108 protein-coding genes, 1 tRNA gene and 2 pseudogenes (2 of these 111 only partly in view) are annotated in these 113,872 nt (G+C 63.4%); 55 read left to right on the plus strand and 56 right to left on the minus strand.

The genetic code is table 11. From position 1 onward, the window contains the following. Positions 1-752: the beginning of a monovalent cation:proton antiporter-2 (CPA2) family protein gene (locus tag AC1PPK_RS24510; RefSeq protein ID WP_481118265.1), read on the minus strand. Its footprint begins 1,225 nt before the window's first position; 752 of the gene's 1,977 nt are visible here — the first part of the coding sequence; the start codon lies at positions 750-752; the stop codon falls past the left edge of the window. Positions 753-831: 79 nt separating this feature from the next. Between AC1PPK_RS24510 and AC1PPK_RS24515 the strand changes: the two genes are divergently transcribed. The 5 genes from AC1PPK_RS24515 (at position 832) to AC1PPK_RS24535 (ending at position 6,307) form a co-directional block, all read left to right on the plus strand. Further along, a complete protein-coding gene (locus AC1PPK_RS24515; RefSeq protein WP_481115587.1) occupies positions 832-1,824 on the plus strand; it encodes a KpsF/GutQ family sugar-phosphate isomerase in 993 nt (330 codons plus the stop codon). A gap of 37 nt (positions 1,825-1,861) precedes the next feature. After that, positions 1,862-2,446 carry an LPS export ABC transporter periplasmic protein LptC gene (lptC, locus tag AC1PPK_RS24520; protein WP_481115588.1) on the plus strand — a complete coding sequence of 195 codons (585 nt, stop codon included), beginning with the start codon at positions 1,862-1,864 and terminating at the stop codon, positions 2,444-2,446. After that, positions 2,443-2,991 (plus strand): lipopolysaccharide transport periplasmic protein LptA, encoded by a 549-nt coding sequence (gene lptA / locus AC1PPK_RS24525; RefSeq protein WP_481115589.1) that lies wholly within the window; start codon positions 2,443-2,445, stop codon positions 2,989-2,991. The genes lptC and lptA overlap by 4 nt, the downstream gene beginning before the upstream one ends. Before the next feature lie 261 nt (positions 2,992-3,252). Then, the gene (locus AC1PPK_RS24530; RefSeq protein WP_481115590.1) at positions 3,253-3,816 is read left to right on the plus strand and encodes a phasin family protein; all 564 of its coding nucleotides are present in this window, start codon (positions 3,253-3,255) and stop codon (positions 3,814-3,816) included. 253 nt (positions 3,817-4,069) lie between these two features. After that, positions 4,070-6,307 carry an NADP-dependent isocitrate dehydrogenase gene (locus AC1PPK_RS24535; protein WP_481115591.1) on the plus strand — a complete coding sequence of 746 codons (2,238 nt, stop codon included), beginning with the start codon at positions 4,070-4,072 and terminating at the stop codon, positions 6,305-6,307. A 113-nt stretch (positions 6,308-6,420) separates the two neighbouring features. Here AC1PPK_RS24535 and icd read toward each other — a convergent pair whose 3' ends face one another. Further along, positions 6,421-7,665, minus strand: coding sequence for an NADP-dependent isocitrate dehydrogenase (gene icd / locus AC1PPK_RS24540; RefSeq protein WP_481115592.1), 1,245 nt, complete (start codon positions 7,663-7,665; stop codon positions 6,421-6,423). A 358-nt stretch (positions 7,666-8,023) separates the two neighbouring features. Here icd and aceK point away from each other — a divergent pair, with 358 nt between their 5' ends. Then, positions 8,024-9,805 (plus strand): bifunctional isocitrate dehydrogenase kinase/phosphatase, encoded by a 1,782-nt coding sequence (gene aceK / locus AC1PPK_RS24545; RefSeq protein ID WP_481115593.1) that lies wholly within the window; start codon positions 8,024-8,026, stop codon positions 9,803-9,805. 123 nt (positions 9,806-9,928) lie between these two features. After that, positions 9,929-12,613, plus strand: coding sequence for a 3-hydroxybutyrate oligomer hydrolase family protein (locus tag AC1PPK_RS24550; RefSeq protein WP_481115594.1), 2,685 nt, complete (start codon positions 9,929-9,931; stop codon positions 12,611-12,613). A 51-nt stretch (positions 12,614-12,664) separates the two neighbouring features. On the opposite strand, the gene AC1PPK_RS24555 is transcribed toward AC1PPK_RS24550, so the two are convergent. The 3 genes from AC1PPK_RS24555 to coaBC are packed head-to-tail and all read right to left on the minus strand — an operon-like array spanning position 12,665 to position 14,765. After that, entirely contained in the window at positions 12,665-13,093 is a 429-nt protein-coding gene (locus tag AC1PPK_RS24555; protein WP_481115595.1) for an NUDIX hydrolase, read from the minus strand. Beyond that, entirely contained in the window at positions 13,093-13,542 is a 450-nt protein-coding gene (gene dut, locus AC1PPK_RS24560; protein ID WP_481115596.1) for a dUTP diphosphatase, read from the minus strand. The genes AC1PPK_RS24555 and dut overlap by 1 nt, the downstream gene beginning before the upstream one ends. Before the next feature lie 32 nt (positions 13,543-13,574). Continuing rightward, positions 13,575-14,765: a bifunctional phosphopantothenoylcysteine decarboxylase/phosphopantothenate--cysteine ligase CoaBC gene (coaBC, locus tag AC1PPK_RS24565; RefSeq protein ID WP_481115597.1), complete on the minus strand. Its 1,191-nt coding sequence runs from the start codon at positions 14,763-14,765 to the stop codon at positions 13,575-13,577. A gap of 47 nt (positions 14,766-14,812) precedes the next feature. On the opposite strand from coaBC, the gene radC reads away from it, so the two are divergent. The 3 genes from radC to rpmG all read left to right on the plus strand — a co-directional run bounded on the left by radC (position 14,813) and on the right by rpmG (position 16,038). Continuing rightward, a complete protein-coding gene (gene radC / locus AC1PPK_RS24570; protein WP_481115598.1) occupies positions 14,813-15,496 on the plus strand; it encodes a RadC family protein in 684 nt (227 codons plus the stop codon). A 110-nt stretch (positions 15,497-15,606) separates the two neighbouring features. Continuing rightward, positions 15,607-15,843, plus strand: a complete 237-nt coding sequence (rpmB, locus tag AC1PPK_RS24575) for a 50S ribosomal protein L28 (RefSeq protein ID WP_079433361.1) — start codon at positions 15,607-15,609, stop codon at positions 15,841-15,843. A 27-nt stretch (positions 15,844-15,870) separates the two neighbouring features. Next, positions 15,871-16,038, plus strand: coding sequence for a 50S ribosomal protein L33 (rpmG, locus tag AC1PPK_RS24580; protein ID WP_015434855.1), 168 nt, complete (start codon positions 15,871-15,873; stop codon positions 16,036-16,038). Between the two features lie 388 nt (positions 16,039-16,426). Here the strand turns inward: rpmG and AC1PPK_RS24585 are convergent, their stop codons facing one another. Further along, positions 16,427-16,630 carry a cold-shock protein gene (locus AC1PPK_RS24585; protein ID WP_079433360.1) on the minus strand — a complete coding sequence of 68 codons (204 nt, stop codon included), beginning with the start codon at positions 16,628-16,630 and terminating at the stop codon, positions 16,427-16,429. 391 nt (positions 16,631-17,021) lie between these two features. On the opposite strand from AC1PPK_RS24585, the gene clpS reads away from it, so the two are divergent. The 10 genes from clpS (at position 17,022) to AC1PPK_RS24635 (ending at position 26,499) form a co-directional block, all read left to right on the plus strand. Beyond that, on the plus strand, positions 17,022-17,330 hold the full coding sequence (gene clpS / locus AC1PPK_RS24590; protein ID WP_374485506.1) for an ATP-dependent Clp protease adapter ClpS: 309 nt from the start codon (positions 17,022-17,024) through the stop codon (positions 17,328-17,330). A 1-nt stretch (position 17,331) separates the two neighbouring features. Then, entirely contained in the window at positions 17,332-19,608 is a 2,277-nt protein-coding gene (gene clpA, locus AC1PPK_RS24595; RefSeq protein WP_481115599.1) for an ATP-dependent Clp protease ATP-binding subunit ClpA, read from the plus strand. Positions 19,609-19,688: 80 nt separating this feature from the next. Continuing rightward, the gene (gene rraA, locus AC1PPK_RS24600) at positions 19,689-20,168 is read left to right on the plus strand and encodes a ribonuclease E activity regulator RraA (RefSeq protein WP_481115600.1); all 480 of its coding nucleotides are present in this window, start codon (positions 19,689-19,691) and stop codon (positions 20,166-20,168) included. A gap of 308 nt (positions 20,169-20,476) precedes the next feature. Next, entirely contained in the window at positions 20,477-21,790 is a 1,314-nt protein-coding gene (gene aceA, locus AC1PPK_RS24605; RefSeq protein ID WP_481115601.1) for an isocitrate lyase, read from the plus strand. Between the two features lie 147 nt (positions 21,791-21,937). Then, entirely contained in the window at positions 21,938-22,801 is an 864-nt protein-coding gene (locus tag AC1PPK_RS24610; RefSeq protein ID WP_481115602.1) for a DMT family transporter, read from the plus strand. A 61-nt stretch (positions 22,802-22,862) separates the two neighbouring features. After that, entirely contained in the window at positions 22,863-23,225 is a 363-nt protein-coding gene (locus tag AC1PPK_RS24615) for a SpoIIAA family protein (RefSeq protein ID WP_481115603.1), read from the plus strand. Between the two features lie 13 nt (positions 23,226-23,238). Continuing rightward, complete coding sequence (locus AC1PPK_RS24620) at positions 23,239-24,096, plus strand: sulfurtransferase (protein WP_481115604.1); 858 nt, start codon at positions 23,239-23,241, stop codon at positions 24,094-24,096. 62 nt (positions 24,097-24,158) lie between these two features. Then, complete coding sequence (gene rpiA, locus AC1PPK_RS24625) at positions 24,159-24,821, plus strand: ribose-5-phosphate isomerase RpiA (RefSeq protein WP_481115605.1); 663 nt, start codon at positions 24,159-24,161, stop codon at positions 24,819-24,821. 71 nt (positions 24,822-24,892) lie between these two features. Beyond that, complete coding sequence (gene phoU, locus AC1PPK_RS24630; RefSeq protein WP_481115606.1) at positions 24,893-25,591, plus strand: phosphate signaling complex protein PhoU; 699 nt, start codon at positions 24,893-24,895, stop codon at positions 25,589-25,591. A 140-nt stretch (positions 25,592-25,731) separates the two neighbouring features. Further along, positions 25,732-26,499, plus strand: a complete 768-nt coding sequence (locus AC1PPK_RS24635) for a flagellar brake protein (RefSeq protein ID WP_481115607.1) — start codon at positions 25,732-25,734, stop codon at positions 26,497-26,499. Positions 26,500-26,565: 66 nt separating this feature from the next. Here the strand turns inward: AC1PPK_RS24635 and fliE are convergent, their stop codons facing one another. The 3 genes from fliE to AC1PPK_RS24650 all read right to left on the minus strand — a co-directional run bounded on the left by fliE (position 26,566) and on the right by AC1PPK_RS24650 (position 29,486). Then, positions 26,566-26,886, minus strand: coding sequence for a flagellar hook-basal body complex protein FliE (fliE, locus tag AC1PPK_RS24640; protein ID WP_481115608.1), 321 nt, complete (start codon positions 26,884-26,886; stop codon positions 26,566-26,568). A gap of 63 nt (positions 26,887-26,949) precedes the next feature. Further along, positions 26,950-28,347, minus strand: coding sequence for a sigma-54-dependent transcriptional regulator (locus AC1PPK_RS24645; RefSeq protein ID WP_481115609.1), 1,398 nt, complete (start codon positions 28,345-28,347; stop codon positions 26,950-26,952). A gap of 35 nt (positions 28,348-28,382) precedes the next feature. Then, entirely contained in the window at positions 28,383-29,486 is a 1,104-nt protein-coding gene (locus AC1PPK_RS24650) for a sensor histidine kinase (protein WP_481115610.1), read from the minus strand. A 153-nt stretch (positions 29,487-29,639) separates the two neighbouring features. Between AC1PPK_RS24650 and fliF the strand changes: the two genes are divergently transcribed. From fliF to fliN, 9 genes are all read left to right on the plus strand, one after another. Beyond that, on the plus strand, positions 29,640-31,349 hold the full coding sequence (gene fliF / locus AC1PPK_RS24655; RefSeq protein ID WP_481115611.1) for a flagellar basal-body MS-ring/collar protein FliF: 1,710 nt from the start codon (positions 29,640-29,642) through the stop codon (positions 31,347-31,349). Next, positions 31,333-32,334 carry a flagellar motor switch protein FliG gene (gene fliG, locus AC1PPK_RS24660; RefSeq protein ID WP_481115612.1) on the plus strand — a complete coding sequence of 334 codons (1,002 nt, stop codon included), beginning with the start codon at positions 31,333-31,335 and terminating at the stop codon, positions 32,332-32,334. Before fliF ends, fliG begins: the two co-directional genes overlap by 17 nt. Positions 32,335-32,349: 15 nt before the next feature. Beyond that, complete coding sequence (locus tag AC1PPK_RS24665; RefSeq protein WP_481115613.1) at positions 32,350-33,096, plus strand: flagellar assembly protein FliH; 747 nt, start codon at positions 32,350-32,352, stop codon at positions 33,094-33,096. Further along, entirely contained in the window at positions 33,096-34,499 is a 1,404-nt protein-coding gene (gene fliI / locus AC1PPK_RS24670; RefSeq protein ID WP_481115614.1) for a flagellar protein export ATPase FliI, read from the plus strand. The genes AC1PPK_RS24665 and fliI overlap by 1 nt, the downstream gene beginning before the upstream one ends. A gap of 80 nt (positions 34,500-34,579) precedes the next feature. Further along, positions 34,580-35,029 carry a flagellar export protein FliJ gene (gene fliJ / locus AC1PPK_RS24675; RefSeq protein ID WP_481115615.1) on the plus strand — a complete coding sequence of 150 codons (450 nt, stop codon included), beginning with the start codon at positions 34,580-34,582 and terminating at the stop codon, positions 35,027-35,029. Positions 35,030-35,117: 88 nt separating this feature from the next. Continuing rightward, complete coding sequence (locus AC1PPK_RS24680; protein WP_481115616.1) at positions 35,118-36,617, plus strand: flagellar hook-length control protein FliK; 1,500 nt, start codon at positions 35,118-35,120, stop codon at positions 36,615-36,617. Between the two features lie 93 nt (positions 36,618-36,710). Continuing rightward, complete coding sequence (locus tag AC1PPK_RS24685) at positions 36,711-37,280, plus strand: flagellar basal body-associated FliL family protein (protein ID WP_481115617.1); 570 nt, start codon at positions 36,711-36,713, stop codon at positions 37,278-37,280. Positions 37,281-37,292: 12 nt separating this feature from the next. Beyond that, the gene (gene fliM, locus AC1PPK_RS24690) at positions 37,293-38,285 is read left to right on the plus strand and encodes a flagellar motor switch protein FliM (RefSeq protein WP_481115618.1); all 993 of its coding nucleotides are present in this window, start codon (positions 37,293-37,295) and stop codon (positions 38,283-38,285) included. Between the two features lie 9 nt (positions 38,286-38,294). Then, a complete protein-coding gene (fliN, locus tag AC1PPK_RS24695) occupies positions 38,295-38,756 on the plus strand; it encodes a flagellar motor switch protein FliN (RefSeq protein WP_079433338.1) in 462 nt (153 codons plus the stop codon). A 76-nt stretch (positions 38,757-38,832) separates the two neighbouring features. Here fliN and AC1PPK_RS24700 read toward each other — a convergent pair whose 3' ends face one another. Further along, positions 38,833-39,045, minus strand: a complete 213-nt coding sequence (locus AC1PPK_RS24700; protein WP_481115619.1) for a hypothetical protein — start codon at positions 39,043-39,045, stop codon at positions 38,833-38,835. A 173-nt stretch (positions 39,046-39,218) separates the two neighbouring features. Between AC1PPK_RS24700 and fliO the strand changes: the two genes are divergently transcribed. From fliO to AC1PPK_RS24730, 6 genes are all read left to right on the plus strand, one after another. After that, positions 39,219-39,635, plus strand: coding sequence for a flagellar biosynthetic protein FliO (gene fliO / locus AC1PPK_RS24705; protein ID WP_481115620.1), 417 nt, complete (start codon positions 39,219-39,221; stop codon positions 39,633-39,635). Beyond that, entirely contained in the window at positions 39,632-40,378 is a 747-nt protein-coding gene (gene fliP, locus AC1PPK_RS24710; protein ID WP_481115621.1) for a flagellar type III secretion system pore protein FliP, read from the plus strand. Before fliO ends, fliP begins: the two co-directional genes overlap by 4 nt. Positions 40,379-40,392: 14 nt before the next feature. Then, positions 40,393-40,662 (plus strand): flagellar biosynthesis protein FliQ, encoded by a 270-nt coding sequence (gene fliQ, locus AC1PPK_RS24715; RefSeq protein WP_481115622.1) that lies wholly within the window; start codon positions 40,393-40,395, stop codon positions 40,660-40,662. A 17-nt stretch (positions 40,663-40,679) separates the two neighbouring features. Continuing rightward, positions 40,680-41,459, plus strand: coding sequence for a flagellar biosynthetic protein FliR (gene fliR, locus AC1PPK_RS24720; RefSeq protein WP_481115623.1), 780 nt, complete (start codon positions 40,680-40,682; stop codon positions 41,457-41,459). A gap of 110 nt (positions 41,460-41,569) precedes the next feature. Beyond that, positions 41,570-42,613: an HD domain-containing phosphohydrolase gene (locus tag AC1PPK_RS24725; RefSeq protein ID WP_481115624.1), complete on the plus strand. Its 1,044-nt coding sequence runs from the start codon at positions 41,570-41,572 to the stop codon at positions 42,611-42,613. Next, complete coding sequence (locus AC1PPK_RS24730; RefSeq protein ID WP_481115625.1) at positions 42,610-45,720, plus strand: hybrid sensor histidine kinase/response regulator; 3,111 nt, start codon at positions 42,610-42,612, stop codon at positions 45,718-45,720. The genes AC1PPK_RS24725 and AC1PPK_RS24730 overlap by 4 nt, the downstream gene beginning before the upstream one ends. Before the next feature lie 17 nt (positions 45,721-45,737). On the opposite strand, the gene gloA is transcribed toward AC1PPK_RS24730, so the two are convergent. From gloA to glyQ, 6 genes are read right to left on the minus strand one after another with little or no spacing between them, the layout of a single operon-like run. Continuing rightward, positions 45,738-46,124, minus strand: a complete 387-nt coding sequence (gene gloA / locus AC1PPK_RS24735) for a lactoylglutathione lyase (protein WP_481115626.1) — start codon at positions 46,122-46,124, stop codon at positions 45,738-45,740. Between the two features lie 15 nt (positions 46,125-46,139). Continuing rightward, complete coding sequence (locus AC1PPK_RS24740; RefSeq protein ID WP_481115627.1) at positions 46,140-46,862, minus strand: M48 family metallopeptidase; 723 nt, start codon at positions 46,860-46,862, stop codon at positions 46,140-46,142. Beyond that, the gene (locus tag AC1PPK_RS24745) at positions 46,859-47,611 is read right to left on the minus strand and encodes a lysophospholipid acyltransferase family protein (RefSeq protein ID WP_481115628.1); all 753 of its coding nucleotides are present in this window, start codon (positions 47,609-47,611) and stop codon (positions 46,859-46,861) included. Before AC1PPK_RS24745 ends, AC1PPK_RS24740 begins: the two co-directional genes overlap by 4 nt. A gap of 13 nt (positions 47,612-47,624) precedes the next feature. After that, entirely contained in the window at positions 47,625-48,158 is a 534-nt protein-coding gene (gmhB, locus tag AC1PPK_RS24750; RefSeq protein WP_481115629.1) for a D-glycero-beta-D-manno-heptose 1,7-bisphosphate 7-phosphatase, read from the minus strand. Between the two features lie 9 nt (positions 48,159-48,167). Then, a complete protein-coding gene (glyS, locus tag AC1PPK_RS24755; protein ID WP_481115630.1) occupies positions 48,168-50,252 on the minus strand; it encodes a glycine--tRNA ligase subunit beta in 2,085 nt (694 codons plus the stop codon). Continuing rightward, complete coding sequence (glyQ, locus tag AC1PPK_RS24760) at positions 50,252-51,160, minus strand: glycine--tRNA ligase subunit alpha (RefSeq protein ID WP_481115631.1); 909 nt, start codon at positions 51,158-51,160, stop codon at positions 50,252-50,254. Before glyQ ends, glyS begins: the two co-directional genes overlap by 1 nt. A 247-nt stretch (positions 51,161-51,407) precedes the next feature. On the opposite strand from glyQ, the gene AC1PPK_RS24765 reads away from it, so the two are divergent. Then, entirely contained in the window at positions 51,408-53,033 is a 1,626-nt protein-coding gene (locus tag AC1PPK_RS24765; RefSeq protein WP_481115632.1) for a methyl-accepting chemotaxis protein, read from the plus strand. A 37-nt stretch (positions 53,034-53,070) separates the two neighbouring features. Here AC1PPK_RS24765 and AC1PPK_RS24770 read toward each other — a convergent pair whose 3' ends face one another. The 7 genes from AC1PPK_RS24770 to miaB all read right to left on the minus strand — a co-directional run bounded on the left by AC1PPK_RS24770 (position 53,071) and on the right by miaB (position 62,550). Further along, on the minus strand, positions 53,071-55,758 hold the full coding sequence (locus AC1PPK_RS24770) for an HAD-IC family P-type ATPase (RefSeq protein WP_481115633.1): 2,688 nt from the start codon (positions 55,756-55,758) through the stop codon (positions 53,071-53,073). Between the two features lie 42 nt (positions 55,759-55,800). Next, complete coding sequence (locus AC1PPK_RS24775; protein WP_481115634.1) at positions 55,801-57,171, minus strand: TrpB-like pyridoxal phosphate-dependent enzyme; 1,371 nt, start codon at positions 57,169-57,171, stop codon at positions 55,801-55,803. Between the two features lie 119 nt (positions 57,172-57,290). Further along, entirely contained in the window at positions 57,291-58,772 is a 1,482-nt protein-coding gene (gene lnt / locus AC1PPK_RS24780) for an apolipoprotein N-acyltransferase (RefSeq protein WP_481115635.1), read from the minus strand. Next, positions 58,772-59,614 (minus strand): HlyC/CorC family transporter, encoded by an 843-nt coding sequence (locus AC1PPK_RS24785; RefSeq protein WP_481118266.1) that lies wholly within the window; start codon positions 59,612-59,614, stop codon positions 58,772-58,774. The genes lnt and AC1PPK_RS24785 overlap by 1 nt, the downstream gene beginning before the upstream one ends. 96 nt (positions 59,615-59,710) lie before the next feature. Beyond that, complete coding sequence (ybeY, locus tag AC1PPK_RS24790) at positions 59,711-60,193, minus strand: rRNA maturation RNase YbeY (protein WP_481115636.1); 483 nt, start codon at positions 60,191-60,193, stop codon at positions 59,711-59,713. Further along, entirely contained in the window at positions 60,190-61,161 is a 972-nt protein-coding gene (locus AC1PPK_RS24795) for a PhoH family protein (protein ID WP_481115637.1), read from the minus strand. Before AC1PPK_RS24795 ends, ybeY begins: the two co-directional genes overlap by 4 nt. A 54-nt stretch (positions 61,162-61,215) precedes the next feature. Beyond that, positions 61,216-62,550: a tRNA (N6-isopentenyl adenosine(37)-C2)-methylthiotransferase MiaB gene (miaB, locus tag AC1PPK_RS24800; RefSeq protein WP_481115638.1), complete on the minus strand. Its 1,335-nt coding sequence runs from the start codon at positions 62,548-62,550 to the stop codon at positions 61,216-61,218. 52 nt (positions 62,551-62,602) lie between these two features. Between miaB and AC1PPK_RS24805 the strand changes: the two genes are divergently transcribed. Next, positions 62,603-62,679 (plus strand) — tRNA-Met (locus AC1PPK_RS24805). Between the two features lie 445 nt (positions 62,680-63,124). On the opposite strand, the gene AC1PPK_RS24810 is transcribed toward AC1PPK_RS24805, so the two are convergent. From AC1PPK_RS24810 to AC1PPK_RS24850, 9 genes and pseudogenes are all read right to left on the minus strand, one after another. Then, positions 63,125-63,565: a hypothetical protein gene (locus AC1PPK_RS24810; RefSeq protein ID WP_481115639.1), complete on the minus strand. Its 441-nt coding sequence runs from the start codon at positions 63,563-63,565 to the stop codon at positions 63,125-63,127. 283 nt (positions 63,566-63,848) lie between these two features. Continuing rightward, the gene (locus AC1PPK_RS24815) at positions 63,849-64,514 is read right to left on the minus strand and encodes a toprim domain-containing protein (protein ID WP_481115640.1); all 666 of its coding nucleotides are present in this window, start codon (positions 64,512-64,514) and stop codon (positions 63,849-63,851) included. Further along, a complete protein-coding gene (locus AC1PPK_RS24820; RefSeq protein WP_481115641.1) occupies positions 64,515-64,724 on the minus strand; it encodes a DNA-binding protein in 210 nt (69 codons plus the stop codon). Positions 64,725-65,063: 339 nt separating this feature from the next. Then, positions 65,064-65,859 (minus strand): annotated as a pseudogene (locus AC1PPK_RS24825) (IS5 family transposase). Between the two features lie 486 nt (positions 65,860-66,345). Then, a protein-coding gene (locus tag AC1PPK_RS24830) for an IS5 family transposase (protein ID WP_481115642.1) occupies positions 66,346-67,099 on the minus strand; the annotation gives its coding sequence in 2 pieces (ribosomal slippage) (positions 66,346-66,627 and positions 66,629-67,099; 753 coding nt in all). Positions 67,100-67,259: 160 nt separating this feature from the next. Next, the gene (locus AC1PPK_RS24835) at positions 67,260-67,640 is read right to left on the minus strand and encodes a helix-turn-helix domain-containing protein (RefSeq protein ID WP_481115643.1); all 381 of its coding nucleotides are present in this window, start codon (positions 67,638-67,640) and stop codon (positions 67,260-67,262) included. Between the two features lie 8 nt (positions 67,641-67,648). After that, positions 67,649-67,942 carry a type II toxin-antitoxin system HigB family toxin gene (locus tag AC1PPK_RS24840; RefSeq protein ID WP_481115644.1) on the minus strand — a complete coding sequence of 98 codons (294 nt, stop codon included), beginning with the start codon at positions 67,940-67,942 and terminating at the stop codon, positions 67,649-67,651. A gap of 38 nt (positions 67,943-67,980) precedes the next feature. Continuing rightward, a complete protein-coding gene (locus tag AC1PPK_RS24845) occupies positions 67,981-68,172 on the minus strand; it encodes a hypothetical protein (RefSeq protein ID WP_481115645.1) in 192 nt (63 codons plus the stop codon). Between the two features lie 14 nt (positions 68,173-68,186). Further along, positions 68,187-68,549 (minus strand): Arm DNA-binding domain-containing protein, encoded by a 363-nt coding sequence (locus AC1PPK_RS24850; protein WP_481115646.1) that lies wholly within the window; start codon positions 68,547-68,549, stop codon positions 68,187-68,189. Positions 68,550-68,868: 319 nt separating this feature from the next. Between AC1PPK_RS24850 and AC1PPK_RS24855 the strand changes: the two genes are divergently transcribed. The 4 genes and pseudogenes from AC1PPK_RS24855 to AC1PPK_RS24870 all read left to right on the plus strand — a co-directional run bounded on the left by AC1PPK_RS24855 (position 68,869) and on the right by AC1PPK_RS24870 (position 71,317). Beyond that, complete coding sequence (locus AC1PPK_RS24855; RefSeq protein WP_481115647.1) at positions 68,869-69,207, plus strand: hypothetical protein; 339 nt, start codon at positions 68,869-68,871, stop codon at positions 69,205-69,207. A gap of 100 nt (positions 69,208-69,307) precedes the next feature. After that, positions 69,308-70,240, plus strand: a complete 933-nt coding sequence (locus AC1PPK_RS24860; protein ID WP_481115648.1) for a DUF535 family protein — start codon at positions 69,308-69,310, stop codon at positions 70,238-70,240. A gap of 128 nt (positions 70,241-70,368) precedes the next feature. Further along, positions 70,369-70,682: pseudogene (locus AC1PPK_RS24865) on the plus strand (transposase domain-containing protein). After that, the gene (locus AC1PPK_RS24870) at positions 70,679-71,317 is read left to right on the plus strand and encodes a transposase (RefSeq protein WP_481115649.1); all 639 of its coding nucleotides are present in this window, start codon (positions 70,679-70,681) and stop codon (positions 71,315-71,317) included. The pseudogene AC1PPK_RS24865 and the gene AC1PPK_RS24870 overlap by 4 nt, the downstream one beginning before the upstream one ends. 71 nt (positions 71,318-71,388) lie before the next feature. Here AC1PPK_RS24870 and AC1PPK_RS24875 read toward each other — a convergent pair whose 3' ends face one another. The 4 genes from AC1PPK_RS24875 to AC1PPK_RS24890 all read right to left on the minus strand — a co-directional run bounded on the left by AC1PPK_RS24875 (position 71,389) and on the right by AC1PPK_RS24890 (position 74,612). Further along, positions 71,389-71,610 (minus strand): hypothetical protein, encoded by a 222-nt coding sequence (locus tag AC1PPK_RS24875; RefSeq protein WP_481115650.1) that lies wholly within the window; start codon positions 71,608-71,610, stop codon positions 71,389-71,391. Between the two features lie 121 nt (positions 71,611-71,731). Continuing rightward, the gene (locus AC1PPK_RS24880) at positions 71,732-72,292 is read right to left on the minus strand and encodes a hypothetical protein (RefSeq protein WP_481115651.1); all 561 of its coding nucleotides are present in this window, start codon (positions 72,290-72,292) and stop codon (positions 71,732-71,734) included. Positions 72,293-72,441: 149 nt separating this feature from the next. Continuing rightward, positions 72,442-73,776 (minus strand): leucine-rich repeat-containing protein kinase family protein, encoded by a 1,335-nt coding sequence (locus tag AC1PPK_RS24885; protein WP_481115652.1) that lies wholly within the window; start codon positions 73,774-73,776, stop codon positions 72,442-72,444. A gap of 50 nt (positions 73,777-73,826) precedes the next feature. Further along, complete coding sequence (locus AC1PPK_RS24890; RefSeq protein ID WP_481115653.1) at positions 73,827-74,612, minus strand: FadR/GntR family transcriptional regulator; 786 nt, start codon at positions 74,610-74,612, stop codon at positions 73,827-73,829. Positions 74,613-74,891: 279 nt separating this feature from the next. Between AC1PPK_RS24890 and AC1PPK_RS24895 the strand changes: the two genes are divergently transcribed. The 5 genes from AC1PPK_RS24895 (at position 74,892) to lldP (ending at position 82,508) form a co-directional block, all read left to right on the plus strand. Next, positions 74,892-75,806, plus strand: coding sequence for a (Fe-S)-binding protein (locus AC1PPK_RS24895; protein ID WP_481115654.1), 915 nt, complete (start codon positions 74,892-74,894; stop codon positions 75,804-75,806). Continuing rightward, a complete protein-coding gene (locus AC1PPK_RS24900; RefSeq protein ID WP_481115655.1) occupies positions 75,803-76,477 on the plus strand; it encodes a LutC/YkgG family protein in 675 nt (224 codons plus the stop codon). The genes AC1PPK_RS24895 and AC1PPK_RS24900 overlap by 4 nt, the downstream gene beginning before the upstream one ends. A gap of 74 nt (positions 76,478-76,551) precedes the next feature. Next, the gene (locus AC1PPK_RS24905) at positions 76,552-77,931 is read left to right on the plus strand and encodes a LutB/LldF family L-lactate oxidation iron-sulfur protein (RefSeq protein WP_481118267.1); all 1,380 of its coding nucleotides are present in this window, start codon (positions 76,552-76,554) and stop codon (positions 77,929-77,931) included. Between the two features lie 80 nt (positions 77,932-78,011). After that, positions 78,012-80,792 (plus strand): FAD-binding and (Fe-S)-binding domain-containing protein, encoded by a 2,781-nt coding sequence (locus AC1PPK_RS24910; RefSeq protein ID WP_481115656.1) that lies wholly within the window; start codon positions 78,012-78,014, stop codon positions 80,790-80,792. A gap of 69 nt (positions 80,793-80,861) precedes the next feature. Further along, the gene (lldP, locus tag AC1PPK_RS24915) at positions 80,862-82,508 is read left to right on the plus strand and encodes an L-lactate permease (RefSeq protein ID WP_481115657.1); all 1,647 of its coding nucleotides are present in this window, start codon (positions 80,862-80,864) and stop codon (positions 82,506-82,508) included. An 88-nt stretch (positions 82,509-82,596) separates the two neighbouring features. Here the strand turns inward: lldP and AC1PPK_RS24920 are convergent, their stop codons facing one another. Further along, on the minus strand, positions 82,597-83,235 hold the full coding sequence (locus AC1PPK_RS24920) for a response regulator (protein WP_481115658.1): 639 nt from the start codon (positions 83,233-83,235) through the stop codon (positions 82,597-82,599). 208 nt (positions 83,236-83,443) lie between these two features. On the opposite strand from AC1PPK_RS24920, the gene AC1PPK_RS24925 reads away from it, so the two are divergent. From AC1PPK_RS24925 to AC1PPK_RS24955, 7 genes are all read left to right on the plus strand, one after another. Next, positions 83,444-85,312 (plus strand): methanol/ethanol family PQQ-dependent dehydrogenase, encoded by a 1,869-nt coding sequence (locus AC1PPK_RS24925; RefSeq protein WP_481115659.1) that lies wholly within the window; start codon positions 83,444-83,446, stop codon positions 85,310-85,312. A gap of 98 nt (positions 85,313-85,410) precedes the next feature. Beyond that, a complete protein-coding gene (locus AC1PPK_RS24930) occupies positions 85,411-85,989 on the plus strand; it encodes a pentapeptide repeat-containing protein (RefSeq protein WP_481115660.1) in 579 nt (192 codons plus the stop codon). A gap of 5 nt (positions 85,990-85,994) precedes the next feature. After that, positions 85,995-86,477, plus strand: coding sequence for a c-type cytochrome (locus AC1PPK_RS24935; protein WP_481115661.1), 483 nt, complete (start codon positions 85,995-85,997; stop codon positions 86,475-86,477). A 77-nt stretch (positions 86,478-86,554) separates the two neighbouring features. Beyond that, on the plus strand, positions 86,555-87,130 hold the full coding sequence (locus AC1PPK_RS24940) for a transglutaminase-like domain-containing protein (RefSeq protein ID WP_481115662.1): 576 nt from the start codon (positions 86,555-86,557) through the stop codon (positions 87,128-87,130). Between the two features lie 160 nt (positions 87,131-87,290). Continuing rightward, positions 87,291-88,613, plus strand: coding sequence for a diguanylate cyclase domain-containing protein (locus tag AC1PPK_RS24945; RefSeq protein ID WP_481115663.1), 1,323 nt, complete (start codon positions 87,291-87,293; stop codon positions 88,611-88,613). 192 nt (positions 88,614-88,805) lie between these two features. Then, positions 88,806-89,870, plus strand: coding sequence for a TMAO reductase system periplasmic protein TorT (gene torT / locus AC1PPK_RS24950; RefSeq protein ID WP_481115664.1), 1,065 nt, complete (start codon positions 88,806-88,808; stop codon positions 89,868-89,870). Positions 89,871-89,924: 54 nt separating this feature from the next. Further along, complete coding sequence (locus AC1PPK_RS24955) at positions 89,925-92,912, plus strand: EAL domain-containing protein (protein WP_481115665.1); 2,988 nt, start codon at positions 89,925-89,927, stop codon at positions 92,910-92,912. A gap of 14 nt (positions 92,913-92,926) precedes the next feature. On the opposite strand, the gene AC1PPK_RS24960 is transcribed toward AC1PPK_RS24955, so the two are convergent. Continuing rightward, positions 92,927-93,703 carry an AraC family transcriptional regulator gene (locus AC1PPK_RS24960; RefSeq protein ID WP_481115666.1) on the minus strand — a complete coding sequence of 259 codons (777 nt, stop codon included), beginning with the start codon at positions 93,701-93,703 and terminating at the stop codon, positions 92,927-92,929. Positions 93,704-93,864: 161 nt separating this feature from the next. On the opposite strand from AC1PPK_RS24960, the gene AC1PPK_RS24965 reads away from it, so the two are divergent. Further along, positions 93,865-95,076: an MFS transporter gene (locus AC1PPK_RS24965; RefSeq protein WP_481115667.1), complete on the plus strand. Its 1,212-nt coding sequence runs from the start codon at positions 93,865-93,867 to the stop codon at positions 95,074-95,076. Here the strand turns inward: AC1PPK_RS24965 and AC1PPK_RS24970 are convergent. The 5 genes from AC1PPK_RS24970 to AC1PPK_RS24990 all read right to left on the minus strand — a co-directional run bounded on the left by AC1PPK_RS24970 (position 95,073) and on the right by AC1PPK_RS24990 (position 98,986). Further along, on the minus strand, positions 95,073-95,450 hold the full coding sequence (locus AC1PPK_RS24970; protein WP_481115668.1) for a DUF350 domain-containing protein: 378 nt from the start codon (positions 95,448-95,450) through the stop codon (positions 95,073-95,075). The two genes, AC1PPK_RS24965 and AC1PPK_RS24970, sit on opposite strands and share 4 nt — an antisense overlap. A gap of 9 nt (positions 95,451-95,459) precedes the next feature. Continuing rightward, entirely contained in the window at positions 95,460-96,575 is a 1,116-nt protein-coding gene (locus AC1PPK_RS24975) for a glutathionylspermidine synthase family protein (protein WP_481115669.1), read from the minus strand. Between the two features lie 5 nt (positions 96,576-96,580). After that, positions 96,581-96,997, minus strand: coding sequence for a hypothetical protein (locus tag AC1PPK_RS24980; RefSeq protein ID WP_481115670.1), 417 nt, complete (start codon positions 96,995-96,997; stop codon positions 96,581-96,583). Next, positions 96,984-98,339, minus strand: coding sequence for a saccharopine dehydrogenase NADP-binding domain-containing protein (locus AC1PPK_RS24985; protein WP_481115671.1), 1,356 nt, complete (start codon positions 98,337-98,339; stop codon positions 96,984-96,986). Before AC1PPK_RS24985 ends, AC1PPK_RS24980 begins: the two co-directional genes overlap by 14 nt. Positions 98,340-98,449: 110 nt before the next feature. Further along, positions 98,450-98,986, minus strand: coding sequence for a DUF2058 domain-containing protein (locus tag AC1PPK_RS24990; protein WP_481115672.1), 537 nt, complete (start codon positions 98,984-98,986; stop codon positions 98,450-98,452). A 136-nt stretch (positions 98,987-99,122) separates the two neighbouring features. On the opposite strand from AC1PPK_RS24990, the gene AC1PPK_RS24995 reads away from it, so the two are divergent. Further along, a complete protein-coding gene (locus AC1PPK_RS24995) occupies positions 99,123-99,737 on the plus strand; it encodes a methyltransferase family protein (RefSeq protein ID WP_481115673.1) in 615 nt (204 codons plus the stop codon). A gap of 25 nt (positions 99,738-99,762) precedes the next feature. Here AC1PPK_RS24995 and AC1PPK_RS25000 read toward each other — a convergent pair whose 3' ends face one another. The 13 genes from AC1PPK_RS25000 to AC1PPK_RS25060 all read right to left on the minus strand — a co-directional run. After that, a complete protein-coding gene (locus AC1PPK_RS25000; protein WP_481115674.1) occupies positions 99,763-100,299 on the minus strand; it encodes a response regulator in 537 nt (178 codons plus the stop codon). Next, positions 100,296-103,070, minus strand: coding sequence for a PAS domain S-box protein (locus AC1PPK_RS25005; protein WP_481115675.1), 2,775 nt, complete (start codon positions 103,068-103,070; stop codon positions 100,296-100,298). The genes AC1PPK_RS25000 and AC1PPK_RS25005 overlap by 4 nt, the downstream gene beginning before the upstream one ends. A gap of 124 nt (positions 103,071-103,194) precedes the next feature. Further along, complete coding sequence (locus AC1PPK_RS25010; protein ID WP_481115676.1) at positions 103,195-105,219, minus strand: TonB-dependent receptor; 2,025 nt, start codon at positions 105,217-105,219, stop codon at positions 103,195-103,197. Between the two features lie 289 nt (positions 105,220-105,508). Continuing rightward, positions 105,509-106,327: a hypothetical protein gene (locus AC1PPK_RS25015; protein ID WP_481115677.1), complete on the minus strand. Its 819-nt coding sequence runs from the start codon at positions 106,325-106,327 to the stop codon at positions 105,509-105,511. 48 nt (positions 106,328-106,375) lie between these two features. Beyond that, positions 106,376-106,894, minus strand: coding sequence for a hypothetical protein (locus AC1PPK_RS25020; protein WP_481115678.1), 519 nt, complete (start codon positions 106,892-106,894; stop codon positions 106,376-106,378). A gap of 477 nt (positions 106,895-107,371) precedes the next feature. Further along, positions 107,372-108,427 (minus strand): hypothetical protein, encoded by a 1,056-nt coding sequence (locus AC1PPK_RS25025; protein WP_481115679.1) that lies wholly within the window; start codon positions 108,425-108,427, stop codon positions 107,372-107,374. A gap of 28 nt (positions 108,428-108,455) precedes the next feature. Further along, positions 108,456-108,749: an STY0301 family protein gene (locus AC1PPK_RS25030; protein WP_481115680.1), complete on the minus strand. Its 294-nt coding sequence runs from the start codon at positions 108,747-108,749 to the stop codon at positions 108,456-108,458. Positions 108,750-109,317: 568 nt separating this feature from the next. After that, positions 109,318-110,067 (minus strand): SDR family oxidoreductase, encoded by a 750-nt coding sequence (locus AC1PPK_RS25035; RefSeq protein ID WP_481115681.1) that lies wholly within the window; start codon positions 110,065-110,067, stop codon positions 109,318-109,320. A 15-nt stretch (positions 110,068-110,082) separates the two neighbouring features. Then, positions 110,083-110,673, minus strand: coding sequence for an HD domain-containing protein (locus AC1PPK_RS25040; RefSeq protein ID WP_481115682.1), 591 nt, complete (start codon positions 110,671-110,673; stop codon positions 110,083-110,085). Between the two features lie 90 nt (positions 110,674-110,763). Next, positions 110,764-111,735 (minus strand): acyltransferase family protein, encoded by a 972-nt coding sequence (locus tag AC1PPK_RS25045; RefSeq protein ID WP_481115683.1) that lies wholly within the window; start codon positions 111,733-111,735, stop codon positions 110,764-110,766. A gap of 172 nt (positions 111,736-111,907) precedes the next feature. Beyond that, complete coding sequence (locus AC1PPK_RS25050; protein WP_481115684.1) at positions 111,908-112,336, minus strand: hypothetical protein; 429 nt, start codon at positions 112,334-112,336, stop codon at positions 111,908-111,910. Between the two features lie 462 nt (positions 112,337-112,798). Further along, complete coding sequence (locus AC1PPK_RS25055) at positions 112,799-113,257, minus strand: hypothetical protein (protein ID WP_481115685.1); 459 nt, start codon at positions 113,255-113,257, stop codon at positions 112,799-112,801. A gap of 88 nt (positions 113,258-113,345) precedes the next feature. Next, on the minus strand, positions 113,346-113,872 hold the 3' portion of the coding sequence (locus tag AC1PPK_RS25060) for a tetratricopeptide repeat protein (protein ID WP_481115686.1). Its footprint extends 331 nt past the window's final position; only the last 527 of its 858 coding nucleotides appear in the window; its start codon lies off the right edge, out of view — the gene reads right to left on this strand; it ends in the stop codon at positions 113,346-113,348.

The raw sequence follows: 113,872 nt of genomic DNA on the forward strand, positions 1-113,872 counted from the left end.
GAGATCAGCATGCCCGCCAGGAAAGCGCCCAGCGCCATCGACAGGCCCGCCACCTCGGTCAGCCAGGCCAAACCCAGGGTGATCAACAACACGTTGAGCATGAACAGCTCGGCAGAACGCTGCCGGGCAACCAGAAAAAACCAGCTCCGCATCAGTTTCTGGCCGATGAACAGTACCAGGCCGAGCACAAGCACCGCCTTGCCAGCCGCCAACGCCAGCGTGCCGAACAATTCGTCGGCCGGACGCGACAGCGCCGGAATCAGGATCAGCAAGGGCACCACGGCCAGATCCTGAAACAGCAGCACGCCGATCGTTTCCCTCCCGTGCTTTGAATCCAGTTCCAGGCGATCCGACAACAGCTTCGACAAAATGGCCGTCGACGACATGGCCAGCGTGCCCCCCAACGCGAAGCTGGCACCCCAGTTGAGCCCAGCGATGGTGCCGACCAGCATCGTCAATAGCGTGGTGCCCAGCACCTGGACCGATCCAAGACCGAACACGGTGCGCTTCATGCTGTACAGACGAGGCAGGGAGAACTCCAGCCCAATGGTGAACATGAGGAACACCACGCCAAACTCGGCCAGGTAACGGGCGCCGTCGGAATCCTGCATCAGGCTCATCGCGTGCGGGCCGACAGCCGCTCCGACCATCAAGTAACCCAGCACCGGCGGCAGGTTGAGCGACCGGAGGATACCGACCACCAGCACGGCTCCGGCAAGAAGGACGAGCACCAGCTCAAGCGTGTTGATCATAGGCATGCAAAGGTTCGCCCTGAATAGGCGAATTAATCGATCTGATATACTGCCGTACCCAATTATACGCGCCGTTCCCATGAGCCCAGCCCCGATTGCCGCTGCGCACACCCGTGTTCTGGAGCTTGCGCGCCGCGTCCTCGACATCGAGGCGGAGGCGGTGCGTCAGCTCTCTATCCGCCTCGATGACAGTTTCGTCGAGGCGGTGGACCTGATCCTCTCGTCCCATGGACGGGTCATCGTTTCCGGCGTCGGCAAGTCCGGTCATATCGGCCGCAAATTTGCAGCTACACTGGCCAGCACCGGAACCCCAGCATACTTCGTGCACGCTGCCGAAGCCGCCCATGGCGACCTCGGCATGATCACCGCCAACGATGTGCTGATCGCGATTTCCTATTCAGGTACCGGCGAGGAACTCCTTAAGATCGTGCCTCTCGTCAAGCGGCAGGGCGCTCGCTTGATCGCACTGACCGGCAACCCCGACTCGCCGCTGGCGCAGGAGGCCGACGTGCATCTGGATGGCGCGATCAAGGAAGAAGCCTGTCCGCTCAATCTTGCTCCCACCGCCAGCACCACCGCGGCGCTGGCGCTGTCGGATGCGCTGGCCGTCGCGCTGCTCGACGCCCGCGGCTTCGGGCCGGACGATTTCGCCCGCTCCCACCCCGGCGGGGCCCTGGGACGGCGCCTGCTGACCCGCGTGGAGGACATCATGCGCAGTGGTGACGCGATCCCCCGAGTTGGCGAAGACGCGTTGCTCAGCGATGCACTGATGGAAATCACCCGTGCCGGCCTCGGCATGACCGCCATCGTCGCTGACAACGACCACATCGTAGGCATCTACACGGACGGCGACCTGCGCCGCTCCCTGGCCAGCGGGTGCGACTTCAATACTGCGCGTATCGCCGACGTCATGAGCCGCAGCCCCAAGACCATCCACGCCGGTGCGCTGGCCGTCGAAGCAGCCGAGATGATGGAGCGCCTGCGCATCAGTGAACTGCTGGTCGCCACCGCTGATGGCCGCTTGGTCGGTGCGTTGAACCACCACGACCTCATGCGTGCAAAAGTGATCTGATGTTGCGACATCATCGCCCCATTCCCGCGAGCCGGCCATGAATCGACGCAGCCACAGCTTCTTCCCGCTCGTCGTCCTGACCATCATGGCCGGCGTCAGCGTCTGGCTGGACCGGATCACCCAGCAGGAGCAAACAGTCAAGACGGACAAGAGTCGCCACGAAGCCGACTTCTCGGCGGAGAACCTGACCCTGCGACGCTTCGATCTGACCGGCAAGGTCCAGTACGTGCTGGTTGCCGACCGCATGGTTCACTACGGCGACGACGAGTCCACCGAACTCGTTCGGCCACGGCTGGATTACCTGAACCGCCCCGAGCCGGTACGCATCGAATCCGAATTCGCGACGGTGAGCAAGGACGGCGAGACCGTCGTCCTGACCGACCAAGTCCTGCTACGCCGCGCTGCCTACAAGGGCAAACCCGAATCCACCCTGCGCACCGACCAGATGACGGTCTGGCCGGACGACGAGAAGATGCGCGCCGACAAACCCGTGAAGCTCACCCAGGGCCAGACGGTGATCACCGCTGAGCACATGGACAGCGACAATGTGGCCGGCGAGGTCCGCCTGCACGGCCAAGTCCGCGGCACTCTCTATCGCACCACTCCAACGCCGAAGCCATGAATAAGACACACCGGCAGTTTGTGCTGCTCGCCCTCCTTGCCCTCTCCACCTCCTTCGTCTTTGCCGAAAAGGCCGACCGCAGCAAGCCGGTCAACATTGAAGCCGACCGGGTCACAGTGGACGACAAGAACAAGATCCACATCTTCGAAGGCCACGTAGTGCTGACCCAAGGCACCCTGACCATCCGCAGCGACAAACTGGTCGTCAGCCAGGATATGGAAGGCTACCAACGTGGTATCGCCACCGGCGGCGAAGGCGGCCTGGCCCGCTTCCGCCAGAAGCGGGAAGGCAAGAACGAGTGGGTCGACGGAGAAGGCGAGCGCATCGAACACGATGCCAGGAGCGAGCTCTCCCAGTTCTTCCAGCGCGCCCACGTGAAGAACGGCGACGATGAAGTCCGTGGCCAGTACATCCAGTACAACGGGGTCACCGAGACCTACGTCGTGACCAACGGCCCCAACGCAACCACGATTCCCAGCCAGCAGGGCCGCGTGCAGGTCACGATCCAGCCCAAGAAAAAGGGCGAAGCCAGCCCTGCTCCGTAAGCGTTCTGGCGCAATGCGCCAGGGCTGACAGCCGCACCAGCCCTGGCTCTCCGAGATTATTCACAATGCCTCTACACTTTCAAATTTTTCTTTTCTTTCAATAAGATTAAAAGCAGATAAAGATTTTTGTGCGGCGCAACAAATAGATGTTGACAGCCCCTTCGACGCGAATATAATGGTCCTCATGTTGCAACGCACCAACCTAGGGGCATTGCAAGACCGACGAGAATGCATTTCATCCATTCACTCAAGGAGATTGTCATGAGCACCCCCGAGCAAATCGTTGCCGCCAACAAGGCCAATGTCGAAACCCTGCTGACCCTGGCCAACACCGCCTTCGCCAGCGCCGAGCGTATCGCTGCCCTGAACCTGAACACCGCCCGTGCCGTGCTGGAAGACAGCGTGGCCTCCGCCAAGTCCCTGCTGGCCGCCAAGGACGTGCAGGAACTGATCGCCCTGCAATCCGCCCTGGCCCAGCCCGTCGTGGAAAAGGCTGTCGCCTACTCCCGCAGCATCTACGAGATCGCTTCCCAGACCCAGGAAGAAGTGTCCAAGCTGTTCGAAGCCCAAGTCGCTGAAGCCAACAAGAACTTCGCCGCCGCTCTCGACAAGGCTGCCAAGTCCGCTCCCGCAGGTTCCGACGTCGCCGTGGCTGCCGTCAAGTCCGCCATCGCTGCCGCCAACTCCGCTTACGACAGCGTGACCAAGGCCGCCAAGCAAGTCGCCGAGATCGCCGAAGCCAACGTTGCCGCTGCCACCAGCGCCACCGTGAAGGCCGTCAGCGCCTCCACCCCGGCCAAGGCTTCCTCCAAGAAGGCTGCCTAAGCCACGAACCAAGCTAAGAGGCTCCGGCCTCCGAGCCTGGTTGAAAAGCCCGCCCTGCATTGCAGGGCGGGCTTTTTTCCGTCTCGCAACCCTTCATTTCGGATGCCGGGAAGACATTCCGACCGGTGCAATGAATCGGGAACCATGCTATTTTGGAAGGCGTGCCTGAAAGGACACATCGGGGGGGCTACGCGGCCCGCACCGTCACTGTCGTGACGCTCAAAATCAAAATTCGCAAGAGGGAAGACACAGAATGAGCACTGGACAATCGAAGATCATCTACACGCTGACTGACGAGGCGCCGCTCCTCGCCACCTGCGCTTTTCTCCCCATCATCCGGACCTTCACCAGCCCGGCGGGGATTGAAATCGAGAAGGCCGACATTTCCGTATCCGCCCGTGTCCTTGCTGAATTCCCCGAGAACCTGGCCCCCGAGCAGCGCGTCCCCAATACTCTCGCCGAGCTGGGCAAGAAGACCCTCGAGCCGGACGCCAACATCATCAAGTTGCCCAACATCAGCGCGTCCGTGGCCCAGCTGAAGGCCTGTATCAAGGAGCTGCAGTCCAAGGGCTACGCCATCCCCGACTATCCGGAAAACCCGACCACCGAAGAAGAGAAAGCCATCGCCGCCCGCTATGGCAAGTGCCTGGGCTCCGCGGTGAACCCCGTGCTGCGCGAAGGCAACTCCGACCGCCGCGCCCCGCTCGCCGTCAAGAACTACGCCCGCAAGAACCCCCACTCCATGGGCGAGTGGAAGCCCTGGTCGCGGACCCACGTGTCCCACATGCACCACGGCGACTTCTACCACGGTGAAAAGTCCCTGACCCTGGACAAGGCCCGCAACGTGCGCATGGAACTGATCGCCGCTGGCGGCAAGATCACCGTGCTGAAGCCGAAGCTTGCTCTGCTGGAAGGCGAGATCATCGACTCCATGTTCATGAGCAAAAAGGCCCTGTGCGACTTCTACGAGAAGGAACTGGAAGACTGCCGCGAAGCCGGCATCCTGTTCTCCCTGCACGTGAAGGCCACGATGATGAAAGTTTCGCACCCCATCGTCTTCGGCCACTGCGTCAAGATCTTCTACAAGGAAGCCTTCGAAAAGCATGAAGCCCTGTTCAACGAACTGGGCATCAACGTCAATAACGGCATGGTCAACCTCTACGAGAAGATCAAAACCCTGCCGGAATCCAAGCGCGACGAAATCATCCGCGACCTGCACGCTTGCCAGGAGCACCGTCCGAAGCTGGCCATGGTGGACTCCGCCAAGGGCATCACCAATTTCCACTCCCCGAACGACATCATCGTGGATGCCTCCATGCCGGCGATGATCCGCCAAGGCGGCAAGATGTGGGGCGCAGACGGCAAGCAATACGACAGCAAGTGCGTAATGCCGGAATCGACCTTCGCCCGCATCTACCAGGAGATGATCAACTTCTGTAAGACCAACGGCAACTTCGACCCGAAAACCATGGGTACCGTGCCGAACGTCGGTCTGATGGCCCAGAAGGCTGAGGAATACGGCTCCCACGACAAGACTTTCGAGATTCCCGAAGACGGCATCGCCAATATTGTCGATATCGACTCCGGCGAAGTATTGCTGACCCAGAACGTGGAGGCCGGCGACATCTGGCGCATGTGCCAGGTCAAGGACGCTCCAATCCGTGACTGGGTCAAGCTGGCCGTCACCCGTGCTCGCAACTCCAACACCCCGGCGGTCTTCTGGCTCGACCCCTATCGTCCGCATGAAGCTGAACTGATCAAGAAGGTTCAAACCTACCTGAAGGATCACGACACCACCGGCCTCGAGATCCACATCATGTCCCAGGTCCGCGCCATGCGTTACACCCTGGAGCGCGTGATCCGTGGCCTCGACACCATCTCCGTGACCGGCAATATCCTGCGCGACTACCTCACCGACCTGTTCCCGATCATGGAACTGGGCACCTCCGCCAAGATGCTGTCCATCGTTCCGCTGATGGCCGGCGGCGGCATGTACGAAACCGGTGCCGGCGGCTCCGCGCCGAAGCACGTCCAGCAGCTCACCGAAGAAAACCACCTGCGCTGGGATTCTCTGGGTGAATTCCTGGCCCTCGCCGTGTCGCTGGAAGACCTCGGTATCAAGACCGGCAACAAGCGTGCTGTCCTGCTCGCCAAGACCCTCGACGCAGCCACAGGCAAGTTGCTCGACAACCGCAAGTCGCCATCGCCGAAGACCGGTGAGCTCGACAACCGCGGCTCCCAGTTCTATCTGGCCACCTATTGGGCCCAGGAACTAGCTGCCCAGACCGAGGATGCCGAACTGGCTGCCCACTTCGCCCCGCTGGCCAAGACCCTGACCGACAACGAAGACCACATCGTTGCCGAGCTGAAGACCGTACAAGGCAAGCCCGCGGACATCGGCGGCTACTACAAGGCCGATCCCGAGAAGTGCAAGGCCATCATGCGTCCCAGCCCCACGCTGAACGCTGCGCTGAAGTCCTTCGGCGCCTGAGACTGACAAGCCCCCGCTCACAAGGCGGGCTGGCAAGACAGCAAAAAGCCCTCTCACGTGCGAGAGGGCTTTTTTCTATTGGTCGCTGGTGGCATGGCGCCACAGAACCGATGCTACATCCGTTCGATCATCGCATCTCCGAAGGCCGAACAGGACACCTCGGTCGCGCCGTCCATCAAGCGCGCAAAATCGTAGGTCACGATCTTGTCGCAGATCGCCGCCTCCATGGACTTGATGACCAAGTCGGCCGCCTCGGTCCACCCCAGATGACGCAGCATCATCTCGGCGGACAGGATGATGGAACCGGGATTGACCTTGTCGAGCCCCGCGTACTTGGGCGCAGTGCCATGGGTTGCCTCGAAACAGGCGTACTGGTCGGAAATATTGGCCCCCGGCGCAATGCCGATGCCCCCGACCTGGGCCGCCAGCGCATCCGAGATGTAATCGCCATTGAGATTGCAGGTGGCAATCACGTCGTATTCGGCCGGACGCAGCAGGATCTGCTGCAGGAAGGCGTCGGCGATCGCATCCTTGACGATGATCTCGCGGCCGGTCTTCGGATTCTTGAACTTGCACCACGGACCGCCGTCGATTGGCTCGGCGCCGAAGTCCTCATGGGCCACCTTGTAGCCGACGTCACGGAACAGGCCTTCCGTGAACTTCATGATGTTGCCCTTGTGGACGATGGTCACCGACTTGCGGTCATTGTCGATCGCATACTTGATGGCCGCCCGCACTAGGCGCGTCGTCCCCTCGATGGACACCGGCTTGATGCCGATACCGGAAGTCTCGGGGAAACGGATCTTCTTGACCCCCATCTCCTCGAGCAGGAACTTGATGACCTTCTTCGCCCCCTCGGATTCGGCCGCCCACTCGACACCGGCGTAGATGTCCTCGGTGTTCTCGCGGAAGATCACCATATTCACCAGCTCCGGACTCTTCAGCGGCGAGGGCACCCCCTGGAAGTACTGGACCGGGCGCACGCACTGGTAAAGATCCAGTTCCTGGCGCAACGCAACGTTGAGGGATCGTATGCCGCCACCTACTGGTGTGGTCATCGGCCCCTTGATGGACACCGAGTACTCCCTGAGGGCGTCGAAGGTCTCCTTCGGGAACCACTCGTCCGGACCGTACAGCTGGGTGGACTTCTCACCCGCGTACACCTCCATCCAGTAGATCTTCCTCTTGCCGCCGTAAGCCTTATCAACCGCGGCATCGATCACCTTGATCATCACTGGCGTGATGTCCACGCCAATGCCATCACCCTCAATGTAAGGGATGATGGGATTGTCGGGAATGGCCTGGCCAGGGACGATTTTTGCACCGCCGGCCGGCACTTTGATCAGAGACGTACTCATTCCAACCCCCTCAACTCAAATTATGTTGCGGATGTGTGGGTGAATCGGTCGGGTCACGGCTTTCGCCACGCGCGACTTTCTGGTTCTCGGAGACGTGCAGCACGGAGCCCGTCCATGGCCGCCGATCCACTGTCTACCCCGCCCGGCCCTCCTCCAGGCCGCAGCAAAGTGCAACGATTATGGCCGAAATACAGGCCCTCTAGAAGCGTCCGGCATTCCATTGAAGACCCTTGCTGCGCGCCCTTCTCCGCCGCTTTCGCGGTCACCGGACTGCGGTGCTAGACTCGGCAATCCGTCTAGTCCGGCATACACACACGTACGCTCACCGCCGGAATTCCTGCATGCCAGGAGAGGAAGAATGGAGACCCACAGCACCGAGAACCCGGTCGCCCAGGCCATCGCGCAGGCGATGATCGAGGGCTTCAACAAGCACTACCGGATTTTTCGCGAAACCTCCCGGCGCGCCAAGGAAAGCTACGAAGCCGCCGATTGGCAGGGCCAGCTATCCGCCGTGCGCGAGCGCGTGCAGTTCTACGATGACCGCGTGAACGAAGCCGTGCTCCGATTGCACGAGGAATTCGACGCCGAATCCATCGACGACGCCACCTGGCAGGCTGTCAAGCTGTACTTCATCGGCCTGCTCATCAGACACAAGCAGCCCGAACTGGCGGAGACATTCTTCAACTCGGTGACCACCAAGATCCTGCACCGGGACTACTTCAACAACGACTACATCTTCGCCCGCCCGGCCATCTCGACGGACTACATCGAGTCCTTCCCACCCACCTATTCCAGCTACTACCCCCAGGACGAAGGCCTGCGCGCCACCATCTGCCGGATCGTCGAGGACTTCGACTGGCAGCGCCCCTTCGAGGACCTCGACCGCGACGTGGACTACGTGATGCGCACCGTCGAGCAATACATCGGCGAATGGCCCAGGATGGAGGTGAACTGCCAGATCCAGGTGCTGTACTCGGCCTTCTATCGCAACAAGACCGCCTACATCATCGGCAAGGCCATCAACGGCTACCAGGAATACCCCTTCGTGATCGCCGTGCGCCACGGCCAGTCCGGCAAGCTGTACCTGGACACCATCCTGCTCGACACCTGGCGGATCTCGCTGCTGTTCTCCCTGTCGCGCGCCTACTTCCTGGTGGACATGGAGGTACCGTCCGGCTACGTGCAGTTCCTGCGCAGCATCATGCCCAACAAGCCACGCTCCGAGCTGTACACCATGCTGGGCCTGGGAAAGCAGGGCAAGACGATCTTCTTCCGCGACCTCATCGCCCATCTGCGCCACTCCAACGATCACTTCATCGAGGCGCCGGGCATCCGCGGCCTGGTCATGCTGGTGTTCACGCTGCCGTCCTACCCCTACGTCTTCAAGATCATCAAGGACGTGTTCGGCAGTTCCAAGAACATGGACCGGGCCACAGTGAAGCGCAAATACCTGCTGGTCCGCCAGGTGGACCGCGTCGGGCGGATGGCCGACACCCTCGAATTCTCCAACGTCGGCCTGCCGCGCAGCCGCTTCCACCCGGACCTGGTCCAGCAGCTCAAGAAACTCGCCCCGTCAGTCATAGAGGAGGACGGCGACACCCTGGTCATCAAGCACCTCTACATCGAACGCCGCATGACACCGCTCAACATCCACCTGAGCAAGGCCACGGACGAGCAGATCGACGAAGCCGTGCGGGAATACGGCCAGGCCATCAGCGAACTCGCCATCGCCAACATCTTCCCCGGCGACATGCTGTGGAAGAACTTCGGCATCACTCGCTACGGACGCGTGGTCTTCTACGACTACGACGAGATCGAATACATGACGGACTGCAACTTCCGCAAGATCCCGCCCGCCCCCAACGAAGAGATGGAGATGTCCGGCGAACCCTGGTACTCGGCGGGCCCTCGGGACATCTTCCCGGAAGAGTTCGCCACCTTTCTGCTCGGCCAGCCGAAGATCCGCAGGGCCTTCCTCAAGCACCACCGCAGGCTGCTTGACCCGGCCTTCTGGCAGGACGCCCAGGACAAGATCCGCAACGGCTACGTGGAGGACTTCTACCCCTATCCGCAGGAACTGCGCTTCTGCAACATCTTCGCCTCACCGGCGCCAGCCACCGCCCCCCATCCAGCGCCCTGAACGCCCAATAAACGGACGCCTGCCGATTGGCGTAAACCCCAGTGTCATCCGTAGCCCTCGCCAACCAATATGAGTATGGAAGCTCCTTTCGGATTTCCATGCAACATAACAAGGAGGAGACACATGACATACCCTATACGTCAGTCAGCCCTTGCCCTCGCGCTCAGCGGCGCTCTGGTCCTGACCGCCTGCGGCGGCGGTAGTAGCGGCAAAGGTAGCAGCACGACAAACCTCAACGGCTTTGCCGCCGAAGGTCTCGCGATCGCCAACAAGACCGTTAGTCTCAAGGACGCCAGCGGAACAACCCGCAAGGCCACCACCGACGCCAACGGCAATTTCAGCATTGACATCACCGGCCTGAGCTACCCCTTCATGCTTCAGATTACCGGCAGCAAAGGCATCTGGCACGCCCTGGTCGCCGTCGACGACGCCGGCAAACCCGCCAACATCAACAACGCGACCAACAGCATTGCGCTGCTGGCGCTCGGCGCCGACTCGAACAATGCCCTGCAGGCCGCCTTCACCTCGGGCAGCTTCAAGGATGTCAGCGGCAGTGCCGTCGCCAACGCCGACAGCAAGCTCCTCGACGCGCTGCAAGCAGAACTCGGCAAACGCCCCGAAAGCCTGCGCAGCGCCCGCTTCACGCCGGGCACGGCCGACACGGACGGCGACGAGACCGATCGCCTGCTGACCCTCGTCGATCTCCAGCCGAGCGGCAGCGGCTTCGTCACCTACAACGTGCTGCCAGAGCGCGTATGGGCCGACACCTATACCACCCACACCTACGACGGCGACAGGGACGATCTGCTGACCGCGGGCCTCGGCAAGTCGGGGCTCGGCAGCGCGACCGCCCCGCTGTATGCCAACCCAGCCACCCCCACCCCGGCGGAGCTGCGCCGCAACGCCATCTACAACAACTACCGGGCACTGGTCAACGCCAACAAAAGCACCAGCGGCTACGGCACCCTGTTCGGGCCGAACATCGACATCCACGGTAGCGACACCCTCGGCGAAGGCAAAATCAGCGGTCTCGAGGCCATTGCCTACGCCGGCGACATGAGCGGCAAGCGCAAGGTGACGCTGATGGTCCAGGTTCCGGACAGCTTCGACAGCGCCAATCCGTGCATCGTCACCGCCACGTCGTCGGGCTCCCGCGGCATCTATGGGGCCATCGGCACCGCCGGGGAATGGGGGCTGAAGCATGGCTGCGCCGTGGCCTACACCGACAAAGGCAGTGGCAACGGCATGCACGACCTGACGGTGGATACCGTCAATCTCATCGACGGCACCGTCGTCACCGCTGCCGCGGCCGGCAAGAGAGCCTTGTTCGCCGCCGACCTCAGCAAGAACGCCCTCGACGCCTTCAATCAGGTCTTTCCGAACCGCGTCGCCTACAAACACGCCCACTCCCAGCAGAACCCGGAAAAAGACTGGGGTCGCAACACCCTTGATGCGATCGGCTTCGCCTTCTACGTACTCAACGAGAAGTACGGAGTTGCAGGCACCAATGGCAAGAAACGCCGCACCATCCGGCCAGCCAATACGCTGGTACTCGCGTCCTCCGTCTCCAACGGCGGCGGCGCTGCCCTACTGGCCGCGGAACAGGACACGCTCGGCCTGATCGACGGCATCGCGGTCGGCGAACCGCAGATCCAGCCGAAGGACGTCAGCGGGCTGTCCATCAAGCAAGGCAGCAACACCGTTGCCACCATCGGCAAGCCGCTGCTCGACTACTTCACTTACGCCAACCTGTACCAGCCCTGCGCGGCCCTCTCGCCAAGCATGGCCAATGGATCGCCGGGCGTCGCCTTCGTCGCCGCCTACGGCACCAACCGCTGTACCGCGCTCAAGGCCAAGGGGCTGCTCACCGGCGCGACCTTGCAGGAACAGGCCGACGAAGCGATGCAGAAGCTGCACGCCTACGGTTGGAGCACCGAGCACGACCTCTACCACGCATCCCACCATGCCTTCGCCACCACCTCGATCGTGGTCACCTACCTGAACGCCTACGGGCGTTTTAGCGTCGCCGACAATGTCTGCGGCTTCAGCTTCGCGACCACAGTCACCGCGAGCACGGACCTGGGGAAGGTGACGGCCACCAATCCGCTCGTCCAGGCCGGCATCTTTGCCAGTGGCAACGGCGTGCCACCGACCAGCGGCATCAACCTGGTTTACAACGATGCCAGCGGTGGCGCGTTGCGCGACGTGCTGGCGATTTCACCGTCCACGGGCCTCGCGGACGGTGCACTGGACGGTGCGCTATGCGCCCGGGCGCTGGCCACCGGCGTCGATCCGGTCAGCGGCGCCAAGCTCAGCGGTACGCATCTCGCACAGTCCGAACGCATCAAGCAGGGTATTGCCGAAGTCCAGGCCTCCGGCGCACTGGGCGGCAAGCCGACAGTCATCGTCGCCGGCCGCTCGGACACGCTGATCCCGGTGAATCACGCCGCTCGCGCCTATTTCGGAGCCAGCCAGAAGCTTGATGGCAGCAAGAGCCAGCTGCGTTATTACGAGGTTACCAATGCGCAGCACTTCGACACCTTCATCGACAACGCGCTGCTGCCGGGCTACGACTCCCGCTTGGTACCGCTGCATGTGTATTTCAACCGGGCAATGGACTTGATGTATGCCCATCTGAAGACCGGCGCGCCGCTTCCTCCGTCCCAACTCATCCGTACCACGCCACGGGGAGGTACGCCGGGTGCCGCACCAGCGCTGACGGGCAGCAACATTCCGCCGATCGCTGCTAGTCCCGCCGCAGCGGATGCGATCAGCTACAGCGCCGGTACCGTCAGCGTTCCCGAATAGGTCATCGTCACGTCAGTCTTGCCGACGTCCCAGGGCGCCGGCGAGTCTGGATCACGACCAGCCGAGTTCCCGAATCCACGGGCCGGCGCCGGCCAGCAGGGCGGCGCGCACGTAAGGAACCGTCGCCGCGGGCAACACATCACGCTCAAACCAGCGCAGATCGTCGCACTTGTCCGGCTCGGCGATGCGCGGTGTTCCCGACCACCGGAGTGCACGCAGGAAGAAATCAATGCGGTTCGTGTCCGAGCGGCGATGCACCACGCCGACGATCTCAAGATCCGCCGCGTCGAGTTCGATAGCCAGCTCCTCGCTCATCTCCCGGATGGCCGTCTGGCGTACGGACTCACCCTCCTCCACGTGCCCGCCAGGCAGGCTGTACAGCCCGTCGAAAAAGCCGGTTCCGGCACGCCGCATCAGCAGCACACGCTCACCATCCTCCAGCAATACATGCACGCCGGTCGGAATCCCCGCGTAATGCATCAATGCTTGCCCGTACTGCCGAAGCCACCGGCGCCCCGGTCGCTCTCCTCGAAATGCTCCACCACGTTGAAGGCCACCTGCAGCACTGGCACGATCACCAGTTGAGCAATGCGCTCCATAGGCTGGATCGTGAAGCTGTCATGGCCACGGTTCCATGTCGATACGAAGATCTGCCCCTGGTAGTCGGAATCGATCAGCCCGACCAAGTTGCCCAGCACGATGCCGTGCTTGTGCCCCAGGCCGGAGCGCGGGAGGATCATCGCCGCCAATCCCGGATCGGCCAGGTGAATGGCGATACCGGTCGGGATCAGCGTGGTATGCCCAGGCGTGAGTACTACCGGCGCATCCAGGCATGCGCGCAGGTCGAGCCCGGCCGAACCGCTTGTGGCATAGGCCGGAGGTTGCGCCTTCAAGCGTTCGTCGAGAATGCGGATGTCAATACTATGCATGGCGTCGCCTCGTGAGTCGTCAGTCAATTTAATCAGGAAGCTGGCAGCAAGGCCGCCAGATGGGCCACGATGGCGCGCGCCACGTCGGGCTTTGGCGCCTTGGGCAACGGATGACGCCCCTGGTCGTCGAAGAGCACGACCTGATTGTCGTCGCCGCCGAGGCCGTCCTGCACCAGGTTGCCGACGATCAGCGGCAGCTGTTTGGCCTTGCGCTTGCCTTCCGCGTATTCGTCAAGGTTGCGGCTCTCGGCCGCAAAGCCGACGCAGAATGGCGGCTCCGGCAGGGCCGCAACCTCGGCCAGGATGTCCGGGTTGGGCGTCAAAGTCAGGCTCAGCTCGGCGCCGGATTTCTTGATCTTGTGCTCGGCCGCCGTCGCCGGACGGTAGTCGGCAACCGCCGCCACACCGATGAAGACATCGGCACCGGGCAGCGCAGCAAAGACCGCTTCGCGCATCTCGAGCGCACTGCGCACACCAAGCTTTTCGACGCCGGCCGGAACCGGCAAGGCGACCGGGCCGCTGACCAGCGTTACCTCGGCGCCAGCCTGCGCACAGGCCCGGGCCAGCCCGTAGGCCATCTTGCCCGAGCTGGAGTTGGTGATGCCACGCACCGGATCGATGGCTTCAAAAGTCGGCCCCGCCGTCATCACGACACGCCGCCCGGCCAGCAGCTTCGGCTGGAAGAAGGCGATCACTGCCTCGCAGAGCTCTTCCGGCTCTAGCATGCGTCCAAGCCCGACCTCACCGCAGGCCTGCTCGCCGGCCCCCGGCCCCAGCAGGCCCACGCCGTCGGCCACGAGTTGCGCGGCATTGCGCCGGGTCGCCGGGTTCTCCCACATCTGGCGGTTCATCGCCGGCGCCACCAGCAGCGGGCACTCCCGAGCCAGGCAGAGCGTCGTCAACAGATCATCGGCCAGGCCATGGACCAGCTTAGCCATCACATCGGCAGTCGCCGGCGCGATGAGGATCGCATCCGCGTCGCGGGTCAGGTCGATGTGGGCCATGTTGTTATCCATGCGCGGATCCCACAGGTCGGTCCACACCGGGTTACCCGACAGGGCCTGGAACGTCACCGCCGTGACGAAGCGCACGCCGCCCTCGGTCAGCACCACATGGACATCCGCCCCCGCCTTGCCGAGCAGCCGCACCAACTCGGCGGCCTTGTACGCCGCCACGCCGCCGGTCACGCCCAGTACCAGTTTCCTGCCCTTCAGCTCGCTCATGCCAATGGTATTATCAGTTACCTACGGAAGAATGGATTGTACCCCCCATGGCGATCACCGATTGGCCCGCCGACGAACGCCCGCGGGAACGTCTGCTGGCCCATGGCGCGGCAGCCTTGTCCGATGCGGAACTGCTGGCCCTGTTCCTGCGGGTCGGCATTCGCGGCAAGAGCGCCGTCAACCTGGCCCGCGAACTGTTGAAGCACTTCGGTGGCCTGTCGGCCATGTGCAACGCATCGGCCTCTGCCTTCTCAGCCATTCCCGGCATGGGGCCCGCTAAGTACGCACAGTTGCAGGCCGTCCTCGAACTCTCGCGGCGGGCCCTGGGCGAAGAAATGGCCAGGCGCGACGTCCTCGATTCCCCAAAAGCGGTTCGGGATTGGCTGCGCCTTAAACTTGGGCAACTGCCCCACGAAGTCTTCATGATCCTGCTCCTCGACGCCCAGAACCGCGTAATGGGTTCCGAGGAACTGTTCCGCGGGACCCTCACACAGACCTCGGTCTATCCCCGCGAAGTGGTCAAGTTGGTCCTGCAGCGCAACGCTGCCGCCGTCATCCTCGCCCACAACCATCCGTCGGGCGTCAGCGAGCCCAGCCAGGCCGACCAGACCCTGACCCGCAGCCTCAGCCAAGCCCTATCCCTCGTGGACGTGCGGGTGCTCGACCATTTCATCGTCGCCGGCAACACCCCGCCACTGTCCTTTGCCGAGCGCGGTCTGCCCCTTGGTTGATCCCACCGATGAGGCGGCGCTCACCGCAACGACACCAAGGTATTGATTTGAGTACACATAGTTGTCTATAATCGGCGGTCTTATCGAATCAAACCAGTTTGGAGCAACAAATGGCTCGCGTTTGCCAAGTGACCGGAAAAGCACCGATGGTGGGCAACAACGTTTCCCACGCGAACAACAAGACCAAGCGCCGCTTCCTGCCGAACCTGCAAAACCGCAAGTTCTGGAGCGAGGCTGAAAACCGCTGGGTGCGCCTGCGCGTATCCAACGCAGCTCTGCGCACCATTGACAAGAAGGGCATCGACGCCGTCGTCGCCGAGCTGCGCGCTCGCGGCGAGAAGGTCTAAGCCTTTTTAACCAGGAGATAAATCAAAATGGCAAAAGGCGGCCGCGAAAAAATCAAGCTCGAGTCCACTGCTGGCACCGGGCACTTCTACACCACGTCCAAGAACAAGCGCACCACCCCGAACAAGCTGGAATTCAACAAGTACGATCCCGTTGCCCGCAAGCACGTGCCGTACAAGGAAGTGAAACTCAAGTAATTGCTTCCGGCACGCGATTACCGCTTGTTGCACAGTAATAAAAAACCCGCTCTCGAGCGGGTTTTTTATTACTCCACACTCAATCCCCTCCCCCACCCACAGCACTAACCATACAAACAACTGTCACATTTCCGACAGCGCGCATCAAAAATGTGCGAAACCCTGCTGCCAACGCACCACCCAATAGCATGAGAGATGTATTTCAAGAGCATCCACGTGCGCTAGTGGAGTCTCCCCAAAGCCCGCCTGGCGACCAACAAGTCGGTTTTCCAAACACCATCGCACAACAGAAAATTCGGCCCGGGAAAAGAAAACCGCCAATGCACTTTCGCGCATCGGCGGCCTTGGTCACAACACCAGGGTGATCAACCCTGGCAGGTCGGGAGCATCAAGCGCGCTGGATGTTCGACGCCTGCTTGCCCTTCGGGCCCTGAGTGACTTCGAACTGGACTTTCTCCCCTTCCTTCAGCGACTTGAAGCCATTCATGTTGATCGCAGAGAAGTGGGCGAACAAGTCTTCGCTACCGTCATCCGGCGTAATGAAGCCGAAACCTTTGGCGTCGTTGAACCACTTAACAGTACCAGTTGCCATATTGCAAATTCCTTCTTGATTTCAGTAATACGATCCGGACATCCAGCGTGCTATCGAGTCAAGACAAGCGAGAGCTTTCGAAGGCATATCTTCAAATACGCGACGCAAAGACTCGTCGCTTCTAACTTGGCGCGAACACAGTTTGGCTTTTACGTGACTTGATTGAGGCCGTCAACGCATTTATGAACCGGCACAGTTGTTGCAACACAGCATGCGAGCGGGTTCCATTTGTCGCGTTTAATCCTATTTCGGGTCGAAGCATCTGTTTTTTCGCGACTTAATTCCCTCTTGCAGCGCACCATGAAAAGGCTAACGCGCTGCCCCAGGTTTCCCTAGATGGGCGTGCGGGGTGGCTCTTGCACAATCATCGAGGTTGTTTAGAATGGTTCGCATGGTCATCAAAAAGCAGGAAGAGTCGGTTCTCGATACAGAGGTCACGCGGGTCAAGCCGCCACCGCTGTTCAAGGTCATGCTCCTTAACGACGATTTCACCCCGATGGATTTCGTGGTGACCGTGATACAGAAATTCTTTGGGATGGACCGCGAACAAGCCACGCGGATCATGCTCAAAGTGCACAGAGAGGGCGTTGGTGTATGCGGAGTCTTCCCGCGAGACATCGCAGCCACCAAGGTCGAGCAGGTCATCGCGTACGCACGCCAGAACCAGCACCCCTTGGCTTGCGTCATGGAGGAAAACTGAAATGATCGCGCAAGAGCTTGAAGTCAGTCTGCACATGGCCTTTGTCGAAGCCCGGCAGAAGCGCCATGAGTTCATCACCGTGGAGCACCTCCTGCTTGCGCTCCTCGACAATCCTTCCGCCGCCGAAGTGCTGCGCGCCTGCGCCGCCAAGACCGACGAGCTGCGCAAGGAATTGACGAACTTCGTCAATGAGCACACGCCGAAGGTAGAGGGCACCGAAGACATCGACACCCAGCCGACCCTCGGCTTCCAGCGTGTCATCCAGCGGGCCATCCTTCACGTGCAGTCGTCCGGCAAGAAGGAAGTCACCGGCGCCAACGTGCTGGTGGCGATCTTCGGCGAGAAGGACTCCCACGCCGTGTACTTCCTCCAGCGGCAGAACATCTCCCGCCTGGATGTTGTGAATTTCATTTCCCACGGCATCACCAAGACGCCGCAGCAGGGAGCAAACCCGTCGCGCCCCTCGGGCGACTCCGAACAAGGCGAACAGGAACAGGAAGGCGCAAGTCCCGGCGGCGCTCTCGACAACTACACGCAGAACCTCAATCAGCAGGCATTGCTCGGCAAGATCGACCCGCTGATCGGCCGTGAGAAGGAAGTCGAGCGTGTCATCCAGACCCTGTGCCGCCGCCGCAAGAACAACCCACTGCTGGTCGGCGAAGCCGGGGTCGGCAAAACCGCGATCGCCGAAGGCCTGGCGCGCCGCATCGTCGAAGGCCGCATCCCGGACATCCTGGCCGACGCCCAGGTCTACGCCCTGGACATGGGCGCCCTGCTCGCCGGTACCAAGTACCGCGGCGATTTCGAGCAGCGCCTGAAGGCGGTGCTGAAGCAGTTGGTCGAACACCCGAACGCGATTCTGTTCATCGACGAGATCCATACGCTGATCGGCGCCGGCGCGGCTTCGGGCGGCACCCTGGATGCATCCAACCTGCTGAAGCCGGCCCTGTCATCCGGGCAGCTTAAGTGCATCGGCGCTACCACCTACACCGAGTTCCGCCAGATCTTCGAAAAAGATCACGCGCTGTCGCGTCGCTTCCAGAAAGTGGACGTCGTCGAGCCGTCGGTCCCCGAAACGGTCGAGATCCTCAAGGGCCTCAAGTCGCGCTTCGAGCAGCACCACGGCATCAAGTACTCCGCCTCGGCCCTTTCCAGCGCGGCAGAACTGTCGGCCCGCTATATCAACGACCGTCACCTACCCGACAAAGCCATCGACGTCATCGACGAAGCCGGTGCCGCCCAACGCATCTTGCCCAAGTCGCGCCAGAAGAAGCTCATCGGCAAGGCCGAGATCGAGGAGATCGTCGCCAAGATCGCGCGCATCCCGCCGCGTAGCGTCTCCAACGACGACCGCGCCTCGCTGAAGACCCTTGAACGCGATCTGAAGAACGTCGTGTTCGGCCAGGACGCAGCCATCGAAGCCCTAGGCAAGGCCATCAAGATGTCCCGCTCGGGCCTCGGCAATCCGCAGAAGCCGATCGGCTCCTTCCTGTTCAGCGGCCCGACCGGCGTCGGCAAGACCGAAGTCGCCCGGCAACTCGCCTACACGCTGGGCATTGAGCTGGTGCGCTTCGACATGTCCGAGTACATGGAACGCCATGCGGTGTCCCGCCTGATCGGCGCCCCGCCGGGCTACGTCGGTTTCGATCAGGGTGGCCTGCTCACCGAGCAGGTCAACAAGAAGCCGCACTGCGTACTGCTGCTCGACGAGATCGAAAAGGCCCACCCGGACATCTACAACATCCTGCTGCAGGTGATGGACCACGGTACCCTGACCGACAACAACGGGCGCCAAGCGGACTTCCGCAACACAATCATCATCATGACCACCAATGCTGGCGCGGAAGCCATGCAGAAGGCAGTCATCGGCTTCTCCGCGAAGCGCGAGCAGGGTGACGAGATGTCCGACATCAAGCGCCTGTTCACGCCGGAGTTCCGCAACCGCCTGGACGCGATCATCTCCTTCAAGAACCTGGACCACGACATCATCACCCGCGTGGTCGAGAAGTTCCTGATGCAGCTGGAAGCTCAACTGCACGAGAAGAAAGTCGAAGCCCACTTCACCGACAAACTACGCGACTGGCTCGGCGAGAAGGGTTTCGACCCGTTGATGGGCGCCCGCCCGATGGCCCGCCTGATTCAGGACACCATCCGTTCGGCGCTGGCCGACGAGCTGCTGTTCGGCCGCCTGGCCAACGGTGGCACAGTCACCATCGACCTGGACGAGGACGGCAAGGTGAAACTCGTGTTCGAGGAAATGGTGGAAGCTACGGTATAGTTTTTCCAACCGAGCTTTGCACCTTTGACGGGCGGCTGGAAGGCCGCCCGTTTTCATTTCACCGCTCTGATGGAGTCAACATGGAATTCCAGACCACCGACCTCTGCGATGCCAACGAAGGCAAGGTCCGCGCCGTCGCCCCGATGTTCCGGAGCTTTGGCGGCAAGACCCGTTTCGCCGGCGCGATCCGCACTCTGAAGGTCTTCGAGGACAACGCCCTCGTGCGCTCGACCCTCGATACACCGGGTAACGGCAACGTGCTCGTCGTTGACGCCGGCGGCTCCCTGCGCTGCGCAATGCTCGGTGACCAGCTCGCCCTACTGGGCGTCAAGAACGGCTGGGCCGGCGTGATCATGTATGGCTGTATCCGCGATTCGGGCCCGATTACCAGCATGGACATCGGCGTCTTCGCCCTCGCCACCCACCCGATGAAAAGCGTCAAGAAGGGCGCCGGCGACGTGGACATTCCTGTCACTTTCGGCGGCGTCACCTTCATTCCCGGGCAGTGGCTGTACGCTGACGAAGACGGTGTGATCCTGTCGGAGACCCCATTGCTGTAAACCCGTAGAAGGGACCGCAGCGCAGCGAGGCCTCATTTCATAATCGCCGACACAGTTTCACAATATAAAAACAGGAGTCCAAACTCCTGTTTTTTTTGATAAATTTATTTCTTATATCTTATATAAGACCTATTGCTGCCATGCATGATCATCCCTATACTTTCTCCCACTGATCGACGTTTCCGAAGCGCTCCAAAGCCTACGGCAGCAGGATCAAGCGGCTCAGGAGTGAGCGCGAAGCACAGCCCGCAAGAGCAGACTTCCGCCCCCCGGCTTCCCCTCCCCACTTGGTTAGAAAAGGATTACGTATGTCTCTGACTCGCGAACAGCAAATCGCCGCTCTGGAAAAAGACTGGGCCGAAAACCCCCGTTGGAAGGGCGTCAAGCGTGGTTACTCCGCCGCTGACGTCGTGCGCCTGCGTGGCAGCCTGCAGCCTGAGTACACCCTGGCCCAGCGCGGCGCCAAGGTCCTGTGGGACAAGGTGAACGGCGGAGCCAAGAAGGGCTACGTCAATGCTTTCGGCGCGATCACCGCCGGTCAAGCCATGCAACAAGCCAAGGCTGGCCTGGAAGCCGTGTATCTGTCCGGCTGGCAAGTCGCCGCCGACGGCAACACCTCCGAAACCATGTACCCGGACCAGTCGCTGTATGCCTACGACTCCGTGCCGACCATGGTTCGCCGCATCAACAACACCTTCAAGCGCGCTGACGAAATTCAGTGGTCCCGTGGCATCAACCCGGGCGACGAAGGCTTCATCGACTACTTCCTGCCGATCGTTGCCGACGCGGAAGCCGGTTTCGGCGGCGTGCTGAACGCCTTCGAACTGATGAAGAACATGATCGCCGCCGGTGCCGCTGGCGTTCACTTCGAAGACCAGCTGGCTGCCGCCAAGAAGTGTGGCCACATGGGCGGCAAGGTGCTGGTTCCGACCCGCGAAGCCATCGAAAAGCTGATCTCCGCGCGTTTTGCCGCCGACGTCATGGGCGTTCCGACCCTGATCCTGGCCCGTACCGATGCCGAAGCCGCCAACCTGATCACGTCCGACTACGATGCGAACGACAAGCCGTTCCTGACCGGCGAACGCACCCAGGAAGGTTTCTATCGCGTCCGCAACGGTCTCGAGCAGTCCATCTCCCGTGGCGTTGCTTACGCTCCGTACGCTGACTTGGTCTGGTGTGAAACCGGCGTGCCCGATATCGGCTTCGCCCGTGAGTTCGCCCAAGCAGTGCTGGCTGCCTGCCCGGGCAAGCTGCTGTCCTACAACTGCTCCCCGTCCTTCAACTGGAAGAAGAACCTCAGCGACTCTCAGATCGCTTCCTTCCAGGACGAGCTGTCGGCACTGGGCTACAAGTACCAGTTCATCACCCTGGCTGGTATCCACGTCAACTGGTACAACACCTTCCAGTTCGCCCACGCTTACGCCCGCGGCGAAGGCATGAAGCACTACGTCAATATGGTTCAGGAGCCGGAATTCGCTGCTCGCGAACAGGGTTACACCTTCGTTTCCCACCAGCAGGAAGTGGGTACCGGTTACTTCGACGACGTGACCACCGTGATCCAGGGCGGCTCTTCCTCCGTGAAGGCCCTGACCGGTTCCACCGAAGAAGAACAGTTCCACTAAGAAATCCGGTTGCCGGCATCCCTCGCCGACACGCTTGGTTGAAGACCCCCGCGGGCGCAAGCCCCGGGGGTTTTTCACATTTGCGCCAGGCCGGGGGCGTTCAGTCAGTAAAATGCAGAGCTTTACTTTATTTAGCCGAAGCACCCCATGCAATCCCTCTGGATGATCGTCGCCAGCCTGTTGTTCGCCTGCATGGGGGTATGCGTCAAACTCGGCTCAGCGTTCTTTTCCACCGGCGAACTGGTCTTCTACCGGGGGCTCGTGGGCTTGCTGATGATGATCGTCCTGCTTCGTCTGCACGGCACGTCCCCGGCCACACCACACTTGCGCCTGCAGCTGTCGCGCGGCCTGTCGGGCAGCATCGCGCTGATGTGCTACTTCTTCTCCCTCGGCATCCTGCCCCTCGCCACGGCGGTCACCCTTAATTACACCTCCCCGCTGTTCGTCGCCCTACTGCTGGCACTATGGTTCAAGGAACGCGTCAGCACCGCGCTATTCGGCGCCGTCGGACTCGGTTTTATCGGCGTGGTCCTGCTGCTCAAGCCGACCCTGCTGCCCAGCCAATGGGCCGGTGCGGTCAGCGGCCTCGGAGCCGGCCTGATCGCAAGTCTCGCCTACGTCAATGTCCGGGAGTTGGGCCGTGCCGGCGAACCGGAGGCCCGTACGGTCTTGTGGTTCTCACTGAGCACCTGCGCTTTCGGCCTACCGTGGGCCCTACTCTCTGGCGGGCTTCACCCCATCTCACTCGAAGGCGCTGCCATCCTGCTCGGCGTGGGTGGCTTCGGCGGATGCGCCCAGCTCGCCATGACCCGGGCCTACCGCTACGGCAAGACGCTGGTTTCGGCCAATCTGGCCTACAGCACGGTGGTCTTCTCGAGCCTGTTCGGCGTGGCCTTATGGCAGGAGCACCTACCATGGACATCCGTGCTGGCCATCGTCGTCATCATCTCCAGCGGCATCTTGGTCTCGCTGACCTCCCGTCACCCCGCGCCGGCCTTGGAGGCCGATTGAAGCGGGGCGCCATCCGGCGCTACACTGCAGCCATAGAATCAGCCTAGAAAGGAAGCAGGCGATGATCACCACCGACCACAAAGACAAGCGGATCAACGTAACAGTCTTTGGCGAGTTCACCTTGGCCGACTACAAGGAATTCGAGGAGCTCGTCAATTACAAGGTGCAGTTCGAAGGCCCCGTCAGCCTCTTCTTCGACCTGCGCGAGATGACCGGCTTCACCGTGGACATGGCCCTTGAGGAAATCCGCTTCGCCCGCGCCCACGCCCATGACTTCGCGCGCATCGCGATCGTCACCGACGACCAGTGGGTCACCTGGAGCGCATGGCTGTCGCAGATCTTCGTGGACGCCGAAGTGCGCGTCTTCGAAGACGCCGACGATGCCGAAGCCTGGCTCGGTGGCATCCCCTCACCGGTTGCCTGAGGACGCCCACACCGTGCCACCGCTTTTCACGACGCTCATCACGCCGCAGGAGCTGGCCGAATCGGCCGACGCCACTTGGCGCATCTTCGATTGCCGTTTCGACCTGCGCAACCCGGACTTCGGGCGGCAGGCCTACGCCGACGGGCATCTGCCAGGGGCCTTCTTCCTCGACCTGGAGGAAGACCTGTCAGGTCTCTGCACCGGGCTAAACGGCCGTCATCCGCTGCCCGATCCGCAACTGCTCGCCGACAAGCTGGGGGCCCTCGGCATTTCCGCCGACACCCAGGTCGTCGCCTACGATGACGTCGGCGGCATGTTCGCCGCCCGCCTGTGGTGGCTGCTGCGCTGGCTCGGCCATGATCGCGTCGCAGTGCTGAACGGCGGCCTGCAGGCATGGATCGGCGGATGCCACCCGCTCACCACCGAACAGGCCATCGCAGACGCACCGCAGACCTTTGACGTAAAGGTGCAAGCCACCATGAGGGTGGACGCCAACTACGTGCTCAGCCACCTGCACAGCCCGGACATGCTGCTCATCGACGCCCGCGCGCCAGACCGTTTCCGCGGCGAGAACGAAACGCTCGATCCGGTCGGCGGACACATCCCCGGCGCGATCAACCGCTTCTTCAAGGACAACCTCACCCCGGACGGCAGCTTCAAGCAGTTGTCGGAGCTCCAAGAGGAGTTCGGCGCCCTGATCAAGGGTGGCGACGCACACAACGTGGTCCTGCAATGCGGTTCTGGTGTCACCGCCTGCCACAATCTGCTGGCCATGGAAGCCGTCGGCCTCGATGGCGCCAAGCTCTACGCCGGCTCCTGGAGCGAATGGTGTGCCGATCCGGCCCGGCCCGTTGCCAGCGGCCCCGCCTGATTGCGGCATCAGATCGGCGCCGTCCCGGTTAAAATTACGCTTTTGCCTTCCGGCTGCACATCATGACCCAGGACGAACTCAAGCAACAGGCGGCGCTGCGCGCACTCGACTACGTGATCGAAGGCGAAGTGGTCGGCGTCGGCACCGGCTCGACGGCCAATTTCTTCATCGATGGCCTGGCCGCCCTCAAGGACCGCATCGCCGGCGCAGTGCCCTCCTCCGAGGCGTCGGCACGCCGCCTGGCTGATCACGGCATCCGCCTGCTCGACCTGAACGACGTCAGCTCCCTGCCGGTCTATATCGACGGCGCGGACGAGATCGACCACTCCCTGGCGATGATCAAAGGTGGCGGTGGCGCCCAGACACGCGAGAAGATCGTCGCCGCCGTAGCCGACAAGTTCATCTGCATATGCGACGCCTCCAAGCGGGTCGCCCAGCTCGGGCGCTTCCCGCTACCGGTGGAAGTCATCCCGATGGCGCGTGCCCAGGTGGCCCGTGAGCTCACCCGTCTCGGCGGCCGGCCGGTCGTCCGCGAAGGCTTCGTCACAGACAACGGCAACCTGATCCTCGACGTGCATGGTCTGGCCATCAGCGACCCGGTCGCCCTCGAAACCACCATCGATGGCATCGTCGGTGTCGTGACCAGCGGCCTCTTCGCCAAACGCGGCGCCGATGTCCTGCTGCTGGCAAGCGCAGAGGGCGTACAGACCTTCGAGCGGACCTGATTGACACAAAAGGATCATCATTCCCTGCTAGCCTTCGGCAGTTTTCATTGCCTTCAATCACAGGACTTGCCATGACCGAGCACACCTCCAAGAAGTTTGATTCCGAACTGGAAGGAATCCGCAACCGGGTTCTCCAGATGGGAGGCATGGTCGAACTGCAGATCGTGAAGGCGATGGAAGGCCTTGGCGAAGGCGATCTGCTGCTGATCGACCAGGTCATTGAAAATGACAACCGGGTCAACATCCTGGAAATCGAACTTGACGAAGCCTGCAATCAGGTCATCGCCAAGCGCCAGCCCACGGCAGTCGACCTGCGCATGATCAGCACCGTGCAGAAGACCATCACCGATCTGGAGCGCATCGGCGACGAGGCCAAGAAGATCGCCAAGACGGCCAAGCAGCTGCATACCGGCGGCTCCTCCTTCATGCCGCAAATCCGCCTCGGCCACATCGCCGACGCGGTGGTGGACATGCTGCGCACCGCACTGGATGCCTATGCACGCCTCGACACCATCTCCGCCGCCCAGGTAGTTCGCCAGGACAAGGAGGTGGATGCCGAGTTCAAGGGCATCATGCGCCAGCTGATCACCTACATGATGGAAGACCCGCGCACCATCTCCCAGTCCATCGAACTGATGTTCGTGGCCAAGTCAGTGGAGCGCATCGGCGACCACGCCAAGAACATCGCCGAATACGTGGTGTATCTGGTCAAGGGTCGCGACGTCCGCCACACCAGCCTCGAAGAGATTGAGCGCGAAGCCACCCGCTGAACATTCACTCACCGCCGTTCACGGGCCCAGGGCTACTGCCCGCGGGCCCGTTTTCCATTTGGTGATGCATGGCTGCTCGGAGCAGGAAGTGGACTGCTAAAATCCGTACACTTCCTGATCGCGGATCAACCATCCATATCATGCCGCTCAAGTTCGAACTCTTGCAGGCCGACGACTATTCCCGCTACCTGCTGCGCGGAAAGACTGACATTCTCTACAACCTGCGCGGACTTCTGCACAAACGTTCCATGCTGAGCGCCTTCATCGACGCGAGCGCGGACTCCTTCCTGACTGCCATCCTGGCGGTCACCCCAGACGAGAACCACCTGATCCTGGACTCCACCAACGACGAAGCCATCAACCGGCGCGTGGAGTCGGCCGAACAACTCATCTGCGTCACACAGCTCGACAAGGTCAAGATTCAATTCGCCGCACGCCAGATCGAGCGCTTCCCCTTCGAGGGGCACGAGGCTTTCCGCATCCCGGTGCCGGACGTCATGCTGCGCCTCCAGCGACGGGAGTATTTCCGTCTGACCATGCAGAGCAATTACGGTTTGTCATGCCTGATTCCGGTGGGCGAGGCCGCAGGCGACAAAGTAGTCTCACTGGAAGCCAATGTGCTGGATATCAGTGGCGGCGGCCTGGCAATCGTGATTCCGCCGAACGGCGTAGAGTTTGCCGCCGATATGGAATTCCACGACTGCCGCCTGATGTTGCCGGAAACGGGTCCAGTAGCCGCCTCCCTGCGGGTACGCAATGTTTTCCGCATCACCAACCGGGACGGCAGCGTCACCGTGCGTGCAGGCTGCGAATTCATCAATTTGCCAAGCAACATGGCATCCACGATTCAGCGCTATATACTGAAGGCCGAGCGCGAACGTAACGCGCGAGAACGCCAACACCTCTGACAGAATGTCCTCCAGAAATGACAAAAGCCGGCGATGCCGGCTTTTGTCATTCAATTCTTTCCGCCCTCAGACCGACATGTTCATCATGTCCTGATAGGCGGTAACCAGTTTGTTGCGGACCTGCACCATCTGCTGGAAGGACAGGTTGGCCTTCTGCAGATTGACCATGACATCCTGCAGATTGACGTTCGGGTCACCGGACGAAAAGCCCTTGGCCATTTCCTGCGCCTGCATCTGGGCCGAGCTGACCTGATCAATGGCACTCTGCAGAACCTGACCGAAGTCCGTCTCGCCGGCCGCGCTCGTAGCCTGGGCGGGCTTGCCCGTCGCCACCTGCGAAGTGGCGCGCAGTTCCGACAACATCTGATCGATCCCGCGGGTATCCATGGTTCGGCTCCTTTTTCTCCACTATAGCAGAGCAAAGCACGTGCCAAGCAACGGGCGCCAGGCTCAATCGCTGAAAAGCCCTTCCTCGCGGTACTGCTGGAGCTTGTAGCGCAAGGTTCGTTCGGAGATCCCGAGCTGCGCTACGGCGCGCTTGCGCGACCCACCGACCTCCTTGAGTACCTGCAGGATGTGCTCCCGCTCAAGATCCTTCATGCTGGCCGGACGGGCCACCTCCTTGTTCGCCTGCGGCACTTCAACGGCAAAACTTGCCACATCACCGGCAAATGCCGCCGGCAGAACGGGAGGAGGCGGCACCAGACGCACCGGTTCACCATTCCAGTGTGGCAGGCACAACCTGATCGTATCCGCAGAGACGGCATCGCCTCCACTAAGGATCAAGGCGCGCTGCACCGTGTTTTCCAGCTCCCGCACGTTGCCCGGCCAATGGTAGGTCACCAGCACCGACTCCGCTTCGGGCGACAGGCGCGCGGAACGCTTCAGGCGCTCACCGTGCATTGCGGCGAAATGACGGGCCAGCGGAATGATGTCCCCAGGACGCTCGCGCAGGGACGGAATCTGCAGCGGAAAGACATTCAGGCGATAGAACAGATCCTCACGGAAACGACCGGCGGCGACTTCCTTGGTCATGTCCCGGTTGGTAGTGGCGAGCACACGGATGTCGAGGGTAATGGCCTTCTTACCACCGACCCGCTCCACCTCCCGCTCCTGCAGCACCCGCAGCAGCTTGGCCTGCAGGCCCAGCGGCATCTCGGAAATCTCATCGAGCAGGAGCGTCCCCCCCTCCGCCTGCTCGAACTTGCCGGCCTGGGACGCAGCGGCGCCAGTAAAAGCCCCCTTCTCATGGCCAAACAGCGTGGCCTCCAGCAAGGAATCGGGAATCGCCGCACAATTGATCGCCACAAAAGGTCCATTGCGGCGCGGCGAATGCTCGTGCAGATATCGGGCAAAAACTTCCTTGCCGGTCCCCGACTCGCCATTCAGCAGCACCGTCGCATCGGTTTCCGCCACCTTGTCGGCCAGTGCGAGGAGCTTGCGGGTGTGCGGATCGGCCGCCACCATGCCCTCCTCCTGGCGAGTCCGGGCATAACGCTGTACATGTTCCAGCAGCACCTTGGGCTCGAAAGGCTTCATCAGGAAATCACAGGCCCCACCACGCATCGCATCCACCGCTTTTTCCACGTCGCCGAACGCAGTCATCAGCAACACCGGAAGTTGCGGCAGGCGCTGGCGTAGTTCGGCCAGCAGTTGCAGGCCATCCATCGGCTGCATCTTCAGATCGGACAGAACCAGGTTGAAAGCCTGCTGCTCCACTTCGAGCAACGCGGCAGGCCCGTCGCCAACGCCGGTAACCGCGTGACCGGCAACTTCAAGCGTCAGGCACACCGCGTCGCGCAGGGGGGCATCATCTTCGACAACCAGGATGTTCAGGGTATCGGGCATTGGACTTCTCTCCAAAACTGGGGAACGACCGAGCGTCAGCCGCCCGTGGCGAGGGTCAGGGTGAAGGTGGTGCCACGGCCCGGCTCGGACTGGATACCGATATCGCCACCATGGGCACGGGCCACCCCCCGCGCGATCGCCAGACCCAACCCAGTACCATCGGGTCGAGTTGTAAAAAACGGCTCAAAGAGCCTTGACTGAAGCGCCGGATCGATACCTTTACCGGTATCGGTCACGCTGAAACGTACGAACCCTCTGTCCAGCGCAGCATCGAAGCGGATGCTGCCGCCGACCTCGGTCGCCTGTACGGCGTTCTCCAGCAAGTTGGTCAGTGCACCGACGATGGCCTTGCGCTCGCCCACCACCTGCGAGACACCACAGTGACAGTCCGGCGCGAAAGCCAGCCCTTTGGCGCGAGCCACCGGCTCCAGCGTCTGGGCGAGTTCAGCCACCAGATCGCAGATGGCGAAGGGCTCTCGCCCCAGCGTCTCACCACGTGCAAACAGCAGCATGTCGCGAATCAGCTTTTCCAGATGCCGGAGCCGCTCGATGGCCCGGTTGCCGATCCGCTCCCGATCAGCCGGCCCCATCTCTTGCTGGACAAGGGTCGCGGTATAAAGGAGCGCCGCCGACAACGGGGTACGCAGCTGGTGGGCCAGGCCCGCCACCATTTCGCCCATTGCCGCCAGCCGCTCCTGGCGCTCCGCCGCGAGGCGCATGCGATGCGCCTCGGTCACATCGGTCAGCAGCACGATGTAACCGTCGCCGGACTCGAGGGGCGCATCGACGCGGGTGACGCGCAGGGTGTCGCCGTCGCTGGTGAGCTGCCACTCGCCCGGCGTTTCGGTCGGTTGCAGATGCGCCGCACAGAACACCTCCCATGGCACACCAGCCAGCGAGGTCTCGAACATCGCCTCGACGGCCCGATTCGCCTGCACCACCTGCCCCTCACGGTCGAGGACCACCACCCCGGCCGGCAATGCGCCCATCAATACGCTGAGGCGTTCCGTCAGTTGGCCGACCTGGGTCTGCAGACCGGCATAGGCACCCGTCAGCGCCTCCGAAGCCTCGCTGAACTGACGAAAAGCTTCGGCCAGCTGGCGGGCGTCGAGACGGTCATCGGTAACAGGCAAGGTCATGGGCAATCCGGGGCGTTATTCACCGCTTCGCAGCTTAGGCCTGCCCGGCACACGGCAAGGCGGCAAATAGGCGGCAAAAAACGCCGCTTATCCCTGACTTAAAATCTTCCTGGTGAAGGACAATGCGGGCATCCGATAAGAGGAAGTGTGTCCATGGCAGCAGAAGACGCCGCCGCCGCTCCAGCTCCGCCGCCTGCCTCACCGCTGGCACAGGTGCTGGAGAACATCCGCAATCTGTCCCAACGCCAGAAGATCGCCGCCGGCGCGGCGTTGGCGTTCGGCATTGCGTTGATCGTCGGCGTGCTGCTGTGGAGCCGGCAGCCGGAATATTCCGTGCTGTTTTCCAATCTCGAGGAAAAGGATGGCGGCGCCGTCGTGGCCAGCCTCCAGCAACAGAACATCCCCTACAAGTTCTCTGAAAATGGCAATGCCATTCTCGTCCCAGCCACCCAAGTACACGACCTGCGCCTGCGTCTGGCCGCCCAGGGCATTCCCAAGGGCGGGCTGGTGGGTTTCGAACTGATGGAGAACCAGAAGCTGGGGCTGTCCCAGTTTCATGAGCAGATCAATTATCAGCGCGCCCTCGAAGGCGAACTGTCGCGCACCATCTCGTCCATCGCCAGCGTCGCCGGGGCCCGTGTGCACCTGGCCATTCCGAAACAGACCGCCTTCCTGCGCGACGAGCAGAAGCCGACCGCGTCGGTGATGGTCAACCTTCGCACCGGCCGTGCCCTCGACCCCTCGCAGATCGCGGGCATCGTGCACCTGATCGCCTCCAGCGTCCCCAACCTGACCAACGACAACGTCAGCGTGATCGACCAGGACGGCGCATTGCTGACCAAGAAGCCCGACCCGCTGCGCGGCAACCTCGACGCCAGCCAGCTGAAGTACACCCATGAACTCGAAGAAGGCTACATCGAGCGGGTGAACTCCATACTCACCCCGCTGTACGGTAAGGGGAACTTCCGCGCCCAGGTATCCGCCGACGTGGATTTCAACCAGACAGAGCAGACCGCCGAGACCTACCGCCCGAACCCCTCGCCGGAACAGGCCATCCGCAGCCAGCAGAGCAGCGAGAGCCAGACCCGTGATCAGGGGCCGCAGGGTGTGCCGGGTGCGCTGACCAATCAGCCGCCAGTCCCCGCCACGGCACCGGTCACCACGCCGGCGGTGCCGCCGACCACGGGCAGCGGCCAGGCTCCACTCACGTCAACCAAAAGCGCCACGATCAACTATGAAGTAGACAAGACCATCCAGCACACGCGCAAGGCCCTCGGCCAGATCAAGCGTCTGTCAGTGGCGGTTGTGGTCAATAACAAGGAAGAAAAGGACAAGAACGGCAACGTCAAGTCCGTGCCGATCCCCGAAGATGAACGCCAGCGCGTCGAGAACCTGGTCCGCGAGGCCGTCGGCTACAGCAAGGACCGGGGCGACACCATCAGCGTGGCCAGCAGCGCCTTCGTCGCCTCCGACAAGGATCAGCTCGAAGTACCGTTCTGGAAGGATCCGGACAACCTCCCCCTTTTCAAGGAACTCGCCAAATACCTGGTCATCGCCGGCGTGATTGCCTTCGTGGCTTTCGGCATCATCCGTCCGTTGATGAAGCAGGTGCTGCCGCAGCCGGAGGTGAAGGAAGAGGAAGAAGGGGAAGGTACCGGGCCTGGAGAAGGTGGAGAAGGTGCCGAGGGCGAAGAAGGTGAAGAAGGCGAGGAAGGGGCCCATGTCGCCCTGTCGCCGGAAGCTGCAGCCCGCCTCGCCTACGACGAGAAGCTTGCCAAGGCGCTGGCCCTCGCCAAGGAGAATCCGCGGATGGTGGCCAATCTGATCAAGGAATGGATGGGAGCCAATGAGCAGCAACGATGAAGGGCTGGAAAAGGGAGCCTTGCTTCTGCTGACCCTGGGCGCCGACGAGGCCGCCGAGGTGCTCAAGCAACTCGGCCCCCGGGAAGTGCAGAAACTCGGTGCTGCCATGGCCTCCATGCAGGCCCAGCCGCGCGAACGGGTCGAGGGCATTCTCGACGAACTGATCGCCTATGCGGACAAGGGCTCGCCGATCGAGGCCGACCACGAGCATATCAAGGCAATGCTCACCAAGGCCCTTGGCGACGAACGCGCCACCCACCTGATCAGCCGCGTGCTGCAAGGCTCCGATACCGCCGGTATCGAGAGCCTCAAGTGGATGGATGCCCCAACCGCGGCCGACATGATCAAGAACGAGCACCCGCAGATCATTGCCACAATCCTGGTGCACCTGGAGTTCGACCAGGCTGGCGACATCCTCAAGCATTTCACCGACCGTCTGCGCAACGACGTCCTGCTGCGGATCGCCACCCTCGACGGCGTCCAGCCGGTGGCCCTGAAGGAGCTCAACGAAGCCCTCACCCGCATGCTGTCGGGCGCATCGGCGGTCAAAAAAACCGCTATGGGCGGCGTCCGCCACGCGGCCGAAATCCTCAACTTCGTCGGCTCGGCGGCGGAAACCGCCATTCTCGACAATGTGCGCGAGTACGACCCGGACCTGGCCCAGAAGATCCTCGACGAGATGTTCGTCTTCGAGAACCTGCTCGACCTGGACGACCGCGGCATCCAGACCCTGCTGCGGGAAGTCCAGAGCGATTCGCTGGTGGTCGCCCTGAAGGGCGCACCGCCCGAACTGCGCGAGAAGATCTTCAAGAACATGTCCCAGCGGGCCGCCGAAATGCTGCGGGAAGACCTGGACTCCCGCGGCCCTGTGCGCCTGTCGGAGGTCGAGGCCGAGCAGAAGGAAATCCTCAAGACCGCCCGCCGCCTGGCGGAAGAAGGCCAGATCGCCCTGTCCAGCGGTGGAGGCGACGATGCCTTCGTCTAAGTGCGGGGCCCTCCGATGAGCATGGACCGCCACCAGGCCGTCGGCATCTACCGGCGCTGGATTCCGCCCTCCTTCGACGAGCCCGCCGCCCCGCAGACGCCACAGGAGCAAGCCCTGCCGGAATCCGAACCGGCCGTCGAAGCAGCTGTCGTCGAGCCCCCACCGCCCGAGCCGACGCCGGAGCCCCCTCCTCTGCCTGACATGCTCCCTGATGAACTGCTGGAGGAGGACTCCTCTGTTTTCCAGCTGCCCACCGCCGAGGATATCGAACGCATCCACGAGGAAGCCCGCAAGGAAGGCTATGCCGCCGGCTACGAGGAAGGCACAGCCCGCGGCCGTATCGAAGCAATGCACTTCCACAGCCTCGTCGAGGGGATGGAAAACTCTCTGACGACTCTCGACCAGGAGGTCGCCGAGGAGATCCTCGCATTGGCCACCGAACTGGCCCGCCAGATGGTGCGCCACACCATCGCCACCCGGCCGGATGCGATCGCCGACCTGTTGCGCGAAGCCCTCGGGCAGATGCCCCAGACCCATGCCCAGATCCACCTCAATCCGGAGGACGTGGAGATGGCGCGAAATTATCTCGGCGAACACATGGCCCACGCTGGCCATCGGCTGGTCGAGGATGCCACGATCAGCCGTGGTGGCGTACGCATCGAAACGTCCAGCAGCCAGATCGACGCCACCGTGCAGACCCGCTGGCGCCGCATCATGGACAATCTCGGCCACAACGTGCCCTGGGATGGGGGTGAATCCTGATGAACCACGGCACCGAAACCTGGCGCACCTTCCTGGGTGACGCACGGAGGCTCATCGGCGCCACTCCACCCTACCAGGTGGCTGGCCGCCTGACGCGCATCAACGGCCTGGTCATGGAGGCCTCCGGCCTCAAACTGCCCCTCGGCTCGGGCTGCCGGATCGTCATCCCGGGCAGCAGTTCAGTCGAAGCGGAAGTCGTCGGCTTCAACGGTGAAAAGATCTTCCTGATGCCCACCGACGATGTCTTCGGCCTGTCGCCGGGCGCCCAGGTCTTCCCCCTTGAACCGACCCAGCCGCAACTGATTGCCGGCGAGCGCATCGAGCCGCGCCGACGCGCCTCCGACCGGGCCAAGCACCTGCCGATGGGCGACGAACTCCTCGGCCGCGTCGTCGATGGCGCTGGCCGCCCGCTGGACGGCCTCGGCCCGCTGGACACCCGCCACTCCCGTTCCCTGCAATCGCGTCCCATCAACCCTTTGCAGCGCGCCCCGATCAGCCAGTCCCTCGACGTCGGCATCCGCGCCATAAACGGCCTTCTGACCGTCGGCCGCGGCCAGCGGATGGGCCTGTTTGCCGGCTCCGGCGTCGGTAAATCGGTGTTGATCGGCATGATGGCGCGCTTCACCGCTGCCGACGTGATCGTCGTCGGGCTGATCGGCGAACGGGGCCGCGAAGTGAAGGAGTTCATCGAGCACAACCTCGGCGCAGAAGGCCTGGCCCGCTCCGCGGTCATTGCCGCACCGGCCGACTGCAGTCCGCTGATGCGCCTGCAGGGCGCGTCCTACGCCACAACGGTGGCCGAATACTTCCGCGACCAAGGCAAGCAGGTCCTGCTGATCATGGACTCCCTGACCCGCTACGCGATGGCTCAGCGGGAAATCGCGCTGGCCATCGGCGAGCCGCCGGTGACCCGTGGCTATCCGCCATCGGTGTTCGCCCGCCTGCCGGCCCTCGTCGAGCGCGCCGGCAACGGCCCGGAGGGCGGCGGATCGATCACCGCCTTCTACACGGTGCTGGCCGAGGGCGATGATCAGCAGGATCCGATCGCCGACTCGGCACGTGCCATCCTCGACGGCCACATCGTGCTGTCGCGCAGCCTGGCCGACCAGGGCCACTACCCGGCGATCGACATCGAGCAATCGATCTCGCGGGCCATGCACAACCTCGTCAAGAGCCAGCATTTCGATGTCGTGCGGCGCTTCAAGCAATTGTTCTCCCGCTACCAGCGCTCCCGCGACCTGATCGCCGTCGGCGCTTATCAGGCCGGCGCCGACCCCGTCCTCGATCAGGCGGTAGCCATGTACCCGCGCCTGGAAGCCTTCCTGCAGCAACGCATCGACGAATGCGAACCCTACGATTCCGCGGTCGAGAAGCTTTACACACTCTTCGGCGCAACGCCGTAACGCAGCGATGGCGCCAAGGCTATGCTTACGTTCCCGTAAAGAGCTCCTCCTCGACCCGATAACACAAAGAGCATCTGAAAATGTCCGAGCCTTTCCCGCTGCAAACCTTGCTGGACTTGGCCAACAACCGGATGGACGAAGCTGCGCGCAAGCTGGGCGAACTGATTGCCAGCGAACGCGCTGTCGAAGAGAAACTCTCCCTTCTGGTGGACTACCGCAAGGAATATCAGACCCGCTTCGTCGAGGCCGCGCGTAACGGCATCGGCCCTGATGCCTGGCGCAACTACAGCGCTTTCCTCCTCAAGCTGGACGATGCAATCACCGTCCAGCAGCGGGTGGTAGCCGACTCCCGGCAGCGTGTCGAACAAGGGCAGCAGGTCTGGGTGGACCAGCGCAACAAGGTCAAGGCCTTCGACACCCTGTCCCAGCGCCACCAGAGCCAGCAGGCCCGCAAGGAAGCCCGGCAAGAACAGAAGCTCACCGACGAACACGCAGCCAAACAGTTCCGCGATCGGGGCCAGGACGACTGATCAACGGCAGACCGGCTGCTGGCATGCAGCTTGCTGAGCTGGTGGTGTCTGCATCCTCCCTGGGAACATCATCATGTCCGGTCCGGCTTTGAATCCTCTCGCGAACATGGCCATCGCCGCCAAGAGCACGGACACCGCGCGTGGCGACAACGCGGCGGCATCCGGCAAAGACGCGGCTGATACCGGCTTCTCCCGCGAACTGCAGCGCCATATCGACCGCGACACCCAGTCCTCCGGCACTGCGGACGCTGCTCCCACCACGTCCACCGGTAAGGCAAGCGACGGCAAACCCATGGACAGCAAGGCTGCGCCAGAAGTGGACTCGACCAAGGAAGGCGCTCCAGCAGGCGATGCGCAAACGCCCTCCCCGGACATGGCAGCCCTCCTTGGCGGCCTGCTCACCTCGGGAGCCAACGCACCATCCTCTGGCACAACGGGTACAGCCCCCCAGAGCCTTGATGGCACCGTCGCCTTCCTGAGCCCCCACTCCTCCGGTGCAACGGGTGCCACACCCGCATCCGCCGGCAAAACGAGCGGCGGCAAGCGCACCGACAGCGAGGTGACGGCAACCGCGGACTCGACCAAGGAAGACGCTACAGCAGCCGATGCGCAACTACCCTCCTCGGACACGACCGTCCTCCTTGGCAGCCTGCCCCCCCCTGGTGTGAATGCACCATCCCCCCGCCGCAGCGACGACAACGACGACAACGACGACAACGACGACAACGACGACAGCAACACACTGCTCACAAACCAGCCCACGGAATCGCAGCCCACCGCCGACACGGCACTCGCGGCGCTCCTCGCCGCAGGACGGCCCCCTGCGACATCGACCAATACAGTCACGCTCGCCGGCGAACGGAGCGCCGACGAAACTGTCCTCGGCAGTATGGGGGAACCCCGCCACGCCAGCCTGGATCTCGCCGACTCGCCCCTGAGCCGCCAGACGCTGACCAACCCAGCTCAAGGTCAAAGCAGCACCGCCCTGGAGGCAGCGCTTACCGACACCACGGCAAAACTTGCCGCTGCGAACGAGGCCAGCGGCAAGTATCCGGATCTCGCCGGAGAAAACACGCCGACCAACAACTTTGCCGGCATCCACGCCGCAGCCCTCGCCAATCTGCGTGGAGAATCGGCCGCACCGGCCACATCACCCGTTCCACTGCATGTCGCCACCCCGGCCGGAAGTCCAGGTTGGCCCGAAGAGGTCGGCAGTCGCGTCAGCTGGATGGTCGGACACGAGGAAAGCCACGCCCAACTCACCCTCACTCCGCCGCAACTGGGCAAGATCGAAGTATCGATCACTGTCAGCGGCGACCAGACCAGTGCACAATTCGTGGCTGCGACCCCCGCGGCCCGGGAGCTGATCGAACAGAGCCTGCCCCGTCTGCGCGAACTCCTTGAGCAAAGCGGGATCAACCTCGGTCAGACCGACGTCGGCACCTCGGGCCAGTCGAACAATTCCGGCGACGGCCGGCGAGGCCATGCCTGGGGCGGCCAGCGCGGCACCGACGACGGATCGATGTCCCGCGTGACCGCTCCGCAATGGATCCGCCGTGGGGACGGTCTGGTAGACACGTTTGCCTGAAATGAGGTAAATGGCGGGCGATCACGCCCCTATTTCCAGCTTGGCGGGGGGACGTGATGGATAACAATGCAGTGAGATAAGGAGCGTTCCAGCATGTCGAAAGCACCTGCCAAGGCGGAAGCCGCCGAAGGCGAAGCGCCCGCCAAGAGTGGCAAGAAGAAACTGATCGTCATCATCGCGGCAGTGCTGATCCTGGCGATTGCCGCCGGTGGCGCATTCATGCTGCTGGGCAAGAAGAAGCACGCGGATGGCGAAGAAGGCGAGGAAGAAGCCGCACATGAGCCGCCGAAGGTCAAGGTCAACCCGTCCCATCCGCCGGTCTTCGTGCCGCTGGAACAATTCACCGTCAACCTGGCGCCGGAAGAAGGCGAACACTTCCTGCAAGCCACAATGGTGCTGCGAGTTTCGGATGCCAAGATCGGCGATTCACTGAAGCTCTACATGCCGGAGCTGAAGCACCGCATCGTCATGCTACTGTCCTCCAAGAAACCCTCCGAACTGGCCACAGCGGAAGGCAAGGAACAACTGGCCGACGACGTCCGGGACGAAGCCAACGACGTACTCGGCTACGCCCCCAACCCGAAAAAGAAGAACAAGCGTAACCGTCCTGAGGACGACGGCCCCGTGCTGGCCGTCCTGTTCAACCAGTTCATCGTGCAGTAACGGGGTTTCATCATGGCTCAGGATTTTCTCTCCCAGGAAGAAGTGGATGCCCTGCTGAAGGGCGTCACGGGGGAGAGTGAAGAAGCCGACCATGCGGAAGAACATGCGGGAGGGGTGCGGGACTACAACCTCGCCACCCAGGAGCGCATCGTCCGTGGGCGCATGCCCACGATGGAGCTCATCAACGAGCGTTTCGCCCGCTACCTGCGGGTCGGGCTGTTCTCCTACATGCATCGCAACGTCGAGGTCTCGGTCGGACCGATCAAGGTACAGAAATTCAGCGAATTCGTACGCAACCTGGTGGTACCGACCAACCTCAACCTCTTCGTTGCCAAACCGCTGCGCGGAACCGGGCTGATCGTCCTCGACCCGAATCTGGTCTTCCTGGTGGTAGATAACCTGTTCGGCGGCGACGGGCGCTTTCACACCCGCGTCGAAGGGCGCGATTTCACGCCCACCGAGCAGCGGATCATCCAGGGCTTGCTGAAAGTAGCCTTCACCGAGTACGAAAAGGCCTGGCTGCCGGTCAAGAAACTGGAATTCGAGTACGTCCGTTCGGAAATGAACCCCCAGTTCGCCAACATCGCAACGCCCAGCGAGATCGTCGTGGCCGCATCGTTCACACTGGAGTTCGGCGGTTCACAGGCGGAAATGCATTTCTGCTTCCCGTACTCGATGCTTGAACCGATCCGCGAAACCCTCTATTCGACGATGCAGAGCGACCACATCACCCAGGACAACCGCTGGGTCAGCATGATGGGCAAGCAACTGCAAAGCGCCGAAGTAACCCTGACGGCACGCCTTGGGCACACCAGGGTGACCCTCGGGGACATCGTCAACATGAAACCCGGTGACGTCATTCCGCTGACGATCCCGCCCCTGATCCAGGCCGAAGTGGACGGCATCCCGTTCATGGAATGCCACTACGGCGTACAGCGCGGCCAATACGCCCTCAAGGTGGAGCGTTTCCTGGCGCAGGAAGAAGAAGTCGCCCCGAAGGGCTAGGAGCACGAGATGTCAGAAACAGACACGCCAGACGACGACAACCAGATCAGCGACGACGATTGGGCCGCCGCCATGCAGGAGCAGGCCGCCGCCGAAGGTCTCACCGACCCGGCACAGCCCGGCCTCGCTGACGAATCCCCCTACCAGGCCAAGCCGGCGAGCCAGTTGTTCCCTGACTTCGGCCAGTCCGGCCCCAAGTCGGGCTCGATCAACGACTACGACATGATCCTGGACATCCCGGTACAGCTCACCGTGGAACTGGGACGCACCAAGATCGCAATCCGCAACCTGCTGCAGCTCGCCCACGGCTCGGTGGTCGAACTCGACGGTCTGGCCGGCGAGCCGATGGACGTACTCGTCAACGGGACCTTGATCGCCCAAGGTGAAGTGGTCGTGGTGAACGACAAGTTTGGTATCCGCCTCACCGACATCATCACGCCCGCAGAGCGCATCCGCAAATTGCGTCACTGAGCACACTGAGTGTCAAAACGACGCTACCGGCCCCTCCTTATGGGCCGGTATTTTTCTTCCCTTCGGCAATCGCTTGTCAGGGAATCGCGGCATCCCCGTGCAGACGGGACAGCACGGAACGCACCGGTCGACGGTCGGGCGCATTGGCACGGTGGAGCAACCAGCGTTCCCCCAGGATCTGCAGCGCACGCTGGCGCTTGGCTTCATAACCTGCGGAAGGCTCGATTGCCTCCACCTTTCCTTCAGACGCGCCAGCCTTGGGCTGGATGTCACGATGCCAGAGCAACATGATCACACCTCCAGGACGTTATGCTCGGTTTGAGTGTAGGCATAGCATGCGGTTCAGCCGCATGAACTGAAAAGCATGAAAAAATACCGTTTTGGGCGCCTAATCTGGACTTCGTTTCGAGCCAGCCCCCTCTAAGCTCGTTTATTAGCCCCCCCATCGTGTATCGACCCATCATGCGCCCCACCACGCTCGCCTCCATCGGCCTGCTGGCTCCGAGCACGTTTGCCCTAGCTGCGGACAGCACCATGGACGTTGCCGGCAGTGTTCTTCAGATGTTCCTCGGCCTCGCCCTGATTCTCGGGCTGCTGTACGCCACGCTGCTCTTCCTCAAGCGCTTCGGAGCTGGTGCCGCCGGAGGCGCCAACCTGCTGAAGATACGCGGTGCAGCCCCCGTCGGCCCGCGGGAGCGGGTCGTACTGGTGGAAGTTGCGGGCAAGGTGCTTGTCCTCGGTGTCGCCCCGGGACAGGTCAACACGCTACACACCCTTGACGCAGCCGAACTGCCTCCGGCCACAGGTGAAACGACCTTGCTCTCCGGCGGCAAGGATTTCCAGACCTGGCTGAAACAGACCCTGGAGCGCCGGCCGTGAACCGTACCTTGCTGCTGCTACGCCGCCTCGCACCACTGTGCCTGTTCGCCCCCCTGCCGGTCCTCGCCCAGGCCATGCCGGCCCTCACCAGCACTCCGGCCGGTAGTGGCGGCACCCAGTACAGCCTGTCGATCCAGACCCTGCTGCTGCTCACCTCTCTGAGCTTCCTGCCGGCCATGGTGCTGATGATGACCTGCTTCACGCGCATCATCATCGTCATGTCCCTGCTGCGCCATGCGCTCGGCACGCAGACCTCACCGCCCAACCAGGTGATGATCGGCCTGTCCCTGTTCCTGACCTTCTTCATCATGTCGCCGGTCGCGGACAAGGTTTACACCGAAGCCTGGGTCCCCCTGTCGGAGAATCGCATCACCTTCAACGACGCCCTCGACCGTGCCACCGTGCCGGTCAAGGCCTTCATGCTCGCGCAGGTCCGCGAACCGGATCTGAACCTGTTCGCCAAGCTCGCCAAGACGCCCCGCGTGGAAAAGGCGGAGGATCTGCCGATGCGCGTCGTCATCCCGGCCTTCGTCACCTCCGAACTGAAGACCGCCTTCCAGATCGGCTTCATCGTTTTCATCCCCTTCCTGATCATCGACATGGTGGTTGCCTCCGTGCTGATGTCGATGGGTATGATGATGATGAGCCCGGCCACGGTCTCGCTCCCCTTCAAGATCATGCTCTTCGTACTGGTGGACGGCTGGGATCTGCTGGTCGGTTCCCTGGTACGCAGCTTCGGCTGAGGAAAGATTCTGCCATGACCCCCACCACCGTCATCGATCTGGGCCGGCAAGCCCTAGAACTCACCCTGCTCGTGTCGGCCCCGCTGTTCATCGCAGCCCTCGTCACCGGCCTGATCGTATCGATCTTCCAGGCCGCCACCCAAATCAACGAACAGACCTTGTCCTTCGTACCCAAGCTGATCGCAACCTTCATCACCCTGGTACTGGCGGGCCCGTGGATGATTACGATGATGACCGACTTCATCCGCCGCCTGTTCGACAGCATCCCCGCGCTGATCGGCTGACGCCAGCTCTGCAAGCGATGCTGTCCATCACCTCCGCTCAACTCGATGCGTGGCTGGCCGTGCTGGCCTACCCCCTGGCACGCATCCTCGGACTGGTGAGCATGGCCCCGATTTTCGGTAACGACGGGATGCCGCGGCGCATCCGGCTGATGGCTGGGCTGGCCATCGCCATCGGCTTGGCTCCGACACTACCTGCCATACCCAGCGTACCGCTGGGCTCCTGGGACGGTCTGTTGATCATCGGCCAGCAAACCCTCATCGGCCTGGCCATGGGACTGACCATGCGCATCGCACTGGCAGCCCTCGAAGTGATGGGCGAACTCGTCAGCCTACAGATGGGCCTGTCGTTCGCGACCTTCTTCGATCCGACGGCAGGCGGGCAGACAGCCGTCGTCAGTCAGTTCCTGACCCTGACGTCCTCACTGATTTTTCTGGCCCTCAACGGTCACCTGCTGCTGGTGGACGCACTGGCCCGCAGCTTCGAGTGGCTCCCTATTGCCGCCACCCCTGTCCATAGCAAAGGCTGGCTGTTGCTGGCCCGCTCCGGTAGTGTCATCTTCGGCAGTGGCGTGCTGATGGCCTTACCTATCGTCACCGCGCTGCTGATCACCAACATCGCTCTCGGCATCCTCACCAAGGCGGCACCTCAACTCAATCTTTTTGCCATCGGATTTCCGATTACCCTCACGGTCGGTCTCGGCATGCTGATCATGACGCTCGAACGCATGGCGCCGCTGCTGCAACGGCTCTACGACATGGGTTTCGAGACCATGGCGCAGGTGGTACGCGCAACATAGCGGGTCAGATGGAGGCGCCCAAGAATGCGGGCACTCAATTTCCCCGAGCATTGACCGATATCGTTTTTTGTACGCGCTTTACCATAGCGTAGCGCACCCGCGGAGCCCCCATGGCCATAGTCATCGTCGACGACACCCCCGTAAATCTCACACTGATCCAGGCTTTGGTGCGCAAACTGACTCCCGCCGGAACCGAACTCCACGCCTTCGTCTCTCCAGTCGAGGGCCTGCAGTGGTGCGGGGAAAACGAACCGGACCTGATCATCGTCGATTACATGATGCCTGACATCAACGGCATCGAATTCATCGAAACCGTCCGTCGGCGCCACCCTGCCGATGCAGTCCCGATCCTGATGGTGACCGCCGCCCACGAGAAGGAAGTCCGTTACCAGAGCCTGACCGCTGGCGCCAACGATTTCCTGACCAAGCCCATCGACCGCCACGAATTCGACCCCCGTGTACGGACCATGCTGGCCCTGCGCGAAAGCCATAAGCGCATGCGCGACTGGAACGACGACCTCATCGCTGCGGTCGCGCGTAAGACTGCAGAAATCGTCGCCCGCGAACGGGAGACGGTCACCCGGCTGGCACGCGCAGCCGAATACCGTGACCCTGAAACCGGCGCCCACATCCTGCGCATGGCCCATTACTCAGAACTGATCGCCCGCCAGATCGGGCTGAACGCGGAGTATTGCGAACGCCTGCTCAGCGCCGCGCCGATGCACGACGTGGGCAAGGTCGGCACGCCGGATCACATCCTGCTGAAACCCGGCCGCCTGACCGACGACGAGATGGTCATCATGCGCCGCCACGCAACCATCGGACATGACATTCTCAGCGGCTCCAGCTCACCGATGATCCAGATGGCCGCCGAGATCGCCCTCCACCACCATGAGAAATTCGACGGCAGCGGCTATCCGTCCGGCTTGGCAGGTGAGGCAATTCCGCTGAGCGGGCGCATCGTCGCCGTTGCCGACGTGTTCGATGCCCTGACCTCCGCACGCCCCTACAAACCGGCCTGGGAACTGGATCGGGCAGTGAGCCTACTCAAGGAAGGGCGCGGTACGCACTTCGACCCGGTCTGCGTCGATGCTCTCCTGGAACAATGGCCTGCAGTGCTGGTCATTCGCGAGCGATACCAAGACCAGGAATGAACGCCCCGTTTCACGCCCTGGCATCCCGCCTCGGCCTGCGCTCCCTCGGCCAGCAACTCACCTTCCTGTTCGCGCTGCTGCTGACCCTGTCGATCGGTGCATACTCCCTCTATGTCGGCTCCGGGCAGGCCACTTACGTGGAGCGCCTCGAGCGCCGCCATGGGGACGAGCTCGGGCAGCAGATGGCCACAGCCCTCGAACCCTACGTAGCAACCGGTGATGCTCCGCAGATCCTGTCCCGCCTGCTGCAGCTCCGGCCCTCCCCGAGCATCCTGCGGGTCACCGTGACCGACCGCCAGGGCGTCCCGATCGCCAGCGCCGCACGGAAACACGAAGATGCCCCCATGGAGGCCGAAACCATGGCCGCCACGCCACTGCACCTACCGACGGACAACCGGCAGGCGAGCGCCCCCCAGCCCCGGGCACAGCGGACGATCCTTTCCTGGTCGGCTATCGGCGAGCATGCCCCGCTCGGCTGGCTGCGCGTCGAGATGAAGCCGGTGGCCGCTGAAGAGAGCTTCCAGCACATCATCAAGGACAGTGCGCTGGCCAGCCTGCTGACGCTGCTCGCCGCCACACTGGCCATCCTGTACTTCCTGCGCAGGCCACTGCGCAGTCTCGAACGCGCCACCCATTTTGCAGAATCCCTCGAGAACAACCAGGGCGCACTACTGGCCGAGCCTGGCAGCATCCACGAGATCCACAAGCTGGTGGATGCCCTGAACTGGACCTCCATTCGTCTTTTCGATGGCCAGGCGGCCCTCAGCGCCAGCGAGTCCCGCAATCGGGCAATTACTGAAGCGGCACTGGACTGCATCATCACGGTGGACCGCGAAGGAAGCATCATCGAGTTCAACCCCGCCGCAGAGCGCACCTTTGGCTACCTTCGCAGCGAGGTGCTGCACCAGCCCTATGCCCGGCTACTGTTCCCCGAACGCCTGCGGGACACCTATGACATCGAGCTCACCAGACAGCTCACCGACCCCCGCCCTGAGCACACCAGTCAGCGCATCGAAGGCATCGCCATGCGCAAGGGTGGCGACGAGTTTCCGGTGGAAGTGGCCCTGGTCGCCGTGGAAAGCAACGGCCAGCGGCTCGTCACCGCCTACCTGCGGGACATCGGCGAGCGCAAGGCGGCCGAAGCATACATGCGCGAGGCCAAGGAGGCCGCCGAGGCCAACAGCCGCTCGAAGAGCGACTTCCTGGCCAACATGAGCCACGAGATCCGGACGCCGATGAACGCCATCCTCGGCATGACCGACCTGGCCCTCGACACACAGCTCGACGACGAACAGCGGGAATACCTGCAGTTGGTGAAGAGTTCGGCCAACGCGCTGCTGGGCATCATCAACGACATTCTCGACTTCTCGAAGATCGAAGCCGGCAAGCTGGATTTCGAGCATATCGACTTCAGCCTGCGCGACTGCGTGGCGCTAGCCGTACGCACGCTGCAGCAACGAGCTGCCGAAAAGGACCTCCAGCTCACCGCCCAGGTTTCTCCCGACGTCCCCGATGCCCTGGTGGGCGACCCGCACCGCCTGCGTCAGGTACTGATCAACCTGCTGTCCAACGGTATCAAGTTCACGACGGCTGGCAGCGTGCAACTGATCGTCCAGCCCGGTCAGGCCGGCGGCGACGGGAAGGCCGCGATCCATTTCCGCGTTCGCGACACGGGCGTCGGCATCCCCGCCGAAAAGCAGAGCCTGATCTTCGAAGCCTTCTCCCAGGCTGACACCTCCACCACACGCCGCTACGGGGGTACCGGGCTGGGCCTGACGATCAGCGCCCAACTGGTTCAAGCGATGGGTGGCCACATCGGAGTGGAAAGCACACCCGGCAACGGCAGCACCTTCCATTTCACCGCCCATTTCGATCGTGGCCAGCAGGCCGTGGCGATCGATGACGAAGCCCACCTGGACAACCTGCCGGTACTCGTCGCAGTGGACAACCTGGCGGAACGGGCGATGCTGGTGGAGTTGCTCGAACAGTGGCGGATGGCGCCGCTGGCCGTGCCCGATGCGGCCAGCACCCGGCGCGAGCTGGCCGAGGCCAGTACCAACGGCCATCCCTTCCGGGTAGTCATCGTCAGCACCCAACTCCCTGACGCCGAGGGCTTCGAACTGGTCGGGGACATCCGACGGGTCGCCCAGCCGCAACCCTGCATCATCATGCTGGCCGGGGAAGGCCGGCGCGGCGACGGCGCCCGCTGCCGGGAGCTGGGGATCTCTGCCTACCTACCGATGCCGGTACAAGCCTCCGACCTGCTGAACGCCATCCTGCTGTCGATCGAATCCGTCGATGCGCAAGAGCACGACCGCGGCCTGATCACGCGCCACAGCCTGCGTGAGCAACGACGGCAGTTGCGCATTCTGCTCGCGGAGGACAACATCGTGAACCAGACCCTCGCGCTGCGCCTGCTCGAAAAACTCGGACACCAGGTCGAGGTTGCAAACAACGGCGCGGAAGCCGTCGAACTGCATGCCCACGGACATTTCGACATCATCCTGATGGATGTCCAGATGCCCATCCTCGGCGGCTTCGAAGCTACCGCCCGGATACGAGAAAGAGAAACTGCCGGTATGCCCCGCACCCCCATCATCGCCATGACCGCCCACGCCATGAAAGGCGACCGGGAACGCTGCCTCGAAGCCGGCATGGACGGCTATCTGTCAAAACCGGTCCATGCTCCCGACCTCGTTGAAGTGCTGATCAACAACGTCGGCTGCGGCGACCCGGCCCCGCTTCCGACCACGGAATCGGTGCCAAGCGGCACTCCCGTCTTCGACCGCAAGAAGATGCTCGCCAACCTGGACAACGATGAAGAGCTGCTGGGCCAGCTGATCGAGATGTACTCTGACGACGAGGCACGGATGGTGGCGATTGTTGACGCTGCAGTGGCCGCCAGCGATGCGGAGGCACTCTACAACGCGGCCCACGCGCTGAAGGGCGCCGTCTCCAACTTCTGTGCAGAGCGGGCCCAGGCCAAAGCCCAGCAGCTTGAGCGGCTGGGCCGTGAGAAGCAGATGGCCGATGCACCGGCCATTCTCGCTGAATTGCACCAGGAGCTGATCGCACTGCGGGAAGCCTTCGGCCTCCCGCCCCGTTAACAGAGCAGCGCGCGGCCTTAGATCCTGGACTGGATCAGTTCGATTTTGTAGCCGTCCGGATCCTCGACGAAAGCAATCACCGTGGTGCCGTGCTTCATCGGACCGGCTTCGCGGACGACCTTGCCGCCGCGCGTCTTGATCGCCTCACAGGCGGCATAGGCGTCGGGCACTTCCAGCGCGATGTGGCCGTAGGCCGTGCCGAGTTCGTAGGCCTCGACGCCCCAGTTGTGGGTCAGCTCGATGACCGCCCCTTCCGATTCATCCTGGTAGCCGACGAAGGCCAGCGTGAACTTGCCTTCCGGGTAGTCGTGACGGCGCAGCAGGCGCATGCCGAGCACCTCGGTGTAAAAGGCGATGGAGCGGTCGAGGTCGCCGACCCGGAGCATGGTGTGCAGAAGACGCATGGAGTTTTCCTTGGTTCAAATATGCGGAAGGGAAGCCGCCACCTGGCGGAGCGTCTGGCGCGCGGCAAGATGATCGGGATACAAGGACTCCACGACTGACCAGAAGCGCGGCGAGTGGTTCATCTCGACCAGATGGGCGACCTCGTGGGCCACAACGTAGTCGATCAGCCCCAGCGGCAGATGGATCAGCCGCCAATGCAGGCGGATGCCACTGCGGCTGCTGCAACTTCCCCAGCGCGTGCGCGCATTGGTCAGGCCCACCGCCGGCACGGGACGCCCGAGGCGCAGGCAGAACTCCTCGACCCGGTTGGTAAACAGCGCCAGCCCGCGCTGCTGCAGACCACGCAACAACAGCTGGCGGGCATCGCCGCCGCTGCGCAGGGCCAGTTCGAGAATGCGCTCGGGTCCGGATTCATGCCACAGCACCCGGTTGTTGCCCTGCCCGAGGCGGAGATGCCAGGTGTCGCCGAGCAGCGGCAGCGGCGCCCCGTCTACCGGCACGAAGATTGGCCGCTGACTCACCGGCGGACGCTTGTGCAGCGTGTCCACCACCCAGTCGGCGTGGCTGCGGATGAAGGCCTCCACATCGCGCAGCAACACCCGTAGCGGCACGCCGACCGTCAGGCCATGATCGTCGATGCGCAGTCCGAGGGTCTTGCGCACACTGCGCCGCAGCCGATAGGCGACCCGCTGCCCGTTGAGGACGATCTCGCGGGTCTCGACGGCCGCTGCGCTCACGCCTGGACCGTCTCCTTGCGGGAGTGGCTGCGATAGTGGTGCGGGAACAGTCGGCGCATCTCGGCCTCGATCCACTTTTCGGCGCGGGCGTTGATCTCGTCGGCGGACAGCCCGGTGGTGTCGATTACCGGCCCGACGCTCACCACCACTTCCCCCGGACGCTTGAAGAAGGCATTGCGCGGCCAGAACTCGCCGGCATTGTGGGCCACAGGTACCACCGGCGTACCGGTCTGCGCGGCCAGCCAGGAGCCACCGGCCTTGTAGCGCTTCTTGCTGCCCGGCGCAACACGGGTGCCTTCCGGGAAGATCGTCACCCAGAAACCATCCGCCAGGCGCTCCCGCCCCTGGGCTTCCACCTGGGTCAGAGCATCCTTGCCGGCAGCCCGGTCGATGGCGATCATCGGCATCTGCGCAATGCCCCAGCCGAAGAAGGGCACCTTGTGGATTTCCTTCTTCATCACGAAGACCATCGGCGGGAAGATGTCCTGCAGCATGATGGTTTCCCATGCCGACATGTGCTTGGAGACGACGATCGCCGGCCCCTTGGCCGGGATGTTCTCGGCGCCGATCAGGCGGTAGGGAATCCCCAGCACATGCTTGATGACCCACGCCATCACACGCGGCCAGCCGCGGATGATCTTGTGGCGAGTCTTTGGCCCGAAGGGGAAGGTGGCCATGGCAATCAACGCATACAGCGGCGTGACGATGCCAAGGAGCAGCATGAACAACAGATTGCGAATCAGAACCACGGGAGAAGCACCTTCAGGCGGTGAGCTGCGCGACGACGGCCGCCAGGTCGGGGTGAATTTCGGTACCCTCGGGCAAGGCCGGGTCGGCCTTGGTCTTGACGCCCTTGCCGGTCAGCACCAGGTAGGGCTTGCAGCCCACGGCGACGCCAGCCTGCAGGTCGCGCAGACTGTCGCCGACGACCGGCATGCCGGCCAGATCCACATTGAAGCGCTCAGCGATCTGGATGAACATGCCCGGCTTGGGCTTGCGGCAATCGCAAGTGGAGTCCGCCGGATGCGGGCAGAAGAAGATCGCGTCCAGCCGGCCGCCGACCTGGGCCAGGGCCTTGGTCATCTTCTCGTTGATGGCGTTGAGGGTGTCCATGTCGAAGAGACCGCGCCCGACCCCCGACTGGTTGGAGGCCACTACCACCCGCCAGCCCGCCTCGTTGAGGCGGGCGATGGCTTCGAGGGAGCCGGGAATCGGCTTCCATTCCTCCGGTGACTTGATGAACTGGTCGGAGTCAAAATTGATGACTCCGTCCCGGTCGAGCACAATCAGCTTCATGGACGGACCTCAGGCGGACAGGCGGGAAATGTCGGCCACCTGGTTCATCAGGCCGGCCAGCTGGTTCAACAGGGCCAGGCGGTTCTGACGCACCAGTGGCTCCTCGGCCATCACCATCACCTCGTCGAAGAAGCGGTCCACCGCCGCCCGCAGGCCGGCAAGGACGCGCAGCGCGTCGGTATAGGCCTCGTTCTGGAAGTGGGAACGAGCCAACGGCGCGACTTCGACGATGGCGTGGAACAAGGCTTTCTCCGCCTCCTCCACCAACAGCGCCACGTCGGGCTCGCCGATCGGACCTTCGGCCTTCTTGAGGATGTTGACGATGCGCTTGTTGGCGGCCGCCAGTGCAGCCGCTTCCGGCAGTTGCTGGAAGGCCACGACGGCTTCGAGCTTGGGCACCACCAGATCGATGCGGGTCGGCTTGAGGGCCAGCACCGCGTCCACCACGTCCTGGGCATGGCCGGCGTCGCGCAGGGTGTTGCGCAGGCGCTCGAGGATGAAGTCGTACAGCGGGCCATCCACCCCGGTGGTCAGCACGCCGGGGGTGAAGGCAGCCACGGAAACCTTGATCAGCTCGGCCAGGTCGAGGGGCAGCGGCGCTTCCATCAGGATGCGCAACACGCCCAGGGCTGCACGGCGCAGGCCGAACGGGTCCTTGTCGCCGGTCGGGATCTGGCCGATGCCGAAGAAGCCGACCAGCGCATCGAGCTTGTCGGCCAGCGCCAGCGCACGGCCGATGTTGCTGTCGGGCAGCGCGTCGCCGGCGAAGCGCGGACGGTAGTGCTGTTCGATGGCCTCGGCGACCACCGGCGCGGCACCTTCGGCCAGCGCGTAGTAGCGGCCCATGGTGCCCTGCAGCTCGGGGAACTCGCCGACCATGTCGGTCAGCAGGTCGGCCTTGGACAGCAGTGCGGCGCGGTTGGCCTGGTTCTCGTCGGCACCGAGCAGGCCGGCGACCTTGCGGGCCACGGCGGACAGGCGCTCGACGCGGTCGCCGAGGGAGCCCAGCTTGTTGTGATAGACCACCGAGCCGAGCTTGACGACGCGCGGCGTGAGGCCGGCCTTGATGTCCTGCTCGAAGAAGAAGCGCGCGTCGGACAGGCGCGGGCGCACCACGCGCTGGTTGCCGGCGATGATGTTGGTCGGGTCGGCCAGCTCCATGTTGGAGACGATCAGGAAGCGGTTGAGCAGCTTGCCGGTCTGGTCGAACAGCGGGAAGTACTTCTGGTTGGCGCGCATCGTGAGGATCAGGCATTCCTGCGGTACGGCCAGGAACTTGGCCTCGAACTCGCCGACGTAGACGGTCGGGTGTTCGACCAGCGCGCTCACCTCGTCCAGCAGGTCGGCGTATTCGCCAAGCGTGGCATGCTGGCGGCCAGCTTCGGAAACCAGCTGCTTCTCGATGTTGGCGCGGCGCTCGGCGAAGTCCGGAATGATCTTGCCTTCGGCCAGCAGGGTCGGTTCATAGGCGTCGGCGGTGGCGATCTCGATGTCGCCCTTGCTCATGAAGCGGTGGCCGCGAGTCGTGCGGCCGGACTGGACGTCGAGCACCGAACCGGGCACCACGTCGGCGCCATGCAGCATGGTCAGCTTGTGGGCGGGACGCACGAAGGTGGCATCGCCGTCGCCCCAGCGCATCACCTTGGGGATCGGCAGCTGCTTCAGCGCGTCTTGCACAATGCCGGCCAGCACGTCGGCCAGCTTGGCACCGGCCACGGTGGAAGTGTGGAACAGGGCTTCGGCCTTGCCGTCCATGCGGCGCTCGAAGCTCGCCACGGCGGACAGAGGGATGCCCTTGGCCTCCAGCTTCTTGGTCAGCGCCGGGGTCGGCTGGCCGTCGGCGGTCAGCGCCACGGACACCGGCATGATCTTCTCGGTGACGTCTTTGGCGGCCGCCTCGGGCAGCACGTGGGCGATGCTCACCGCCAGCCGGCGCGGCGTAGCGAACCAGCGGAAAGCACCATCGGCCGCCACCAGGCCGCGCGCGCGCAGGCCGGCGACGATGCCGTTGGAGAAGGCCTGGCCAAGCTTGGGCAGGGCCTTGGGAGGGAGTTCTTCGGTCAGCAGTTCAACGAGCAGGGTCGCGCCGGTCATCACGCGGCCTCCTTCTTCAGCATCGGGAAGCCGAGGGCTTCGCGGGAGTTGTAATAGGCCTGGGCCACTTCACGGGCCAGCGCACGCACGCGGCCGATGTAGGCGGCGCGTTCGGTGACGGAGATCGCCCCGCGGGCATCGAGCAGGTTGAAAGTGTGGGAGCACTTCATGACCATCTCGAAGGCCGGCAGCACCAGCGGTACGGCCAGCAGGCGCTTGGCCTCGCCCTCGTACTCGCCGAACAGGCGGAACAGCCATTCCACGTTGGAGTGTTCGAAGTTGTAGGTGGACTGCTCCACCTCGTTCTGGTGATAGACATTGCCGTAGGTCACCGGCGTGCCGTCCGGGCCGATCGACCACACCAGGTCATAGACGTTCTCGACGCCCTGCAGGTACATGGCCAGGCGCTCGAGGCCGTAGGTGATCTCGCCAAGCACTGGCTTGCAGGACAGGGAACCGACTTCCTGGAAGTAGGTGAACTGGGTGACTTCCATGCCATCCAGCCAGACTTCCCACCCCAGACCCCAGGCACCCAGCGTGGGCGATTCCCAGTCATCCTCGACGAAGCGGATGTCGTGGGCGTTGGGATCGATACCCAGCGCACGCAGGCTGTCGATGTAGAGCTCCTGGATGTTGGCCGGCGACGGTTTGAGTACCACCTGGTACTGGTAGTAGTGCTGCAGGCGGTTGGGGTTCTCGCCGTAGCGGCCGTCCTTCGGGCGGCGGGACGGCTGCACGTAGGCGGCGTTCCAATGTTCGGGACCGATGGCGCGCAGGAAGGTAGCGGTATGGAAAGTGCCGGCGCCGACCTCGATGTCATAGGGCTGGAGCAGGGTACAGCCGTGCTCGGCCCAGAAGTTCGAGAGACGCAGGATGATCTGCTGGAAAGTCGGTTTTTGGACGGACATGGGCGCTCCGCGGCGGACAGCCGCGTGAATTTGGGCAAAACGCGGATTTTACTGGGTTTCTGCGTACAGGGGAGTGCTGACGCTTGGAAGCCGACCCCGACTCCCGATCAGCTGGCAACATGGATTTCTGTCAAGAAATGAGACATATCGGCCGTAAATAAGAAAACATATATACAACATCGGCCAGCCGGTATCCCAACAAACCGGCGGCACCCTGAGCAAATCAGGTTTGAGGAGAGGATCCATCATGAAACTGGAAAGCCTGCGCGTATCCACGCGCATGCGGCTACTCGTCGCGCTTACCCTGCTCGGCCTGGTCGCCCTGTGCGCCGTGAGCCTGGCCCATCTGCACAGGAGCATGATGGACGACCGCAAATTGCAGACCCAATACCTTGTGGAAAGTGGTCTGGGCGTCGTCGACCATTATCACAAGCTCTCCCAAGCCGGCACCCTCAGCGAAGCCGACGCGCAAAAGGCAGCCAAAGACGCCCTACGCAATGTCCGCTATGCCGGCAACAACTACCTGTTCATCGTCGACAACCGCAGCCACTACGTGATGCTGCCCCCCAAGCCGGAGCGGGAAGGCACCGATGCCAGCGGCCAGAAGGATACCAATGGCAAGACAATGATCACGGAGATGGTCAGGGTCGCCGCGGCGGGCGGTGGCTTTGTGGATTACTGGTATCCGAAGGCCGGCGAGACCACGCCGCAACCGAAGCTGTCCTACGCAGCCCCGTTTGCCCCGTGGGGCTGGGTGCTGGGTACCGGCATCTATGTGGATGATGTGGACAGCCAGTTCCGCTCCATCGCCGCCCTGCTCGGCAGCATCTCGCTCGGTCTGCTGGCCTTGCTCGGCATCGTCGGCTGGCGGGTCAGCACCAGCGTCACCAGCCAGCTCGGCGGCGAACCAACCGAAGCCACCGCAGTGATGCAGCGCGCCGCCCAAGGTGACTTGACCGCCAACCTTGGAACAGTTCAGAGCGGCAGCATGCTCGGCGCCCTCGACACCATGGTCAGCGCTCTGCGCAGCATGATGGGTGAGATCAACAGCGGCGCCAACCAGCTCGTACATAACGCCGACCACATCAGCCGCGTGTCAAGCGAGGTTGCCGAAGCCGCCGAACGGCAGTCTGACGCCACCACGTCAATGGCCGCTGCGATGGAAGAGCTGACCGTCAGCTCCAGCCACATTTCGGCCAGTGCGCTTGAAACCGAGGAGAACTCCCAAGAAGCCATGCGCCTGGCCGCCGAAGGCAGCCAGCGGGTGGACCAGGCAGCCGGCGCGATCCGCAAGATGTCAGAAACCGTCACCAGCGCCTCCGGCCGGATCCTAGCCCTGGAAGAGCGCATCGGACAGGTCTCGTCGATCGCCAACGTCATCAAGGAAATCGCCGGCCAGACCAACCTGCTGGCCCTCAACGCGGCCATCGAAGCCGCCCGCGCAGGCGAGCAGGGGCGCGGCTTTGCAGTGGTCGCCGACGAGGTGCGCAAGCTGGCCGAACGGACCTCCTCGGCCACCACCGAGATCGAGCAGATGATCGCCGGCATCCAGAGCGACACCAGCAGCGCCGTCGAGGCGATGAACGCCGCGCTGCCCGAAGTGGATCAGGGCGTCGCGCTGGCCGCATCAGCTGCCGAGGCCCTGCACGCCATCGAGAGCGGCGCCCGCCAGACCCTCGAACGGGTCCGCGAGATCGCCGACGCGACGCGGGAACAGAGTGCCGCCAGCACCTCCATCGCCCAGCGCGTTGAGGAGATATCAACGATGGTGGAGAGCACGACGGAGAACATCCGCGGCGCTGCCGATGCTGCTGTCGGCTTGGAAAAGATTGCGTTTAGCCTGAAAGATCAGATCGGCCGTTTCCGCGTCTGAACGGAACGGAAGCACGGCAGACAACACGGGGGCGAACTCATTCGCTCCCGTGTTTTTTTACGAACCCTTTTTCCAGGCCGACGACGAGGGCAATCAGCACCGCGGCGACTGCAATCTCTGCCCACGCGGCGACTGGGGGTGGCGCCGATGCGAAGACCCGATTCATCGCTGGCAGCCACGTGAATAGTCCCTGCAGGGCCACCATCACAGCGATCCCTGCCCAGAACCAGAGGTTAGAAAACCATCCGCAGCGCCAGAACGGACCGCGCAGGTTGCGGCAGTTGAAGAGATAGGCGATCTCCCCGGCTACGAATACATTGACCGCCACCGTGCGCGCCTCCTCCAGCGTCGCCCCGAGGCCCCGCCAGCGCAGGAACAGGCCGAAGGACGCCATCAGCAGCAAGGCCCCGACCAGCACGATGCGCCGCACCAGCAGGCGATCGACGATAGGCGTGCCGGGCGGGCGTGGCGGGCGCCCCATCACATCACCCTGGATCGGCTCGAAGGCCAGCGCCAGGCCCAGCAAAACGGCGGTGGTCATGTTGATCCACAGGATCTGCAGCGGCGTGATCGGCAGTGTCACGCCTGCCAGCACCGCAAAGAGGATCACCAGGCCCTCACCGAAATTGGTCGGCAGCGTCCAGATGATGAACTTCACCAGATTGTCGTAGACGCCGCGGCCCTCCTCGACCGCGGCCTCGATGCTGGCGAAGTTGTCGTCGGTGAGGACCATCGCGGCGGCCTCCTTGGCGACCTCGGTTCCCCCCCCGCCCATCGCCACACCGATATCGGCAGCCTTCAGGGCCGGCGCGTCGTTCACCCCATCGCCGGTCATCGCCACGACCTCGCCGTTGGCCTGCAGGGCCCGCACCAGGCGCAGCTTCTGCTCGGGCTCGACGCGGGCGAAAACATGGACGTCGCGCACCACACCGCGCAGCCCGTCCGCATCGAGGCGGGCGAGTTCGCGGCCGGTCAGGGCCCGTGCCCCCTCCTCCACCAGGCCCAACTGGCGGGCGATCGCCAGCGCCGTCACCGCGTGGTCGCCGGTGATCATCTTGACCGTGATGCCGGCCCGGTGACACGTGCGGATGGCACCGATAGCCGCCTGACGGGGCGGATCGAGCATGGCTTGCAGGCCGAGGAAGCACAAGCCGTCGGCCAGCGCGGTCTCGTCCAGCGTTTCCGCCGCAGTCAACAAACAGGCGAAGGCCAGCACCCGCAGCCCTTCGGCCGCCAGGCCACGCGCCATCTCATGGACGGCCTGCGCGTCGAGTGGAAGCATGCAGCCGTCGCTGTCGCGCATGTTCGTGCAGCGGCGCAGCACGACCTCCGGCGCCCCTTTCAGCATGACAACGCAGCCTCCGTCACTGCGGTGCAGCGTGGCCATGAACTGGCGCGCCGAATCGAAGGCGATCTCGTCCAGCCGGGGCATTGCCGTGCCCAGCGCTTTCTCGTCGAAGCCAGCCTTGCGGGCCGCAACCAATAGCGCCGCTTCGGTGGGATCGCCGGTGATCTGCCAGTCGCCGCCCTCTTCTTCCCGCAGGCCCGCGTCGTTGCACAGCACACCAGCCAGCAGGAGTTCGCGCAAGGCGGCTGGCGGCTCGGCCAGTTCTATACCGTTGGCACTCACCGCGCCCCGCGGTGAATAACCGTCCCCGCTGAACTCATACCGCTGGCTGCCGGCAAAGGCAGCGCGCACGGTCATCTGGTTTTCGGTAAGGGTGCCGGTCTTGTCGGAGCAGATCACCGTCGTGCTGCCGAGGGTTTCCACCGCCGGCAGGCGGCGGATGATCGCCCGGCGGCGGGCCATGCGCGCCACGCCGATGGCCAGGGTCACCGTCACGGCAGCCGGAAGGCCTTCAGGAATCGCACCGACCGCCAGCGCCACGGCGGCCATCAGCATGTCCAGCCAGGGCTCTCCGCGCAGGCTGCCGACCACGAAACCCAGTGCCGCCAGCGCCAGAATCAGTACCAGCAGCGCATTGGAAAAACGTGCCATCGCCCGGGTCAGCGGCGTAGCCAGCGTGTCGGCCTGCTCCAGCATGTCGGCGATGCGCCCGGTCTCGGTGCCGCGGCCGGTGGCTACCACCAGCCCGGCCGCCTGACCGGCAACAATCAGCGTCCCGGCGAAGGCCATGCAGCTCCGCTCGGCCAGGCCACTGTCCGCTGGCACTGGCTCGACGCCCTTTCCCACTGCCGTGGACTCGCCGGTGAGGGAGGCCTCGGTGATCTGCAGTGCACGCGTGTCGAACAGACGCAGGTCGGCCGGCACCTTGTCGCCCGCAGCCAGCCACACCACGTCGCCCGGCACCAGTTCGACAGCCGGCAGGCGCCGACGCTGGCCGGCCCGCAGCACCGTCACCTCGCTGGCGACGCTTCGGGCCAGAGCCGCCAGCGCGTCCTCGGCGCGCCCTTCCTGGATGAAACCGATCAGCGCATTGACCAGCACCACGCCGAAAATGACGCCAGCATCGACCCATTCATGCAGGAAGGCGGCGATCGCCCCGCTGGCGAGCAGGATGTAGATCAGCGGTTGATGGAATTGCAGCGCGAAGCGCGGCACCGCCCCGCGCCCCGGCCGGGAGTCGATGCGATTGGGGCCGTGGATGCCCAGACGCTCGGCAGCGACCTCCTCGGTCAGCCCGTCAAGCGGGCTCGACTGGAAGGTCGCGAAGGCCTCCTGATGGGAGCGGGCATGCCAGCCCGACGGATCGACAGGCGTCATAGCGGTGGAGCCGGACGGACGAAGCCCGTCCGGCTAGCCGGATCAGTCGACCTTGGGCAGGCCCGACAGGGCCATCGCCAGTTCCTTCTCGTCGTAGTCCTGGTCCACCAGCTTGCCCGACAGGTAATTTGTGTAGGCGCTCATGTCGAAATGGCCGTGGCCGGACAGGCAGAACAGGATGGTCTCGCTCTTGCCCTCGGCCTTGCAGCGCAGGGCCTCATCGATGGCCGCACGCACTGCGTGGTTGGACTCCGGCGCCGGCACGATGCCCTCGCTACGGGCGAACATTACGCCAGCCTCGAAACAGGCGGTCTGGTGATAGTTGCGCGCTTCGATCAGGCCCAGCTCCTTCACGTGGCTGACCAGCGGCGCCATGCCGTGGTAGCGCAGGCCGCCGGCGTGCAAGCCCGGCGGCGTGAATTCGCTGCCCAGCGTGTGCATCTTGACCAGCGGCGTCATACGGCCCGTATCGCCGAAATCGTAGGCGTACTGGCCGCGGCTGAGGGACGGACAGGCCGACGGCTCCACCGCGACGATGCGCCGCTTCTTGGCATTGCCACCACCGCGCAACTGCAGACCGATGAACGGAAAGGCGATGCCGGCGAAGTTGGAACCGCCGCCGGTACAACCAATAACCACGTCCGGATCGTCGCCAGCCATTTCCAGCTGGGTGATCGCCTCTTCCCCGACGATGGTCTGGTGCAACAGCACGTGGTTGAGCACCGAGCCGAGGGCGTACTTGGTGTCGTCGTTCTTGGCCGCCACTTCGACTGCTTCGGAGATGGCGATACCGAGGGAGCCGATATGGTCCGGATACTCGGCCAGCACCGCGCGTCCATACTCGGTTTCGTTGGACGGCGAGGCCACGCAGCGGCCGCCCCAGGTTTCCATCAGGGCCCGGCGGTAGGGCTTCTGGTCGTAGGACACGCGCACCTGGAAGATCGTCACGTCCAGGCCGAACAGGCCGCCGGCGTAGGACAGGGACGAACCCCACTGCCCCGCGCCGGTTTCGGTGGTCAGCCGCTTCACCCCTTCCTGGGCGTTGTACCAGGCCTGGGGCACTGCGGAGTTGGGCTTGTGGCTGCCGGCCGGCGACACGCCTTCGTACTTGTAGTAGATCTTGGCCGGCGTATCGAGCAGCTTTTCGAGGCGGCGGGCGCGGAACAGCGGGCTCGGCCGCCACTGGCACAGTACTTCGCGAACAGGCTCGGGAATGTCGATCCAGCGTTCGGTGGACATTTCCTGCTCGATGATCGCGTTCGGAAACAGGGGCGCCAGGTCGGACGGACCGAGGGGCTGCAGGGTGCCGGGATGCAGCGGCGGCGGCAGGGGCACCGGCAGGTCGGCGGCGATGTTGTACCAGGACTTGGGCATGCGGCTTTCGTCGAGCTGGTACTTGATCCTATCGGTCATGGCGAGATCTTCCTTGTGTTGGTCTTGTTATCGAACGGAACCGCCCCTCGCCTACTGGCGACGGGCTGCAGCAGCGCACTGCATTGAAACTGGATAATCCGGATGATAACCCGACGAACTCAAGCGCGCCGGCGAGCGCCCACCGCAACTGCCACCACAATCAGCACGGCCAGCCCCACCGCCGGCCAGTTGCCCCAGCGGGCGTAGGGCGTCAGCCCCTGGTAGCCACGTACCTCGGCATGCAGCGCGCCGGCTTCGAAGGGCGGCAGCACCGCCTGCACGCTGCCGTCCGGCCGGACCACCGCGGTCATGCCAGTGTTGGTGGAGCGCAACATCGGCCGCCCGGTCTCCAGGGCACGCATCCGCGCGATCTGCAGATGCTGGGGCTGGGCCCAGGAGTCTCCGTACCAGGCCAGGTTGGAGATGTTGAGCATCACGCTCGCCTCCGGCAGGCTGCGGATCAGCTCCTCGCCGAAGACATCTTCGTAGCAGATGTTGATGGCGACCTTCTGCCCCGCCAGGCGCAGCGGCGGCTGACGCTCGGCGCCGCGGGTCTGGTCGGCCATCGGGATGCTGACCAGGTCGTAGAACCAGCGGAACATCGGCGGCGAATACTCGCCGAAGGGCACTAGGTGCTGCTTGGCGTAGTGGCCAGACGGCGATATACCGAGACTGATCGCCGCGTTGAAGATGTGCCCCTCCCCGTCGCGGGTGAAGGTGCCGAGCACCGCGTCCGCGCCGTTCGCCACAGCGATCTGCCGCACCGCGTCCAGGTAGCCGGGGGGCAGATCGTCCACCAACAGCGGGATGGTGGTTTCCGGCAACACGACAAGCTGGGCAGGGTTGTCGCGTAGCATCGTCAGATTGCGCTCCAGCCAGTGACGCAGCATCTCGGGACGCCACTTGAGGCTCTGCTCCACGTTGGTCTGCAACAGGGCGACCTTCACCGGTTCGCCGACGGGTTCGGTCCAGGCCACCTGGCGCAGGCCCGCGCCCACCACCAGCATGGCCGCGACACCCGCCAGCAGACGCCCACTGCGTCGCTGCAACGCCTCAACCCCCAGGGCCGCCAGCAGGGCCAGCAGGCCACCGATGCCATACACACCGAACAGCGGCGCGAAGCCCGCCAGCGGACTCGGCGGGCTCTGACTGTAGCCGCTGGCCAGCCACGGGAAGCCGGTGAACACCCAGCCGCGCAGCCATTCGGAGAGCAGCCAGAGGGCCGCGAACAGCGCCGCATCCCAGCCGGGCCGACCGCACCGCAAACGGGCGAACAGGACGCCCGCCAGGCCCGCGTAGAGCGAGACGAAGGCGCAGAACAGCAGGATCGCCAGCGCAGCCAGCGCCATCGGCATGCCGCCGAAACGGTGCAGCGCCACGTACAGCCACGAAACGCCGGTCAGCATCGCACCGAGCTCCCAGGCCCAGGCGATGGAGAAACCGGTCCGCAGGGGACGCCGGCTGTCGGCCACCGCAGTGCCGAGCAGCCCGTACAGCAGGCCCAGCGCCAGCGCGGCAACGGGGAACAGTTCGAACGGGGCGTAGGCAAAGACTGACGCCCCCCCCGCCAGCAGGGCCGCGCCCTGACGCAGGAACCGCATCAGCCGCTGACCGCTTCCGGATCGGGCAGACGCTCGACGAGCAGGGAATGCACGCGCCGGCTGTCGGCACGCAGCACCTGGAAGCGCAATCCTTCCAGGTCGACCACCTCGTTGCGCTTGGGCAGGCGCCCAAGCTTGCGGATCAGCAGCCCGCCGACAGTGTCGTACTCGGAATCGCTGAAGGTGGTGCTGAAGGCTTCGTTGAAGTCCTCGATCTCGGTGCCGGCCTTGACGCGGTACCGGCCCGCCTGGTCGAGGCGGATGTTGTCGGCGGTCTCGTCGAAGTCGTACTCGTCCTCGATGTCACCGACGATCTGCTCCAGTACATCCTCGATGGTCACCAGCCCCGCCACGCCGCCGTACTCATCCACGACGATCGCCATGTGGTTGCGGCTGACGCGGAAATCACGTAGCAGTACGTTGAGTCGCTTGGATTCCGGCACAAAAACGGCCGGGCGGAGCATGTCGCGCAGATCGAAGGCTTCGCCGGCGAAGACCCGCAGCAGGTCTTTGGCGAGGAGGATGCCGACCACGTCGTCCTTGCCTTCGCCGATTACCGGGAAGCGCGAGTGGGCAGCGTTGATGGCAAAACGGGTGATGTCTTCGATGGAGTCGTCCACATTCACGACATCCATCTGCGCCCGGGGAATCATCACGTCGCGCACCTTCATGTCGGAAACCTGCAAGGCTCCCTCGATGATGGCCAGTGCATCCGCGTCGAACAGATTGCGATCGTGGGCGGAATGCAGAAGGTGCAACAACTCTTCCCGGTCTTCCGGCTCCCGGGTCAGGAGCGCGGACAGCCGTTCGAGCAAAGACGGTTTACTACTATAGGGTTCCATAAAAAGGGTGGATGAGAAATGGGCCATGGGCAATGGCCGACCATACGGTCCACCATTGCCCATGGCGCATTGCTCAGCCCACCATCGAGTCTCCTGCTAGCGTTCCCCCGCGTAGGGGTCCGCATAACCCAGTTCAGCCAGGATCGTGCGCTCCCGCGCTTCCATCTCCTCGGCCTCGGCATCCTCTTCGTGGTCAAAGCCCTGCAAATGCAGCATACCATGCACACTTAAGTGAGCGTAATGCGCGCCCAGGGCCTTGCCCTGCTCTGCCGCCTCGCGCTCGACAACCTGCCGGCACAGCACCAGATCGCCCATCAGCGGCAAACCTTCCGGCAAGGGCATATCCTCGCCTTCATCATAGGCAAAGGTCAGCACGTTGGTGGCGTAGTCCTTGCCCCGGTAATCCCGGTTGAGTTCCTGGCCTTCAGCTTCATCGACGATACGCACGGTGATCCGCGCGGCACCAGGTTCGGCCGCCCGCAACCAGCGGCGGAATTCGGCGCGGGAGGGTACGCCCTCCCTGTTGCAGGCGTATTGCACGGAAAGATCGAGGCGGCGGGGCAGCTTGATTTCGCTCATTGCTGGCTCTGGCTCTGCTGTTGCTGGTTGCGGTACGGGGTGTGGCTCTCGTAGGCGGCGACGATGCGTGCCACCAGCGGGTGGCGCACCACGTCTTCCTTGAGGAACTGGGTGAAGGCGACACCGCGCACGTCGGCGAGCACCTGCACGGCTTCGCCGAGGCCACTCTTCTGGCCACGCGGCAGGTCCACCTGGGTCAGGTCGCCGGTGATCACCGCCTTGGAGCCGATGCCGATGCGGGTCAGGAACATCTTCATCTGCTCCGGCGAGGTGTTCTGCGCCTCGTCGAGGATGATGAAGGCCCGTGACAGGGTGCGCCCGCGCATGAAGGCAAGCGGTGCGATCTCGATACAGCCGCGCTCGAACAGCTTGGTCACGCGATCGAAGCCCATCAGGTCGTAGAGCGCGTCGTACAGCGGTCGCAGGTACGGATCTACCTTCTGTGCCAGATCGCCGGGCAGGAAACCGAGCCGCTCGCCGGCCTCCACAGCCGGGCGCGTCAGCACGATACGCTCCACGTGCTCGCGCTCGAAGGCGTCCACCGCGCTGGCCACCGCCAGATAGGTCTTGCCGGTACCGGCCGGACCGATGCCGAAGGTGATGTCGTGCTCCTGGATCTGACGCAGGTAGTCCACCTGGCGCGGCGTTCGGCCATGCAGCTCGCTCTTGCGGGTCAGCAGGGCTGGCGCCGGCTGGTTGGCCTGGGACAGGTTACTCAACTCGATGAGGCCGAGCTGGATGTCGTCCACCGACAGGGGGTTATCGGCGCGGCCATAAAAATGGCGCAGCGCCCGCGCCCCGATCTGGGTCTGTGGCGGCTCGCCGTTCAACGTGAAGCGCTCACCACGGCGGGCGATGGTCACGTCGAAGGCGGTTTCGATCTGGCGGATGTTCTCATCGAGCGCCCCGCACAGATTGGCAAGGCGCACGTTGTCGAGAGGATGCAGGACGATTTCGGTCGGTTTCATCGGACGCATGCTGCCAGACCCGCGCCCGCGGGGGAAGACAGGATCATCGACAGCTCAGTCCCGGGTGACGATCGCGCCACGCAGGGAATGGGGCAGCGCCGACACGATGGAGACGTCAACGAAATTCCCGATCAGGCGCGGATTGCCGGCAAAGTTGACGACGCGGTTGTTGTCGGTGCGCCCGGCCAGCTCGTTCGGATCCTTCTTCGACGGTCCTTCCACCAGAATGCGCTGCACCGTACCGACCATGCTCTCACTGATCTTCGCGGCGTTCTCCTCGACGCGCTTCTGCAGGCGGGACAGGCGCGCCAGCTTGACGTCCTGCGGCGTGTCGTCGGCCAGATCGGCGGCCGGCGTGCCGGGGCGCGAGCTGTAGATGAAGCTGAAGGAGGCGTCGAAGCCCAGATCGTCGATCAGCTTCATCGTCGCCTCGAAATCGGCCTCGGTCTCGCCGGGGAAGCCGACGATGAAGTCGGACGACAGGGAGATATCCGGCCGCGCACCGCGCAGCTTGCGCACCAGCGACTTGTATTCGAGCACCGTATAGCCGCGCTTCATCGCCGCCAGCACCCGGTCGGAACCGGCCTGCACCGGCAGATGCAGGTGCGACACCAGCTTGGGCAGTTTGGCGTAGGCATCGACGACGCGCTGGGTCATCTCGCGGGGATGGGACGTCGTGTAGCGGATCCGCTCGATACCCGGGATTTCATGCACGCATTCGAGCAGAAAAGCAAAGTCGGCCATCTCGCCGCCATCGCCATCCACCGGAGCACGCCAGGCATTGACGTTCTGACCGAGCAGGGTCACTTCCTTGACGCCCTGGGCAGCCAGCCCCGCCACCTCGGCCAGCACGTCGGCCAGCGGACGGTAGATCTCGTCGCCACGGGTGTAGGGCACGATGCAGAAGGTGCAGTACTTGGAACAGCCCTCCATGATCGACACGAAGGCGCTCGCCCCCTCCACGCGGGCCGGCGGCAGGTTGTCGAACTTCTCGATTTCCGGGAAGGAGATATCCACCTGCGAGCGCCCCGACGCCTTGCGCTCGGCGATCAGCTTGGGCAGGCGATGCAGGGTCTGCGGTCCGAACACCAGATCAACGTACGGCGCACGCGCCACGATGGCCTCGCCCTCCTGGCTGGCCACGCAACCGCCGACACCGATGATCAGGTTGGGATTCTGCTGTTTAAGGTGCTTAACCCGCCCGAGGTCGTGGAAGACCTTCTCCTGCGCCTTTTCGCGCACGGAACAGGTGTTGAAGAGGATCACGTCCGCCTCTTCCGGGTTGTCCGTTTTTTCCAGCCCATCGGCCGCCCCGAGCACATCCGCCATCTTGTCCGAGTCGTACTCGTTCATTTGGCAACCGAAAGTCCGGATATAAAGTTTTTTCATCGCATGTTGACCAACAACCATCAAGACACTATTATAGCGGCCTTCTCCGGTCGGTGATGTAGCTCAGATGGTTAGAGCGATGGATTCATAACCCATAGGTCGGCGGTTCGACTCCGCCCATCACCACCAACAGATTCAAGCAAAAAGGCCAATCCGCAAGGGTTGGCCTTTTTGCTTTGCGCGACCGTTGCTCCCCTATTGCTCCCGCGGCGTTCAACGTTGCTCCGTCTGCCAGGAGGGGATGCCGGAAATTGAGGTGGCCTTCACTGCCTCCTCACGTAGATACCACGCCCCTGGATACCGCAACGCGAGGCCTCGGCAAGAGGCTGGCATACCCGTGACCTCCCCGTCTCCAGGCGGCTGGTTTGCTCACTAACCAGCGCAGCACAAACCAAGCCCCGGTTTCCGAAACCGTCGGTTTCCGTGGAAACCAGCTTGGAATCCACTGCTTGGTAACCACCGACTCCCTGCGTATCTGGCTGCGTACCACCTTCGTGCGTACCGGCTGCCCCAAAGAAAAACCCGCCACTAGAGCGGGTCGGCCTTGAAGTTCGTGAGTCGGATCTATGAGAGGTCAATGCTTGATTCTCCTGGGCCAGACTGATGCCGCCAGATCCGACTTCGATGACGACACGAAATACTCATCCTCAAGCTGGAAGTAATAAGTACAAGCTGCCGAAGGGACTGCGTTGGGAGCATTGACCTTGTAGTCATAGCAAAACTGCCCATCACCAGCAATTCTCCAGACTCCGATGAAGTTGTGCATCGCCCGCCCCGGATTTTGCATGTTCCCCCCAATGCGTCCGTCAGCACTCACACTCGCCTCGATGGTGCCACCGTTCGCTCGAACACCTGAAAAGCTCGCACCAACAAGAGTCTTGGTCAGCTCTTCCTTTTCGAGAACGCGCCCTCCCTTGTCGAGGATCTCGCCAAGCGTGGTTTGCGCCTGGGCCGATGAGCAAGAAAGCCCCATCAGCAACACCATGAAGACGTGTGATTTCAGCTTCAAATCCATGATGCACCTCCCATCAACCGATATACGCCATTGATGTATAGCACCACGGCATTATTTTGCCTTTGGTAAGCACAGGCAACCCAGAAAAAACCCGCCACCGGGGCGGGTTGGTTTGAGTGCCCTCGAAGCTGAGGTGGTTGCAGGTGGCAGGCCGTCAATCGGTTTGATTGATTTGATTCCCGTTTGAATGGGGGGAATTTTCCCTGCATGGGATACCGTGTGGTTACTGACGCCTCCAGCCCCCAGGGATTGCCAGCCCCTCCCCCTACATTCTGGCCGGCCACTACATTCCACCAGCACGGCGGCCCAGTTCGTCCAGCCAATCGCCCACGGCCGGCGGAACCACCACCTCCACCTCGAAGCCCTTGAGCTTGAGACGGTGGGCTGCGGCGTAGGCGGCTTTCTGCCCGGCAAAGGTCGCGTCGTGGTCGGCGAACACGATGACGCGCTCAACGCCGGCCGGTGGCTCGAAGCCCTCGATGCCTTGGGCGCTGACGCACGACCAGACAGGCACCTCGAACAGCTCCGATGCCGCAAGCGCGGTCTCGATGCCTTCCGATATACCCAGAACTTGCGAGACGGGCGTCAGACGAATCGCGGCCCCGGAGAGCGGGCAAGCCTGCATGAGCTTTTTCGGGGCGGCTACAGGGGCTTTCTGGCCGTTCTGGACGTACGTCCTGTGCAGAGATACAGCGCGGCCGTCGCGGTCGATGACTGGCACACGGTCGCAAGGGATATCGAGGCCACGACGGCGCAGTTCGGCAATCAGTTCTGGTGAATTGCTGGCCCCGGCAATGCGGTCCAAGTTCTCGCGCGGCTGCGGGCGGGTCAGCAGCGCTTGAAGGGCGCGCTGATGTCGGGGGTTGCTGGTGCCTTGAAACTTGGTGGCGGTAGAATGGCGCTGTTCTAGGGCGCTCTCGGCTGCAATACGGTCGGGGGCGGCTTCCATTTACGCACCCTCCCCGGTCAGAAGCGCATCAACTTGGTCGGCTGACCACAACAATCGGCCGTTCGGCAGCTTGACCGGGGTCATACCGAGGTAGTGCCCATCAAAGTGGAGCGAGCGACGCATGGTCTGCGGCTTGATGCGCAGGCGCTCGGCGACCTCCAAGGTATCGAGCTTGCGCGGACTGCTAATAACGCGGAACTGGGTGTTCATTTGGGTCGTCCTGAGGTTGAGACGACCCAAATGAACACCCATTTTCAACACATCAGCTAGGGCAGGTCGGAAGCTGCCCCAGGTTGCCTCAGGTTGAGGCGTTGAAAATCAGTTGATTACGATTTTCTTTGTTGTGTAGATTTTTTGGAAACAGCCCCAGGCTGCACCTCGTAAGCCTCTGGGAATAACTGTGCGTGGAGGAACTTCGCATTAGGGAGACGCTGAAGAAATCCCCGCCCAGCCTCTCCCGAGCGAGTTTCCGGCCAAGTCCATTCAAACATGCTGACCGCCAGGCATCAAAAGACCGATTTTCGAGGAGCATGCCTCCGATTTCACCGCTCAGGACGCACCTCGGGCATGCATCGCCGGCATGCGCCTTTGGGCGAGCAGCAGATTGGCGAAGCCAAACAGCGAGAACAGGTGCGCCTCGTTCTTTGCCAGCCCGCGGTAGCGGGTCTTGCGATGCCGGAAGAGGTTCTTGATCACGTGGAAGGGATGCCCCACCTTCGCCCGGATGCTCGCCTTGAGCTTCTCGAAGCGCTCCTGCAACCGACCCAACGCATCGGCGGGCAGGGCCTTGCGCACGCTGCGCTTCATCGCCACCAGCCATTCAACGGTCTTGCCCTGGTTCTCGGGGCGTTTCTCGACGCCTTGGTAACCCGCATCACCGAACACGGTGTGCTCCTTGCCGTGCAGCAGGGCATGGGCCTGGCTGATGTCGCTGGTGTTGGCGGCTGTCGTGACCAGCGTATGCACCAGTCCCGACTGTGCATCGACGCCGATGTGAGCCTTCATGCCGAAGTGCCAGTTGTTCCCCTTCTTTGTCTGGTGCATCTCCGGGTCGCGCGCCTTCGCTTTGTTCTTCGTCGATGGCGGGGCCGCGATCAGCGTGGCATCGACAATCGTTCCTTCACGCAGGATCAGGCCTTGTTCGGCCAGATGGGCGTTGATGGCCTCGAATCCGCGCCAGGCCAATCGGAGGGCGCCCACGGCCTTCACCCTTCGGATAGAACGGCTCGATCTCGGCCTCCAGCGCCGCCCAAGGCGTCACCGTGTTGATCCCGGCAAGAAAGCGATCGCGCCGCGTCAGCTTCTTCTTTGCGGCGTACTCCAGGTCAGAAAAGCTCGATTGCATCGATCAAGGTCTCGTGAGGGAAGGCACTGCGGGATCATCTCGCGTGTGCTCGTGTGTCGGGGGGCGGGGAATAAATCAGTGGCTCCTAAAGAGTTGCACGCATCAAAAGGCAGTGTCGGAATTCCGCCGGCAGGGATTTCGAGAGGTGCATCGCAACTGTTCGTCGGATGCATGGTGACGTGGCTCCGGCAGATGGCCCGCATCGGAATCTCTCCCCACGCTGCCGCTCGAAGAAAATCCTTCACGGTTACTTCAACGCCAGCGTGCTGGCTGGCAAAGTGCGCAGCTTCCGCTAGGGTGAGAACGTCCAAATCAGTTATGCGGCCTCCACCCCAAGAGGTCACTGGTTGAAGCCTGGCGAACATTGGCAAATGACGTGTCTGAGGGGACATTTCGCGCTCCTTCAAGCGCCCTTCAATGGGGTGCCGCACCAGGCGGGTGAAGGTGTCCCGCTTTTCGGTTCGCGGGCCTAGAGTCTGTTGACAATCATGCCAGCCATATGACGGCGGCAGTGATTGCGACGAAAGAGGCGAAGCGTTCGGCGAGTTTGTCGTAACGTGTGGCGACGCGGCGAAATTGCTTGATGCGGCAGAAAAAGCGCTCGATCAAGTTGCGATTCTTGTATTGATGACGATCGAAATGGCGTTGGACACGGCGATGGCTGCGCGGCGGGATGACGGCCTCGATGCCTTGATCGGCGAGATGCCGGAGGATGGCATCGGTGTCGTAGGCCTTGTCCGCACTGAGCGACGCGGGCTGTAGCCCCCCCCAGCAGGGGCAGAGCCTGTGGGCTGTCGCCGGCTTCGCCGCCGGTTAAACAGAAGCGGGCGAGCGATCCGAGCCCCTCCACCAGGGCGTGAATCTTTGTACTCAATCCGCCGCGGGATCGCCCGAGCGCTTGATCGCCTTTTTTTTTGGGTGCGCCGGCTGCATGCTGGTGGGCACGCACAATCGTGCTGTCGATGAAGACCTCTTCAAAATCCGCATCCTGGGCCAGCTGGGCGAAAACACGATGCCACACGCCGCTGCGCGACCAGCGCGCAAAGCGCTGATAGACACTATTCCAGGGGCCGAACTGCGGGGGCAGATCGCGCCACGGACTGCCTGTCCGAGCAATCCATAACACCGCCTCAACAAACAGCCGGTTATCTGCCGCCGTGCGCCCTGGATCGCTGGCCTTGCCTGGCAGCAACGCGGCTATCCGCTCAAACTGATCGTCACGCAACCACACACGTACCATCCTGACTCTGCCGAAAAGTCAGGATATGACCACAACTTGCCCGCAGTGAACAGCCCCTCGGCAAGTCATTGAATGTGCACGGCGAATTGACAAGCACACGCCATCGGCATTTGCAGAACAGTAATTGTCAACAGACTCTAGGCGCGGCGGTGGTACTCGGTCAGGCTGCGATTGGCTCCCGCAGCGCGTAGGGTTGAATCAGCACATCGGCAGGTAGCCCCAGGCCTGCACACAGCCGGCGAATCATCGTTACGGACAGGGGGCGGGTTCTGTTCATGATGTCGGCCACCCGGCCACGCGGGCCGATGTACTGCTCCAAGTCCTTCCGGGTGAGCCCGCGCGAATCCATGACGTATTCCAGGAATGAAATCGGGTCCGGAGCTTCAATCGGGAAATGCGCCTTCTCGTAGGCTTCCACCAGCATGACAAGGACTTCCAGCCGGTCCGCATCTGCGCTGCCCTCGGGGGCGTCCCAAAGGCGTTCAATGTCGCTCAGGGCTTCGGCATGCTCGGCCTCGGTTCGGATGGGCTTCAGTTCCATAGCGGCTCCTAGATGGTTTCGGCGTCTATCCGGTCGTACTCGGCATGGGTGCCGACAAACCGGATGAACATCATGGTGGAGGTGTAACGCACGGCCACCACCAGCCGGTAATCATTGCCCTTGACGTTGAACACCACGCGGTTGTTCGCCAGGAAGCTGGCATTCCGATGTGCAGCCTTGATGTCCGCTGGTGTTGTCCAGTCGGCCCGGCTTGCCTCGGCATACCATGCGCGCAAGGGCGTTTCCGCCTGCGGGTGCTTCTCCCAAAATTCGCGTAGTGCTCGCAGTGCAATGATGTGCATGTCTCAATCTAGCATGTTACCGTTTTGGTATCAACCTATCAGTTTCCCACAACCCGCAGCCCGCCCACCTGCTCCTCACCCCGCTGTTCGATGCCGGCCTGCTCCAGAATCCAACCCTCAATCTTCGCGTGCCACATGCGCAGCATGTCGAGCGGACGGCGGCGGTAGTGTTTCTCCGCGGTGGCACTGGGCTTGTGCCCCATGATTTGCACAACGATGCCGGCGGGCACCTCCACCCACTCGGCTAGGGTGCCAAAGTAGGCCGTCCAGGCTTCAAGGGCTGGGGCTTCGACATGGCAGGCCTCCTCGCGTTTGGCCTCAATGCGGCGAGGCGTTCGGCCTTCTCCTGGCGCGGGTCGATACCCTGGTCAATCAGCGCCTGAAGGCGGCGGGCTTCGGCCCGGGCGTCGTCGAGGTTCCACACCTTCACGTCGCCGATGGTGATGCGTAAGGGGGCCTTGTTGAGCTTGCCGGCGAACACGAAGGACTTTGCCCCGGCGGGCGTCACTCTGGCACTGAGTTGCTTGGGGTCGTCATCGAACACATAGACCGCTTGGCGACCAGTCGGCGGGGCCAATTTGCGGATACGTGAAGTGTCGCGGGCCACGGTCGTTGCTCCTTGGGTTTGAGAGCAACGGCGATTCCATTGCTCCCCAGCAGTGCTTTACTGCGTCAATACAGAAGGCCAGCCGCGACCAGACCAGAGCCTTGTTGTGGGCGATACGCGGTTCCTGGAGCCTGCCATCCCCAGCCCCGTGGAGCTCGAGAACATCGGTTACACCGATCCAGATGCGCAATTTCCTCTCTATCGAGCACCGGATAACCAGCCTTCTCGCGACTGATTTTTGCAAATCCCTGTAACGTGCACCGTTCCACTTTCTGCTGCGAGACATAGTTCTCGAAAGAAAATCGGCGAGTCCAAGAGAATGCCGAACGATAAGGGCATGGGAGGCGCAGATGGGTTCGGTCACGCAACAACCAAGCGCTGGAATGGCGTGGAACGCCGCACTGGGGGAGAACGCCGACAGCACGAAGGCAAATCCCCCACTGGTATCGAACGGCGCAAACATGTCGAGCCGCGACAGATGGAAGTCGTTGAACTGTTCCTGTCGCCGGAACAGTGGCAAGTGGCTCGTCGGCGCTGGTTCCCCAGCAACACGACACATGCAACGCAACGCGGCCATTTCGGGCACATAGATGAAGCAGACACCTCCTTGCCGCCCCGACAACCGCAGAAACCACTATTCAATAAAAATACACTGTAAATTTCACCTGGCCACAGAGAGTTTTTAGGAATTTGTCAGTAAAAATTAAGACTTCTTCCGTAGGATCACCGGCATAACGTATCCGCTTCGAACCCGCCCGATGGCCCAGACTTTCGACCGCTTTCTGCACAAAAGCCTGAATCCTGCCTACCGCCTCTACAAGCTGAAACGCCGCCTACGCCGCATGGGCCAGGATTGGCATTACAAGCGACTCAGCGCAGAAGCCCGCACGCTGGAATCCTTTTTTCTCAACGAACGTCTGGTCCGCCTTTTCGCAGGCACATCGCCGCGCCTATACCCCAGGTATTACAGGGACTACGTCTCACGTCGCTGGTCAGTGGACGAATCGCTGCGCCACATCCACGATCACTATCGTTTCCTGCTCGACCACTTTCCGCCGCCCCTGCTCGACACCCTGACGGACGGCGAACTCAGCCTGTGGTCGGTCGAATACCCGGCAATGACAGCTGAAGTACGCTTGGTACTGCTGACCCGGGACACGATCCGCAACGAGGGGGAGTTCCAGTTGGTACTCTTCATCGACGGCGTATGGAGTCACGCTCTCGGTTTTCTCTTCCAGAGACAGACCGATGGCACCCATGGCGCCTTGATCTGCCGGAACCAGGGCTGCATGGGCCAGCACGCACAGGTAAAAGAATTCCGCAAACGCCACGCCCAACTGGCGCCGCTGTTCCTGCTGATGGATAGCCTGATTGCCCTGCTCTCCTTCCTGAAGCTGGATCAGATCCGGATCATTGCCCCCGACGAACACTACCAGACGCCGCTCGGCCAGACTCGCCTCAAAGCCTTGTACCGTCAGGCATTCGAGCCGTTTCAGGCGCAGCCATCGACCGACGGGCGTAGCACCATCCAGCTGCCGCTAAGGGAAAAACCCCTTGAGGACATCGACCGCCACCACCGCAAGCGGACGCAGCAAAAACGGCTGGCCCGGGAGCAGATGCGGCAAGCAGTCCTACAGCGCCTGGAGGAACTCAGCACAGAAACAGAGGCAGCCATTCCGCTGGCAGCCTGACAAACGGCACAACCAATAACGGAAAACCCCCGGCTTGCCGGTAATGCCGTTCAGTTAACACTGAACGGCATTTTCTTTTCTTGCCAAGTTGTTGTAAACAATAAACAAGGCCATTAACCTCGGACTGAATGCTATCGAGTCCGCTTCATGCTTTGTCAGAAGTTCTGCCGCTGGCCGGGATAGACCGGTTGGCGGAGCATTTGCCGCAAACATGGATCGAGGAGGCACTTGAAGCCACGGGCAGCGCGAGCCTCCGCCGAAGACGCTTGCCCGCAGAGCAGGTGGTCTGGCGGTGATCGCACTGGCGCTGTATCGACACCAATCGATGCCCGAGGTGTTGGCGACGCTGGATCTGGCGCTGCCCAATGGAGTGGAAGGCGTGGTCAGCAAGAGTGCGGTGACGCAGGCGCGACAGCGTCTGGGCGTCGCCCCGCTGGTTTGAAGGGGACGCAGCGCCACTACGTGATCCCGGCCAAGTCGAATACAAAGTGGGAGCGGCTGTCGGGTACGGAAGACGATGGGCTGGTTCGTCTGCGCGTTTCCCCTCAGGCGCGAAACAAAGCCCCCGAACTGCCCGAATACTGGACTGCCCGCGCCGTGCGCGTGGTGTGTTCCAACGGCAAGATGCTCGTCCTGCTGACTTCGCTCACCGATCAGCGCCGATTCCAGGCGCAGGAGCTGGCCGAGTGTTATCGCCGCCGCTGGGAAATCGAAACGAGCTATCGAGAGCTCAAGCAGTCCATGCTGGGCGGAGCCTTGACCTTACGCAGCCAGCTGCCCCAAGGAGTCGAGCAAGAAATCTGGGGCGCACTGATCGCTTACAACCTGATGCGCCTGGAGATGGCCAAAGCGGCAATCGTGGCAAAGGTCGGGCCGACCGATCTGAGCTTCGTGCGTGCGCTGCATATTCTGCAGCACGAGATGATTTGGGCCGTCGGCACGGCCCCGGGAAAGCTGCCTGCCCACCTGATACGACCGCGCACCCAGATGCAGTTTGCGGTCGTCGAAAACGACAGGGGCGTCAAAGCCCCCGTGTCGTCAAAGCACGCCCGGTTCGTTACACCGTCCGGTTTCTGAAGAAAGACCTTAACCGAACGGTATTACGGCCTCGACCGGGCTTTTTACGATGCCGCAGTACGGCGACAGGATCAGGCAAAAGTATTGACGACCTGCCCGACGACCTGCCCGTTCAGATTCGACGTGGGCTCCGGCGCAGTCTGGGCAGCTTGCGCAGCTTGAGCCTGCTGCTCCTCTTTCTTGCGCACATCCTCCGGCGCCTGCTGTTGCTGAACCTTGCTGGCTTCGGCCTGCTGCTGGAGGGCCTGGGTGAAGGCAGCGCTGGAGGCGCCGCTGACCGAACTAACGCTCATGATGTACTCCTGGTGATTCCACCACCCGACTCTCCAGATGGTGCGTTCTTTTCATTTTACGGCACGCGGCGCCCAAACATTAGGCCCACGGACACGCAGCGTGATCGATTTCCAAGTGCAACTACGGCGACGGCCGAAGCGCCTCACCAACCCCCTGCAATGGGCCCAAGGGGTTATGGCGCACCTCGTTTTCCTCGATACGCGGCTGGCCGCTCCACTGTTTATAGACGACCTTGTCGTCGATGACGACGATCAACGCACCGAAACGCCAACCGGTCACCAAGGTATTGCGCTTGAAATTGAGAAAATCGAGCATGAAGTTGCCGACCCGTTTGCGGTCTACGTTGCTCGGCTCCATGAAATAGCCCACGCACCCCTCCTGCACCTTCATGCACTCCTGGATGCCCTTCGGAACCGTCGCCGGATCCTGCAACGGGGATGGCAGCACCGCACGCACCACCTGGGAATGGTTGAGGATCTGCATGTTGGGGGTCGTGTAGGGATCGAAGCCGAGTTTGCGCACCTCCTCCATACCCGTCTGGTAGGGCACGATCTGGTCGAAGGCACGCTTGACATCGTCGAAGTCGCGCCAGCGCTTGCCGACCTCCTGCTGGGAAGTAGGAAGCATGCCACCGCAACCTGCCAGCAGCCCGGCCAGCAGCATGGACACGATCACCTTCACAGCTCACATCCTTTCCGCCACCAGGGCTGGAGCCGGACACGCCCGTTCATCCTGATTTTCAGCGTAATCCGCCGGCACCGACATATCAACCACCACCCGACACAGCCCGTTGCGGAGGGCACGCAGGGACACGCGATCCAGTCAAGCCGTCAGCTGAAGTGCAGCGGCAACGCCGCGATGCACGCCAGTTCAGCCTCCACGTCCACGAACAGCGGGCGCATCGAGGGAACAGGATCCGCGCAGCGCCTCTGCAGACGCTCCAGGGACTGCAGTTGTGGCCCCGACTCCGCGCAGCGCACGATCAACTCTTCCAGCAGGCAGGCGAAGGCGCTCACTTCGATGCGTTGCAGGGCAGACGCCAACGCCTCGTCATCCGGCGCGAAAAAGGAGGCCGCACCGAAATCCCCCAGCAGCGCGCGCTCTTCACCGGCGTACAGGATGTTGTGCGCATACAGATCGCCATGGAGAATGCCGCGCCGGTGCAGATGAGCGGCCGCAGAAGCTATCCCACCGGCAATGCGCAGAACAGCTCCCGCAAAGAACGTGACGCCATCCGTATAGACGTCGCGGGTACAGGACGCCAGGCTGGGCGGCTCGGCCAGATTCGCGAAAGCCTGATCGATCAAGGCCATCACCAGACCGTCGGCGGCCTCGCCCTCGGCTTCCAGGCGACCGAGCACGGGGATCAGCCCCGGATGGTCACCGGCCTCCAGGCAGGCGGCCATCTCGTGCTGCGGCAAGCCGTCGCTCGTCATCGTGCCCTTGAAGAGTTTGACCGCCACCGGACGCCCTCCGCCGTTACCCCTCCATTCTGCCCGATGAATCACGCCGGACGCCCCTTCGCCAAGCCGCTCGCCCAGCGACAGGTCGGCACGCGGGATGCGGATCGCCACATCACCACCCAGGCGTGGGCTCTCAACGGGCGCGCAGAACGGATTGCCCGCATAGGCCAGCCACGACAGACGCGGCAGGTCAAACAGCCACGCCGGCAGAGCAGCCAGCCGGTTGGCCGAGACACGCAGCAACTCCAGGCTCGTGCACGCCTCCATCGCATCAGGCAAAGCGCGCAGCCGGTTACCGGCCAGCATCAGCTTCTGCAAACCGGTGCAGCGCCCGATAGCCGCCGGCAGTTCATCAATCGCGTTGTCGGTCAGGATCAACCAGCGCAGCCTGGCCGGCAAGGCTGCCGCTGGCACCGCACGCAGGCGGCAGGACTTGAAGCCGACCATCTCGAGCCGGTGACATTCGCCGATCACCTCGGGTAACACGGTGAAGGGATTGCCCGAACAGAACAAAATGCGCAAACGGTGCAGGCGCGACAGATCCAGCGGCAAGGATGTCAGCCGGTTGCCCGAGAGATCGAGCACCTCCAGCGTATCGGCCAGATCGAGAATCTCAGGCGGAAATTCGGTCAGGCCACATGCCAGCTTGAGGTGGCGGGCGCCGGCCAGCCTGCCGGCGCGCAACGCATCGAGGGAATCCATCGGCATTCTCTGAAAGACACAGAGGTGCAGATTCTAGCGTGCCCGACCGGCTATTCCACAGCTTTGACCAGCTTGCGGGCCACCTGCGCACGGGACTCGCGCGCCTCATGCTGCGCGCGGGCGCGCATGCTCTCCTGCACGAAATCCATATGCCGACGGACTGCCGCCTGGGCAGCCTGGGCGTTGCGGCTACGCACCCCTTCCCAGATCGCCGCATGCTGCGCGCGCAGTTCCAGCCAGTCCTCTTCAAGACGGCGCAGGTGGCGCAGATTGCGGTCGATGTGGTCGTGGGTCACGCGGAACAGGCTGGCGGTCAGGTGCCCGAACATCACGTTATGGGCCGCTTCGGCAATAGCCTGATGGAAGGCCAAGTCAGCCTTTACCTGCTCCTCGAAAACTTCTGCTGACGGCCCCTGGGCGAACAATGCCTCGACGCGCTCGTAGGCCTCGCCGATACGCAGCAAGTCCGCATCCGTCGCCCTTCGGGCCGCCAGTGATGCCGCCTCCGACTCCAGCATGCCGCGAAATTCAAGCAGATCCTCCTGCACGTTCGGATGGCGCCCCAGCATCTCTTGCCAGGGGTCGGTGAAGCCGGCGTCCAGCCGGTCCGTCACATAGGTTCCGCCACCCTGGCGGCTGTGCAGCAGCCCCTTGGAAACCAGTTTCTGCAGGGCCTCCCGCAGGGACGGACGGGACACGCCCAGTTCTGCCGCCAACTCGCGCTCGGGCTGCAGACGGTCGCCAGGCTTCAGCGCCCCCTCCAGGATGCGCCGCTCCAGTTCGAGTGCAATGGTGTCGGAAAGGCGCTGGACAACCAGCTTGCCGCTACTACTCATCGGGGTCTCGCTCAAGTGGTCAGACCACAATATTACGACGGCAAGAACGCGCCAACAACTCCCGACAGCGGACAAGTACCTCTCCAGAGACTATAAATCGGAAAATCGGAGGTATCAGGGTTTTGGATAATTGACTCAATTTTCGCCAATGCGTAAAGTTCCCGCGAACTCGATAAATTGGTCTTACCATTTTACCCAACAGCTGGTTTGAACAGCCATAACGCCGCGGCACGGAACACCGCTTCCGCACTGGCAGGCGAGACAAAGACTGGAGGAGACGTGAGCACACACGTGGTCAGTACGCATGCCGGACATCAGGCGCGCAGCTATCCGTCCCGCCCCGAGGCGGTGTATTTCTATGCAACCTGCCTGGTGGACATGTTCGTCCCCGAAGCGGGCATGGATGCCATCACCCTCCTCGAACGGGAAGGCATCCGCGTGATCTTCCCCGACAACCAGACCTGCTGCGGCCAGCCGGCCTTCACCAGCGGCTTTCCGGACGAGGCCCGCCAGGTCGTCGCCTCCCAGCTCGACCTGTTCCCCGGCGACTACCCGATCGTCGTCCCGTCCGGCTCCTGCGGCGGCATGATCCGCTGGCACTGGGAAAAGGCCATCGGCGACGACGCCACCCTCAAGGCCCGTGCCGCCGCGATCGCCGAGCGCACCTACGAATTCGCCGAGTTCCTGCTCCACGTGGTCGGCTTCAATCGCAAGGACGAAGGTCCGGCCACCACCGTCACGCTGCACACCTCCTGCTCCGCGCGCCGCGAGATGGGCACCCACCTGGTCGGCCGCGAACTGCTGGCCCGCCTGGGCAATGTGACCCTCGCCCACCACGATCACGAATCCGAATGCTGCGGCTTCGGCGGCACCTTCTCGCTGAAGCACCCGGACATCTCCACCGCGATGGTCAGCGACAAAGTCGCGTCCCTCAAGGCCACCGGCGCCAACCAGCTGGTCACCGCCGACTGCGGCTGCATGCTCAACATCACCAAACGCGCCGCCAAAGAAGACCTGGACGCGGGCCGTGCCAAGCCATCCCTGCCCGGCGAACATCTGGCCACTTTCCTGCTCCGCCGCACCGGCGGGAAGACGTGTGCCCCCACGCTCCCTTCGCTCGCTGCCCCCCAGGGGGGCGCGGACGCTTCTCGGGGCGGCCCAGCGAAGCGCCCGGCCGCCGGAGACGCCCAATGAGCGCCCGCGGCCGCATCCTCGCCAAGCTACGCGCCACCCAACCGGCCGCGCCCAACGCCCTACCCGACCTGGATGCCCATTACACGCCGCGCGTCCGCGGCGAGACCAAGGCCGAACGCCTGGCCCGCTTCCGCACCGGCATCGAGGGCTTCCACGCGGAGGTCCACATCAGCAGCGAAGCCGACTGGCCCGCCCTGCTGGCCCGCCTGTGCGCCGACAAGAACGTCACCACGATGCTCTACGGCGCCGACACGCCCGCCGGCCAGCGCCTGGACCAGGCAGCTTTCCCGGCCACCACGCTTCGCCCGTGGGCCGGCCAGGTCGAAGACCTCAAGGCCGATCTGTTCCACCGCGTCGATGCCGGCTTCACGCAGACCCGCGGCGCGATCGCCGAGACCGGCACGCTGATGCTGTGGTCCTCCGAAGCAGAGCCGCGCACCCTGTCGCTGGTGCCGCCGATCCACTTCGCGCTGCTCGACGCCAACACTATTCAGCCCACCTTCTTCGACGTGCTGCGCACCGAGAACTGGGCCGCCGGCCTGCCCACCAACGCGCTGCTGATCTCCGGCCCGTCTAAGACCGCCGACATCCAGCAGACCCTGGCCTACGGCGCCCATGGCCCGAAGGAACTCGTCGTGATCGTCATCAACGCCGAAGGAGATGCCCAGTGAGCACCCAGCCCCAGCAGCAATCCTCCTCCGGCCAGCCGATCGCCTTCGTCTCCGCCCAGGCCTTGCGCGCGCGGATGCACGATGCGGTGAACAACCCGCACCTGCGCCAGAGCTTCCGCGGTGCGATGGACTTCCTGATGGCCAAGCGGGCCGCTCAGTTCCCCGACCAGGACGAGCTCGACTCCCTGCGCAGCCTGTCGGAAGGCATCCGCCAGTACAGCCTGTCCAAGCTGCCCGACCTGCTCGAACAGCTCGAAGCCAACCTGACCCGCAACGGCGTCAAGGTGCACTGGGCCGAAACGCCCGACGAAGCCAACGCCATCATGCTCGACATCGCACGCCGTCATTCGGCCAAGCTGATCGTCAAGGGCAAGTCGATGGTCAGCGAAGAGATCGAGTTCAACCACGCGATGGAGGCCGCCGGCGTCGGCGCGCTGGAGTCGGACATGGGCGAATACATCGTCCAGCTCGCCGGCGAAAAGCCCTCCCACATCATCATGCCGGCGATCCACCAGACCAAGCAGCAGATCGCCAAGCTGTTCGCCGAGAAGATTCCCGGCGTCGATTACACCGACAACGTGGACGCGCTGATCCGGATCGGCCGCAACGTGCTGCGCGACAAGTTCGAGAGCGCCGACATCGGCCTCTCCGGCGTCAATTTCGCAGTGGCCGAGACCGGCACCCTGTGCCTCGTCGAGAACGAAGGCAACGGCCGCATGTGCACCACCGTGCCCAAGGTGCACATCGCCATCACCGGCATCGAGAAGATCGTCGAGAAGCTGGAGCACGTCGCCCCGCTGTACTCCATCCTCACCCGCTCGGCCACCGGCCAGGCGGTGTCCACCTACTTCAACATGATCTCCGGTCCGCGCAAGGCCGGCGACAAGGATGGCCCCGAGGAAGTGCACCTGGTACTCCTCGACAACGGCCGCAGCCAGGCCTACGCCGACGAGCAGCTGCGCAAGACCCTGCAGTGCATCCGCTGCGGCGCCTGCATGAACCACTGCCCGGTCTACACCCGCATCGGCGGTCACGCTTACGGCACTACCTATCCGGGCCCGATCGGCAAGATCGTCTCCCCGCACATGATGGGCCTCGAACAGACCCATCTGCTGCCCACCGTGTCCAGCCTGTGCGGCGCCTGCGGCGAAGTGTGCCCGGTGAAGATCCCGATCCCAGAGCTGCTGATCCGCCTGCGCGGCGAAGCCAACAGCGCCCCCCACGCCAACCCGGCGATGGTCGGCCAGGGCGCCGGCTACAACGCGACGATCAGCTTCGCCTGGAAGATGTGGGCCCGCCTGTACGGCCGCCCCGCCACCTACCGGGCCTTCAGCTGGCTGGCTACCCGCTTCAGGGCCCTCACGCCGCGCAAGCAGAGCGGCTGGACGGTAGCCCGCACGCCCCTGCAACCTGCACCACGAAGGCTGAGGGACATGCTCAAGGACCGACGCTAAGCCCTGAAGCGCCGGGGCCTGCTCCCCGGCGCCTGAACCCACCCCGAACCGACAACATCCCTGCACCGGGAGGAGCCCCTGTGTCCGCTCTCATCGACGCCCTGCGCCTGCGGCTACCCGCAGAACGCGTGATTACCGACGAACTGCGCCGCCTCGCCTACGGTACCGACGGCAGCTTCTACCGCCTGATCCCGGAAGTGGTGGCGGTCGTCAATGACGAGGCCGAGGTGCGCGACGTGGTCGACCTGGCCCGCCAGCACGGCCGCCCGGTCACCTTCCGCGCCGCCGGCACCAGCCTGTGCGGCCAGGCTGTCACCGACGGGGTGCTGGTGCTGCTCGGCGAGGGGCTGGCCACCTGCCGCATCGCCGCCGACGGCGCCACCGTGCGTGTCGGCCCGGCGATCATCGGAGCCGAGGTCAACCGCCGCCTGGCCCCGCTGGGTCGCAAGATCGGCCCCGATCCTGCATCCATCAACGCCGCCAAGATCGGTGGCATCGCCGCCAACAACAGCAGCGGCATGTGCTGCGGCACCGCCCAGAACAGCTACAACACCCTCGCCTCGGTGCGCGTACTGCTCGCCGACGGCACCGTGCTCGATACCGGCGACACCGCCAGCGTCTCCGCCTTCAAGACCAGCCACGGATGGCTGCTGGAGGGTCTCGCCGCGCTGTCCGCCGACGTGCGCGCCGACCACGCGCTGGCCGAGCGCATCCGCGCCAAGTACAAGATCAAGAACACCACCGGCTACAGCCTCAACGCGCTGGTGGATTTCAGCGATCCGGTGGACATCCTGGCCCACCTGATGATCGGCTCGGAAGGCACGCTGGGCTTCATCTCCCAGGTCACCTACCACACGGTACCGGAGTACGCCCACAAGGCCAGCGCACTGGCCTTCTTCCCCGACATGGAAACCGCCTGCCGCGCTGTGGCCGGCCTCAAGAACCAGCCGGTGGACGCAGTGGAGCTCCTCGACCGCGCCTCCCTGCGCTGCGTCGCCCACAAACCAGGCATGCCGGCCCTGCTGAAGACCCTGGCCGACGGCGCCACTGCGCTGCTCATCGAGACCCGCGCCCCCAATGCCTTGGCCCTCGACGAGCGCATCGCTGCCGTCCTCGACGAGCTGAACCTCTACCCGCTGATCGAGAGCCCGGCCTTCACCACCGATCCGGCCGAGATCGAGCGCCTGTGGAACGTCCGCAAGGGCACCTTCCCGGCCGTCGGCGCGGTGCGCAAGCCCGGCACCACGGTGATCATCGAGGACGTGGCGGTCGCGGTACCCGACCTGGCCGCCTGCTGCCTGGACCTGCAGCAGCTGTTCGCCAAGCACGGCTACCACGAGGCGATCATCTTCGGCCACGCGCTGGAAGGCAACGTGCACTTCGTGTTCACCCAGGATTTCGGCATCGAGTCCGAGGTGGAGCGCTACGCCGCCTTCATGGATGAGCTGTGCACCGTGCTGGTCACCAAGTACGACGCCTCACTCAAGGCCGAGCACGGCACCGGCCGCAACATGGCCCCCTTCGTCGAACTGGAATGGGGTACCAAGGCCTACGGGCTGATGAAGGAGATCAAGCAGCTCTTCGACCCGGAAGGCCTGCTCAACCCCGGCGTGATCATCAACGACGACGCCGAGGCCCACCTCAAGCACCTCAAGCCGATGCCCGCCGCCGGCCAGCTCTACGCCCCGGTGGACCGCTGCATCGAGTGCGGCTTCTGCGAACCCCAATGCCCGTCCCACGGCCTGACCTTGTCGCCGCGCCAGCGCATCGTCGGCTGGCGCGAGCTGTCGCGCCGCCAGGCCGCCGGCGAAGCCTTCGGCCAGCTCGGCGACGACTACCTCTACATGGGCCTCGACACCTGCGCCACCTGCGGCCTGTGCTCCACCGCCTGCCCGGTGGGCATCGAGACCGGCGCCCTGACCCGCGCGGTGCGCGGCGACCAATTGTCCTCCGTGGCCCGCCAGCTCGGCCACGTGGCGGCCAACCATTTCGGTGCCACCCAGGCCCTCGCCCGTACGGCCCTCAAGGCCGGCCATATGGCTGAGGCGGTGATCGGCGCCAAGGCCTTGTCGCGCCTCACCGGCGGCGCGTGGAAGGAAGGCATGCCCAAGCCGCAACCGGCCGGCCGCGCCACGCGGACCGACGGCGACAAGGTGGTGTACTTCCCCACCTGCGCCGGCCGCATGTTCGGCGCCGACACGCCGGAACACGCCCTGTCGGCCACCGTCATCCGCGTCCTCGAACGGGCCGGCTACGCGCCCATCGTGCCCGACGACGTCAACAGCCTGTGCTGCGGCCAGTCCTTCGCCAGCAAGGGCCTCGCCGAGGACGCCGACCGCAAGTCGGCCCAACTGGAAGCGGCCCTGCTGAAGGCCAGCAACAACGGCGAATACCCGGTGATCCTCGACGCCAGCGCCTGCTCCCTGCGCATGAAGACCTTCCTGGCCGAGCGCCTGACGGTGTACGACCTGGTCGAGTTCGCCCACGACGCGCTGCTGCCGCGCCTGATGCTGCACAAGAAGGCCGATCCGATCCTGGTGCACCTCAACTGCTCGGCCCGCCGCATGGGCTTCGAAGCCAAGCTCAAGCAGCTCGCCGGTGCGTGCGCCGACAAGGTGGTGCTGCCCGCCGAGGTGAAGTGCTGCGGCTTTGGCGGTGACCGCGGCTTCGTGGTCCCCGAACTCAACGCCCACGCGCTGCGCAAGCTGCACGCCGATGTGCCGTCCAGCTGCTGCGGCGGCTATTCCAGCAACCAGACCTGCGAGATCGGCCTCACCGCCGCCACCGGCCTGCCTTACCGCTCCATCGTCCATCTGCTCGACGAATGCAGCGCCGAGGCCGCCCGCCTGGCGACCTGCTGAGACCGGCCCGTTCCCGTTTTCACCACAGATAGAAACGACCCACCGCATTCATCAAAGGAGGAATACCGAATGCAACCCTGGATGCAGATCTACGACCCGCTGGGCAACCTCTGGTTGTCCTCGCTGGTCGCCGCCTTGCCGATCATCTTCTTCTTCGTCGCGCTGGCCATCCTGCGCCTGAAGGGGCATATCGCCGGCACCGTCACCGTGATCATCGCGCTGGCCGTGGCGATCTTCTTCTACAAGATGCCGGTGCAGATGGCCCTGGCCTCGGCAGGCTACGGCTTCCTGTACGGCCTGTGGCCAATCGCGTGGATCATCATCGCGGCGGTATTCCTCTACAAGATCACGGTGAAGACCGGCCAGTTCGACATCATCCGCGCGTCGGTGGTGTCGATCACCGACGACCAGCGTCTGCAGATGCTGCTGGTCGGCTTCTCCTTCGGTGCCTTCCTGGAAGGTGCGGCCGGTTTCGGCGCACCGGTGGCGATCACCGCCGCACTGCTGGTCGGCCTGGGCTTCAACCCCCTGTACGCCGCCGGCCTGTGCCTGATCGCCAACACCGCTCCGGTGGCCTTCGGCGCGATGGGCATCCCCATCATCGTCAGCGGCCAGGTGACCGGCATCGACCCGTTCAAGATCGGCCAGATGGCCGGCCGCCAGCTCCCGCTGCTGTCGGTGATCGTACCCTTCTGGCTGGTTGCGATGATGGACGGCTGGCGCGGCATCAAGGAAACCTGGCCGGCAATCATCGTGGCCGGCGGCGCCTTCGCCATCACCCAGTTCTTCACCGCCAACTTCATCGGACCTGAGCTGCCGGACATCACCTCCGCGCTGGTCAGCCTGATCTGCCTGACCATCTTCCTGAAGAACTGGAAGCCGAAGAACATCTTCCGCTTCGACAAGCAGCACCACGCCGAACTCGGCGAGGACAAGCACTACAGCTTCGGCGAGATCGCCAAGGCCTGGTCCCCGTTCGTGATCCTGACCATCATGGTCACCATCTGGAGCCTCAAGCCCTTCAAGGCCCTGTTCGCCAAGGACGGCGCCTTCTACGCCACGGTGCTGCAGTTCCCGGTACCGATGCTCGACAAGCTCGTCATCAAGATGGAGCCCATCGTCACCAAGGCCACGCCCTATGCCGCGGTGTACAAGCTCGACCTGCTGTCCGCCACCGGCACCGCGATCTTCCTGGCCGCCATCATCACGATGTTCGTGCTCGGCATGAAGTCCAGCGAAGCCGCCAAGACCCTGAAGGAAACCGTCGTCGAACTGAAGCGCCCGATCTACTCCATCGGCATGGTGTTGGCGTTCGCCTTCATCGCCAACTACTCCGGCCTGTCCGCCACGCTGGCCCTGCTGCTGGCCGGTACCGGCGCGCTGTTCCCGTTCTTCGCACCGTTCCTCGGCTGGCTGGGCGTGTTCCTGACCGGTTCCGACACCTCGTCCAACGCGCTGTTCTGCTCTCTGCAGGCCACCACCGCCCACCAGGTCGGCGTCTCCGACACCCTGCTGGTGGCAGCCAACACCACCGGCGGCGTCACCGGCAAGATGATTTCGCCGCAGTCCATCGCCGTAGCCTGCGCAGCCGTCGGCCTGGTCGGCAAGGAATCGGACCTGTTCCGCTTCACCGTCAAGCACAGCCTGGCCTTCGCCACCATGGTCGGCATCATCACCACGCTGCAGGCCTATGTGTTCACGTGGATGATCCCGTGATCGGCTGACACCTCTTCAGAACGGGGAGATGCGTCCCCGGGGAGCCTCGACGGCGATCGCACAAGCGGTCGCCGTTTTTTTCACCCCCTCAGCGCTGCGACAGCTGCACTAACCCGAAACGCGCCGCCAGCTGGATCAGCTTGAAGTCGTTGTCGACCTCCAGCTTCTGACGGATCGCTGTCATGTGGTTGTAAATAGTCTTCGGACTCAGGTGCAGCGTCTCGGCCACGCTGGCGGTGGATTCGCCGGTGACGACCATGCACAGCACGTCGAACTCCTTGGGCGTCAGACGCGTCAATAACGCATCCCCCTCCAGCGCCGCGCTGGCCAGCACCTGGGCGATGTCGGCCGACAGGAAACGCCGGCCGGCCGCGACCTGCCGGATCGCCTCCAGCATCTCATCCGGCTCGCTGCACTTGGTTACGTAGCCGAGCGCCCCCAGCCGGATGGCCTGCGTGATGTAGCTGGGATTGTCGTGCATGGAGATCACCAGGATCTTCAGGCCCCGCTCCCGCGCCAGCATCCGGCGGATGGCGTCCAGGCCGCTGCTGCCGCGCAGGTTCAGGTTGACCACCGCCAGGTCGATCTCTCCCTCGCTCAGGCAGGCGTAGCCCTCGTCGGCCGACGCGGCCTCTGCCACCACCTGCATGTCCCCCTCGGCATCGAACAGCCGCCGATACCCGTTGCGTACGACCGTATGGTCCTCGACCAGCATGATGCGAATCATCGGTTCCTCCTGCTCGGCCAATCATAATCCGGCGGCATGTGCCGGCAGAGCACAGGGATGCACGTCAGGAATATTTCCCAGAGATGCGGGGAGCCCTTCCCGCGACGTTGCCGACGGCCGCTTCCATACTCCGTCGAGCTGGAACCCAGGCAGCAGGGAGGCGGGTTCCAGGCCCTGAACGACAACGATGCGGAGACAAGAACCGACCATGAAATCCAGACGATTGAAACTGATCCCCGGGCTGCTGGCCCTTGCCCTGACCAGCGCCTTCGGCACCGCAGCCCACGCCGTCGGCACCACGGTGAGCTGGGACGACATCAAGAACGACGACAAGACCCCCGGCGACGTACTGACCTACGGCCTGGGCCTGAAAGCCCAGCGCCACAGCACGCTGAAAACCGTCAATACGAAGAACGTCGCCGGCCTTGTCCCCGCCTGGAGCTTCTCCTTTGGCGGCGAGAAGCAGCGCGGCCAGGAAGGCCAGGCGCTGGTCCATGACGGCGTGGTGTACGTCACCGCCTCCTACTCGCGCATCTACGCTGTCGACGCGCGCACCGGCAAACGCCTGTGGGAGTACGAAGCCCGTCTGCCCGAAGACATCCGCCCATGCTGCGACGTGGTCAACCGCGGCGCCGCGCTCTACGGCGACAAGATTTTCTTCGGCACCCTCGACGCCGGCATCGTGGCCCTCAACAAGGATACCGGCAAGGTTGTCTGGAAGAAGAAGTGGGGTGACCACAAGGTCGGCTACACGATGACCGGCGCCCCCTTCGTCATCAAGGATCAGAAGAGCGGCAAGGTACTGCTGGTGCACGGCTCCTCCGGCGACGAGTTCGGCGTGGTCGGCTGGCTGTTCGCCCGCGACCCGGATACCGGCGAGGAAGTGTGGGCCCGCCCGATGGTCGAAGGCCACATGGGCCGCCTCAACGGCAAGGACAGCACCGTCACCGGCGATGCCAGCGCGCCGTCGTGGCCGAAGGACAAGGACGGCAAGCTCACCGAAGCGTGGGACCACGGCGGCGGCGCACCGTGGCAGACCGCCAGCTTCGACATCGAGAAGAACATGGTCGTCGTCGGTACCGGCAACCCGGCGCCGTGGAACACCTGGAAGCGCACCCAGGAAGGCGACGATCCGCGCAACTGGCCCAGCCTGTTCACCTCCGGCCAGGCCTATGTGGATGCCAGCACCGGCGAGCTGAAGGGCTTCTTCCAGCACACCCCCAACGACGCCTGGGACTTCTCCGGCAACAACTCGGTGGTGCTGTTCGAATACAAGGACCCGAAAACCGGCAAGCTCGTCAAGGCGTCCGCCCACGCGGACCGCAATGGCTTCTTCTTCGTCACCGACCGGGAAAAGCTCACCAACGGCGCCGGCTACCCCAACAAGCCCACCGCGCTGATCGGCGCCTGGCCCTTCGTCGAGGGCATCACCTGGGCCAAGGGCTGGGACGTGGCCACCGGCAAGCCGATCGAGACCGGCAACCGGCCGCCCGAACCGAAGGCCGGCGCAGACAAGGGCGACAGCGTCTTCGTCTCCCCACCCTTCCTGGGCGGCACCAACTGGATGCCCATGTCCTACAGCCCGGACACCGGCCTGTTCTACATCCCGGCCAACCACTGGGCGATGGACTACTGGACCGAGCACCTGACCTACAAGGCCGGCTCCGCCTACCTGGGCCAGGGCTTCCGCATCAAGCGCCTGTTCGACGACCACGTCGGCACCCTGCGCGCCATTGACCCGAAGAGCGGCAAGATCGCCTGGGAACACAAGGAGAAGTTCCCCCTGTGGGCCGGCACGCTCACCACCGCCGGCGGCCTGCTGTTCACCGGCACCTCCGACGGCTTCATCAAGGCCTTCGACGCCAAAACGGGCAAGGAACTGTGGAAGTTCCAGACCGGCTCCGGCATCGTCTCCGTACCCATCACCTGGGAGATGGACGGCGAACAATACGTGGGCATTTCCTCCGGCTACGGCGGCGCCGTGCCCCTGTGGGGCGGCGACATGGCCGAACTGACCAAGCAGGTCACCCAAGGCTCCTCGTTCTGGGCATTCAAACTGCCCAAGATCGCGCGCTGATCCCCGCCAGCGCCTTGCCCCGGGCCGGATCGTCTCCGGCCGGCCCGGGCTTTTTCATCGCAAGCCACCGTCGCTACCCAACCATTGGGAGCCCATCCATGCACTGCCATTCCAGCCTCCGCACGATACTGGTCGCCCTTGCCGTAACCCTTCCTGCCGGCGCGGCCCAGGCCGACGATCCGCCCGTCCATAAATCCTGCGGCATCTGGCCCCACGCCCGCTGCCAGGGCGCCGACCTGCGCCATATGGATCTGTCCGCCCGCGACCTCGCCGGCACCGACTTCACCGGCGCCAACCTGGCCCGCGCCGATCTGCGCTCGGCCAACCTCGCGGGAGCCATCTTCGACGGCGCCGACCTGACCGGCGCACGCCTGTCCAAGGCCAACGCCCCCGGCGCCTCCTTCCGCAACGCGAAACTGATCGGTGCCGACCTGGAATTCGCCCGCATCATGCGCAGCGACTTCAGCGGCGCGGACCTCACCGCCGCCAATCTCGAAGCCGCCCGCGCCGCCTTCGCATGGTTCGAGGGCGCCCGGCTCACCAATGCAAACCTTCAGGAAACCAAGTTCAGCACCACCAACTTCCGCGGTGCCAATCTGGAAGGCGCGCTGCTGCGCTACACGATCTTCCCCGACTCGTCCTTCGAAGGCTGCACTGGCTGCCCGACCGACTGGTAAAGACCATGCCCAAGCTCACCTTCAGCGCCCGCCTCGCCGCCATCTGCCTCCTGCTCGGCGCGACCGCTGCCAACGCCAACGAAGTGGCGGATCCCACCGTCTTCGTGGATACCTCGGCACTGCCGGCCATCACCTCCTCGACCGGCGATGCCAACCCCTACCGCGGCAACCCGCGTGCCGCCGATATCGGCCGCCACGCCTTCAACCAGGCCTGCGCCCGCTGCCACGGCCCCGATGCCGACAACAAGGGGCAGGTCGGCCCCGACCTCCTCAAGCTCGACCGCGCCTGCACGCGTATCGCCGATCCGGCCACCCGTGAAATGTGCATCGTCGACAACGACCAGTACTTTCTCAAGTCCGTGCAATACGGCAAGACCCGCGTCGGCGTTGTCCATATGCCGGCCTGGAAAGATGTGCTCCCGCCTGCCGCCATCTGGACGATCCGGACCTTCCTCGAAAGCCGTTCCCGTCCGACCACGCCCCGTTGATCTGGAAGCGGCACGCACCGGCTCCTGCCATCGAGATTGCTATACTCGGTGGCCGCTCACCGCCTGCCCGCGCTCCGATGCACGAATACCTCGCTGCCAGCCACTACATCGACTTCGACCACCCGCTGGTCAGCACCAAAGCCGCCGAACTCGCCCGCGGCACGGCCGACAAGACCGAGATCGCCCGCCGCTGCTTCGAGTTCGTGCGCGACCACATCCGCCACAGCTGGGACTTTCGGCTCAATCCGGTAACCTGCCGCGCCTCCGACGTGCTGCAGCACGGCACCGGCTACTGCTACGCCAAGAGCCACCTGCTCGCCGCCCTGCTGCGCGCCAACGACATTCCCGCCGGCCTGTGCTACCAACGGCTGTCGGTAGGCGACGACAATAGCGCGCCCTTCTGCCTCCACGGCCTCAATGCGGTGTACCTCGACGGCTTCGGCTGGTACCGCATCGACGCCCGCGGCAACAAGCCCGGCGTCGCCGCCGACTTCTGCCCGCCCACCGAGGTACTCGCCTTCGCCCTCCGCCCGCCCCACGAATGCGACCTGCCGGGCATCCACGCCGAACCGCTGGCGGTCGTGACGGACATCCTGGAGCGCTGTAGCGACGTCGCCGAAGTCATCACCAACCTGCCCGACGTTGCCCCCTGAGCGGCAGCGCCACATACAACGCGTTACCGCTCAGTCAAGCAAACGCGGCCCTTCGTGCCGAAAATCGCATTTTTGCTATTTCCAGCTTGCGTACCACAGAACACCCCGGCAATCTACGTCCGAACCGACACAGAATCGGCACGACCAGCCCCGACGCGAGATGGACACGAATCACCAGGATCGCCTGCTGCACAGCATAGATCTGCTCCTCGACGCGGTCTTTCTCGTCGAAGCCAGCGGTCGTATTGCCTATGTGAACGCGGCCTGCGAGCGCATCTTCCAGTACACGGCGGACGAACTCATCGGCCGCCCCATGATCGATTTCGTCGCCCCTGAAGACCGCGACCACACCCTTCAGGAGGCCGTCCGCATCATGACCGGCCATTCCCGTGTCGGCTTTGAAAACCGCTACGTGCGCAAGGATGGCAGCCGCGTGCACATCATGTGGTCGGCCTGCTGGTCGGACGCCGACCACATGCGTATCGGCGTCGCTCGCGACGTTACGGAACAGAAGCGCGCCGAAGCCTTCCAGGCCGCCACCTACGCCATTGCCGACGCAGCCCTCAAGACTGACGACCTGGATAGCCTGTTCCCGCAGATCCACCGGATCATCGCCGAACGCATCCCACTGACCGGCGTCGCCGTTGCTACCAGCGACCGACAGAGCAAGCTGCTGAGCTTCCCTTACCAACAGGACCAGTTCGGCAGCGCCCCCCTCCTCGATGAACCCGTCGCACACCGCTATTGCAGTGACGTCATCGGCAGCGGACATCCGCTGCTCATCAGCGACCTGAACCTCCTGCCCGCAGGTCCAGCCTCCACGGCAAGCACCACCTGGCTCTTCCTCCCTCTCGTCACCCGCAGGGACGCCTTCGGCGCCCTGATCCTCAGGGCAGACGCCGGCACCTTCGATTCGCAAAAGGACCGGGAGCTGCTCAACTTCGTTGCCACCCAGGTCGCCATTGCCGTCGAGCGCGGGCAACTCAGAGCCGAACTCGTACACGCCGCCCAATACGACGAACTGACCGGCCTACCCAACCGCCGCCTCTTCCATGAGCGCCTGGACAGAGCCCTGGGGCGCAGCCAACGCCGCCAGGGCCGCATGGCCCTGCTTTATGTGGACATCGACGACTTCAAGAAAGTAAACGACACCCTCGGCCACGCGGCAGGCGATTTGCTGCTGCAGGAAATTGCCCGCCGCCTGGGAGGCTGCGTCCGCCACGTGGACACCGTTGCCCGCCTCGGCGGCGACGAGTTCGTGGTGATCATCGAGGATATCCACGGCCCCTCCGACGCGGCCCAGGTGGCAGACAAGATCCGCCACAACCTGCTGCAGGAGTTTGTCATCGGTGGCGTGCCCCTGCGCACCCGCGCCAGCATCGGGGTAGCCATCCATCCAGAGGATGGGCGGGACGCCGATGCGCTGCTCAAACACGCAGATAGCGCCATGTATCAGGGCAAGGCACTCGGACGGCCACGCTGATCCCCACTCCAGCCCCGCAGGCTCGCAGGATGCACGCGCCTCACGCCGAACAGTCGGAAGAAACGGACAACAAGAAAGGGTAACTGGGTGTTCCCGCCATGCACCTCCCGCCTTCTCGCAATGGCCTCACTGGTCACGGCAGCCCACGCCGCTCCCGGTCACTCAACGACTGCAAACGCCTTGCCGGCTGTGGTGAAGTTCGCCCCCATACCGGTCCATATCATCCAGCATCCGGTCCCGCCAAGTCAGACCGCCGATGAAGCCCTGCGCAGCGGACGCGTCAGCGCCGGCACCTACGCCATGACCGCCCGGGCCAGTCGGCCGTGGCGCATCGCCTTCCTGTTCCCGCATATCAAGGACCCCTACTGGATCGGCTGCAGCTACGGCATCATCAGCGAAGCCCGGCGCCTCGGCGTAGCGGTGGACATCCTGCCGGCCGACGGCTACAAGGACCTGATCGGCCAGCTGCGCCAGATGGAAGAGGCCAGCAACGGCCGCTACGACGCCATCGTACTGTCACCGATCAGCCTCGACGGCAACAATCCGTCGATAGCCCGGGCCCGCGCCAAGGGTATACCGGTGTTCGAACTGGCCAACGACAGCACCAGCGACGACCTGACGGTCAAGGTCACCACCTCCCTGCGCAGCATGGGCCTCGACGCGACCCGCTGGGTCATCCGCGACGCCCAGCAGCGCGGTCTCACGTCGATCAACATCGCGCTGCTGCCCGGCCCGGCTGGTGCAGGCTGGGTCAAGGGCGAGGTGGACGGCAGCCGGGAGGCCGCCCGTACGGCCCCCATCCGCGTCGACATTGTGGACATCCGCTACGGCGACAGCGACCGCATCGAGCAATCCCAACTGGCGGCACAACTCCTGGCCCGCCACGGAAAAGACCTCGACTACATCATCGGCTGCACCGGTTGCGCGCCCGCCGCGCGCCTGCCCATCCACGAAGCCGGGCTCGACGGCCGGATCCGCGTCGTCGCCTACGACCTGACCCGCGAGATCGCCAGCCTGATCCGCCGCCAGGAGATCTTTGCCGCTGCCGACACCAAGGGCGTGAGCCAGGCGCGCGTGGCAATCAACGCCGCCGTCAATCATCTGGAGGGGCGTGCCAAGACGCCACCGCACACCCTGCTCGTCAAACTGGGCATCGTGGACCACAGCAGCCTGGACAGCTACCGGCTCGACGAATCCATCGCGCCGGACGGCTACGCGCCAATTCTGTCCTATGACCCGCAGCAGGAACGCCCTTAAGCTGCCTCCGCTGCGCCTATCCGGGCTCCGGCATTCCCACGAGACTCCGCCGGCATGAGAATCCGCAAGCTCAGGAACAGACTGTTGCTCAGTGCCGTCGTCATCAGCACGGCAACGGCGCTGGCCTACATGTCGGCCGTATCCTTCGCCATTGGCACCCAGTACCGGGAACAGTCCCGTACCCAGCTGAGGCAAGCGGCCGCCATCATTTCCGAAGAGCTCACCAACCGCCAGAACGGACTGCTCGATGCCGCCCGCCACTTGGCAGCCCAACACAATCTGGGCGCCACGATCTGGTACCTGTCCCAGTACGCTGGCTCCGATCTTGACCGTGAAACCCTGCAGAACACCTACCAGCAACTGGCACAGGACGTACAGGAGGCGCGCCACACGGCCCACGCCGGCCGCATTGCCCTCTATGACACCGCCGGTCACATGATCGCTTTCTCCCGCGTCGACGGCCGGCTTGAGCGGACGGGCTTCGTCGAAAGGCCCCCGACCCCACGCCTTATGATGAAGGAAGGCGCCGCCGACGGTGACAATCGCAGCATCACGCTGAAACCCGCCCCGCTACCGCCGTTCATTCACCCCGAGTTCGGCCACCCCCTGCCTCAGAAGGCCGATGCCCGCTTCGCGCTGATCGACAACACACTATCGATCGAAATCCACGCTCCGATCCTGGACGCCCCCCCTGGCAGCCCCGGCGGGCAGACAGCCCTCAGGCAAGTTGGGCTGATCGTCATGATCTACAGCCTCGACCAGGCTTTCGTATACGAACTGGCCCGGCGGACCGACACCGACATCAACGCCTTCTCATTCGACGGACTGCGTCACGGCACGCTCACCACCTATCTCAAGGCGGACTGGAACGGCCAGGCGGAGCCTGCCCAAGGCAATGCCCCGGCCCTGACCTTCAACGAAATCAGCATCGACGGCACCGGCTACTATCAGGGACTGATTCCGCTCCAGCGCGATGGACGCCCCATCGGCGGCATTGCCACGCTGCGCTCGAAATCGATCGTCGAGGCCAACACCTGGGAGATGATCCGCATCCTGGGGCTGATCGCCATCGCCATCCTGGCCTGCGTGCTGCCCCTGGCCTGGTATTTCTCCACGTCGATCTCCCGTCCGCTGACCACTCTCAGCCGCATCTTCCGGGGGGTCTCCGACAACACCACCGCCACCATCCAGGACGATGAGCTGGAGCTGCTCGACAAGACCGGCCTGGACTACGAACTGGCCGACCTGACCCAGAGCTTCATCGCCATGAACAATGCGGTGAGCCAGAAGATCCGCCAGATCAACCACATCAACGCGTCCCTCGAAAACACTGTCAACGAGCGCACCGCGGCCCTGATCGCCAAGGAGCAGGAATCCCGCACCCTCATCGAGAACTCTCCCGACTCCATCGCCCGCTACGACAGCAACTGCCGGCGCATCTACGCCAACCCGGCATTCAGTTCGGTGGCCGGCCTGCGCCTCGCCGAACTGCTCGGCAAACGACCATCCGAAGTCCCCGGCGGCAGCAATGCCGAGATATACGAAGCCAAGATCTGCGAGGTGCTCGCCAGCGGCAGGAATACCCAGTTCGAGCTGAAATGGCACAACAGGGAGGGCAAGGAACTCTGCAGTCTCATCCACCTGGCCGCCGAGGTCGATACCACCGGCACGGTGACCAGCGTGCTGGCCGTCGGCCGGGACATCTCCGACCGCATCGCCTTCGAGGAGACGATCTGGAAACAGGCCAATTTCGACAGCCTGACCCAGTTGCCCAACCGCCAGCTGTTCCACGACCGCCTGGAGCACGAAGCCCGCCTGGCCGACCGCAGCGGTCGCTCCATGGTGCTGATGCTGGTCGATCTGGACCACTTCAAGGAGGTCAATGACTCCCTCGGCCACGACAAGGGCGACATCCTGCTGATCGAGGCCGGGCGGCGCATCAGTGCCTGTGTGCGCGCCTCGGATACGGTGGCCCGTCTGGGCGGCGACGAATTCACGGTGATCCTCTCCTGCGTAGACGATATGGAGAGCGTCGAACGCATCGCCCATGCCCTCATCGACAAGCTCTCCAGTCCCTTCGTGCTCGGCGCCGACAAGGCCTTCGTCTCAGCCAGTCTCGGCATCACGCTCTACCCGAGTGACGCCCACGAACTGGACATCCTCTTCAAGAACGCCGACCAGGCCATGTACGCGGCCAAGAACGCCGGCCGCAACTGCTTCAGCTACTTCACGCCAGATCTGCACGAAGCCGCCCAGAAACGCCAGCACCTGAGCAACGACCTGCGCAGCGCGCTGGCCGACAAGGAATTCCAGATCCACTATCAGCCCATCGTCGAACTCGCCACCAGCCGGGTCAGCAAGGCCGAGGCGCTGCTCCGCTGGGCCCACCCCCAGCGCGGCCTGACCGGCCCGCTGGAGTTCATCTCGGTGGCAGAGGAAACCGGGCTGATCGTGCCCATCGGCGACTGGGTCTTCAAACAGGCCGCCCAGCAGTCCCTGAACTGGTGCAAGCGCTTCGACAGCGACTTCCAGATCAGCATCAACACCTCGCCAGCCCAGATCCGCCACGACGGCAACGCTCTGGCCCGCTGGCCGGAATACCTGGCCGAACAAGGCATTCCGGGGCACAGCGTGGTCATCGAGATCACCGAGAGCCTGCTGCTGCATGCAGAAGCCAGGATCGACAAGAAACTGCTGGGCTTCCGCGACGCCGGCATCCAGGTTGCCATAGACGACTTCGGCACCGGCTATTCGTCCCTCGCCTACCTGAAGCGTTTCCACATCGACTACCTCAAGATCGACCGCAGCTTCGTCCGCAACCTGGGCTGTGACGCCAACGACCGGGCCCTGTGCGAAGCCATCATTGTGATGGCCCATGCGCTGGGCCTGAAGGTCGTCGCGGAAGGCGTCGAAACCACCACCCAGCGGGATCTGCTCGTCGCCGCCGGCTGCGACTACGCCCAGGGCCACCTCTACGCCCCCGCCCTGACTTCCGCCGAATTCGAACACTGGGCCTGGTCAGCCGGCGACGGGCCGGCCTGACATCGCCTCGACGATCAGCTGAAGAACTGGCTTGGCGTCTGCCCGAACTGGCGCTTGAACATCGTGGTGAAGGCGCTCGGGCTGTCATAGCCGAGGGCCAGCGCGATGTCGACGACCCGCTCGCCGCCTGCGAGCAGCTCCAACGCCCGCAGCAGGCGCGCCTGCTGGCGCCATTTGCCGAAGGTCATGCCGGTCTCCCGCTGGAACAGGCGCTGGATGGTCTTGACGTCCACGCCCAGGTGCGCAGCCCAGTCCCCCAGCGTGGACGCATCGTCCAGGCGCTGCTGCAGGCGCGTGCAGATCTCCAGCAGGCGCGGCTCCAGCGGCATCGGCAAGTGCAGCGGCAACACCGGCAGCGTGCGCAGCTCGTCGAGCATCAGGCGCATCAGGCGGCCGTCGCGGGAGTTGAACGCATAGGGTGTCTCCACGTCCGCCGCCGCGCGGATCAGCTCGCGCAGCAGGGCCGAGATGCCCACCACGCAGGATTCGACCGGCAGGCTCGCCACAGCCCCCGGCAGGATGAACAGGCTGCGCATATTGACCACGCCGACGCACTGGATGGCGTGGGTCATGCCCGCCGGCATCCAGATTCCCCGCGTCGGCGGCACCACCCACTGCCCGGCGTCAGCCTTCACCGCCATCACACCATGCACCGCGTAGATCAGCTGGTGCTTGCCATGGGCGTGGGGCGCCACCTCCCAACCTGCGGGGTAGTCGGTCGCCCGGCAACTCACCGGCGCAGTACTGGCGTCGATCTCGGCGAGCGCCTCGGAAAGGGGTTTTACCGTCATGAAGGCCTACGTCAAACAATGTCTTTTTCTAGCAACCCAACGGCCGAATGGCGTGAGACAGACATACATCGTATTTCTAGAATCGGCGGACGTCGAGACATACCAACACGCAGCCGGCCCCTGATCGACGAAGGGGCGGCACCGCACAGAGAGCCCGCACCATGACGAAACCCACTGCCTTGCCCTTGCAGGCGCGCCACGGCGAAGCCGCCTTCGGCATCCTCGGGGCCATCAGCACCTCGCACTTCATCAACGACATGATGCAGTCGCTGATCCTTGCCATGTATCCGCTTTTGAAGGGCGAATTCCGCCTCAGCTTCGGGCAGATCGGCCTGATCACCCTCACCTATCAGCTGACCGCCTCACTGCTGCAACCGCTGATCGGCCTGTACACCGACAAGAAGCCGCAGCCCTATTCCCTGCCCTTCGGCATGGCCGCGACCCTCCTCGGTCTGCTACTGCTCGCCTATGCACCGAGCTACGAGATCGTGCTGCTCGCCGCCGCCTGCGTCGGCACCGGCTCAGCGATCTTCCACCCGGAATCATCACGCATCGCCCGGCTCGCCTCGGGCGGGCGGCACGGGCTGGCCCAATCGGTCTTCCAGGTCGGCGGCAACACCGGCAGCGCCGTCGGCCCGCTGGTGGCGGCCGCCGTCATCGTGCCCTTCGGGCAGCACAGCGTGGCCTGGTTCGGCCTCGCCGCGGTACTCGGCATCGTGCTGCTGGTGCAGGTCAGCCGCTGGTACGCCACCCACCACATCGCCAGCGCCGCACGCAGCCGCACGCCGGTGGAGTCGCCCTATCCACGCAAGGTGGTGCTCGGCGCCGTGGCAGTGCTGCTGGTGCTGATCTTCTCGAAGTATTTCTACATCGCCGGTCTGAGCAGCTTCTACACCTTCTACCTGATCGAGAAGTTCGGCCTGTCGGTGCAGAGCGCCCAGGTGCACCTGTTCGCCTTCCTGTTTGCATCGGCGGCCGGCACCATTCTCGGCGGCCCGATCGGCGACCGCGTCGGCCGCAAGCCGGTGATCTGGGCGTCGATCCTTGGCGTCGCCCCCTTCGCGCTGATCCTGCCCCACGCCGACCTGTTCTGGACCACGGTGCTGACCATCATCATTGGTCTGGTGCTGTCGTCAGCCTTCTCCGCAATCCTCGTCTATGCGCAGGAACTCATGCCCGGCAAGGTCGGCATGGTGTCCGGCCTGTTCTTCGGCTTCGCCTTCGGCATGGGCGGCCTGGGCGCCGCCGTGCTGGGCCTGCTCGCCGACCGGACCAGCATCGACGCCGTCTACCACGCCATCGCCTACCTGCCGCTGCTCGGTATCGTCGTGGCGTTGCTGCCGAAGAGTCCGCACGTCACAACCAAGCCCTAATGGCTGATGCAGAGCGCGTTGATCAAGCCCACGGCGATGGAGAGTGTCGCCAGCAGGATCGCCGGCGCAGTGTCGCCGGCCTCGATCTGCGCCGCCCTGCGTCGCATCACGAGGAACACGGCGAACTGCACCCCGCCGGTGATGGCCGCCCATAGGGCCATCTCCGGCAGGCTCTGGGTGTAGTAGATCGAGGACAGCAGCGGGAAGGTGAAACCCAGGATCGCCCCCGACAGGGAGATCGCCGCAGCCTGGTTGTTGCGGCGGATCAGTTCGAACTCCCTGTAGGGCGTGAGGTGGACATAGACCACCACGAACACCGCCAGCAGGACAAGCGCTGCGGCGAAATAGCTGATGAATGCGAGAAAGGCGCTCACGGCTCGTCCTTATTCGAAGTAATGGGGCACGAAGTTGCTCATGTTGGTGGTAATCGGCGAAACGTCCTCACGGATGCACATGCCCGCTGGCTCGCCGCCGACGATCCAGGCACCGAGCACCGGATACTTGCCGTCGAACTCGGGAATGACCGCCAGCCCCTGGTAGACGACGCCCTCCGCACCATAGGGGCCGGCATCCTGGGCCAGCAGACGCCCGTCGGCGTAGAGCGCCACATTGGCTCCCTCGCGGGAATACAAGGGCTTGCGCGCGTAGGACTGGAGGCGTCCCGGCTCGAAATAGGCCGGCAGCAGGTTGGGATGACCGGGATACATTTCCCACAGCAACGGCAGCAAGCCCTTGCAAGCCAGCACGGACTTCCAGATCGGCTCGACGAAGCACGTGCCGCCGCCAACGATGTGGCGACCAAAGTCCTCACGCATCAGCCACTCCCACGGATAGAGCTTGAACAGGGTGTCGATCGGCTGTCCGTCCAGATCGACGAAGCGCCGGCGCACGGCATCCCAGCCGATATCCTCGACATGGATGTGCCGTGCCTCGCGCCCGGCCTGCACCACCACATCCTGCATGTAGGTGGTGCACACCCAGTCCTCCTCGTTGCCCCGCAGGGAGGCCAGGTGGACTACCCCCGTGCCTGGCAGGTGCTGCCATTGCGCCACCAGGCGTTCGTGGAGCGAGTTGAACTGGTCGGCATCTGGCCGGCAGTCCTCCAGCCAGTACCACTGGGCCACCGCCGATTCGAGCAGGGAGGTTGGCGTATCGGCGTTGTACTCCAGCAGCTTCGGCGGATTCACACCGTCGTAGGCCAGATCGAAACGGCCGTAGAGGCTGAATTCGTCCTGCGCCAACGAATCCGCCACGGCCTTGTGGAAAGCCTCCGGAATGCCCAACTGCGCCAGGCGCCCATCGGCAATGGCGCGGCGGGCAGCAGCCACACACATGGCGTGCAGTTCCTGCGTAGCGGCCTCGATCTCGTCCACCTGAGCCGCCGTGAAGCGGTAGCAGACATCTTCCTTCCAGTAGTTGTCCCACGAATGGAAAGACAGGCCGACGGCCTCCAGCCGTCGTCCGAAATCGGGGCGCGGTGAAATGGGCAGACGCTCCATCGTCGTCAGCCCCCCGCCGAGAAGCCGTGAGCGGAGCTGCCGAAGCCGCCGCGGCTCACCGAGCTGACCACCGTTCCGTGCGCCGTCGACGGCGCGCCGCGACTGAGGTAGGAATCGCTGACGATCCGCGTTTCCCCCGACGGAGAAACGGCGACCGGATGCCCCGCTGAACGGTCCCAGTAGTAGCGGGGCCCCGCATAGGTCGAACTGCTGCCACGGGCACCCGAACCGCTGCCATGACCGCCACCGGCGCCACCGTCCTCCTGGCAGTTGCGGGGATCGCGTCCCCAGTCCCTCTCGCAGGCCTCCCGGCCGGCATAGAAGTCCTGCTTGAGTTCCTGCACGTCGCCGCCGCCGTCACAGCCGGCAATCAAGCCAGCGGTGCCGATCACCAACAGGGGAATTCTCTTAGACCGCTTCAAGTTCGTGCTCCCTCATGGCCGAAGACAGCCTGAAATTCTTGAATGACAACGCCCCCGCCGGGCCGGGCTGCCAGTCCGTCAGCGCACCGGATACCGTTCCAAGGTATGGACGGGCCACCGCCAGCACGCGGGCGTGATCCATCGACTCGGCCTCGACCACGCCCGCCGCTGGATGCGCCAGCATCCAGTCCAACGCACCGAGAATGCCGGCCACCACCTGCAGGGACGTAGCCGTGTTGTGGGGCGCCAGCGCGCGGGCCCCGTGAAGGCCAAGGGTCGAGCCGTACCAGTAAGCCCCACCATCGAAGACGAAAAGGACACCCAACTGATCGAAGCCATTCTCCAGTTCATCCCCCAGCACCCGCTTGTGGCGTGGCGGCACGAAGCCACCGGCCACCCAGAACCCCAGCGAACGGACCGCTGCAGGACACGGCCGATAGGCGTAATAGACGGTCGGACGATGGACGGTCCTGCCGGCGTCGTTCCGCAGGGTCAGCAAGGCGGCCAGGGACAGGGCTTCGTGATGGGTGATCAGCCAGGCCTGCTGCTCACCGCAGGACGGCAGCCAGGACTTCACGCGAACCTCCGCACCATGGGCATCCAGATGGATTGCTCCCGACTCATCCGCCATCCGGTGGGCATCCGACGGCAGACAGGGCTCATGGCTGCCCCAGCCGAGTTCCGCGCATTGCCAGGCTTCGGACAGGAAACCGTCTACCGACCACGTGTTATGGAAGCCCCCGACTGGCAGCACCGTGCCGGCATGCTGGGTGTCCCGCTCGGCAATCTGCACGACCCGGATGCCCAGCGCATGCGCCAGCCCAGCCCAAGAAGGACGCGTCTCGATCGGGATGCCGCGGATCGCCGCCAGCGCCAGCAGCCCCTCCTTGGCCAGATGGCTGATCAGCCCCGGATTGGCCCCGTGGGCAATCACGGCTGTCGGTGCGCCAGGCACATGCATCGCCAGCGCGGCCTTGCGCAGTGCGTGGTTGGTCGTGCTCGCGTCCGCCGCGGCATAACCTCCGGCCCAAGGCTCGATGCATGTATCGAGGTAAAGCACCCCGTGCTCACGGCACCAGCCCATCAAGGCCAGCGACGACACCTCGACGGAAAGGTTGAGCAACACATCCCCCGGCCGCAGGCGGCCGTGCAGGACCTCACGATGATTGTCCGGTGTGAGCGGCCGGTTTTCGAGGCGGATGCCGAAAGCGTCGGCCACCGGCCGGCCGCGCTCGTCTGCGGCAATCGCCGCGATGTTCGCCACCACCCCTCCGGAGTGCCGCAGCAACAATGGCAGCAGCGCCTGTCCGACACTGCCGAAGCCGATCAAGAGGATACGCACCACACCGCCCGCAAAAATGACGCGCGGATTATAGCGTGAGGACGAGCGGGTGCCGCGAACCGGGCGCCGCTGACCGGACCGCTAAACTGCCCTGCCGGCAGCCCCGGAGATCACCACATCAGGTCGTCCGGCACCTTGAAGTCGGCGTACGGATCGTCCTCCGCGACCTCCGTGGTAGCGCGCTTGATCTGCACGACGATGGACGGATCGCGCTCGGCGATCTTGTCGGCGATGACCTTCGGCACCAGCTCGGTCACATCGCCGCGGCAGATGATCACCAGATGCCCGGCGACGATATGGTCACGCACCTTGGCCGACACATACACCCGCTTGATCTTGTTGTCGTGCGTGAAGTTATAGGCGATGTCGCCGCCGCCCTTGTGCTGACGGTTCTGCTGCACCATCTGGGCGATCTGTGCAGCAATCGCCTTCTGGGTCGCCGCCGCGTCGCGCTGGGCATTGAGCTCGCGGGCCCGCTCGGCGTTCTTGCGCTGGGCTTCCTGGGCGGCCAAACGCGCCTCGTCGACACTCTCGGTGCCGGTGCGTCGCTCGATCTTCTGCTGCCGCGCCTTGTCCTGATGGACCTTCTTGGCCTTCTTCTGGTCCACCAGACCGGCCTTCAAGAACTGTTCCTGCAAAGACGCCATCTGCGCCACTCCGTCAAAAAAGGTGATGTAGGCCAAGCCGCGAAGCCGGCCGAAAGGAGAGCGGCAGCATAACAAAAAGTCGCCGCCGTCAGTCCTTGCGTGCTCAGCACCGCACAATCTGATGCACCATGCGCCCATGAACGATACCGACCTGCCTCGCCTGTTGTTGCTGGCCACCAGCTGGCTGCTGTTCGGCGCCCTCCACAGTCTGCTGGCCGGGACGCCCCTCGAACGTCTGTTCGGCCGCCACGGGCGACTCGCCTTCAACGTTCTCGCCGTCGTCACGGTGGCCGCGCCGCTGGCGGTCCTCTCCAGCCTGCCCGCCACGCCGCTGTTCGACGAGCCCGCCTGGCTGCGCTGGCTCCGCCAGGGCCTCGGTGCCGCCGCGGTGCTGGGCTTCATCCACACGCTGAAGTTCTACTCGATGCCGGCCTTCCTCGGCCTGCGCCAGGAAACCTGGCCGCTCACCTTCAGCCCGTGGCACTGCCGGGTGCGGCACCCGTGGTACTTCCTGATGCTGGTATTCATCTGGACGCGGCAGATGAGCGCCCCCTGGCTGGTCTCCGCACTATGCATCAGCGCCTATCTGGTGATCGGCAGCCGCATCGAGGAGAAGCGCATCCTGCGCCGCCACCCGGATTCGTACGCCGCCTATCGCCGCATCGTGCCGGCCCTGATCCCCTGGCGCGGGCGGGCGCTGGACGAAGCCGCGCGCCGCCGGCTGGAAGCCCGGGCCCAGGGAGAAAGCTGAACGTACCGCACCTCAGGAGCACACCTCAAGGATTTGGCGTTTCGGGCACCACGGCCCCGGAGGCCGACTTCCGCAACCACTCCAGCAGTGCAGAGAACAGCGTCTCCGGGTCCACGGGCTTGGCGACGAATCCATCCATGCCCGCCTCCGTGCAGCGCAGCCGGTCTTCCGCAAAGGCGTTGGCGGTCAAGGCCAGGATGGGAACGCGCTTTCCCTCCGTCAGCAGCCGGATGCGCCGTGTCGCTTCGAGGCCATCCATATTCGGCATCTGCATGTCCATCAGGATCAACGCATAGTCCTGACTGCACACGCGGTTCAGGGCCTCGGCCCCGTCCTCCGCCACATCGGCCTGCAGGCCGGCATCCTCCAGCATCGACAGGGACACCTCGCGATTGACCGGATCGTCCTCGGCCAGCAGCACGCGCGTGCCCGCAAAGTCCCGCCGCAGGATCTGCTCGGCATCGCTCGCCCCGTGGCTGCCGCCCGGACGGCACACTTGCGCCGACTTGCGCAGGCGCGCCGTCAGCCAGAAGGTACTGCCCTTGCCGAGCTCGCTCGTCACCCCGGTTTCCCCCCCATCAGCTCGACCACGCGCCGGGTGATCGCGAGCCCGAGGCCGGTCCCGCCGTGCTTGCGGCTGATCGAGTTGTCGGCCTGCTCGAAGGCGGAGAACAGGCGCGGGATGACATCCGGCGCGATGCCGGTGCCGGTGTCGCTGACCTCGAAGCACAGCAGGCTATGCTCCGGCCCGTCCTCGACGAGGCGGGCCCGCAGGAGAATGCGGCCGGCTTCGGTGAACTTCACCGCATTACCGAGATAGTTGAGCAGCGCCTGCTGCAGGCGCGTGCGGTCACCGAGCAACCCGCGGGGCATCGGCGGGATGTCCGTTTCGAGCCGTAGCCCCTTGGCCTTGACTCGCCCTCCGATCATGCTGACGACATTATCCGCCAGCTCCTCGACACTCAGCCAGGCCTCATCCAGTTCGAACTTGCCGGCCTCGATCTTCGACAGATCGAGGATCACATTGACGACGTCGAGCAGGTGAGCGCCGGCCGCTTCGATCTTGTCCAGCTTGTTGATCTGCGACGACGTCGCGCCACTGCGGCGCAGGACATGCGCCATGCCGATGATGGCGTTCAGTGGCGTCCGGATCTCGTGGCTCATGTTGGCGAGGAAGGCGCTCTTCGCCACGTTCGCCGTCTCCGCCTGGTTCTTGGCCCAGGTCAGCTCCTGAGTACGCTCCTCGACGAGCCGCTCAAGATGGTTGCGGTGCTCCGCGAGCTCATGCTGGATCGCCTTCGTCTCGGTAATGTCCATCGCCAGCCCATCGATGAGGATATCGCCCTCTTCAAGCCGGATCCCGATGGAACGGTCGAAGAACCATCGCCAGCGGCCTTCGCTGTCGCGGATGCGGTATTCCAGGCTGAAAGGCGTCTGCTCGGCGAGCAGACGGGCAATGGCCGCCCCGACGCACGGCTGGTCCTCCGGATGGATCGATTCGGCCCACAGGAAAGGATGGGCCAGCAGGTATTCCATCGAATGGCCGAAAACATCCACTGCACGCGGCGAATAGTAGTAAATGCCCCCACGCAGCACGGAATAGGTATATGCAATGTCCGGCAGGCTCTCCACCAGGTGGCGATAGCGCGCCTCCCGCTGCTCGAGGATGGCCTCCGCCTGCTTGCGCGGCGTGATGTCGGTGTGCGTGCCGCACATGCGCAGCGGCCGGCCGTCCCCGTCCCGCTGCATCACCCGGGCCTGATCGAGAATCCACTTCACGCTCCCGTCCTTGTGGAGCATCCGGTACTCGATCTTGTGCATCTCGGCATGCCCCTTGAGGACGGCGTCGATGGAGTCCCACGCGCGCTGGCGATCTTCGGGGTAGATGAAATCGGTCCACTGCTGGGTCGTCCGCTGGATCTCCTCATGGGTATAACCCAGCATCACGGCCCACTGCCTGTTCCGCTCGACCGTACCGGCTTCCAGATTCCAGTCCCAGAAGCCGAGCTCGGCCCCTTCCAGCACGAAACGCAGCTGCTTCTCGCTGTTTTCCAGCGCCAGCTGGGAAAGCTTGCGCTGCGTGATGTCGTGGCCGATGCCCAGCACGCCGATCAGACCGCCATGCTCGTCGAGCATCGGGATCTTGGTGGTTTCGAGGATTTCCCGATGCCCGTCCGATACAAAGCTGATCTCCTCCTCGTTGACGCTCGGCCCATTCCTTTCCATGGCCCGCCGGTCATGCTCGCGGAAGAAATCGGCCAGCGCCTTGTCGACGAAGTCGTAATCGGTCTTGCCGATGACTGCCTGCTCCGCAGCCCCAACGAACTGCTCGAAGCGCTGGTTACAGCGCAGATAGACGCCATCCGGATCCTTCAGCCAGACGAGATCGGGGAGCGTGTCGATCAACGTGCGCAAAAAACTGCGTTCATTCGACAGCTCCCGCTTGGCGATCACCTGCGGCGTGATGTCGCGAGCGATCGTCAACGCCCCGACGATGCTCCCATCGGCATCCCGGATCGGCGAAATCGTCACCGACACATGGATGATCGTGCCGTCCTTGCAACGCCCCCGCGTCTCGTGATTGCTCACAGTCTCGCCGGAGCGGATATGGGACAGGATCGCCTCGACCCCGCCCTGCAGGTCCGGCGGAAACAGCATGCGGGCGGACTGCCCCACCGCCTCCCCGGCCGAGTAGCCGAAGATCGTCTCCGCCGCCGGATTCCAGCTGGTAACGGTGCCGTCCAGCATCTTGCCTATGATCGCATCCCTGGACGAACTGATGATCGCCGCGGCACTCTGCAACGCCTGGTTGGCCTCGTGCATCTGCAACCGGGCCAGCCCCATCTCCCCCATGATCTTGGCCAGATCGGTCAGAAAGGCCAGGATCGACCGCACTTTTTCGCGGGAAAAGACCGGCGTCTTCTTCAGCGCATCGAGATAGCCCTCCTCCTCGATGCCAAACTCGCGGGCCTGACGGATGAAATACGTCAGGTCCGGCTTCTCGAAGAAGAACTGGCCCGTGAATAGATTGGCCACATGCTGGCCGGCAACGGTGATGGGCACCGCGACATCCACCAGCCCGTTGCGGCAATTGTAGACGTTATAGGCCTCGCCCTCCTTCAACCGGCCCGCCAGGATGGTGTCGCTCTCGAGGCAGCGCTGTGCCGTCCCCGAATTGCAGCGATGGAACTTCGTGCAGACATCCTGCCAGCCGGTTGCCACCAGCACTACGCCATCGAGTTCGAGAATCGCGGTGACGGCACCCGTCGCCGCCGTGAAGCTCTCGCACAGCGCCTTCAACTGCTGGACGTCAACAAGCTCGGCAAATTTCATGGGGGCGGACCTATGCGGAAGGTATCCAGCGGGCAATTGCATGCCCGCAGGCCTGGCCGAAGATTTCACGGGCTCAATTCGGCTGAGCGCCCATTCTTCGGCCAGGGACTGGAGCGAGTCAAGATCAGAAGCCTACCCGCAGCGACAGCCGGAAGGTCCGGGGTTCCGCCGGATGGGTGTGGATGTCATTCACCGGGGCGCTCTCGCCGCTCAGCTGTGAGCTGTAGTAATAGTCGATATCGCTGACCTTGCGATTGAACGCATTGAGCACATCGACAGACAGCTTCACGCGCGGATCGATCCGGTAGCTGCCGCGCAGATTGACCAGCGTCGAGCCTTTCGAGCGCACCGAATCGTCCTCGATCAGCGGACGCGGACCGAAATAGCGCAGGCGCACCCCGCCCGACCACTTGCCGCCGGCGTCGTAGCTCACCCCCACCGATGCCACCTTGCGGATCGCACCGGGAACCTCATCGCCCGACACGCTCTCGTCCACCCGCGTGTAGCGCGCCTTGGACAGCGACAGATCCGCGTCGACGATGGTCGCCGGGTTCGGCATCCAGTAGTTGGCCCACTCGATCCCCGTCCGCCGGCTCGGAAAGCTCGGCTCCGTCGTGCCGGCATCGCCGGAGAACACCAACTCCGACGCGATGTCCAGCCGCCACAGGGACAGGGAACTCTGCAGGCCAGGGATCAGCGCGCTGCGCACGCCCACTTCGTAACCCTTGGTGCGCACCAAGGGAGTCGAACCCGCCACCGGCGTGCCGTAGGCCGGATCGCGGAAATCCGGGTTGGTCTTCACGGTGATGCCGCGGGCGTCGTTGCTGTGGAAGCCGTAGCCCATGTTCAGGTAGTACTCGGTCCTGTTCCACGGCCCAAGGATGAGGGACAGCTTCGGGCTGCCGATGCTCGCGTCCGCCTTGCCGGAATTGGCCGGCGTATCGGCGCTGACGTCGAAGCTGTAGAAATCCTTGCGCCAACCGACGACGCTGCGCAGCGTATCCAGCCACTGCACCTGGCTCTCCGCGTAGAGGCTGATGCTCCTTTCCCGCACGCGGTCCTGCGCCACCGTGCCCCAACGCTGGCGGGCGGTCGTCGTGTACAGGCCCAGCTTGCCGATGTCGTCGAGGCGGGACTGCAGGCCCAAGGTGAAGTCCGCGCCGCGGGCAATCCAGTCGCCGAACCAGGTCTGCGCCAGGTTGAAGCCATACACCTTGCGCCGATCCTCCTGCTCGAACTGGTCGCCAGGGCCCGGATTGCAGCCGAGGGTGCAATAAGTGAAGTTGGACCACAGATTGAGGCCGTAATCCATCGCGTATGCATTACCGCGCAGCCAGCCGCGCTCATCCTTGCGCGACCACTCGCCGGACAGGCTGTAGCGATGGGTTCGGCCACCGTCGCGGGGGTCCAGGTTGCCGTAGCGGGAGATCAAGCCGGCTTCCACCGCGCGCAGCGGCACCTGATCCGTCGAAGCCCACTTGGCGGTGTAAGCCATGGCCGCCACCGACCAGCCGTTGGCACGGGTCCCCTGCGAATAGCGCAGCAACCCGTTCAGCCTGTCGAGGTCCTCCGGCATCGACCACGGACCCTTGTTGCCGGCCCATTCCAGCGCGTAGAGCAGATTGCCGTCGCCAACGGCGGGCGACCCGGCCAGCAGCGCACGGCGATAGCCATGGGAGCCGACAGACAGGTCGACGAAGTCCTGCTCCAGCTTGCGCGCGTAGTCGATAGCGGCCGATCCCGCCGAAGCGAAGTCCCCGGCGTCGGCCGCGTAAGGTCCCTTGCGGTACTGCATGCGGTCCACCAGCTCTGGAATCAGGAACTGCAGGTCCGCGTAGCCCTGCCCGTGCGCATGGGTCGGCATGTTCACCGGCATGCCCAGCAGGCTGGTCGCGAAATCGGTGCCGTGGTCCAGGTTGAAACCGCGCAGGTAATACTGGTTGGCCTTGCCGTCGCCACTGTGCTGGGACACGATCAGCCCCGGCACCACCTCCAGCACCTCGGCCGGACGCAACAAGGGACGAGTGTCGAGCTGCCTCGCCGTCACATTCCCCTCGGATGCCGCACTCGCGACGCCAACCAGGTCCTGCGCATCGCTGGCGCTCACCTCGACCACATCCAGCGTCTGAATGCCGCCTGCGTAGGCCACGGACGCCCCCGCACAGGCGGAGATGAGGAGGAATTGCCTGAAACAGTTTTGTTCTTTGCGTTTACCGGACGTCATCGGGAAGGCTTGCCACGACGCCCGGCCGCCGCGGAAACCACGGCAGGCCTGCATCGCGCACATGTATGATCATTTTAGAAATGATCATACAACTATCGTGCCAACATTCAGACAGTGGCTTTCATAGGGCATTCACAGCAATCCTGCACACGGCTCGATCAGGCAACCGATCACCTGGCACACACTTTGGAAGGCTGCTTACCAGTGTGAATGTTCAGCGACGCTGAGCCCTCAGCATGGCCAAGCGCATTTGTGCGTTCTGATCGCCCTGGTTCGCCGCTTGCGCAAGCAGCGCAATTGCCGCGTCCCGATCACCCTTTGCGTTTCGTTCGATCCGCATCAGCGCCGCGTTATAGGCAGCAATCGGGTTGGCGTATCGCGCTGCGGCCTCGAATGCCTGCAACGCACGCTCAGGGCAAAGAAAGAACACATCCCACCCGACGCCCGCGTGCATGATCCCTACATCATCCTTGGCCTGCAGGAAAACATCTTCGAGCGTCGCTGGCCAACCAGCCACCAACGAGGCCATCACTTCCCGACCGGGCTGAACCTTATATGGCTGCCCGCCCTGGAAAATCGTGACAGCCTGACGCGTCGTCCTGAGGGAACCATCCTCGGCAATCCAGACGAATCCATCGGAGCCTACAACCGGGAAGCCCCCGAGGGCGTCCGACAGCTTCATGGCCAGCGACTTCTCCCCGCGCCCTAGTGGAACGCCTGTCCAAGATGCCTTGAGAACGATCCGCTTCGCACCCTTTTGAATATAAGGTCTCGCGACGCCCGCCAGCTCTTCGATGGACAGGATTCGCTTATCGGCGTCGTACAGTCTCCACGGGCTGGCGTGCAAACTGATATTCAGGACAGTCGGGTCATCCTGGCTGTCTTTCCTGTTTGTCGAATACTTGAAAAATGCCTCAGCCGCCGAGACACAAGCCTCACCGGTGCATGGATCCACTGTGACGGCGCCCTGCAACTCCACGGGCGACTTGCATTCGGCAAACACCTGGAAACTCGCACCCAATAGAACAGCCATTAACGACCACTTCAACTCCCACTCCCTTCCTTGCCCGCCAGGCTGCGTCTAGTTGACATACTCATATGTGATGTACCACCTCTCGTCTATTTTCTTGAACCTCTGCTCGTACGGCTTCAGATCATTCACGGGCGTATCGAGCGAGGAAGACAGCGGGGTCAATTCCTTCTCAGAGAAGAGATAAGCCTTTCGATGACTGGAATAATTCCCATCGCTTGGATAGACCACGACGCCTCCCGACAATTGATCGATGCCGACACCATCTGCACCAAGCTCGTCCAGCAGTTCAAGACAAACGGCGTCGCCCTTGATGAGTTCATGTCGCCACAAAATCTTGTCTCCTTCGATATGGCATGCCGCTCCCTCGACCAACGCGGAGAAAGACGCCTTCTTGCTCTCGTAATGACCCTGCATTTCGGCGTCAGTCTTCGGCCCCCAACACCCGGAGAGAACGACGAGCAGAATGATCGACACACCGCACGTGCGCCTTCGCATGCGATGGCGGGAATCGACGAACCGCGATTCATCCGGAACGATTCGATACCCACGGGACAACATGTTCATCATGCCGAGCCTTCCACAACGCCCCTCCACACAATCAGAACATTAGCATAACAAGGCAGAGCAACGCCTACGTCATGACGCATACCGACATTAGGAGCTCTTTTTTCACAAAGACATGCCTCCGGTTGCTGTCGCAACCAGAACGCTGCCTGGGGCCGCGCACGCGGCTCGATCAGTGCGAGCGCTTGCGGTAGTGCGCCTCGACCATCCCGGCAGCGGCCTTCCACAGCGCCGGGGCGCTGCGTTCGATCAGCGGCGACAGGCGCACGACGCTCTTGAGCCGGTCGATTTCCGTGAGGAAGGCCAGTTGCCGTTCGAGGTTGGACGGGTCACGGTGGGGGGCCTTCTTGGAGACTGGGGGATGGGTGAGTTTAGCAGGACGATATCGACGTCCCGATCAGCAAGGCCATTCGACAGCACCACCTATGCCTCGTAGCGCTGGAGAAACTGGCGCCTAAGGGACCGTGCTAATCCACGCCGTCATTGCCGCTCCACGATCTGAATTGAACGTAGGACTTCGACGAGCTGTTCGCGCTGCGCGGCGAGAGCTTGCGCCGAGTTCATCGAGATATGCAGCTCAATCCAAGTGCCGGCCCGGACCAGATGCGCATGAATGTTTGTCATATTGATATGGAGCGAGCCATCCAGCTGGTCGGACTCGACCGTGTCCCAAGCGCCGGTTTTCTTTTTGACGACATTCCTGTGCTCCAGCGTCCTGCCCTGGAACACACTTGGCGGGTAGTCCTTCACCCCCTCGAATCTGGATGCAGACTCGAACCACCCTGACAGCCGAATCCCCCGTGCGTCATCGCTGAAGATGAAATATCTGGGGCTGGCCATCGCACCACTGACGCTCCTCGGCGATTCGCGCTTGAAACCGGCTTTTGGCAGACGAATGGACAAGCTGGAAACCGGAACGGTAATTTCAAATGCCTGGGCTTGTTCCGTAATGGCGATCGACTGTTCAGCGTCACCCGACCTGGGAGCCCCGAACACCAGCGGATCTGTGGGCCCGACACTGACCTTGTTGGTGATGTAAGCAAGCTTCCCATCGCTGCCTTGCAGAAAGGGAAATCTCATCTTCACTGCCTCACCGTCACGCCGCTCGAGGACCAGCGTGATGACATTGGGTAAAGCCGTATCGCTGATGGACGGGTCCGATTCACACGTACCAATGGCGGCCCTGACGAAGGCCCCCTTTCTTGCCTCTGGCGCCAGAAGAGCCCCGATCTTCTTCCCGGACGGCTCCCCCAACTGCCTTACCTGTTCAGCGGTAAAAGCAAGATCGACGGTGGCCTTGTCACTGGCATCAAGCTTGGGGTCACGGGCAAGCGAAGCCCAAGGAAGACACCCCTTGCCTTGCTCAAGTTGATAGCGCATCGCGCCACGCACTCGGCTGATCAAAGGCGCGAACTCATTCAGCAAATCATCGGCTGTTTGAGCGGCGTAGCTTGTGCTGGTTTGCATTGCCATGCAGGCAATGATGGACATACCAAATCTGCGTGCCATTGAGTTTTCAATAAAATAAGCAATCATGAAGCCGTCACTCGGAATGAGTCGTCAACTATTTCCCACACCACGCACCCAGTCTTGCGCGGCCCTTCACGTAACAGCCACTGGCTAGGTGGTCGACAGAAACCTCAATGCTGGAGCGATTCCTGTATTCGCAGCGCAATACGAGTCGCCGATCTGTAGCCTGATACCCGCGAATATCCCAGGTCGCCCCATACTCATTGTCCGGCACCAACTCCACGTTCTCCGCAATAGCTCCATCAAACAAGCGAACATTTGTCAGTACGTTGTTCCTGTCGCCATTGAACCTGGGGCACCCGAAGTGCTGACCGTAGGAAGAGGCCATAACTTCTCCGCCTCGAAGCAATATGCCATATAAAAGTCGCCCCGCGCCACACCAAATACGGCCGCATAGCGCTCCATGAACTCGAAGGCATCGTCTCCGGTCAGTCCAAGATCGAGCACCAGGCCGTTGTCCTAGCGCAGCAGGAGCGGGGTCTGCGCACGCCCCAGTGTGCCGAAGCGATCAATCAGGGCCTGTTCCAGTGCAGTCTCCACAGTGCGGGACTTGCCAGCCCAGCAGCTCGCGACTGAAGCAGTCGATCACCAGCGCCAGCGTGCTCCAGCCGTCACGGCCTGCCCAGACGCGGCACGGATCAGTTGCCCAGCGTTCGTTGGGCTACGACGCCCGCGAGCGTCGTGTTTCGATCCTCGGCCGAAACCCGACCGGGCGCTTCCTGACCTGCACTGTACCGACATTGGTGGCCTTTTCATGAAAACGTGCCTCCGGTTGCTGTCGCAACCAGAACGCTGCCTACGGCCGCGTCATCGGCACCCTTCACGTGGGTGACATGCTTACGATTGTCGAAGCCCGCAGAAAACTATCGCTGGGCCAGCGCGATGCGAGCCGCCCTCTACCGCCCACCGGCCACATCGAGAACGGCGCCGGTCGTATACGACGCCTCTCCGGACAACAACCACAACACGGCCCGCGCAACTTCGTCCGGCGAGCCGCCGCGCTGCATCGGGATGCCGCTCTTGAGGCGTTCGACCCGTTCGGGGTCACCGCCCGAGGCATGGATGTCGGTATCGATGATCCCAGGCGCCACCGCATTCACGCGGATTCCCTCGGCCGCCACCTCCTTGGCAAGGCCGAGGGTCAGCGTCTCGACGGCCGCCTTCGAGGCGGCGTAATCCACGTACTCGCCGGGCGAACCGAGGCGCGCCGCGCGGGACGACAGATTGACGATCGCCCCACCGGCACCGCCATGGCGCGTGCTCATCCGCCGCACCGCTTCCCGCGCGCACAGAAAGCTGCCCAGCACGTTGGTCTCGAAGACATGCCGTATCCGGCTGGCACTCATGTCCTCGACGCGCATCTGCACATCCAGCACACCCGCGTTGTTAACCAACGCATCCAGCCGCCCGAAACGGCCATCAAGCACCCCAAACAGGCGCAACACATCTTCCTCGCGGGACACGTCGGCCTGCACGGCCAGCGCCAGCCCTCCGGATGCCCCGATCTCCGCGACCAGGGCATCCGCCGCCAAACTGTCCTTCATGAACGACAAGCACACTCCGTAGCCCCGCTCCGCAGCCAGCCGCGCAATGCTGGCGCCGATCCCGCGGGAGCCGCCGGTGATGAGGATGATCTTCCTGTCCATGTCCCCTCCGTCAGTTCAATCCGTGGCGCGCTTGCGGTAGTGCGCTTCGGCCATCCCGGCAGCGGCCTCCCACAGTGCGGGGGCGCCGCGTTCGATCGGCGGCTGGCAGCGCGATTTGATCTGTTCCAACGTCACCTCGCACTCCACCCACGTACCGCCGTCTGTCGCCGCGTTGTGCAGCATCGGCTGGAAACGGTCGAGGGCCTTGGCGAACTTCGCATCGTCGCTTTGCGCCGCCTCGAACTCGAACCACAGCTCTCGGAATTCCGTCGCCTGCGCATCGGGCAGCAGGCCGAACAGACGCTCGGCGGCGAGTCGCTCGCGCTCGTCCTGCCCGACATGCGTCGCCGGCATATGAAAAGGCACGTCTCCGGCATCGATCTCGACGATGTCGTGGATCAGCAGCATCTTCACCACGCGCAGCACATCGACGGTTCCGGCCGCATGCTCGGCCAGCACCAGCGCATACATCGCCAGATGCCATGAATGTTCGGCGCTGTTCTCGCGGCGCGAACGGTCGATGAGCGGCGACAGACGCACGACGCTCTTGAGCCGATCGATTTCCTTGAGGAAAGCCAGTTGCCGTTCCAGGTCGGACGAAATCACTTTGCCGCGCTTTCTTTGAGACTGGGGATGGACGAGTCTAGCAGAACGATGTCAACGCCCCGATCAGTTGAATCCCACGGCCGGGCGAACTCACTTGAAACGCATCCGAAGGCGGTCGATAGGGTTTTCGAGGCAGATGATCATGCCCCACGAGATCAATGCAAGAAGAGGAAAAGACAAGACAAACAGTCCTGGCGAGGGCTGCGTGAAAGGGCTGCCCATCGCCACGGCGAGCACGCCGACCGGCATGTGGATCAAATAGATGGGGTAGCTGAAATTGCCCAGCCAGCTATCCCACTTCCGTGTGAACCACCTGGTTTCCGGCATGTCGAGCAAGGACACGATAATCAAGGCGTGAATGAGGAGATTGCTATAAAACAAAGGCTGATAAATTGACGGCCAGATCTTCGACAAGATCCAGTTAACAAACAACAGGGAAGCGATGCCAAAGCGAACAGGATGGCTGTTCAAGAACGCAAGCCGTCCGGACAGCGCATCCCGATAATGAAAGATAAGCGCCCCCACGGAAAACGGAAGCGAAGCGGCAAACACGGAGAAATATTTGTATTTCCAGTCCAGCCCCAGGACATTGACGACCAGCGCGTACCCCAGCCCAAGCACAAACCAGATTCCCGTACCGAGTCGCGTTCGTGACACAGAAAACGCAATGGCCACATAAAAGAACAGCTCCAGCGTCAGCGCCCACGCCGGATAAATGAGAACAGGCTTGCTCCCGGAGAAGAGTACCAGCAGCAGGTTTTGCACCCATCCACCCAGCGTGATGGGAAGTCCCATGCCTTTTGCCAGCGAATCCGTAATCTCCGGATCGGCCGCAATAACCGCCCCGGCCGAAACCAGGCAGGCCAGCCAGTACATGGGGTAGATCCGCAGAAATCGGTTCAATACATAGCGACCGATCCCCGATGCGGTGAAACCGTAGGTCCGGTGCATGATATGCGTCATCAAATAGCCGCTTAGAACAAAGAAGCCAAAAACGGCGTAGGCCCCCAAGCCCCAGGCGCCCCCTATATGCGACAAGGCAACCATCAGGGCCAACACCATTCTGTAAGCACCAAACATACGCGTCCCCGGGAGCTATCATTTGTTCATGATCGACGGCAAAAATAATAGCAGCCGCATCGCCATCAGCGCGAGCAGCACACCAACATACTCCCGGCCATGGCCTTGCCTGTCAGTAAAACTGTGTACCACTGCGCTCCCGAGCGACAATCGATCACTCAGGGGGTGTGGCAGCTACATATTCAAGCCTGATGTTCCCGTACTCGGACTCCGATCTGAGAATGCGGGTGTACGGATGATGTTCGATGCGTATCTGATGATCCGATAGCCAGGACACACGTAACGCGGGTCCTCCCCCCGGCCCGCTCGGTGCCTTGCCATGATCGTCGTCCGCAACCAGCACATTGCCCGCTTTGTTGGGGAGCGCCTCGGCGACGGGGAGGATGGAAACCTGAGTCGAGAAACCGGTGGTTGCGCCGCAGTCGCGCTCGAAGACTACGGCTTTCATCCGACCGCCGGGAGCCACGACTTCAAACAACACCTCATTGCCGCAGGCGTCCGGTATCAGATACAGCAATGCGCCAATGGCCAGGGCAATCAGGGCGACAACGACAACCGCGATGATGCGGAGCAGTTTCAACAAGTGAAGCAGCAAGGAAGGCATAGGTTGAAGCCCACGAAGGCCTCAATATCGGCCTGTAAGAGTTGCTGCGAGATGCAGATATTCAGCGTGATCGCCCCGAACACCGCTGTCGGTGGATACGGAGAAACGGAACAAGAACAATATAACTCACAACGCACCTCCACGAACTGCGCGGTCTTGGAGTGTCACTACCCACTCATTACTCAGATTAGCTAAACAATCTGCCAGCGGCCAACCCGGCGCCGTCTCGATCAGATGCAGCATTGACCAATGGCAAGCCGAAACAACTATCCGGCCCGAAGAGACGCATTAGCGCGCGTGCTTCGTCCTCAGATACTGGTTTGGCAATAGACAGCAGAAGAGCCTCCACCTGCTTTAGATGCTCCACCGATGCCTCAGCCTCCGAGGGCAGCGGTCCGAGTCGCATAAGGCGTATGATTTCGGGACGCATAACCTTTGAACTCACCCGGCTGGCGCGGCTTGCCGCGACGAGTCCGATGAAATGAATTGTTGGGCGGCGGCAGGCCAAAGCACGAGACAGTAACGTTCTTCACTTTCAACTGAGCCAGCGAAATAGGCGCGTCCACTGTAGTTTCCAGGAGCCACACTCATGCGTGGGCACTGCGGAATGAAATCCGTGCAACCACAGAGCGCCGCGTTTCCGGATGGGAACGAAAGACTGAACTCAGCTTGGTGCTCCCATGCACCTTCTGCATCGGTTGGCTCGGGAACGAATGCAACCTCTACGAGCACATGTGCAGCGGATTCCGTATGAACGACGACGATGTGCGGCGCCGTTCGCAGACGCCTCAGCATGTCTTGTTCGTTCACCTCTTCCGGAATCATCGGCTCTACGCCCGCGTCCATCAGATAGAACTGCCGATAGTCCGCAAACACCTGAAATTTTAGGGCGCCTTTCATGCCACTAAACTTTTCTTTAAGGAGACTGATGTACTATTCAACACCAGTTTATTTGCCATAATTCACGCCTCTCTGCTCCAGAAGAACTTTAATTCCGAACAATACCTAGATTGGCGGCACGACAATCCTGCAACAAACCAACGCAAACACTGACCCTCGTGGCAATTTCCTTGGTTTGCTCTCTCGCTGCGGCAACTTCGTCGGCGGTCAGCATTGACTCTATGCGCTTCGCCATCTGACGGGCCAAATCTCCAAACCCGATTTCGGGAGGAACCGCCGCGATCAGCAAGTACAACCACCCCAAGGCTTGAATGGGGTCGCGTCTGACGCCCTCCCCCTTTTCCAGTAGCTTAGCGTAGCCGACAATACCAAACTGATCTCCCGCTTCCGCCAGCTTATAAGTCCAATATGCTGACCGCTCCGAATTCCGCGCAATACTCTTTCCGCCCTTGTATATACGTTCCAATTCGCGCCATGCGCCGACCTCACCGTGTTTGGCAGCCAACTCCAGCCAATACACACCCTCTTCATGATTTTCAACTAACCAAAGTCCTTCTAATCCCGGCCTTTCTTGCCAAACGCCCATTTCCGTTGAGGAGGATGCCCATCGATGAA

Source organism: Zoogloea sp. JDB1 (assembly GCF_056724025.1).

What these genes read in the sequence shown, in the direction of transcription:
- AC1PPK_RS24960 (WP_481115666.1), bottom strand. Translation starts at nt 93,703, where the DNA reads ATGACGGTAAAACCCCTTTCCGAGGCGCTCGCCGAGATCGACGCCAGT.
- AC1PPK_RS24975 (WP_481115669.1), bottom strand. Translation starts at nt 96,575, where the DNA reads ATGGAGCGTCTGCCCATTTCACCGCGCCCCGATTTCGGACGACGGCTG.
- miaB (WP_481115638.1), bottom strand. Translation starts at nt 62,550, where the DNA reads ATGAAAAAACTTTATATCCGGACTTTCGGTTGCCAAATGAACGAGTAC.
- fliR (WP_481115623.1), top strand. Translation starts at nt 40,680, where the DNA reads ATGCTGTCCATCACCTCCGCTCAACTCGATGCGTGGCTGGCCGTGCTG.
- radC (WP_481115598.1), top strand. Translation starts at nt 14,813, where the DNA reads ATGGCGATCACCGATTGGCCCGCCGACGAACGCCCGCGGGAACGTCTG.
- AC1PPK_RS25005 (WP_481115675.1), bottom strand. Translation starts at nt 103,070, where the DNA reads ATGAAATTTGCCGAGCTTGTTGACGTCCAGCAGTTGAAGGCGCTGTGC.
- AC1PPK_RS24550 (WP_481115594.1), top strand. Translation starts at nt 9,929, where the DNA reads ATGACATACCCTATACGTCAGTCAGCCCTTGCCCTCGCGCTCAGCGGC.
- AC1PPK_RS25030 (WP_481115680.1), bottom strand. Translation starts at nt 108,749, where the DNA reads ATGGCCTCTTCCTACGGTCAGCACTTCGGGTGCCCCAGGTTCAATGGC.
- AC1PPK_RS24815 (WP_481115640.1), bottom strand. Translation starts at nt 64,514, where the DNA reads ATGGAAGCCGCCCCCGACCGTATTGCAGCCGAGAGCGCCCTAGAACAG.
- aceA (WP_481115601.1), top strand. Translation starts at nt 20,477, where the DNA reads ATGTCTCTGACTCGCGAACAGCAAATCGCCGCTCTGGAAAAAGACTGG.
- AC1PPK_RS24775 (WP_481115634.1), bottom strand. Translation starts at nt 57,171, where the DNA reads ATGACCGATAGGATCAAGTACCAGCTCGACGAAAGCCGCATGCCCAAG.
- AC1PPK_RS24810 (WP_481115639.1), bottom strand. Translation starts at nt 63,565, where the DNA reads ATGGATTTGAAGCTGAAATCACACGTCTTCATGGTGTTGCTGATGGGG.
- AC1PPK_RS24930 (WP_481115660.1), top strand. Translation starts at nt 85,411, where the DNA reads ATGCACTGCCATTCCAGCCTCCGCACGATACTGGTCGCCCTTGCCGTA.
- AC1PPK_RS24935 (WP_481115661.1), top strand. Translation starts at nt 85,995, where the DNA reads ATGCCCAAGCTCACCTTCAGCGCCCGCCTCGCCGCCATCTGCCTCCTG.
- AC1PPK_RS24885 (WP_481115652.1), bottom strand. Translation starts at nt 73,776, where the DNA reads ATGGATTCCCTCGATGCGTTGCGCGCCGGCAGGCTGGCCGGCGCCCGC.
- AC1PPK_RS24890 (WP_481115653.1), bottom strand. Translation starts at nt 74,612, where the DNA reads ATGAGTAGTAGCGGCAAGCTGGTTGTCCAGCGCCTTTCCGACACCATT.
- AC1PPK_RS24585 (WP_079433360.1), bottom strand. Translation starts at nt 16,630, where the DNA reads ATGGCAACTGGTACTGTTAAGTGGTTCAACGACGCCAAAGGTTTCGGC.
- AC1PPK_RS24925 (WP_481115659.1), top strand. Translation starts at nt 83,444, where the DNA reads ATGAAATCCAGACGATTGAAACTGATCCCCGGGCTGCTGGCCCTTGCC.
- aceK (WP_481115593.1), top strand. Translation starts at nt 8,024, where the DNA reads ATGGAGACCCACAGCACCGAGAACCCGGTCGCCCAGGCCATCGCGCAG.
- fliQ (WP_481115622.1), top strand. Translation starts at nt 40,393, where the DNA reads ATGACCCCCACCACCGTCATCGATCTGGGCCGGCAAGCCCTAGAACTC.
- AC1PPK_RS24770 (WP_481115633.1), bottom strand. Translation starts at nt 55,758, where the DNA reads ATGACGCCTGTCGATCCGTCGGGCTGGCATGCCCGCTCCCATCAGGAG.
- AC1PPK_RS24995 (WP_481115673.1), top strand. Translation starts at nt 99,123, where the DNA reads ATGAACGATACCGACCTGCCTCGCCTGTTGTTGCTGGCCACCAGCTGG.
- AC1PPK_RS24875 (WP_481115650.1), bottom strand. Translation starts at nt 71,610, where the DNA reads ATGAGCGTTAGTTCGGTCAGCGGCGCCTCCAGCGCTGCCTTCACCCAG.
- AC1PPK_RS24835 (WP_481115643.1), bottom strand. Translation starts at nt 67,640, where the DNA reads ATGGAACTGAAGCCCATCCGAACCGAGGCCGAGCATGCCGAAGCCCTG.
- AC1PPK_RS24685 (WP_481115617.1), top strand. Translation starts at nt 36,711, where the DNA reads ATGTCGAAAGCACCTGCCAAGGCGGAAGCCGCCGAAGGCGAAGCGCCC.
- fliI (WP_481115614.1), top strand. Translation starts at nt 33,096, where the DNA reads ATGAACCACGGCACCGAAACCTGGCGCACCTTCCTGGGTGACGCACGG.
- AC1PPK_RS24610 (WP_481115602.1), top strand. Translation starts at nt 21,938, where the DNA reads ATGCAATCCCTCTGGATGATCGTCGCCAGCCTGTTGTTCGCCTGCATG.
- AC1PPK_RS24650 (WP_481115610.1), bottom strand. Translation starts at nt 29,486, where the DNA reads ATGACCTTGCCTGTTACCGATGACCGTCTCGACGCCCGCCAGCTGGCC.
- fliF (WP_481115611.1), top strand. Translation starts at nt 29,640, where the DNA reads ATGGCAGCAGAAGACGCCGCCGCCGCTCCAGCTCCGCCGCCTGCCTCA.
- AC1PPK_RS24990 (WP_481115672.1), bottom strand. Translation starts at nt 98,986, where the DNA reads ATGGCGTCTTTGCAGGAACAGTTCTTGAAGGCCGGTCTGGTGGACCAG.
- rpmB (WP_079433361.1), top strand. Translation starts at nt 15,607, where the DNA reads ATGGCTCGCGTTTGCCAAGTGACCGGAAAAGCACCGATGGTGGGCAAC.
- AC1PPK_RS24615 (WP_481115603.1), top strand. Translation starts at nt 22,863, where the DNA reads ATGATCACCACCGACCACAAAGACAAGCGGATCAACGTAACAGTCTTT.
- AC1PPK_RS24765 (WP_481115632.1), top strand. Translation starts at nt 51,408, where the DNA reads ATGAAACTGGAAAGCCTGCGCGTATCCACGCGCATGCGGCTACTCGTC.
- lptC (WP_481115588.1), top strand. Translation starts at nt 1,862, where the DNA reads ATGAATCGACGCAGCCACAGCTTCTTCCCGCTCGTCGTCCTGACCATC.
- ybeY (WP_481115636.1), bottom strand. Translation starts at nt 60,193, where the DNA reads ATGAGCGAAATCAAGCTGCCCCGCCGCCTCGATCTTTCCGTGCAATAC.
- AC1PPK_RS24725 (WP_481115624.1), top strand. Translation starts at nt 41,570, where the DNA reads ATGGCCATAGTCATCGTCGACGACACCCCCGTAAATCTCACACTGATC.
- phoU (WP_481115606.1), top strand. Translation starts at nt 24,893, where the DNA reads ATGACCGAGCACACCTCCAAGAAGTTTGATTCCGAACTGGAAGGAATC.
- AC1PPK_RS24645 (WP_481115609.1), bottom strand. Translation starts at nt 28,347, where the DNA reads ATGCCCGATACCCTGAACATCCTGGTTGTCGAAGATGATGCCCCCCTG.
- AC1PPK_RS25035 (WP_481115681.1), bottom strand. Translation starts at nt 110,067, where the DNA reads ATGGACAGGAAGATCATCCTCATCACCGGCGGCTCCCGCGGGATCGGC.
- lptA (WP_481115589.1), top strand. Translation starts at nt 2,443, where the DNA reads ATGAATAAGACACACCGGCAGTTTGTGCTGCTCGCCCTCCTTGCCCTC.
- glyS (WP_481115630.1), bottom strand. Translation starts at nt 50,252, where the DNA reads ATGACCGGCGCGACCCTGCTCGTTGAACTGCTGACCGAAGAACTCCCT.
- AC1PPK_RS24515 (WP_481115587.1), top strand. Translation starts at nt 832, where the DNA reads ATGAGCCCAGCCCCGATTGCCGCTGCGCACACCCGTGTTCTGGAGCTT.
- rraA (WP_481115600.1), top strand. Translation starts at nt 19,689, where the DNA reads ATGGAATTCCAGACCACCGACCTCTGCGATGCCAACGAAGGCAAGGTC.
- coaBC (WP_481115597.1), bottom strand. Translation starts at nt 14,765, where the DNA reads ATGAGCGAGCTGAAGGGCAGGAAACTGGTACTGGGCGTGACCGGCGGC.
- rpiA (WP_481115605.1), top strand. Translation starts at nt 24,159, where the DNA reads ATGACCCAGGACGAACTCAAGCAACAGGCGGCGCTGCGCGCACTCGAC.
- AC1PPK_RS24855 (WP_481115647.1), top strand. Translation starts at nt 68,869, where the DNA reads ATGCCGAACGATAAGGGCATGGGAGGCGCAGATGGGTTCGGTCACGCA.
- AC1PPK_RS24900 (WP_481115655.1), top strand. Translation starts at nt 75,803, where the DNA reads ATGAGCGCCCGCGGCCGCATCCTCGCCAAGCTACGCGCCACCCAACCG.
- AC1PPK_RS24635 (WP_481115607.1), top strand. Translation starts at nt 25,732, where the DNA reads ATGCCGCTCAAGTTCGAACTCTTGCAGGCCGACGACTATTCCCGCTAC.
- AC1PPK_RS24940 (WP_481115662.1), top strand. Translation starts at nt 86,555, where the DNA reads ATGCACGAATACCTCGCTGCCAGCCACTACATCGACTTCGACCACCCG.
- AC1PPK_RS25015 (WP_481115677.1), bottom strand. Translation starts at nt 106,327, where the DNA reads ATGGCTGTTCTATTGGGTGCGAGTTTCCAGGTGTTTGCCGAATGCAAG.
- AC1PPK_RS24530 (WP_481115590.1), top strand. Translation starts at nt 3,253, where the DNA reads ATGAGCACCCCCGAGCAAATCGTTGCCGCCAACAAGGCCAATGTCGAA.
- AC1PPK_RS24535 (WP_481115591.1), top strand. Translation starts at nt 4,070, where the DNA reads ATGAGCACTGGACAATCGAAGATCATCTACACGCTGACTGACGAGGCG.
- lnt (WP_481115635.1), bottom strand. Translation starts at nt 58,772, where the DNA reads ATGCGGTTCCTGCGTCAGGGCGCGGCCCTGCTGGCGGGGGGGGCGTCA.
- clpS (WP_374485506.1), top strand. Translation starts at nt 17,022, where the DNA reads ATGGTCATCAAAAAGCAGGAAGAGTCGGTTCTCGATACAGAGGTCACG.
- rpmG (WP_015434855.1), top strand. Translation starts at nt 15,871, where the DNA reads ATGGCAAAAGGCGGCCGCGAAAAAATCAAGCTCGAGTCCACTGCTGGC.
- AC1PPK_RS24860 (WP_481115648.1), top strand. Translation starts at nt 69,308, where the DNA reads ATGGCCCAGACTTTCGACCGCTTTCTGCACAAAAGCCTGAATCCTGCC.
- AC1PPK_RS25020 (WP_481115678.1), bottom strand. Translation starts at nt 106,894, where the DNA reads ATGATGAACATGTTGTCCCGTGGGTATCGAATCGTTCCGGATGAATCG.
- clpA (WP_481115599.1), top strand. Translation starts at nt 17,332, where the DNA reads ATGATCGCGCAAGAGCTTGAAGTCAGTCTGCACATGGCCTTTGTCGAA.
- fliN (WP_079433338.1), top strand. Translation starts at nt 38,295, where the DNA reads ATGTCAGAAACAGACACGCCAGACGACGACAACCAGATCAGCGACGAC.
- dut (WP_481115596.1), bottom strand. Translation starts at nt 13,542, where the DNA reads ATGCATAGTATTGACATCCGCATTCTCGACGAACGCTTGAAGGCGCAA.
- fliG (WP_481115612.1), top strand. Translation starts at nt 31,333, where the DNA reads ATGAGCAGCAACGATGAAGGGCTGGAAAAGGGAGCCTTGCTTCTGCTG.
- gmhB (WP_481115629.1), bottom strand. Translation starts at nt 48,158, where the DNA reads ATGAAGCTGATTGTGCTCGACCGGGACGGAGTCATCAATTTTGACTCC.
- AC1PPK_RS24905 (WP_481118267.1), top strand. Translation starts at nt 76,552, where the DNA reads ATGCACGATGCGGTGAACAACCCGCACCTGCGCCAGAGCTTCCGCGGT.
- AC1PPK_RS24955 (WP_481115665.1), top strand. Translation starts at nt 89,925, where the DNA reads ATGAGAATCCGCAAGCTCAGGAACAGACTGTTGCTCAGTGCCGTCGTC.
- AC1PPK_RS24700 (WP_481115619.1), bottom strand. Translation starts at nt 39,045, where the DNA reads ATGTTGCTCTGGCATCGTGACATCCAGCCCAAGGCTGGCGCGTCTGAA.
- AC1PPK_RS24730 (WP_481115625.1), top strand. Translation starts at nt 42,610, where the DNA reads ATGAACGCCCCGTTTCACGCCCTGGCATCCCGCCTCGGCCTGCGCTCC.
- fliM (WP_481115618.1), top strand. Translation starts at nt 37,293, where the DNA reads ATGGCTCAGGATTTTCTCTCCCAGGAAGAAGTGGATGCCCTGCTGAAG.
- AC1PPK_RS25055 (WP_481115685.1), bottom strand. Translation starts at nt 113,257, where the DNA reads ATGAAAGGCGCCCTAAAATTTCAGGTGTTTGCGGACTATCGGCAGTTC.
- AC1PPK_RS25025 (WP_481115679.1), bottom strand. Translation starts at nt 108,427, where the DNA reads ATGATTGCTTATTTTATTGAAAACTCAATGGCACGCAGATTTGGTATG.
- AC1PPK_RS24665 (WP_481115613.1), top strand. Translation starts at nt 32,350, where the DNA reads ATGAGCATGGACCGCCACCAGGCCGTCGGCATCTACCGGCGCTGGATT.
- AC1PPK_RS24555 (WP_481115595.1), bottom strand. Translation starts at nt 13,093, where the DNA reads ATGCATTACGCGGGGATTCCGACCGGCGTGCATGTATTGCTGGAGGAT.
- fliO (WP_481115620.1), top strand. Translation starts at nt 39,219, where the DNA reads ATGCGCCCCACCACGCTCGCCTCCATCGGCCTGCTGGCTCCGAGCACG.
- AC1PPK_RS24795 (WP_481115637.1), bottom strand. Translation starts at nt 61,161, where the DNA reads ATGAAACCGACCGAAATCGTCCTGCATCCTCTCGACAACGTGCGCCTT.
- AC1PPK_RS24820 (WP_481115641.1), bottom strand. Translation starts at nt 64,724, where the DNA reads ATGAACACCCAGTTCCGCGTTATTAGCAGTCCGCGCAAGCTCGATACC.
- AC1PPK_RS25045 (WP_481115683.1), bottom strand. Translation starts at nt 111,735, where the DNA reads ATGGTGTTGGCCCTGATGGTTGCCTTGTCGCATATAGGGGGCGCCTGG.
- AC1PPK_RS24920 (WP_481115658.1), bottom strand. Translation starts at nt 83,235, where the DNA reads ATGATTCGCATCATGCTGGTCGAGGACCATACGGTCGTACGCAACGGG.
- fliJ (WP_481115615.1), top strand. Translation starts at nt 34,580, where the DNA reads ATGTCCGAGCCTTTCCCGCTGCAAACCTTGCTGGACTTGGCCAACAAC.
- glyQ (WP_481115631.1), bottom strand. Translation starts at nt 51,160, where the DNA reads ATGTCCGTCCAAAAACCGACTTTCCAGCAGATCATCCTGCGTCTCTCG.
- fliE (WP_481115608.1), bottom strand. Translation starts at nt 26,886, where the DNA reads ATGGATACCCGCGGGATCGATCAGATGTTGTCGGAACTGCGCGCCACT.
- AC1PPK_RS24785 (WP_481118266.1), bottom strand. Translation starts at nt 59,614, where the DNA reads ATGGAACCCTATAGTAGTAAACCGTCTTTGCTCGAACGGCTGTCCGCG.
- icd (WP_481115592.1), bottom strand. Translation starts at nt 7,665, where the DNA reads ATGAGTACGTCTCTGATCAAAGTGCCGGCCGGCGGTGCAAAAATCGTC.
- AC1PPK_RS24965 (WP_481115667.1), top strand. Translation starts at nt 93,865, where the DNA reads ATGACGAAACCCACTGCCTTGCCCTTGCAGGCGCGCCACGGCGAAGCC.
- AC1PPK_RS24840 (WP_481115644.1), bottom strand. Translation starts at nt 67,942, where the DNA reads ATGCACATCATTGCACTGCGAGCACTACGCGAATTTTGGGAGAAGCAC.
- lldP (WP_481115657.1), top strand. Translation starts at nt 80,862, where the DNA reads ATGCAACCCTGGATGCAGATCTACGACCCGCTGGGCAACCTCTGGTTG.
- AC1PPK_RS24945 (WP_481115663.1), top strand. Translation starts at nt 87,291, where the DNA reads ATGGACACGAATCACCAGGATCGCCTGCTGCACAGCATAGATCTGCTC.
- gloA (WP_481115626.1), bottom strand. Translation starts at nt 46,124, where the DNA reads ATGCGTCTTCTGCACACCATGCTCCGGGTCGGCGACCTCGACCGCTCC.